At 66.8% G+C, this 115,005-nt stretch carries 114 protein-coding genes, 3 tRNA genes and 1 pseudogene (2 of these 118 running past the window's edge); 56 read left to right on the top strand and 62 right to left on the bottom strand.

Annotation, left to right across the window (positions count from 1 at the left end; translation table 11 throughout):
• The 6 genes from murJ to RU01_RS05225 all read left to right on the top strand — a co-directional run.
• Positions 1-538, top strand: the end of a protein-coding gene (murJ, locus tag RU01_RS05200) for a murein biosynthesis integral membrane protein MurJ (protein WP_442970460.1). 3,230 nt of this gene lie to the left of the window's left edge; only the last 538 of its 3,768 coding nucleotides appear in the window; its start codon lies off the left edge, out of view; the stop codon is at positions 536-538.
• Between the two features lie 76 nt (positions 539-614).
• The gene (gene sigM / locus RU01_RS05205) at positions 615-1,193 is read left to right on the top strand and encodes an RNA polymerase sigma factor SigM (protein WP_042573461.1); all 579 of its coding nucleotides are present in this window, start codon (positions 615-617) and stop codon (positions 1,191-1,193) included.
• A 95-nt stretch (positions 1,194-1,288) separates the two neighbouring features.
• Positions 1,289-1,915: a hypothetical protein gene (locus tag RU01_RS22030; RefSeq protein ID WP_156148796.1), complete on the top strand. Its 627-nt coding sequence runs from the start codon at positions 1,289-1,291 to the stop codon at positions 1,913-1,915.
• Positions 1,916-2,030: 115 nt separating this feature from the next.
• Entirely contained in the window at positions 2,031-3,020 is a 990-nt protein-coding gene (gene trxB / locus RU01_RS05215) for a thioredoxin-disulfide reductase (protein ID WP_042573462.1), read from the top strand.
• Positions 3,021-3,057: 37 nt separating this feature from the next.
• Positions 3,058-3,390 carry a thioredoxin gene (gene trxA, locus RU01_RS05220; RefSeq protein WP_042573463.1) on the top strand — a complete coding sequence of 111 codons (333 nt, stop codon included), beginning with the start codon at positions 3,058-3,060 and terminating at the stop codon, positions 3,388-3,390.
• A gap of 157 nt (positions 3,391-3,547) precedes the next feature.
• A complete protein-coding gene (locus RU01_RS05225) occupies positions 3,548-4,738 on the top strand; it encodes an N-acetylmuramoyl-L-alanine amidase (protein ID WP_042573464.1) in 1,191 nt (396 codons plus the stop codon).
• Positions 4,739-4,750: 12 nt separating this feature from the next.
• On the opposite strand, the gene RU01_RS05230 is transcribed toward RU01_RS05225, so the two are convergent.
• From RU01_RS05230 to rpmH, 9 genes are all read right to left on the bottom strand, one after another.
• Positions 4,751-5,461, bottom strand: coding sequence for a hypothetical protein (locus RU01_RS05230; protein WP_042573465.1), 711 nt, complete (start codon positions 5,459-5,461; stop codon positions 4,751-4,753).
• Positions 5,462-5,674: 213 nt separating this feature from the next.
• Positions 5,675-6,667 (bottom strand): ParB/RepB/Spo0J family partition protein, encoded by a 993-nt coding sequence (locus RU01_RS05235; protein ID WP_042573466.1) that lies wholly within the window; start codon positions 6,665-6,667, stop codon positions 5,675-5,677.
• Positions 6,664-7,560, bottom strand: coding sequence for a ParA family protein (locus RU01_RS05240; protein ID WP_231568602.1), 897 nt, complete (start codon positions 7,558-7,560; stop codon positions 6,664-6,666). The genes RU01_RS05235 and RU01_RS05240 overlap by 4 nt, the downstream gene beginning before the upstream one ends.
• Before the next feature lie 142 nt (positions 7,561-7,702).
• The gene (gene rsmG, locus RU01_RS05245; protein ID WP_042573468.1) at positions 7,703-8,404 is read right to left on the bottom strand and encodes a 16S rRNA (guanine(527)-N(7))-methyltransferase RsmG; all 702 of its coding nucleotides are present in this window, start codon (positions 8,402-8,404) and stop codon (positions 7,703-7,705) included.
• A 167-nt stretch (positions 8,405-8,571) separates the two neighbouring features.
• Entirely contained in the window at positions 8,572-9,174 is a 603-nt protein-coding gene (locus RU01_RS05250; protein WP_042573469.1) for a Jag family protein, read from the bottom strand.
• 60 nt (positions 9,175-9,234) lie between these two features.
• Positions 9,235-10,329 (bottom strand): membrane protein insertase YidC, encoded by a 1,095-nt coding sequence (gene yidC, locus RU01_RS05255; protein ID WP_042573470.1) that lies wholly within the window; start codon positions 10,327-10,329, stop codon positions 9,235-9,237.
• A gap of 4 nt (positions 10,330-10,333) precedes the next feature.
• Positions 10,334-10,666, bottom strand: coding sequence for a membrane protein insertion efficiency factor YidD (gene yidD / locus RU01_RS22400; protein WP_082042906.1), 333 nt, complete (start codon positions 10,664-10,666; stop codon positions 10,334-10,336).
• Positions 10,663-11,088: a ribonuclease P protein component gene (gene rnpA, locus RU01_RS05260; protein WP_042573471.1), complete on the bottom strand. Its 426-nt coding sequence runs from the start codon at positions 11,086-11,088 to the stop codon at positions 10,663-10,665. The genes yidD and rnpA overlap by 4 nt, the downstream gene beginning before the upstream one ends.
• Before the next feature lie 24 nt (positions 11,089-11,112).
• Positions 11,113-11,256 carry a 50S ribosomal protein L34 gene (gene rpmH / locus RU01_RS05265; RefSeq protein WP_027505944.1) on the bottom strand — a complete coding sequence of 48 codons (144 nt, stop codon included), beginning with the start codon at positions 11,254-11,256 and terminating at the stop codon, positions 11,113-11,115.
• Between the two features lie 625 nt (positions 11,257-11,881).
• Between rpmH and dnaA the strand changes: the two genes are divergently transcribed.
• The 14 genes from dnaA (at position 11,882) to RU01_RS22035 (ending at position 28,772) form a co-directional block, all read left to right on the top strand.
• Positions 11,882-13,441: a chromosomal replication initiator protein DnaA gene (gene dnaA / locus RU01_RS05270; RefSeq protein ID WP_042573559.1), complete on the top strand. Its 1,560-nt coding sequence runs from the start codon at positions 11,882-11,884 to the stop codon at positions 13,439-13,441.
• Positions 13,442-13,929: 488 nt separating this feature from the next.
• Complete coding sequence (dnaN, locus tag RU01_RS05275; RefSeq protein WP_042573560.1) at positions 13,930-15,114, top strand: DNA polymerase III subunit beta; 1,185 nt, start codon at positions 13,930-13,932, stop codon at positions 15,112-15,114.
• Between the two features lie 43 nt (positions 15,115-15,157).
• A complete protein-coding gene (gene gnd / locus RU01_RS05280; protein ID WP_442970461.1) occupies positions 15,158-16,081 on the top strand; it encodes a phosphogluconate dehydrogenase (NAD(+)-dependent, decarboxylating) in 924 nt (307 codons plus the stop codon).
• Positions 16,082-17,347, top strand: a complete 1,266-nt coding sequence (gene recF, locus RU01_RS05285; RefSeq protein WP_042573473.1) for a DNA replication/repair protein RecF — start codon at positions 16,082-16,084, stop codon at positions 17,345-17,347.
• Positions 17,344-17,898, top strand: a complete 555-nt coding sequence (locus RU01_RS05290) for a DUF721 family protein (protein ID WP_042573474.1) — start codon at positions 17,344-17,346, stop codon at positions 17,896-17,898. The genes recF and RU01_RS05290 overlap by 4 nt, the downstream gene beginning before the upstream one ends.
• A gap of 134 nt (positions 17,899-18,032) precedes the next feature.
• Entirely contained in the window at positions 18,033-18,932 is a 900-nt protein-coding gene (locus RU01_RS05295) for a metal-dependent hydrolase (RefSeq protein WP_042573475.1), read from the top strand.
• Positions 18,932-20,053 carry a PDR/VanB family oxidoreductase gene (locus RU01_RS05300; RefSeq protein WP_052493128.1) on the top strand — a complete coding sequence of 374 codons (1,122 nt, stop codon included), beginning with the start codon at positions 18,932-18,934 and terminating at the stop codon, positions 20,051-20,053. The genes RU01_RS05295 and RU01_RS05300 overlap by 1 nt, the downstream gene beginning before the upstream one ends.
• Before the next feature lie 236 nt (positions 20,054-20,289).
• Entirely contained in the window at positions 20,290-22,323 is a 2,034-nt protein-coding gene (gene gyrB, locus RU01_RS05305; RefSeq protein ID WP_042573476.1) for a DNA topoisomerase (ATP-hydrolyzing) subunit B, read from the top strand.
• Between the two features lie 67 nt (positions 22,324-22,390).
• On the top strand, positions 22,391-24,913 hold the full coding sequence (gene gyrA, locus RU01_RS05310) for a DNA gyrase subunit A (protein ID WP_042573477.1): 2,523 nt from the start codon (positions 22,391-22,393) through the stop codon (positions 24,911-24,913).
• Positions 24,914-24,918: 5 nt separating this feature from the next.
• Entirely contained in the window at positions 24,919-25,875 is a 957-nt protein-coding gene (locus RU01_RS22405; protein ID WP_082042907.1) for a DUF3566 domain-containing protein, read from the top strand.
• A 98-nt stretch (positions 25,876-25,973) separates the two neighbouring features.
• Positions 25,974-26,047 (top strand) — tRNA-Ile (locus RU01_RS05320).
• Between the two features lie 133 nt (positions 26,048-26,180).
• A tRNA-Ala gene (locus RU01_RS05325) sits at positions 26,181-26,253 on the top strand.
• A gap of 125 nt (positions 26,254-26,378) precedes the next feature.
• Positions 26,379-27,377, top strand: coding sequence for a GGDEF domain-containing protein (locus RU01_RS05330; RefSeq protein WP_042573478.1), 999 nt, complete (start codon positions 26,379-26,381; stop codon positions 27,375-27,377).
• Between the two features lie 18 nt (positions 27,378-27,395).
• Positions 27,396-28,772 carry an alpha/beta hydrolase gene (locus RU01_RS22035; protein WP_052493129.1) on the top strand — a complete coding sequence of 459 codons (1,377 nt, stop codon included), beginning with the start codon at positions 27,396-27,398 and terminating at the stop codon, positions 28,770-28,772.
• On the opposite strand, the gene RU01_RS05340 is transcribed toward RU01_RS22035, so the two are convergent.
• On the bottom strand, positions 28,752-29,153 hold the full coding sequence (locus RU01_RS05340) for a hypothetical protein (protein ID WP_042573479.1): 402 nt from the start codon (positions 29,151-29,153) through the stop codon (positions 28,752-28,754). The two genes, RU01_RS22035 and RU01_RS05340, sit on opposite strands and share 21 nt — an antisense overlap.
• 33 nt (positions 29,154-29,186) lie before the next feature.
• On the opposite strand from RU01_RS05340, the gene RU01_RS05345 reads away from it, so the two are divergent.
• On the top strand, positions 29,187-29,723 hold the full coding sequence (locus tag RU01_RS05345) for a peptidylprolyl isomerase (RefSeq protein WP_082042908.1): 537 nt from the start codon (positions 29,187-29,189) through the stop codon (positions 29,721-29,723).
• Positions 29,724-29,738: 15 nt separating this feature from the next.
• Positions 29,739-30,614, top strand: a complete 876-nt coding sequence (locus RU01_RS05350; protein WP_042573480.1) for a rhomboid family intramembrane serine protease — start codon at positions 29,739-29,741, stop codon at positions 30,612-30,614.
• A 22-nt stretch (positions 30,615-30,636) separates the two neighbouring features.
• On the opposite strand, the gene RU01_RS05355 is transcribed toward RU01_RS05350, so the two are convergent.
• Complete coding sequence (locus RU01_RS05355) at positions 30,637-31,104, bottom strand: PH domain-containing protein (protein ID WP_042573481.1); 468 nt, start codon at positions 31,102-31,104, stop codon at positions 30,637-30,639.
• A 69-nt stretch (positions 31,105-31,173) separates the two neighbouring features.
• The gene (crgA, locus tag RU01_RS05360; RefSeq protein WP_042573482.1) at positions 31,174-31,437 is read right to left on the bottom strand and encodes a cell division protein CrgA; all 264 of its coding nucleotides are present in this window, start codon (positions 31,435-31,437) and stop codon (positions 31,174-31,176) included.
• A gap of 117 nt (positions 31,438-31,554) precedes the next feature.
• Here crgA and RU01_RS05365 point away from each other — a divergent pair, with 117 nt between their 5' ends.
• Positions 31,555-32,187 carry an aminodeoxychorismate/anthranilate synthase component II gene (locus RU01_RS05365; protein WP_042573483.1) on the top strand — a complete coding sequence of 211 codons (633 nt, stop codon included), beginning with the start codon at positions 31,555-31,557 and terminating at the stop codon, positions 32,185-32,187.
• Positions 32,188-32,199: 12 nt separating this feature from the next.
• On the opposite strand, the gene pknB is transcribed toward RU01_RS05365, so the two are convergent.
• The 7 genes from pknB to RU01_RS05400 all read right to left on the bottom strand — a co-directional run bounded on the left by pknB (position 32,200) and on the right by RU01_RS05400 (position 42,138).
• Entirely contained in the window at positions 32,200-34,134 is a 1,935-nt protein-coding gene (gene pknB / locus RU01_RS05370) for a Stk1 family PASTA domain-containing Ser/Thr kinase (protein ID WP_042573484.1), read from the bottom strand.
• A complete protein-coding gene (locus tag RU01_RS05375) occupies positions 34,131-35,525 on the bottom strand; it encodes a serine/threonine-protein kinase (protein WP_082042910.1) in 1,395 nt (464 codons plus the stop codon). The genes pknB and RU01_RS05375 overlap by 4 nt, the downstream gene beginning before the upstream one ends.
• Before the next feature lie 7 nt (positions 35,526-35,532).
• Complete coding sequence (locus tag RU01_RS05380) at positions 35,533-37,020, bottom strand: penicillin-binding transpeptidase domain-containing protein (protein ID WP_042573485.1); 1,488 nt, start codon at positions 37,018-37,020, stop codon at positions 35,533-35,535.
• On the bottom strand, positions 37,017-38,471 hold the full coding sequence (locus RU01_RS05385; RefSeq protein WP_042573486.1) for an FtsW/RodA/SpoVE family cell cycle protein: 1,455 nt from the start codon (positions 38,469-38,471) through the stop codon (positions 37,017-37,019). The genes RU01_RS05380 and RU01_RS05385 overlap by 4 nt, the downstream gene beginning before the upstream one ends.
• Positions 38,471-39,916, bottom strand: coding sequence for a PP2C family protein-serine/threonine phosphatase (locus tag RU01_RS05390; protein ID WP_042573487.1), 1,446 nt, complete (start codon positions 39,914-39,916; stop codon positions 38,471-38,473). The genes RU01_RS05385 and RU01_RS05390 overlap by 1 nt, the downstream gene beginning before the upstream one ends.
• Positions 39,913-40,374 carry an FHA domain-containing protein FhaB/FipA gene (locus RU01_RS05395; protein ID WP_042573488.1) on the bottom strand — a complete coding sequence of 154 codons (462 nt, stop codon included), beginning with the start codon at positions 40,372-40,374 and terminating at the stop codon, positions 39,913-39,915. Before RU01_RS05395 ends, RU01_RS05390 begins: the two co-directional genes overlap by 4 nt.
• 156 nt (positions 40,375-40,530) lie before the next feature.
• Positions 40,531-42,138: an FhaA domain-containing protein gene (locus RU01_RS05400; protein ID WP_042573489.1), complete on the bottom strand. Its 1,608-nt coding sequence runs from the start codon at positions 42,136-42,138 to the stop codon at positions 40,531-40,533.
• 278 nt (positions 42,139-42,416) lie between these two features.
• On the opposite strand from RU01_RS05400, the gene RU01_RS05405 reads away from it, so the two are divergent.
• The 3 genes from RU01_RS05405 to RU01_RS05415 all read left to right on the top strand — a co-directional run bounded on the left by RU01_RS05405 (position 42,417) and on the right by RU01_RS05415 (position 48,973).
• Positions 42,417-42,502 (top strand) — tRNA-Leu (locus tag RU01_RS05405).
• 410 nt (positions 42,503-42,912) lie between these two features.
• Positions 42,913-47,514, top strand: coding sequence for a glutamate synthase large subunit (gene gltB / locus RU01_RS05410; protein ID WP_042573490.1), 4,602 nt, complete (start codon positions 42,913-42,915; stop codon positions 47,512-47,514).
• Entirely contained in the window at positions 47,507-48,973 is a 1,467-nt protein-coding gene (locus tag RU01_RS05415; protein WP_042573491.1) for a glutamate synthase subunit beta, read from the top strand. Before gltB ends, RU01_RS05415 begins: the two co-directional genes overlap by 8 nt.
• A 71-nt stretch (positions 48,974-49,044) precedes the next feature.
• On the opposite strand, the gene RU01_RS05420 is transcribed toward RU01_RS05415, so the two are convergent.
• A complete protein-coding gene (locus tag RU01_RS05420; RefSeq protein WP_042573492.1) occupies positions 49,045-50,559 on the bottom strand; it encodes an MFS transporter in 1,515 nt (504 codons plus the stop codon).
• Between RU01_RS05420 and RU01_RS05425 the strand changes: the two genes are divergently transcribed.
• Together RU01_RS05425 and RU01_RS05430 are read left to right on the top strand one after the other, a co-directional pair.
• Positions 50,558-51,523: an NAD(P)-dependent oxidoreductase gene (locus RU01_RS05425; RefSeq protein ID WP_082042911.1), complete on the top strand. Its 966-nt coding sequence runs from the start codon at positions 50,558-50,560 to the stop codon at positions 51,521-51,523. The genes RU01_RS05420 and RU01_RS05425 overlap by 2 nt on opposite strands.
• A 133-nt stretch (positions 51,524-51,656) precedes the next feature.
• Positions 51,657-54,047, top strand: a complete 2,391-nt coding sequence (locus RU01_RS05430) for a cytochrome P450/oxidoreductase (RefSeq protein WP_042573494.1) — start codon at positions 51,657-51,659, stop codon at positions 54,045-54,047.
• 10 nt (positions 54,048-54,057) lie between these two features.
• Here RU01_RS05430 and RU01_RS05435 read toward each other — a convergent pair whose 3' ends face one another.
• Positions 54,058-54,609 (bottom strand): TetR family transcriptional regulator, encoded by a 552-nt coding sequence (locus tag RU01_RS05435; RefSeq protein ID WP_042573495.1) that lies wholly within the window; start codon positions 54,607-54,609, stop codon positions 54,058-54,060.
• A 162-nt stretch (positions 54,610-54,771) separates the two neighbouring features.
• Between RU01_RS05435 and RU01_RS05440 the strand changes: the two genes are divergently transcribed.
• Positions 54,772-55,056, top strand: coding sequence for a putative quinol monooxygenase (locus tag RU01_RS05440; RefSeq protein ID WP_042573496.1), 285 nt, complete (start codon positions 54,772-54,774; stop codon positions 55,054-55,056).
• Position 55,057: 1 nt separating this feature from the next.
• Here RU01_RS05440 and RU01_RS05445 read toward each other — a convergent pair whose 3' ends face one another.
• The 7 genes from RU01_RS05445 to RU01_RS05475 all read right to left on the bottom strand — a co-directional run bounded on the left by RU01_RS05445 (position 55,058) and on the right by RU01_RS05475 (position 60,876).
• Complete coding sequence (locus RU01_RS05445) at positions 55,058-56,644, bottom strand: hypothetical protein (protein WP_042573497.1); 1,587 nt, start codon at positions 56,642-56,644, stop codon at positions 55,058-55,060.
• Positions 56,645-56,732: 88 nt separating this feature from the next.
• Positions 56,733-57,350, bottom strand: coding sequence for a histidine phosphatase family protein (locus RU01_RS05450; RefSeq protein WP_042573566.1), 618 nt, complete (start codon positions 57,348-57,350; stop codon positions 56,733-56,735).
• 21 nt (positions 57,351-57,371) lie between these two features.
• The gene (locus tag RU01_RS05455; protein ID WP_042573498.1) at positions 57,372-57,770 is read right to left on the bottom strand and encodes an MmcQ/YjbR family DNA-binding protein; all 399 of its coding nucleotides are present in this window, start codon (positions 57,768-57,770) and stop codon (positions 57,372-57,374) included.
• Positions 57,771-57,781: 11 nt separating this feature from the next.
• Positions 57,782-58,321 carry a GNAT family N-acetyltransferase gene (locus tag RU01_RS05460; protein WP_042573499.1) on the bottom strand — a complete coding sequence of 180 codons (540 nt, stop codon included), beginning with the start codon at positions 58,319-58,321 and terminating at the stop codon, positions 57,782-57,784.
• Between the two features lies 1 nt (position 58,322).
• Positions 58,323-59,126 (bottom strand): transglutaminase-like domain-containing protein, encoded by an 804-nt coding sequence (locus RU01_RS05465; RefSeq protein WP_042573500.1) that lies wholly within the window; start codon positions 59,124-59,126, stop codon positions 58,323-58,325.
• A 19-nt stretch (positions 59,127-59,145) separates the two neighbouring features.
• Positions 59,146-60,315 (bottom strand): zinc-dependent alcohol dehydrogenase, encoded by a 1,170-nt coding sequence (locus RU01_RS05470; RefSeq protein ID WP_042573501.1) that lies wholly within the window; start codon positions 60,313-60,315, stop codon positions 59,146-59,148.
• Positions 60,316-60,324: 9 nt separating this feature from the next.
• Positions 60,325-60,876 (bottom strand): hypothetical protein, encoded by a 552-nt coding sequence (locus RU01_RS05475; protein ID WP_156148797.1) that lies wholly within the window; start codon positions 60,874-60,876, stop codon positions 60,325-60,327.
• A 245-nt stretch (positions 60,877-61,121) separates the two neighbouring features.
• Here RU01_RS05475 and RU01_RS22760 point away from each other — a divergent pair.
• Positions 61,122-61,274: pseudogene (locus RU01_RS22760) on the top strand (lytic transglycosylase domain-containing protein); the annotation flags it as partial.
• Between the two features lie 210 nt (positions 61,275-61,484).
• Complete coding sequence (locus RU01_RS05480) at positions 61,485-62,000, top strand: hypothetical protein (protein WP_156148799.1); 516 nt, start codon at positions 61,485-61,487, stop codon at positions 61,998-62,000.
• Positions 62,001-62,452: 452 nt separating this feature from the next.
• Here RU01_RS05480 and RU01_RS22040 read toward each other — a convergent pair whose 3' ends face one another.
• The 4 genes from RU01_RS22040 to RU01_RS05500 all read right to left on the bottom strand — a co-directional run bounded on the left by RU01_RS22040 (position 62,453) and on the right by RU01_RS05500 (position 65,535).
• Positions 62,453-63,151, bottom strand: coding sequence for a restriction endonuclease (locus RU01_RS22040; RefSeq protein WP_052493133.1), 699 nt, complete (start codon positions 63,149-63,151; stop codon positions 62,453-62,455).
• Between the two features lie 103 nt (positions 63,152-63,254).
• On the bottom strand, positions 63,255-63,812 hold the full coding sequence (locus RU01_RS05490; RefSeq protein ID WP_042573503.1) for a hypothetical protein: 558 nt from the start codon (positions 63,810-63,812) through the stop codon (positions 63,255-63,257).
• Positions 63,809-64,282 carry a hypothetical protein gene (locus RU01_RS05495; RefSeq protein ID WP_156148800.1) on the bottom strand — a complete coding sequence of 158 codons (474 nt, stop codon included), beginning with the start codon at positions 64,280-64,282 and terminating at the stop codon, positions 63,809-63,811. The genes RU01_RS05490 and RU01_RS05495 overlap by 4 nt, the downstream gene beginning before the upstream one ends.
• A gap of 173 nt (positions 64,283-64,455) precedes the next feature.
• Positions 64,456-65,535 (bottom strand): hypothetical protein, encoded by a 1,080-nt coding sequence (locus RU01_RS05500; RefSeq protein WP_052493134.1) that lies wholly within the window; start codon positions 65,533-65,535, stop codon positions 64,456-64,458.
• A gap of 938 nt (positions 65,536-66,473) precedes the next feature.
• On the opposite strand from RU01_RS05500, the gene RU01_RS05505 reads away from it, so the two are divergent.
• The 3 genes from RU01_RS05505 to RU01_RS22770 are packed head-to-tail and all read left to right on the top strand — an operon-like array spanning position 66,474 to position 67,203.
• Entirely contained in the window at positions 66,474-66,899 is a 426-nt protein-coding gene (locus tag RU01_RS05505) for a hypothetical protein (protein ID WP_042573505.1), read from the top strand.
• A complete protein-coding gene (locus RU01_RS22765; protein WP_156148801.1) occupies positions 66,896-67,036 on the top strand; it encodes a hypothetical protein in 141 nt (46 codons plus the stop codon). The genes RU01_RS05505 and RU01_RS22765 overlap by 4 nt, the downstream gene beginning before the upstream one ends.
• Entirely contained in the window at positions 67,036-67,203 is a 168-nt protein-coding gene (locus RU01_RS22770) for a hypothetical protein (RefSeq protein WP_156148802.1), read from the top strand. Before RU01_RS22765 ends, RU01_RS22770 begins: the two co-directional genes overlap by 1 nt.
• Before the next feature lie 550 nt (positions 67,204-67,753).
• On the opposite strand, the gene RU01_RS05510 is transcribed toward RU01_RS22770, so the two are convergent.
• Genes RU01_RS05510 through lysX form a run of 3 tightly spaced genes read right to left on the bottom strand, consistent with a single transcriptional unit; the run spans position 67,754 to position 72,884 of the window.
• Positions 67,754-68,641, bottom strand: coding sequence for an oxygenase MpaB family protein (locus RU01_RS05510; protein WP_042573506.1), 888 nt, complete (start codon positions 68,639-68,641; stop codon positions 67,754-67,756).
• 26 nt (positions 68,642-68,667) lie between these two features.
• A complete protein-coding gene (locus RU01_RS05515; protein ID WP_231568603.1) occupies positions 68,668-69,546 on the bottom strand; it encodes an alpha/beta fold hydrolase in 879 nt (292 codons plus the stop codon).
• A gap of 17 nt (positions 69,547-69,563) precedes the next feature.
• Positions 69,564-72,884 (bottom strand): bifunctional lysylphosphatidylglycerol synthetase/lysine--tRNA ligase LysX, encoded by a 3,321-nt coding sequence (gene lysX, locus RU01_RS05520; RefSeq protein WP_042573508.1) that lies wholly within the window; start codon positions 72,882-72,884, stop codon positions 69,564-69,566.
• Between the two features lie 174 nt (positions 72,885-73,058).
• Here lysX and RU01_RS05525 point away from each other — a divergent pair, with 174 nt between their 5' ends.
• Positions 73,059-73,634 (top strand): TerD family protein, encoded by a 576-nt coding sequence (locus RU01_RS05525; protein WP_042573509.1) that lies wholly within the window; start codon positions 73,059-73,061, stop codon positions 73,632-73,634.
• On the opposite strand, the gene RU01_RS05530 is transcribed toward RU01_RS05525, so the two are convergent.
• Both RU01_RS05530 and RU01_RS05535 read right to left on the bottom strand, forming a co-directional pair.
• On the bottom strand, positions 73,624-73,905 hold the full coding sequence (locus RU01_RS05530) for a hypothetical protein (protein WP_042573510.1): 282 nt from the start codon (positions 73,903-73,905) through the stop codon (positions 73,624-73,626). The two genes, RU01_RS05525 and RU01_RS05530, sit on opposite strands and share 11 nt — an antisense overlap.
• Positions 73,906-73,924: 19 nt before the next feature.
• Positions 73,925-74,914: a GGDEF domain-containing protein gene (locus RU01_RS05535; protein ID WP_197074692.1), complete on the bottom strand. Its 990-nt coding sequence runs from the start codon at positions 74,912-74,914 to the stop codon at positions 73,925-73,927.
• Positions 74,915-75,344: 430 nt separating this feature from the next.
• Between RU01_RS05535 and RU01_RS05540 the strand changes: the two genes are divergently transcribed.
• Together RU01_RS05540 and RU01_RS05545 are read left to right on the top strand one after the other, a co-directional pair.
• Positions 75,345-76,385, top strand: a complete 1,041-nt coding sequence (locus tag RU01_RS05540; protein WP_231568604.1) for an NAD(P)H-dependent flavin oxidoreductase — start codon at positions 75,345-75,347, stop codon at positions 76,383-76,385.
• 48 nt (positions 76,386-76,433) lie between these two features.
• Entirely contained in the window at positions 76,434-77,243 is an 810-nt protein-coding gene (locus RU01_RS05545; protein WP_197074693.1) for an IclR family transcriptional regulator, read from the top strand.
• 9 nt (positions 77,244-77,252) lie between these two features.
• Here RU01_RS05545 and RU01_RS05550 read toward each other — a convergent pair whose 3' ends face one another.
• The 3 genes from RU01_RS05550 to lat all read right to left on the bottom strand — a co-directional run bounded on the left by RU01_RS05550 (position 77,253) and on the right by lat (position 80,327).
• Positions 77,253-78,038 (bottom strand): SDR family oxidoreductase, encoded by a 786-nt coding sequence (locus tag RU01_RS05550; protein WP_042573571.1) that lies wholly within the window; start codon positions 78,036-78,038, stop codon positions 77,253-77,255.
• Positions 78,039-78,158: 120 nt separating this feature from the next.
• Positions 78,159-78,971 (bottom strand): alpha/beta fold hydrolase, encoded by an 813-nt coding sequence (locus RU01_RS05555; protein WP_042573513.1) that lies wholly within the window; start codon positions 78,969-78,971, stop codon positions 78,159-78,161.
• Positions 78,972-79,016: 45 nt separating this feature from the next.
• Positions 79,017-80,327 carry an L-lysine 6-transaminase gene (gene lat / locus RU01_RS05560; RefSeq protein ID WP_156148803.1) on the bottom strand — a complete coding sequence of 437 codons (1,311 nt, stop codon included), beginning with the start codon at positions 80,325-80,327 and terminating at the stop codon, positions 79,017-79,019.
• 85 nt (positions 80,328-80,412) lie between these two features.
• Here lat and amaB point away from each other — a divergent pair, with 85 nt between their 5' ends.
• On the top strand, positions 80,413-81,915 hold the full coding sequence (amaB, locus tag RU01_RS05565; RefSeq protein ID WP_042573515.1) for an L-piperidine-6-carboxylate dehydrogenase: 1,503 nt from the start codon (positions 80,413-80,415) through the stop codon (positions 81,913-81,915).
• The gene (locus RU01_RS05570; protein WP_042573516.1) at positions 81,912-82,139 is read left to right on the top strand and encodes an RNA-binding S4 domain-containing protein; all 228 of its coding nucleotides are present in this window, start codon (positions 81,912-81,914) and stop codon (positions 82,137-82,139) included. The genes amaB and RU01_RS05570 overlap by 4 nt, the downstream gene beginning before the upstream one ends.
• Here the strand turns inward: RU01_RS05570 and rraA are convergent.
• Both rraA and RU01_RS05580 read right to left on the bottom strand, forming a co-directional pair.
• Complete coding sequence (gene rraA, locus RU01_RS05575; protein WP_042573517.1) at positions 82,130-82,624, bottom strand: ribonuclease E activity regulator RraA; 495 nt, start codon at positions 82,622-82,624, stop codon at positions 82,130-82,132. The two genes, RU01_RS05570 and rraA, sit on opposite strands and share 10 nt — an antisense overlap.
• A 29-nt stretch (positions 82,625-82,653) precedes the next feature.
• Positions 82,654-83,040 carry a DUF5313 family protein gene (locus tag RU01_RS05580; protein ID WP_042573518.1) on the bottom strand — a complete coding sequence of 129 codons (387 nt, stop codon included), beginning with the start codon at positions 83,038-83,040 and terminating at the stop codon, positions 82,654-82,656.
• A gap of 5 nt (positions 83,041-83,045) precedes the next feature.
• Between RU01_RS05580 and RU01_RS05585 the strand changes: the two genes are divergently transcribed.
• The gene (locus RU01_RS05585; protein WP_042573519.1) at positions 83,046-83,375 is read left to right on the top strand and encodes a DUF6480 family protein; all 330 of its coding nucleotides are present in this window, start codon (positions 83,046-83,048) and stop codon (positions 83,373-83,375) included.
• On the opposite strand, the gene RU01_RS05590 is transcribed toward RU01_RS05585, so the two are convergent.
• Positions 83,332-84,123 (bottom strand): MerR family transcriptional regulator, encoded by a 792-nt coding sequence (locus tag RU01_RS05590; RefSeq protein ID WP_042573572.1) that lies wholly within the window; start codon positions 84,121-84,123, stop codon positions 83,332-83,334. The genes RU01_RS05585 and RU01_RS05590 overlap by 44 nt on opposite strands.
• Positions 84,124-84,275: 152 nt before the next feature.
• Between RU01_RS05590 and RU01_RS05595 the strand changes: the two genes are divergently transcribed.
• The 3 genes from RU01_RS05595 to RU01_RS05605 all read left to right on the top strand — a co-directional run bounded on the left by RU01_RS05595 (position 84,276) and on the right by RU01_RS05605 (position 88,377).
• Positions 84,276-85,820: a succinic semialdehyde dehydrogenase gene (locus RU01_RS05595; RefSeq protein WP_042573520.1), complete on the top strand. Its 1,545-nt coding sequence runs from the start codon at positions 84,276-84,278 to the stop codon at positions 85,818-85,820.
• Between the two features lie 137 nt (positions 85,821-85,957).
• Positions 85,958-87,352: a hemolysin family protein gene (locus tag RU01_RS05600; RefSeq protein WP_042573521.1), complete on the top strand. Its 1,395-nt coding sequence runs from the start codon at positions 85,958-85,960 to the stop codon at positions 87,350-87,352.
• Positions 87,349-88,377: a hemolysin family protein gene (locus RU01_RS05605; RefSeq protein ID WP_197074694.1), complete on the top strand. Its 1,029-nt coding sequence runs from the start codon at positions 87,349-87,351 to the stop codon at positions 88,375-88,377. Before RU01_RS05600 ends, RU01_RS05605 begins: the two co-directional genes overlap by 4 nt.
• Here the strand turns inward: RU01_RS05605 and RU01_RS05610 are convergent, their stop codons facing one another.
• The 5 genes from RU01_RS05610 to RU01_RS05630 are packed head-to-tail and all read right to left on the bottom strand — an operon-like array spanning position 88,378 to position 91,710.
• The gene (locus RU01_RS05610) at positions 88,378-89,313 is read right to left on the bottom strand and encodes a copper resistance D family protein (RefSeq protein WP_042573522.1); all 936 of its coding nucleotides are present in this window, start codon (positions 89,311-89,313) and stop codon (positions 88,378-88,380) included. It lies immediately after the preceding gene.
• A 3-nt stretch (positions 89,314-89,316) separates the two neighbouring features.
• Positions 89,317-89,790 carry a copper resistance CopC family protein gene (locus tag RU01_RS05615; RefSeq protein WP_082042922.1) on the bottom strand — a complete coding sequence of 158 codons (474 nt, stop codon included), beginning with the start codon at positions 89,788-89,790 and terminating at the stop codon, positions 89,317-89,319.
• Positions 89,791-89,816: 26 nt separating this feature from the next.
• On the bottom strand, positions 89,817-90,485 hold the full coding sequence (locus RU01_RS05620; protein ID WP_042573524.1) for a YcnI family copper-binding membrane protein: 669 nt from the start codon (positions 90,483-90,485) through the stop codon (positions 89,817-89,819).
• Positions 90,486-90,542: 57 nt separating this feature from the next.
• Positions 90,543-91,052, bottom strand: a complete 510-nt coding sequence (locus tag RU01_RS05625; protein ID WP_042573525.1) for a hypothetical protein — start codon at positions 91,050-91,052, stop codon at positions 90,543-90,545.
• Between the two features lie 19 nt (positions 91,053-91,071).
• Positions 91,072-91,710 carry a DUF6474 family protein gene (locus RU01_RS05630; RefSeq protein ID WP_042573526.1) on the bottom strand — a complete coding sequence of 213 codons (639 nt, stop codon included), beginning with the start codon at positions 91,708-91,710 and terminating at the stop codon, positions 91,072-91,074.
• 254 nt (positions 91,711-91,964) lie between these two features.
• Between RU01_RS05630 and RU01_RS05635 the strand changes: the two genes are divergently transcribed.
• The gene (locus RU01_RS05635; protein ID WP_042573527.1) at positions 91,965-93,557 is read left to right on the top strand and encodes a TM0106 family RecB-like putative nuclease; all 1,593 of its coding nucleotides are present in this window, start codon (positions 91,965-91,967) and stop codon (positions 93,555-93,557) included.
• Between the two features lie 154 nt (positions 93,558-93,711).
• Here the strand turns inward: RU01_RS05635 and RU01_RS05640 are convergent, their stop codons facing one another.
• On the bottom strand, positions 93,712-94,479 hold the full coding sequence (locus RU01_RS05640; RefSeq protein ID WP_042573574.1) for an SDR family NAD(P)-dependent oxidoreductase: 768 nt from the start codon (positions 94,477-94,479) through the stop codon (positions 93,712-93,714).
• Between the two features lie 84 nt (positions 94,480-94,563).
• Here RU01_RS05640 and RU01_RS05645 point away from each other — a divergent pair, with 84 nt between their 5' ends.
• Positions 94,564-95,061 carry a nucleoside deaminase gene (locus RU01_RS05645; RefSeq protein ID WP_042573528.1) on the top strand — a complete coding sequence of 166 codons (498 nt, stop codon included), beginning with the start codon at positions 94,564-94,566 and terminating at the stop codon, positions 95,059-95,061.
• Here RU01_RS05645 and RU01_RS05650 read toward each other — a convergent pair.
• From RU01_RS05650 to RU01_RS05660, 3 genes are all read right to left on the bottom strand, one after another.
• Positions 95,000-95,701 carry a TMEM165/GDT1 family protein gene (locus RU01_RS05650; RefSeq protein ID WP_042573575.1) on the bottom strand — a complete coding sequence of 234 codons (702 nt, stop codon included), beginning with the start codon at positions 95,699-95,701 and terminating at the stop codon, positions 95,000-95,002. The two genes, RU01_RS05645 and RU01_RS05650, sit on opposite strands and share 62 nt — an antisense overlap.
• A 312-nt stretch (positions 95,702-96,013) precedes the next feature.
• Positions 96,014-96,550: a hypothetical protein gene (locus tag RU01_RS05655; RefSeq protein ID WP_042573576.1), complete on the bottom strand. Its 537-nt coding sequence runs from the start codon at positions 96,548-96,550 to the stop codon at positions 96,014-96,016.
• A 380-nt stretch (positions 96,551-96,930) separates the two neighbouring features.
• The gene (locus RU01_RS05660) at positions 96,931-97,554 is read right to left on the bottom strand and encodes a superoxide dismutase (RefSeq protein ID WP_042573529.1); all 624 of its coding nucleotides are present in this window, start codon (positions 97,552-97,554) and stop codon (positions 96,931-96,933) included.
• 214 nt (positions 97,555-97,768) lie between these two features.
• On the opposite strand from RU01_RS05660, the gene RU01_RS05665 reads away from it, so the two are divergent.
• Positions 97,769-98,920, top strand: coding sequence for an acyltransferase family protein (locus RU01_RS05665; RefSeq protein ID WP_042573530.1), 1,152 nt, complete (start codon positions 97,769-97,771; stop codon positions 98,918-98,920).
• On the opposite strand, the gene RU01_RS05670 is transcribed toward RU01_RS05665, so the two are convergent.
• On the bottom strand, positions 98,898-99,827 hold the full coding sequence (locus RU01_RS05670) for an LLM class F420-dependent oxidoreductase (RefSeq protein WP_042573531.1): 930 nt from the start codon (positions 99,825-99,827) through the stop codon (positions 98,898-98,900). The genes RU01_RS05665 and RU01_RS05670 overlap by 23 nt on opposite strands.
• Positions 99,828-99,975: 148 nt before the next feature.
• Here RU01_RS05670 and RU01_RS05675 point away from each other — a divergent pair, with 148 nt between their 5' ends.
• From RU01_RS05675 to RU01_RS05695, 5 genes are read left to right on the top strand one after another with little or no spacing between them, the layout of a single operon-like run.
• The gene (locus tag RU01_RS05675) at positions 99,976-100,470 is read left to right on the top strand and encodes a hypothetical protein (protein WP_042573532.1); all 495 of its coding nucleotides are present in this window, start codon (positions 99,976-99,978) and stop codon (positions 100,468-100,470) included.
• A 12-nt stretch (positions 100,471-100,482) separates the two neighbouring features.
• Positions 100,483-100,824, top strand: a complete 342-nt coding sequence (locus RU01_RS05680; protein ID WP_197074695.1) for a rhodanese-like domain-containing protein — start codon at positions 100,483-100,485, stop codon at positions 100,822-100,824.
• A 13-nt stretch (positions 100,825-100,837) separates the two neighbouring features.
• Positions 100,838-101,770, top strand: coding sequence for a DUF4328 domain-containing protein (locus RU01_RS05685; RefSeq protein ID WP_042573533.1), 933 nt, complete (start codon positions 100,838-100,840; stop codon positions 101,768-101,770).
• The gene (locus RU01_RS05690; protein WP_042573578.1) at positions 101,767-102,534 is read left to right on the top strand and encodes a glycerophosphodiester phosphodiesterase family protein; all 768 of its coding nucleotides are present in this window, start codon (positions 101,767-101,769) and stop codon (positions 102,532-102,534) included. The genes RU01_RS05685 and RU01_RS05690 overlap by 4 nt, the downstream gene beginning before the upstream one ends.
• Before the next feature lie 11 nt (positions 102,535-102,545).
• Positions 102,546-103,457 carry a DUF5926 family protein gene (locus RU01_RS05695; RefSeq protein WP_042573534.1) on the top strand — a complete coding sequence of 304 codons (912 nt, stop codon included), beginning with the start codon at positions 102,546-102,548 and terminating at the stop codon, positions 103,455-103,457.
• A 3-nt stretch (positions 103,458-103,460) separates the two neighbouring features.
• Here RU01_RS05695 and RU01_RS05700 read toward each other — a convergent pair whose 3' ends face one another.
• Positions 103,461-104,006, bottom strand: coding sequence for a ferritin (locus RU01_RS05700; RefSeq protein ID WP_042573535.1), 546 nt, complete (start codon positions 104,004-104,006; stop codon positions 103,461-103,463).
• A 192-nt stretch (positions 104,007-104,198) separates the two neighbouring features.
• On the opposite strand from RU01_RS05700, the gene RU01_RS05705 reads away from it, so the two are divergent.
• Positions 104,199-105,827 (top strand): GMC oxidoreductase, encoded by a 1,629-nt coding sequence (locus tag RU01_RS05705; RefSeq protein ID WP_197074696.1) that lies wholly within the window; start codon positions 104,199-104,201, stop codon positions 105,825-105,827.
• 25 nt (positions 105,828-105,852) lie between these two features.
• Here the strand turns inward: RU01_RS05705 and RU01_RS05710 are convergent, their stop codons facing one another.
• Genes RU01_RS05710 through RU01_RS05720 form a run of 3 tightly spaced genes read right to left on the bottom strand, consistent with a single transcriptional unit; the run spans position 105,853 to position 108,710 of the window.
• Entirely contained in the window at positions 105,853-107,112 is a 1,260-nt protein-coding gene (locus RU01_RS05710) for an LCP family protein (RefSeq protein ID WP_082042915.1), read from the bottom strand.
• Between the two features lie 25 nt (positions 107,113-107,137).
• The gene (locus tag RU01_RS05715; protein ID WP_442970462.1) at positions 107,138-107,947 is read right to left on the bottom strand and encodes a CPBP family intramembrane glutamic endopeptidase; all 810 of its coding nucleotides are present in this window, start codon (positions 107,945-107,947) and stop codon (positions 107,138-107,140) included.
• Entirely contained in the window at positions 107,937-108,710 is a 774-nt protein-coding gene (locus RU01_RS05720) for a DUF2470 domain-containing protein (protein ID WP_042573537.1), read from the bottom strand. Before RU01_RS05720 ends, RU01_RS05715 begins: the two co-directional genes overlap by 11 nt.
• 105 nt (positions 108,711-108,815) lie before the next feature.
• Here RU01_RS05720 and RU01_RS05725 point away from each other — a divergent pair, with 105 nt between their 5' ends.
• The 3 genes from RU01_RS05725 to RU01_RS05735 are packed head-to-tail and all read left to right on the top strand — an operon-like array spanning position 108,816 to position 111,117.
• Positions 108,816-109,487: a hypothetical protein gene (locus tag RU01_RS05725; RefSeq protein ID WP_052493136.1), complete on the top strand. Its 672-nt coding sequence runs from the start codon at positions 108,816-108,818 to the stop codon at positions 109,485-109,487.
• A 59-nt stretch (positions 109,488-109,546) separates the two neighbouring features.
• On the top strand, positions 109,547-110,458 hold the full coding sequence (gene pheA, locus RU01_RS05730; protein WP_269430101.1) for a prephenate dehydratase: 912 nt from the start codon (positions 109,547-109,549) through the stop codon (positions 110,456-110,458).
• The gene (locus tag RU01_RS05735; protein ID WP_042573538.1) at positions 110,455-111,117 is read left to right on the top strand and encodes a histidine phosphatase family protein; all 663 of its coding nucleotides are present in this window, start codon (positions 110,455-110,457) and stop codon (positions 111,115-111,117) included. The genes pheA and RU01_RS05735 overlap by 4 nt, the downstream gene beginning before the upstream one ends.
• On the opposite strand, the gene RU01_RS05740 is transcribed toward RU01_RS05735, so the two are convergent.
• The 5 genes from RU01_RS05740 to RU01_RS05760 form a co-directional block, all read right to left on the bottom strand.
• A complete protein-coding gene (locus tag RU01_RS05740) occupies positions 111,060-111,857 on the bottom strand; it encodes an ESX secretion-associated protein EspG (protein ID WP_042573539.1) in 798 nt (265 codons plus the stop codon). The two genes, RU01_RS05735 and RU01_RS05740, sit on opposite strands and share 58 nt — an antisense overlap.
• Positions 111,854-113,011 carry a PPE domain-containing protein gene (locus RU01_RS22045; protein ID WP_052493137.1) on the bottom strand — a complete coding sequence of 386 codons (1,158 nt, stop codon included), beginning with the start codon at positions 113,009-113,011 and terminating at the stop codon, positions 111,854-111,856. The genes RU01_RS05740 and RU01_RS22045 overlap by 4 nt, the downstream gene beginning before the upstream one ends.
• Complete coding sequence (locus tag RU01_RS05750; protein ID WP_042573540.1) at positions 113,008-113,322, bottom strand: PE domain-containing protein; 315 nt, start codon at positions 113,320-113,322, stop codon at positions 113,008-113,010. The genes RU01_RS22045 and RU01_RS05750 overlap by 4 nt, the downstream gene beginning before the upstream one ends.
• An 81-nt stretch (positions 113,323-113,403) precedes the next feature.
• Positions 113,404-113,748: a metallopeptidase family protein gene (locus RU01_RS05755; RefSeq protein WP_442970457.1), complete on the bottom strand. Its 345-nt coding sequence runs from the start codon at positions 113,746-113,748 to the stop codon at positions 113,404-113,406.
• A gap of 1 nt (position 113,749) precedes the next feature.
• On the bottom strand, positions 113,750-114,925 hold the full coding sequence (locus RU01_RS05760) for a septum formation family protein (protein ID WP_082042925.1): 1,176 nt from the start codon (positions 114,923-114,925) through the stop codon (positions 113,750-113,752).
• Between the two features lie 35 nt (positions 114,926-114,960).
• Between RU01_RS05760 and RU01_RS05765 the strand changes: the two genes are divergently transcribed.
• On the top strand, positions 114,961-115,005 hold the beginning of the coding sequence (locus tag RU01_RS05765; protein ID WP_042573541.1) for an ankyrin repeat domain-containing protein. 366 nt of this gene lie beyond the right edge of the window; 45 of the gene's 411 nt are visible here — the first part of the coding sequence; the start codon lies at positions 114,961-114,963; its stop codon lies off the right edge, out of view.

A 115,005-nucleotide genomic window follows, 5' to 3' on the forward strand; every position in this document is an offset into this window, starting at 1 on the left:
TGGTGGCACGGACGAACCGCTCACGGAGCAGAACTTCGGTCTGACCACGTCGGCGTCCGCTCCTGCAGCACCGGGCGAGCCTGCCCCCGCGCCGACCACCGTGCCCGCGGCGATCTCGTCGGTCGACGTCTTCTCGCCCCAGGGCACTGCCGACAATCCGGGTCAGGTCGACAACGTGCTCGACAACGATCCGGGGACTGTGTGGGACACGGACTCGTACTTCAACCCGTTCCCCTCCCTCAAGCCCGGCGTCGGCATCATGGCGACGCTGGCACAGCCGACCACGCTGTCGAGCGTCTACGTCAACTCGCCGTCACCGGGAACGGTCGTCGAGATCCGTTCTGCGACAAGCGCATCGCCGGACATCGACGACACGCAGCTCATCGGGTCGGCGACACTGGGCAACGGTCTGACGGACATCACCGTCACGCCCGACGGTCCTACCGAGTACCTGCTGTTCTGGATCACGGACCTCAGCAACACCGGTGGTGGAAACCAGAGCACCATCGCCGACATCGGAGCATCGACAGCCTCCTGACCGACACCATTGGTGCACGGTCACAACAGAATCCGCTGCCGGCTCGGACGGTCCGTTTCTGAGTTAGCATCCGCGCGTGCGACTAATCGGGGGAGTCGCGAGCAGTGACGCCACGGACGGCGAACTGCTCTCGGCGCACATAGCGGGGGACACAGCGGCTTTCGCCGTGCTCTTCCGGCGCCACCAGGACCATCTGTGGCTCACCGCCAGGCGAGCCAGTTACTCGGCCGAGGACGCCGCTGACTCGCTCCAGGAAGCCATGCTGTCGGCACATCGGACCGCCGGCGCGTTCCGTGCCGACGCGGCCGTCCGTAGCTGGCTCCACCGCATCGTCGTCAACGCCTGCCTCGACCGGATCCGGCGGAACAAGGTGCGTCCCACCGTTCCTCTCGGTGAAGAGGCTCGTGAACCACGGGATCCCACCGACAGATACGCCGACATCGATTTGTCCATCGTCGTCGAGAAGGCACTGTTCTCCCTGCCTCCGGAGCAGCGCGCTGCGATCGTCGCCGTCGACATGGAGGGGTACTCGGTCGCCGACGCAGCGGCGGCTCTCGGTGTTCCCACCGGCACGATCAAGAGTCGATGCGCGCGTGGTCGTCAGAAGCTCGCCCTCGTCCTGCAGTCGGTCCGTGCGGACGACACAGATCTCTGACGCTGTGTGGTGTTCATGATGGAACCGAGCGCACGTCGTCCGCGTCTTATCAGTCGTAGCAACCATTCGCGTTCGAGCATCCGTGGGAGGTGACCGTGAACGACCCTGCCGACGTCGATGACCTCGCCGACCCCGATGACCTTGCCGACTCCGATGCGTCCACGTATCCGGCCCACCTGGACGCCACTGTCGAGGCTCTGCGAGCCCACGGTGCCGACCACGACGCCCGCGCGGACATTCCGCTCGATGTCAGCGACCGCATCGTCGCCGCGCTGAACGCAGCACCGCTCGTCGCGACGGATCAGCTCGCGGCCCGCCGATCGCGGTCACGGCGTCACGTCACGGCGTTCGCCGCCGCTGTCGCCGTCGTGGCCCTGGGCAGTGGTGTCGGCCTCGCCGTGGCGGCACAGTCGAACCCCGGATCGGACGACACCGTCGTCTCGGCTGCGCCACCGCTCGACGACGGTACGGTCTTCTCCCTGGTCGGCTCGACGGACCGCGGACGGCTGTCGGATCCCGAACTCCTCGCCGGGTGCCTCGAAGCCAACGACCTGCCGGCAACCACGTCGCTCGTGGGATCGGGAACGGTCTCCGTGGACGGCACCGACGCGACGCTGCTGATCGTGGGGGGCGGCAGACCCGGGTCCTTGATCGCCCTGGCCGTCGGCCCGTCCTGCGGGCCGGGTAATGCCGACACCGTCTCACGTGCGCGGATCGGGTAGATCACGTCGGACGCCGTCAGGGAACAACGCTTCCTGACCTAGTGTTGTGCGCACTGTAGGGCTCAGGCCCGCCAGATCCAGAGATTCACAGACGCACATACCTCGGAAGGCGAAGATGACTACTTCGGACATCCACGACCTGATCATCGTCGGGTCCGGCCCCGCCGGCTACACCGCTGCGGTGTACGCCGCGCGAGCAGAACTGAAGCCACTCGTGTTCGAGGGCACCCAGTTCGGCGGCGCCCTGATGACCACGACCGAGGTGGAGAACTTCCCCGGCTTCCGCGACGGCATCATGGGCCCCGACCTCATGGAGCAGATGCGCGAGCAGGCCATGCGGTTCGGCGCCGACATCCGCACGGAGGACGTCGAGGAGATGTCGCTGACCGGTGACGTCAAGACCGTCACTGTCGACGGCACCGTATACCGCGGCCGCGCCGTCATCCTCGCCATGGGCGCTGCAGCCCGGTACCTCGGCGTTCCCGGTGAGCAGACCCTGCTCGGCCGTGGCGTGTCCGCCTGCGCCACCTGTGACGGCTTCTTCTTCCGCGACCAGGACATCGCCGTGATCGGCGGCGGCGACTCGGCCATGGAGGAAGCCACCTTCCTCACCCGTTTCGCGCGATCGGTGACCATCGTTCACCGCCGCGAGGAGTTCCGGGCGTCGCGCATCATGCTCGAGCGCGCCAAGGAGAACGAGAAGATCACGTTCGTCACCAACGCCGATGTCGTCGAGGTGCAGGGCAAGTCCGGTGTGACGGGTCTGAAGATCCGCGACACCCGCTCCGGTGAGGAACGCGTCCTCGATGTCACCGGCGTGTTCGTCGCCATCGGCCACGATCCCCGCTCCGAGCTGGTCCGCGGACAGGTGGACCTCGACGAGGGCGGCTACGTCCGCGTGCAGAATCCCACCACGTCGACCTCCATCGACGGTGTCTTCGCCGCCGGTGACCTGGTGGACCACGTCTACCAGCAGGCCATCACGGCTGCCGGTACCGGATGTTCGGCCTCGATCGACGCGGAGCGCTGGCTCGCCGATCAGGGCGACATCACCGAGAACACCCTCGAGAACGCCGATCGAGACGTGGACGCCGTCAGCGTCTGATTCGCATCCGAAGTCCGTACCACCGAAGGAGCATCACATGTCCGACAAGAACACCGTCACCATCAGCGACGACACGTTCGCGGCCGAGGTCCTGCAGAGTGAGAAGCCCGTTCTCGTGGACTTCTGGGCCACCTGGTGCGGCCCGTGCAAGATGGTCGCCCCCGTACTCGAAGAAATCGCCGGGGAGCATGCCGACAAGCTCACCATCGCCAAGCTGGACATCGACGCGAACCCGCAGGCCGCTCGTGACTTCAAGGTGATGTCCATCCCGACCATGATCCTGTTCCAGAACGGTGAACCGGTGAAGACCATCGTCGGCGCCAAGGGCAAGGCTGCCCTGCTCCGCGATCTCGACGGCGTCATCGCCTGACCTGCACCCGAGCACATCAGCCGCGCCCGGCCTGTCCATGACACGCCGGGCGCGGCTGCGTTCGGACCCGGGCTCGATTGTCGGAGGAGCATGATCTTCTGAAACAATCCTCTACTGAACTACCACCGAGACGCGTTCACGAAAGGTCGACGAGAGAATGAAACCACTCCGCCACGGCGATCGCGGTCCAGCCGTCGCGGAGATCCGGGACATCCTCTCGGGCCTCGGATACCTCACACCCACCGACGGCTCCGACCAGCGCCCGTCGTCCACATGGACGGACACGGACGTCCTGTTCGACCTCCCGCTCGGCGACGCCGTACGTGCGTTCCAGCAGCATCGAGGCCTCCTCGTCACCGGTGAGGTCGATTCGGCGACGTACCGGTCGGTGAAAGAGGCGTCGTTCCGACTCGGTACACGGACGCTCATCTACCAGCTGTCCGCTCCGCTGTACGGCGACGACGTGGCGACGCTCCAGCGGCGCCTGCAGGAACTCGGCTTCTACAACGAGCGTGTCGACGGCTTCTTCGGCGGACGTACCCACGAGGGCTTGTCCTCGTTCCAGAGCGAAATCGGCCTGTCTCCGGACGGCATCTGCGGTCCAGCCACGCTCCGCGCTCTCGATCTGCTGGGTACGCGCGTCACCGGCGGTTCGCCCCATGCCATCTCCGAGGAAGAACTCGTGCGCCGCTCCGGTCCGCAACTGACCGGTAAGCGGATCGTCATCGACCCGGGCCTCGGCGGTGACCACACCGGCGCGACCGTCGACACTCCTCACGGACCGATCACCGAGGAGTCCATCCTCTGGGACCTGGCCGGCCGTCTCGAGGGCCGTATGGCCGCCACGGGTATGGAGACGTACTTCTCACGGTCCCGCGCCGTCGATCCGACGACTGCCGAGCGAGCCGACACGGCGAACGGTATCGGCGCCGACCTGATGATCTCTCTGCGCTGCAGCACACACAGCAGCCCGAAGGCCCACGGTGTGGCCAGCTTCCACTTCGGCAACTCGCACGGATCGGCGTCGCTGATCGGCCAGGTGCTCACCAGCTACATCCAGCGGGAGATCGTCGCGCGGACCCCCCTGCAGGACTGCAGGAGCCACGGCAGAACGTGGGACATTCTCCGACTGACCAACATGCCCACCGTCCAGTTGGATCTGGGCTACCTCACCAACTCCGAGGACGTCGCCGTGTTGGCGGATCCTCGGATGCGCGACATCCTCGCGGAAGCAATCCTTGTCGCGGTGAAGCGGCTGTACCTTCTGGGCCAGGACGATCAGCCCACCGGAACCTTCACGTTCGCCGAACTCCTGGCGTACGAGTTGTCGGTCGCCGAGCGCGCGTAGGCCGCACTCGCCTCAGCGCGCTCCCACGGGAACGCGTGCGTCTGCTTCGACCACCGTCAGCGCAGCTGCTTCCAGAAGGCGCTCGAGGGCTGCCTCGACGTCTTCCTTCCACCCGTGGTCTCGATCGAGCTCGAGGCGCAGGCGCGGGAATCGATGGTGCGGTGCGATGACCTCGAATCCGTACTTCTCCAGGAAGTCCGCGTCGATCATGCACGTGAGTTCGCCGCAAGGCCGCTCACCGATGCCGAGGTATCGGCTCTCCTTCTCGTCGTCGTCGAGCCGGATTCCGAAGACCTCGAGAGCACGCACTCCTCGGTTGATCAGATCGCGCACTGTCGCGTGCATGAGTGCTTCACGGATGTCGTCCCCGTCTTCTGCCGCCAACGGTGAGTACAGCGACGTCAGCAGAACCGCGTCGGGACTGACGGGCGCGGTAGGGAAGTGTGCGGCGCGGGGTACCGCTCGTGGAGGGGCGTACAGGGCGCACCCGACAGCATCTGCCGCGACCGGCACATCCGAGCGTGCGGCTCCGGTAGCCACCTGACCACACGGACCCCATTCGAGCATGACCATCGACAGCCATGCTTCCTTCTCGAATTCGGAATCCACCAGAGCGGCGGTCGATGCGGCCGCGGGATCCATCGTCCAGAAGACGCAACTGCGGTCATGTGCCGGCAGCGAATCGAACCCGCCGAGCGTGAGTGTGGAGACGACGATGGACACGCGTGTTCTCAGCCTCCGTACCCCGACTCACAGCAACCTTCGGCCGCCGCGACTGTGTAGATCTCTCCCAGGATAAGCGATGGAGCCGAGCCGAGCGACGCCCCGATGAGGGAATTCGTAATCACCTGCTGCACAGCATGATTCGGCTAGACAGTCGTATTAACGTCACAGTGACGAATCGTTCCGGTGTGGCCTTACCTGCGAACGACGACGTCAGGACGACTTCTGGCGCTCCATCATCTCGACGATCCGTTCCAGGTCGTCCACCGACCCGAATTCGACCACGATCTTCCCTTTTCGCTTACCCAGGCTCACGGTCACGCGGGTATCGAACGACTCCGACAGGCGCTCGGCGACGTCTTGCAGCCCGGGCATCTGGATCGGCTTGCGCCGCGGTGCGGGACCGGGAGCGCTCGGCTCCTGGCGGTTGGCCAGGGTCACCGCTTCTTCGGTCGCCCGTACCGACAGACCCTCGGCCACGATGCGCTTGGCCAGTTCCTCCTGCGCGTCGGCGCCTGCGTCGAGGGACAGCAGTGCTCGGGCATGTCCCGCCGACAACACACCGGCAGCGACCCGTCGTTGGACCGGAATCGGCAGTCGGAGGAGTCGGATCATGTTGGTGATGACGGGCCTCGAGCGACCCAATCGAGTGGCCAACTGCTCGTGGGTGACGTCGAATTCTTCGAGCAACTGCTGATACGCCGCGGCCTCTTCGAGAGGGTTCAGTTGCACACGATGGATGTTCTCCAGCAGCGCGTCGCGAAGAAGGGTGTCGTCCGCGGTCTCGCGAACGATGGCAGGGATTGCCTCGAGGCCGGCCTCCTGGCTCGCTCGCCATCGGCGCTCACCCATGACCAACTGATAGCGATCGGGCCCGACTTCCCGCACCACGATGGGTTGCATCAGCCCGAACTCGCGAATCGAGTGGACGAGTTCGTCCAGAGCTTCCTGCTCGAAGACCGTCCGAGGTTGCTTCGGATTCGGCTCGATCTTACTGGGTGCGATCTCGCGATACACCGCACCGGCAGGGGCGAGATCGTCCGCAGTCAACTCGGGTGCAGTCGGTGTCGGCGCTGTGGCGACACTCGGATCACCACCGATCACAACGTCAGCAGCCGCTGATCCCAGACCCGATCCCTGGCCCGGGGAGGTGGGAATGAGAGCTGCGAGGCCTCGTCCCAACCCACCCTTGCGTGTCTGGCTCATGCCTGTCCATCCTTCGCAGCGTTCATGTCGGCACTTCGTGCAGCCATCTCACGGCCGGCATCGAGGTACGACATCGCTCCACGTGAACCCGGGTCGTAGTCGATCACCGTCATTCCGAAGCCGGGTGCTTCAGACACCTTGACGCTGCGAGGAATCACCGACTTCAGTACTGCACCACCGAAGTGGCGCCGAACCTCGTCGGCCACCTGATCCGCGAGCTTCGTACGACCGTCGTACATCGTCAGGATCACCGTGGAGACATGGAGCAGGGGATTGAGATGTGCCTGCACCAGCTCGATGTTCCGGAGCAGTTGGCCCACGCCCTCGAGCGCGTAGTACTCGCACTGGATCGGAATCAGAACTTCCGTTGCCGCAACCATGGCGTTGACGGTCAGCAGGCCGAGGGACGGCGGGCAGTCGATGAGGACGAAGTCGATCTGCAGGTCGTCGAGTGCAGCACTGGACAGCGCTGTCTTCAGCCGTCCTTCCCGAGCCACCATCGACACGAGCTCGATCTCGGCACCCGCGAGGTCGATCGTTGCCGGGATACACATCAAGCGGTCGTTCTTCGGACTGCGTTGGATGGCGTCGACGGCCGTGATCTCGCCCAGGAGCAGTTCGTAACTCGAGGGGGTGCCCGACGTGTGCACCGCACCGAGCGCCGTCGATGCATTGCCCTGAGGATCCAGATCCACGACGAGGACAGACAATCCCTGGATGGCCAGAGCAGCCGCCAGGTTCACCGCGGTGGTCGTCTTGCCGACGCCACCCTTCTGGTTTGCGATGGTGAGTACTCGCCGAACAGGCGGCTTCGGCAGCGCGACCCCTCCCGGGTGCAGAACCTGACTGGCGCGTTGAGCCGCGGCGCCGATCGGTGTGTCATCGGACGTCATGGGGGAGTACCCGTACGAGTCCGATGCGCTCGGTGTTTCACGTGAAACGCCGGCCGATCCTGTTTCACGTGAAACAGAGGATCCGGATTCACCCGACATGTACTACTCCTTCAAGAATGGACGAGCCGCGACGCACGGACGCTCAGCGTGATCCGGCAGCGAACTTGGGGACTCGCGCACCACGCACGGCTCGCTCTGCGCGCACAACGATAGTCGGTGTCGGAACAACGTCCTGACCGCACTGCAGGACCTCGAGATTCTTCGCACCGATGCGCGTCAAGGTTCCCTTGTCTCTGTCGATCTCCTCCTGGGCGGTACTGCCCTTCAGAGCGAGCATCACACCGCGTTCGTGGACGAGGGGCAGGGACCAACGGGCCAATTTCTCCAACGGCGCCACAGCGCGCGAGGTCACCACATCGCAGCCGCCGGCTTCCTTGATCACACCGGGTTGCTCGGCGCGGCCACGAACAACGGTCACGCTCAGACCGAGCGCCTCGACGATCTCTGCCAGGTACACCGTCCGGCGAAGGAGTGGCTCCACCAAGAAGATCGTCAGATCAGGCCGGGCAATCGCGAGCGGGATTCCGGGAAGTCCGGCACCGCTACCGACGTCGACAACACTTGCCCCGTCGGGAATCAACTCACCTACGACGGCACAGTTGAGAAGGTGTCGTTCCCACAGCCGGGGGACCTCGCGCGGCCCGATCAGTCCACGTTCGACGCCGTCCGTGCTCAACGATGCGTGATAGCGCTGTGCCAACTCGACACGGTCGCCGAACACCCGAACGAGGGCACCGTCGATCCACGAGGAGTCCGGCTGGGTTTCGTGTTCCACGTGAAACATCCTCTCGCGACGCCCGAGGACGCCATAAACCACACTGGTGTAATTCACGTGCGGCACCGATCCGGTGCGACCAGAAGTGTAGTGATTCGCTCGGACATCGCAGTCCACACATGACAAAGGGACGCGATCATCGATCGCGTCCCTTGTGTCGTGCGGATGTACGAAGGTCACTCCTTGACGACGACCACGTGTCGGTTCGGCTCGACGCCTTCGCTCTCACTCGTCACGCCGGCCACAGCCGCAACGGCGTCGTGGACGATCTTGCGCTCGAACGGAGTCATCGGGTCGAGCGGCTCACGCTCACCTGTCTCCGCTACCCGAGCGGCGGCCTGGGTACCGAGCCGAGTCAGTTCCTCGCGACGTCCGGCACGCCACCCCGCAACGTCGAGCATCAGCTTGCTCCGCTCACCGGTGGACTGCTGTACGGCCAGCCGAGTCAACTCCTGCAAAGCGTCGAGAACCTCGCCCTGTCGCCCGACGAGCTTGTTGAGATCCTTGCCTCCGTCGATGCTGACGACAGCGCGGTCACCCTCGACGTCCAGATCGATGTCGCCGTCGAAGTCGAGGACGTCGAGAAGCTGCTCCAGGTAGTCCCCCGCGATTTCGCCCTCTTCGACGAGGTAGTCGGTGTCGTCCTCGTCATCGAGAGGAGCAACCGTCTCGGAGTCGACCGAGTCACCGGCATCCGCCGTCGTCACCGCTTCGTCGGATTCCACCGCCGGAACGTCCTTGTCGTCTGTCTTCGAATCGATGGTCACGTTGTCGTCCATTTCCGTCCGCACTTCGGTCGCTTCAGATGTTCGAGAGTATCGCCGAGCGTGATCCGGAGATCACCGGCGTCGCTGCTGCTTGGGTCGGACCTTGCCGGGAGGTGCCTTCTTCTTCCGCGGCTTGGCCACGCCGTTCGACGTGCTGTCCCCGACCGTCGGCTGGGCGTCCGAATCGGCCGTCGACTCCACGGGCGACTCGGCGCCGGCCGTACGCGTCGGCTTGGCTCCGGGCGCCGGCTTCTTCTTCAGCGCGTCAGGACGAGCGCCGGGCTTGGGTGCATTGTCGTTGCGACGCTCGAGGGCAGCTTCCTTCTTCGCCGCCTCTTCCTTGTCGATCTTGCCGAAGACGAGGTGCTGCTGGCCGTACGTCCACATGTTGTTGCTCACCCAGTACAGAAGGATGGCCACGGGGAGGAACGGGCCACCGACGAGCACACCGAGGGGGAAGACGTACAGCGCGAGCTTGTTCATGATCGCGGACTGAGGGTTGGCTGCGGCCGCCTCGCTCTGGCGAGCGACGGATGCACGCGAGTTCAGGTGCGTCGCGATGCTGGCGATGATCATCAGCGGAACGGAGACCGCGATGATGGGCCCGATCGACGGGATGCCACCGAACGGCTCGAACGCGCGCAGCTGTGACTCGGGTGACGTGATGGCCGCCGAGATGGGCGCACCGAACAGTCGCGCCGACAGGAAGGACTGCACGTCCTCGACGCTGAAGAAGTAGTTCGGCGTCTCGGCGTTGACCTCGGGGGTCAGACCCAGCTGACCGATACCGGTACCGGTGCGGTTGAAGGACCGGAGCACATGGAACAGGCCGATGAAGACCGGTGCCTGCGCCAACACGGGGAGGCAACCCATGATCGGATTGAAGCCGTGCTCCTTCTGGAGCTTCTGCATCTCGACGGCAAGCTTCTGACGGTCCTTGCCGTACTTCTTCTGCAGTGCCTTGATCTGCGGCTGCAGCTCCTGCATCTGTCGCGTCGTGCGGACCTGCTTGACGAAGGGCTTGTAGAGAATCAGCCGGAGCGTGAAGACGAGGAACACCACCGACAACGCCCACGCGAAACCGCTGTCCGCGCCGAGAACGGCACCGAACACTTTGTGCCAGACCCAGAGAATTCCGGATACCGGGTAATAGATGAAGTCGAGCACGGCTCTATGTACTCCTCTGTTGGTTCACCCTCACGGGGTCATGAGACTGCGGGGAAGCGTGTTCGGTCGCATCGCGGCGACGCGGTGGAACCGGGTCCCATCCTCCAGGGTGCCAGGGCGCGCACTTGAGGAGTCGAACCACGGCGAGAACTGTGCCGACGACCAGGCCGCGTGAGCGCAGCGCATCGACGGCGTACTCGCTGCATGTCGGTGTGAACCGGCAGGTGGGCATCCGCATCGGGGACACATACGTGCGGTAGAGGTCGATCACGAAGATGGCCAGCCGGGCAGGTGACGCGATCACCCGCTTCGCCATGTGCCTCGCCGATCCCGTCATCCCGTCACGGACCTGGCCGAGGCAGCGTTGCTCTCGGAGGGGACCGGGGGAGAGGAATTCATGGCGGGTAGTGCTCCGAGTCGACGCAGGCTCGACACCACCTGGCGCTCGAGGTCCGACGACGTTGCGACGGCAGCACCGGGAAGTGCGCGAAGTACGACGTCGACGTCCTTGGACACGACAGGAAGTACCGAGCTGCAGATATGACGAAGCCGGCGTGCGACTCTGTGTCGAGTCACCGCCGGCCCCACTGCTTTACTCACGACCAGTCCGAACCGAGCGCCGATCGGCGACTCCAACGACGTCGTGTCGTCCCGCGCATACAGGTGGACGACGACGTCGTGTCGGCCGGTTCGGCGACCGCGGCGGACAGCGTTCTGGAACTCGGACGTGCGGTGCAGCCGATGCTGCTCGGGAAGCACCGCGCGTCCAGGTAGGAAGAACTGTCAGGCAGTCAGCGACGCGCGGCCCTTGCCGCGACGTGCGGACACGATCGCGCGACCGGCACGCGTCCGCATACGCAGACGGAAGCCGTGCACGCGTGCACGACGACGGTTGTTCGGCTGGAACGTCCGCTTGCCCTTGGCCACGGTGGTACTCCTCGAAGATATCGGCAGTCGTGACGACGTACCGGTGTGTGCTGGTGGTCGCGAGTTCGGCGAACTCGAGTGTGTGGACTCCCGCGCAAGAGGAGGACGGCACAACCGTCCCGCGCACATGCTGCAGGTGACCGTTCGAGGGTACTGACGCCGTCGAACGAGGTCAAACTGCGCTACCTCACCGGACGCCGCGGCGCACGCACGACACGCCACGGACGGGCCTCGCCGTCCGGACCACCGACGGAACCGTTCGTCTTGTTACGACTCACTGATCCTGCTAGCTTCGCTGCTGACGAGTTCACGGACCCGGGGTCCGTGCACTCCGCCGCCGGTCACCCTTTCTCCACAGGGACGACTGCCTGCACGCATGTCCGCTGTCCGCCCTCCCGTCGAGGCCTGACGACGAGACGCGACGAACCTGCAGGTCAGAGCGTCACGCTGTCGGATCGACTGTCGGGAACCCGCCGTGGAGCTACACCGATGTCGTTTGTCCACAGCTGTGGATAATTATGTGGAAACACAGGTCGGGTGGCATATTCGACTCGTCGGACAGGGCCCGTGGGGACTGCCGGCGAACTTCGGCCGAGGCACCGTCCACGGCCCGATCGGAGGCACCGTGGAGGACGATCCGGACGTGTTGGCCGCAGTGTGGCCGACGGTCGTCGCAGAGTTGACTGCCGAATCGAACTCGGGTGCATCTCTGTCCCGCGCACAGAAGGCATGGCTCGCTCTCGTACGTCCCATCACTCTGGCGCAAGGTTTCGCCCTGCTGTCGGTCCCGTCCTCGATCGCGCAGGAAGCGGTCGAGCGGGGCCTGCGAGAACCGATTCTGGCGTCGCTCGGACGGCATCTCGATCAACCCGTCGAAGGACTCGGAGTCCGTCTGGCGCCCAACGCCGAGGTTCCGGACGCCGTCGCCGTGGATATCGAGACCGACCGCAAACCCGAGGTGACCCACAGTGCACCCGTCTACCGGCGACGGCTGCTGACGGAGTCGACGGCCGGCGAACCGTCCGACTCGGAAAGCAGCGACTACGGAGACCACGAGGAAGTCGACGACGACCGCGACGCGCTGACCAGCGTGCAGAACTCGTGGCCGACGTCCTACACAGTTCCTCCACGGTCCACGTCGATCCCGACGGGCAGCACGAGCCTGAATGCGAAGTACACCTTCGACACGTTCGTCATCGGGGCGTCCAATCGTTTTGCCCATGCCGCCGCCGTCGCCATCGCCGAGGCCCCCGCCCGTGCGTACAACCCGTTGTTCGTCTGGGGAGCATCCGGCCTGGGAAAGACCCACCTGCTGCACGCTGCAGGCCATTACGCCCAGCGTCTCTTCCCGGGGATGCGCGTCAAGTACGTCTCGACCGAGGAATTCACGAACGACTTCATCAACAGCCTCCGAGACGACCGCAAGGTCGCGTTCAAGCGCCGCTACCGCGAGACGGACGTGCTGCTGGTCGACGACATCCAGTTCATCGAGGGCAAGGAAGGCATCCAGGAGGAGTTCTTCCATACCTTCAACACGCTCCACAACGCCAACAAGCAGATCGTGGTCTCCTCGGACCGCCCGCCCAAGCAGCTGGCGACCCTCGAGGAACGTTTGCGTACCCGCTTCGAGTGGGGCCTCATCACCGACGTCCAGCCGCCGGAACTCGAGACGCGCATCGCGATCCTGAGCAAGAAGGCGCAGATGGATCGCCTGGACGTGCCGCACGAGGTGCTCGAGCTGATCGCCAGTCGTATCGAGCGGAACATCCGTGAACTCGAGGGTGCGCTGATCCGTGTGACGGCGTTCGCGTCACTCAACGGCCACACGCTCGACACGGCGCTGGCCGAAGCCGTGCTGCGTGACCTGATGCCCGACTCCTCAGGCCTCGAGATCACCGCTGCCACGATCATGGCCGTCACGGCCGAGTACTTCGACACATCGATAGACGAGCTGTGCGGGCCCGGCAAGGCGCGCGCACTGGCGCAAGCCCGGCAGATCGCGATGTACCTGTGCCGTGAGCTGACCGATCTCTCCCTGCCGAAGATCGGACAGACGTTCGGCCGCGACCACACGACCGTGATGTATGCCGACAAGAAGATCCGCAAGGAGATGGCCGAGCGGCATCGCACGTACAACCAGGTTCAGGAACTGACCGCAAGGGTCAAGCAGCGCTCCAAGCGCTGATCTCGGTGACCGATCACGGCCGTCCGGACGCCCCTCGTGGGCTCCGGGCGGCCGTTCTCGTTTCCGGCGGCAGTCGGATTTCCACTCGACGAACACCCGATTCGGCTCGATACACACCTGTGGACAACTGTGTGAATAACGTGGATACCCCGGGGATGAAACGTGTAGTTCGCGCACAGTCCACCGTTCGTCCACATGCCACCCCGTCGAACCGGTCATCGATGCCCGGGTTCATCCTCGAGCCGCCACGCCGTACCACCAGCACCGGACATACTCGATCCACAGATTCCACAGGACCTATGACTGTTGCTTGTATCTCTATCCAAGAAGATCCTTTTGAAAACAGGGTGGGGACAGATCCATTCACAACCCTCCGCCCCGGTCCCGGATCGAGGGTGGCCCGACTTTTCAGCGCGCCCTCGAGGGCATACGGTGTGGTTTGCCCACCGACTCGTGTGGAGCAGGTCAGCGAGAGGATCAACCGGGCGATGGAGCTTGGCAGTGTGAAGTTTCGAGTTGCTCGAGAAGATTTCTCCGATTCGGTGGCCTGGGTGGCTCGATCGCTCCCGTCCCGGCCCGCGGTTCCTGTTCTCGGTGGCGTGTTGTTGTCCGTCGACGACTCCGGCCTGACGGTCTCCGGCTTCGACTACGAGGTCTCGGCGCAGGTTCGCGTCCCCGTCGAGGTCGCCGGCGGCGGCCAGGTCCTCGTGTCCGGCAAGTTGCTCGCCGACATCACGCGTTCGCTGCCGAACAAGCCGGTCGACGTCTCCGTCGACGGCACCAAAGTTCTCATCACCTGCGGCAGCGCGAAGTTCTCGCTCCCGACGATGCCGGTCGAGGACTACCCGCAGCTCCCGGAGCTCCCCTCGCAGACCGGCACCATCCCGGTCGAATTGTTCGCCGAGGCCATCGGTCAGGTCGCCATCGCCGCCGGTAAGGACGACACTCTCCCGATGCTGACGGGTATCCGCATGGAGATCGACGGGGACTCCGTCGTCCTCGCGGCCACCGATCGCTTCCGCCTCGCCGTGCGCGAGTTGGACTGGACCCCCGCATCCGCAGGCACGGCCGCCGCGGTGCTCATTCCCGCCAAGACACTCTCCGAATCCGCGAAAACCATTGGTGGAGGCGCGGAGTCGGCCGTCGAGCTGGCTCTCGGCTCGGCGTCCCACATCGGCAACGACGGTCTTCTGGGCATCGTGAGCGACGGTCGGCGCACCACGACACGTCTGCTCGACGCCGAGTTCCCCAAGTTCCGACAGTTGCTGCCGTCCGAGCACACCGCGGTGGCGACCGTTCCCATCGCACCGCTGCTCGAGGCCATCAAGCGTGTAGCCCTGCTCGCCGAGCGCGGAGCGCAGGTGCGTCTCGAGTTCGCCGCCGACACCGTCACCCTCTCCGCCGGCGGCGACGACGCCGGTAAGGCCGAGGAGTCCATAGAGGCCAACTTCCAGGGCGAGGCGCTGGTGATCGCGTTCAATCCGGGGTACCTCATCGACGGGTTGAACTCACTGCACACGGAGCGGGTGTCGTTCGGTTTCACCACACCCAGTCGGCCGGCTGTTCTGCGACCGGCGGGCGAGGACGAACTCGAAGCCGACGAGACGGGTACCTTCACCGCTCCCCGCAGTGCGTACACCTACCTGCTGATGCCGGTTCGCCTCCCGGGCTGATTCTTCTCCGTCGGTCCGTTTCGGGGAGCATCCGCGTTCGTCCATCGAAAGGAAGCCACGTATGAACATCGGTCTGATCGGTCTGGGAAAGATGGGCTTCAACATGCGTGAGCGCCTGCGGCGCCATGACATCGAGGTCACCGGATACGACCCCCGTCCAGAGGTCACCGACGTCGAGTCGCTCCAGGCTCTCGCCGAGGCACTCCCCGCTCCGCGCATCGTGTGGGTCATGGTTCCGTCGGGTCCCGTCACGCGCGACACCGTCACCAGTCTCTCGGAGGTCCTCTCGGAAGGTGACCTGGTCATCGACGGAGGGAACTCGCGCTTCACGGACGACGCCGTGCACGCGGAACTGTTGGCAGCCAAGGGAATCGGCTACATCGACGCCGGCGTGTCGGGCGGCGTCTGGGGGCTCGAGAACGGGTACGGCCTCATGGTCGGCGGTGCCGCGGCGGACGTCGAACGAGCGATGCCGCTGTTCGACGCGCTGCGTCCCGAAGGTGAGCGTGCGGACGGCTTCGTCCACGCCGGACCCGTCGGTGCGGGTCACTACGCGAAGATGGTGCACAACGGTATCGAGTACGGGCTCATGCACGCGTACGCCGAAGGATACGAACTGCTCGCCGCCGAGGACCTCATCGAGGACGTCACCGGTGTGGTGCGAGCGTGGACCAAGGGCACCGTCGTCCGCTCGTGGCTGCTCGATCTGCTCGTCAAGGCGTTGCAGGAGGATCCGGGGTTCACCGACATCTCCGGGTTCACGCAGGACTCGGGCGAGGGTCGGTGGACTGTCGAGGAAGCGATCCGGCATTCCGTTCCCGCGCCGGTCATCTCGGCCGCACTGTTCGCACGATTCGCCTCGCGTCAGGTGGACTCGCCGGCGATGAAGGCCGTCTCCGCTCTGCGTAACCAGTTCGGCGGTCACGCCGTGCAACGTGCGCCCAACACGGAGAGCACCGGGGCGTAAGTGTTCGTCCGCTCGGCGACCCTGGTCGATTTCCGTTCCTGGCAGCAACTTTCGGTCGACCTGCGTCCGGGGGCCACGGTGTTCGTGGGCCCCAACGGCCACGGGAAGACCAACATCCTCGAGGCATTGGGATATATCGCGACGTTGTCGTCGCATCGCGTCTCGGGAGATGCGCCGTTGATCAGGACGGGTGCCGAGCGGGCGCTGGTGCGTGCGACGGTGGTGAACGACGGCCGAGAACTCACGGTGGACGTCGAGATCAACGACGGCAGGGCCAACCGCGCACGCATCAATACCTCACCGGCACGTCGTCCGCGGGACGTCCTGGGAATCCTGAACACCGTGCTGTTCGCGCCCGAGGACTTGTCGATGGTGCGGGGAGATCCGAGCGATCGACGACGCTATCTCGACGAGCTGATCGTCGCCCGATCACCCCGAATGGCCGCCGTGCGAGCCGATTACGACAGGGTCCTGCGTCAGCGGTCGGCCTTGCTCAAGACCGGTGGCGGGGCGCTGAGACGTGGGTCGTCGTCGACGGACGGGGCCAACGCACTGGCCACCCTCGAGGTCTGGGACGCGCAACTCGCGGCATTTGGTGCGGAGATCATCGGTCATCGCATCCGGGCTGTACGCGACGTCGGGCCGTACGTGGCCGCGTCGTACGGCAGTATCGCCCCGTCGTCGCGGCCGGCGCGGATCGACTACCGCTGCAGTATCGGCGAGTCGATGCCGCCGGAGATTCTCGAGACGACGCGCGCCGAAGAGCCCGATGACATCGAGGTACTGGAAGCTGCTTTCCTGCAACAACTCTCGGTGGTGCGCTCGCGCGAGATAGATCGTGGGGTGACTCTGGTGGGTCCGCATCGCGACGATCTGGATCTGACACTGGGTACCGATCCGGCGAAAGGCTTTGCCAGCCATGGGGAGTCGTGGTCGTTCGCGCTGTCGTTGCGGCTCGGGTCCTTCGAGCTTCTCCGTGGCGAGGGGTCGGATCCGGTACTTCTCCTCGACGACGTGTTCGCCGAACTCGATCGAGCTCGGCGTACCGCCCTGGCCGGTGTCGCCGTGACCGCCGAGCAGGTCCTCGTCACCGCGGCCGTCGCGGAGGACGTTCCGCCCGAGCTTGCCGCGAGACGCTTGGACGTGCGCGCACACGATACCGAGCAGGCGCGAGCCTCCGAGCTGACGGAGTTCGACGACACCTCGGTGGATGTCGGAGTACCGATCCATACTGGCGACGACACAGCGGAAGGGGGCGAGCGATGACCGACGACGACGCGGCGGTGCCGTTCGCCGGGGGTGCGGACGAACCACCCCTGCGGGGAGCGGACATCGCGCGTCGAGCGCTGGAGAACGCACGCGCCGCGGCGAAGGCCAACGGTAAGGCTGTCGGTCAAGGACGCGCGTCGACTCAGCGTCGGCCGCGTCGGTCCCGCACCTGGTCGGGGTCGCGGCCCGACGACCGTGATCCGCAGGCGCTCGGGTCGTTGGCGAAATCGTTGGCCAAGTCGCGCGGATGGTCGGCCAAGGTCGACGAGGGAACAGTGCTCGGCAGGTGGAGTCAGGTCGTGGGGGAGGACATCGCCGCACACACCAGTGCGGTCTCCGTGCGCGAGGGCGTTCTGTCCGTGTCGGCCGAGTCGACGGCGTGGGCGACGCAACTTCGTCTGCTGCAATCCCAGATCATCGCCAAGATCGCGGCATCGGTAGGGCACGGTGTCGTGACGTCCCTACGTATCACCGGTCCGGCCGCCCCCAGTTGGCGGAAGGGCGAACGCCACGTGTCCGGTCGAGGACCCAGGGATACGTACGGATGACCTCAACGGGTGTTGATCACATCGGCGTGAGTGCGTAGCGTCGATCTCCGAGGGATCGGTCGGATAACCCGGACGTCGGCGTACCTACGGATTTTTTCGGTGCCAACCCGATCCATCGGAGCGACCGGCGGCGAATGATCGAAGGTTCACCGAACGAGAGGGAGACTGTGACGCACGACGACCCGGGACCTGTAGTTCTGCAAGCACGCGACGTCTCGTTCGACTGGGACTCCATGCGCATGCACTACATGGACGACGATCCGCTGGCCACGCACCTGATGAACGTGATGCACCTCTTCCTCCCCGAGGGCGAGGAATGGTTCGTGCGCGTGTTCAAGGAAGCGTTGCCGCTGATCCACGACGAGAAGCTGCGCGCCGACGTCATCGGTTTCATCGGGCAGGAAGCGATGCACGCCCAGGCCCACACGGGCATCCACACGTTTCTGAAGGACCAGGGCCTCGATCCCTCGCCCTACGTGAAGCAGATGGAGTACGTGTTCCGGATCGCGCTGGACAAGCGCTCGACGGACACGAAGAACAGCCTGGTGGAACGCCTGTCGCTGATCGCCGCCATCGAGCACCTGACGTCCTTTCTCGGCATGTGGGTTCTCACCGAGAAGGGGCTGGACCGCGCGGACGTCGATCCGCGGATGCTCGATCTGGTCCGGTGGCACGGCGCCGAGGAAGTCGAGCATCGCGCCGTCGCGTACGACGTCCTCCAGTACTTCGACACCCGTCGTTTCCGGCGTATCCGCACGTACGTCCTCGTGGCGCCGACCGTGGTCGTCATGTGGGGCCGTGGGCTCAGCTTCCTCATGAAGAACGACCCCACTCTGAGCGACGAGCAGCGCAAGTACACGCTGAAGCAGGTCAGGGCTGTCACACAGCGCGGATTGTTCCCCACGGCGAAGGCCGTCGGAAAGGCGTCGGTGCGGTATCTGCGGAAGGACTACCACCCGTCCAAGGAGGGGTCGACGTCCTTGGCGGTGGCCTACCTCGCATCGTCCCCGGCGACGAGGGCAGCATCGGTCTGATGGGACAGCGCAGATTCGGACGGGCCATGGAGGCCGTCCGTGAGTACCGCGCATCGCGCACGATCCCCGAGGATCTGCACGGTCGCGGAGGTATGGACGAGATGCTCGCCCAGATCACCGACGGTCTGGACAAGATGTTCGCGATCCTCGACCACTCCGAGTACAAAGCGCGAGCGGCGCCGGTGCAGGTGCGCACTCTCGACATGGTCGTGTCGGAGAAGATGGCGATCTGTGTCGACGAGAACGTGGTCGGTCTGACGTTCCGGCGCGCGGACGGTGCCGATGTTCCGCCGTGGCGTGCGGGTAGTCACCTCGACGTCGAATTGCCGTCGGGACGGCGTCGCCAATATTCACTGTGCGGCGACCCGCGGGAGACCGACGCGTACTCGATCGCTGTCCGGCTGGTTCCGGACGGCGGCGGTGGATCGGTCGAGATGCACGCGCTCGAGGTGGGTGACCGTGTCTCGATCACCGGTCCCCGCAACGCTTTTCCGTTCGTGGCCTCGGGTTCGGCTCTCTTCGTGGCCGGCGGCATCGGCATGACGGCGATCATCCCCATGATCCGCAAGGCGCGCGAGGTCGGCATGGACTGGCACCTCGTCTACAGCGGCCGCACGACCGAATCGATGCCGTTCCTCGACGAGGTGTCGACGTGGGAGCAGGACCGTGTGACGGTGCGTACCGACGCCGTCGACGGATTGCCGGGCGCTGCCGATCTGCTGAGGGATGCACCCGACGGTGGGTCGGTGTACTGCTGTGGTCCGCCCCCGATGATCGCGGTGGTCCGCGAGGGAATCACCGCGACGTCGGCGACGCGTCTGCACTACGAACGCTTCTCGGCGCCTCCCGTCGTGGCCGGCGAATCGTTCTCCGTGGAGCTCGCGCGCACGGGCACCGTCGTGGACGTCGCATCCGACGAGACGGCCCTCGATGCCGTGCGCCGTGTCCGTCCGGGTGTGCCGTACTCCTGCCGACAGGGATTCTGCGGAACGTGCAAGGTTCGCGTTCTCGCCGGGGTTCCGGAGCATCGCGACCGTCGACTCAGCGACGACGAGCGGGCCGACCACATGTTGATCTGTGTGTCCCGGTCGGCGGGTGAGCAGCTGACGCTCGATCTCTGATGTGGCCTGTGGCGATTTCACCCACGAATTCTGTCGCGGGAACCGAGAAAAGTCCGTCTCCGACGCAATGAGGGGCCGTTTCGGGCGTGGACATGAGGCCCGAGGTCGTCCGTACCGGTAGGATGGGCGGGTAAAGACCGACGATCGCGTGCTGGCACGTGGGTCGAGGTCCTCATCCCGTCTCTCCGGTTCCGGCGAGCGCGGGCGTTCGAGGCGAGAAGGAGCACACCGGAAAAGTGGCTGACCGGAACTCAGGCAAGGGCGACAAGCCCAAGGAGTACGACGCATCGTCCATCACCGTTCTCGAAGGACTCGAGGCGGTACGCAAGCGGCCCGGTATGTACATCGGCTCGACCGGAGAGCGTGGTCTGCACCACCTCATCTGGGAGGTCGTGGACAACTCGGTCGACGAGGCGATGGCCGGCCATGCCACCACCGTCGACGTCACGTTGCTCGCGGACGGTGGTGTCCGGGTGATCGACGACGGCCGCGGTATCCCTGTCGGCATGCACGCCTCGGGTGTCCCCACCATCGAGGTCGTCATGACCCAGCTGCACGCCGGCGGCAAGTTCGACTCGGACTCCTACGCGGTGTCCGGCGGTCTGCACGGCGTCGGTATCTCCGTGGTCAATGCCTTGTCGACGCGCCTGCTCGCCGAGGTCGACAACGACGGATTCCACTGGGAGCAGACGTACACGATGTCCGTCCCCGGTGAGCTGATCAAGGGTCAGCCCACCAAGCGAACGGGCACGTCGATCTCGTTCTGGCCCGACGCGAACATCTTCGAGAAGACGGTCTTCAAGTTCGACACGGTCGCCCGGCGACTGCAGGAGATGGCGTTCCTGAACAAGGGACTGACCATCAAGCTCACCGACGAGCGCGCGTCGGACATCGAACGCATCGCGGACGAGGCGTCGGAGAGCGAGCTGGCGGAGGTCCCGAAGAACGAGGACGAGTCCGGCTCGACCCCGAAGATCAAGACGAAGACCTACCACTACCCCGGTGGCCTCGAGGACTACGTCAAGTACATCAACCGCGCGAAGACGCCGCAGCACCCGTCGGTCATCGGTTTCGCCGCGAAGGGCCCGGGCCATGAGCTCGAGGTCGCGATGCAGTGGAACTCGACGTACGCGGAGTCGGTTCACACGTTCGCCAACACCATCAACACGCACGAGGGTGGCACCCACGAAGAGGGCTTCCGATCGGCTCTGACCAACGTGGTCAAGAAGTACGCCAAGGAGAAGAAGCTCATCAAGGAGAAGGACGGTGACATGACGGGTGACGACATCCGTGAAGGTCTCGCCGCCATCATCTCCGTCAAGGTCGGTGAGCCGCAGTTCGAGGGTCAGACCAAGACCAAGCTGGGCAACACCGAGGTGAAGTCCTTTGTGCAGAAGGCCGCCGGTGAGCACCTCACACACTGGTTCGAAGCCAATCCCGCCGAGGCCAAGCTGATCATCTCGAAGGCTGTCGCGTCGATGCAGGCACGTACCGCCGCTCGTCGCGCACGAGACCTGGTGCGCCGCAAGAGCGCCACCGATATCGGTGGTCTGCCCGGCAAGCTTGCCGACTGCCGTTCCAACGATCCGTCCAAGTGCGAGATCTACATCGTGGAGGGCGACTCGGCCGGCGGTTCCGCCAAGTCCGGGCGCGATTCGATGTACCAGGCGATTCTTCCGTTGCGCGGCAAGATCATCAACGTCGAGAAGGCTCGCATCGACCGCGTTCTGAAGAACACGGAAGTCCAGTCGATCATCACCGCGTTCGGCACCGGAATCCACGACGAGTTCGACATCGCGAAGATCCGGTACCACAAGATCGTCCTGATGGCCGACGCCGACGTGGATGGCCAGCACATCTCGACTCTCCTTCTCACCCTGTTGTTCCGGTTCATGCGCCCCCTGGTCGAGCACGGATACGTGTACCTGGCCATGCCGCCGCTGTACAAGCTCAAGTGGCAGCGCGGATCGGATCCCGAGTTCGCGTACTCCGACCGTGAGCGCGACGGCCTGATCGAAGCCGGTCTCGCGGCCGGCAAGAAGATCAACAAGGACGACGGCATCCAACGCTACAAAGGCCTCGGCGAGATGAATGCCAAGGAACTGTGGGAGACCACGATGGATCCGAGCGTGCGTGTCCTGCGTCAGGTGACGTTGGACGACGCGGCAGCCGCCGACGAACTCTTCTCCATTCTCATGGGAGAGGACGTCGAGGCGCGTCGTAGCTTCATCACCCGTAATGCCAAGGACGTTCGTTTCCTCGACGTATAGCGAATTCGCCTGTGCGACTCGATGATCGAGACGCACAGGTGACGACGCACGAAAGGTTTCTTCTTCGATGACCGACACCACCCTGCCGCCGTCCGGCGGAGACGGACCCACGTCCGATCGCATCGAGCTGGTCGACATCCAGCAGGAGATGCAGAACAGCTACATCGACTACGCGATGAGCGTGATCGTCGGTCGCGCGCTGCCCGAGGTCCGTGACGGCCTCAAGCCCGTGCACCGTCGCGTGCTGTACGCGATGTTCGACAACGGCTACCGCCCCGACCGCGGCTACGTGAAGTCGGCTCGTCCGGTCGCCGAGACCATGGGTAACTACCACCCCCACGGCGACAGCTCGATCTACGACACTCTTGTCCGCATGGCCCAACCCTGGTCTCTCCGTTACCCGTTGGTGGACGGACAGGGCAACTTCGGCTCCCGCGGCAACGACGGCCCGGCCGCCATGCGGTACACCGAGTGCCGTCTGACGCCGCTGGCGATGCAGATGCTGGCGGACATCGAGGAAGAGACCGTCGACTTCGTCGCGAACTACGACGGACGCACGCTCGAACCCACCGTGCTCCCGTCGCGGTTCCCCAACCTGCTCGCGAACGGCAGCGGTGGTATCGCCGTCGGCATGGCGACCAACGTTCCGCCGCACAACCTTCGGGAACTGGCCGAGGGCGTCTACTGGATGCTCGAGAACTACGAGGCGAGCGACGAGGTCGCCCTCGAGGCGATGATCGAGCGCATCAAGGGACCCGACTTCCCCACCCACGGCCTCATCGTCGGATCGCAGGGCATCGAGGACGCGTACCGCACCGGTCGCGGATCGATCCGCATGCGCGGTGTCGTCGACATCGAGGAGGGTGAGCGCGGCGGTACCCAGATCGTGGTCACCGAGCTCCCGTTCCAGGTGAACCCGGACAACATGATCGCCTCGATCGCCGAGCAGCTGAAGGACGGCCGCATCGCCGGTATCTCGGACATCGAGGATCAGTCCTCGGACCGAGTCGGTATGCGCATCGTGATCAAGCTGCGCCGCGACGCGGTGGCGAAGGTCGTGCTGAACAACCTGTACAAGCACAGCCAGCTGCAGACCAGTTTCGGCGCCAACATGCTCTCCATCGTCGACGGCGTTCCGCGCACGCTGCGCATCGACCAGATGATCAAGCTGTACGTCACCCATCAGCTCGATGTCATCGTCCGCCGTACCCGGTACCGGCTGCGCAAGGCCGAGGAACGCGCACACATCCTGCGCGGACTGGTCAAGGCACTCGATGCACTCGACGAGGTCATCGCCCTGATCCGTCGGTCCGCCGATGCCGATGTCGCTCGCCAGGGCCTGATGGACCTGCTCGACGTCGACCAGATCCAGGCCGACGCGATCCTCGCGATGCAGCTGCGCCGTCTCGCGGCCCTCGAACGTCAGAAGATCATCGACGAGTTGGCGTCCATCGAGATCGAGATCGCCGACCTCAAGGACATCCTCGATCGTCCCGAGCGCCAGCGCGAGATCGTCCGGTCCGAGCTGAAGGAGATCGTCGACAAGTTCGGCGACGACCGTCGTACCCGGATCATCGCCGCCGACGGCGACGTCAACGACGAGGACCTGATCGCTCGCGAGAACGTCGTCGTGACCATCACGGAGACCGGTTACGCCAAGCGCACACGCACCGACCTCTACCGCTCGCAGAAGCGTGGCGGCAAGGGTGTGCAGGGGGCCGGGCTCAAGCAGGACGACATCGTCAGCAAGTTCTTCGTCTGCTCCACCCACGACTGGATCCTGTTCTTCACCACGAAGGGCCGTGTCTACCGCGCGAAGGCGTACGAACTGCCGGAGGCGAACCGCACCGCACGTGGCCAGCACGTGGCGAATCTCCTCGCGTTCCAGCCGGACGAGCGCATCGCCCAGATCATCCAGATCAAGACCTACGACGACGCGCCGTACCTGGTGTTGGCGACGAAGGCGGGCCTGGTGAAGAAGTCCAAGCTGTCGGACTTCGACTCCAACCGTTCCGGCGGCATCGTCGCGGTCAACCTCCGCGGCGACGACGAGCTGGTCGGAGCCGTGCTGTGCAGCTCGGACGACGATCTGCTGCTCGTGTCCGCCCTGGGCCAGTCGATCCGCTTCTCCGCCACCGACGAGGTACTGCGTCCCATGGGCCGCGCCACGTCGGGTGTGCAGGGCATGCGCTTCAACGGTGAGGACCGGCTGCTCTCGCTCAACGTCGTCAGGGAGGGCACGTTCCTCCTGGTCGCGACGTCGGGCGGCTACGCCAAGCGCACCGCCATGGACGACTACCCGCCGCAGGGCCGCGGGGGCAAGGGCGTGCTGACAATTCAGTACGACCCGCGCCGTGGCACGCTGGTGGGCGCACTCATCGCCGACGACGACGACGAGCTGTACGCCATCACCTCGAGCGGCGGTGTGATCCGCACCGCGGCGCGTCAGGTACGTAAGGCCGGCCGCCAGACCAAGGGCGTTCGCCTCATGAACCTCGGTGAAGGCGATACCCTGCTGGCCATTGCACGCAATGCGGACGAGCCGGAGGACCTCGTGCTCGACGAGGCCGACGGATCCAAGGAGTCATGAGCTGAGTGAGTACTCCCGAACAGCCAGGTTCGGCCGGTAACGGTCGTCCGGCGCAGACCCAGTCCCCTGCCCAGCCCCCGGCCCCTCGGCCGCCGACGGCCGCATGGCCGCCCGTCGAGCAGGACGGGTCGCGGCCGAATCACCAGGACGCGCCCCGCCAGGGTCCCCAGGACGGGCCCCGACCGGCTCCGCAGGACGCGCCTCGTCAGGGTCCGCGTCCGGCTCGAACCGACGGTGCACCTCAGCAGCGTCAGCCCGAGCCGCCTCGTCAGCCGGAGCCGCAGCGGCAACCGCAGACGAACCTGCCCCCGCGGGGCTCGGATCAGACGCGGCCCGAGCAGACGCGGCAGGAGCCGAACCGAACCACGGTGCAGCCGGCCGCGCGAGCAGTGGACGGTCAGAAGGCACCGGAGCGTCCTCGTCAGTCCCGGCCTGCCGAAGCCACCGCGAAGGCTGCGGTGATCGACGGTCCGACGCGCAACATCGCGCGCAACGACCTCCCCACCGACATGCCCGACCTCTCGACGGTCCGGCACCCGATGCACGAGGAGCAGCGGTCGGAGCGGCAGGCACCGGTCGCCGTGGCACAGCCTGTCGGGTCCGGTGATCCGCTTCGGGCCACGGTGCAGATCCGCAAGATCGATCCGTGGTCGATGTTGAAGCTGTCCCTGGTGATTTCCGTCTCGTTGTTCTTCGTGTGGATGGTGGCCGTCGGGCTGCTCTACATGGTTCTCGACGGCATGGGCGTGTGGGATCGACTGAACAATGCGTTCTCCGACATCGTCGCCACGTCCGGTGAGTCGGGACTGGTGTCGGCGGGTCAGATTTTCGGATACGCCGCGGTCATCGGTCTCATCAACGTCGTTCTCTTCACGGCGCTGACGACGATCGGCACGTTCATCTACAACCTGTGCTCCGACTTGGTCGGCGGACTGGAAGTGACGCTCGCCGATCGGGATTGACCTCCGGACACCGGCGTTTTGGTCTTCGGCGCCGGTGTACGGTAATCTCGTTCCTCGGTCCGGCTACCACTGGAAACAGTGAGTTGCAGGGCGAGTGCGGGCCTATAGCTCAGGCGGTTAGAGCGCTTCCCTGATAAGGAAGAGGTCGGAGGTTCAAGTCCTCCTAGGCCCACGAACGAGTGCGATGGAGGAAGATCTGTGAAGTTCGGTCTCCCCGCGCTCGTGGCGTCGGTAGTTCTCGTCGTCGTTCTTCGCGCAGTGCGCGTGGAGAGTCAGCGATGGCACGAGCTTCCCGATTCCGATCCGGGGCCTTAGCTCAGTTGGTAGAGCGCTGCCTTTGCAAGGCAGATGTCAGGAGTTCGAATCTCCTAGGCTCCACACCGGTCACCACAACACCCTGTCTCGCATCGCGAGGCAGGGTGTTGTCGTTTCCTGTACATGTCACGACGCCGTCGGAGAACGCTTCGTGCACCCATACGCTCCCTATCGTCGATACTCGACGTGTGAACTCCGGACGACGAACCGACGCGACGACCGCTCTGGTCGTCTATCTGGGGCTCACGTCCATTCTTTTCATCGCCGGCGCGGTGCCGTTCTCGGGAACGACGAGCGGAACCCTCGTCATGGTGCTCGCCGGTATCGCCCAGTTGGGCGGAGCCGCTTTCCTGTACTTCGGCCCGCACCCGACCGATACCGGTCGGCTCGGCATCGTGACCGGCGGTGCAGTCGCTGCGCTGTGTGCCATGTTCCTGACCGCCGACGGTGCGGTCGCGTACCTGTTGCTCAGCCAGTCGGCGATGTTCCTGGGAATGCAGCTGGCGGGCTACTGGAGCGAACGCGGCGGTTGGGTGTGGGTGACGGTGCTGACGGTCGGCTCCATGGTGTCGGCGGCTCTGGCGTCGTCGTCCTCGATGCCCGCGGTCGCCTACGTGCTGACGGCGCTGGGAATCGTGGCGGGGGCGGAGTTCTTCGGCTCGCACGCCCGACGCATGCGGCACTCGGCGTCCCGTGACGCGCTGACGGGTCTGCTGAACCGTCAGGGACTCGAGGGGCGGGTGGAGAAGCTTCTCCCCGGATACGCCTCACGGGGGCTGCCTGTCAGCATGGCCGTACTCGATCTGGACAACTTCAAGACCGTCAACGACGTCTACGGTCACATCGCCGGAGACGTGCTTCTCGAGCGCGTGTCCGCCGCCTGGATGGGACAGCTCCGCAAGGGTGACGTCCTGGGCCGACTGGGCGGCGACGAGTTCGTGTTGTTCATGCCGGGGACCGACGAGGCCGAGGCGACCGAGGTACTGGCCAGGCTCCGACGCGCGCACTCAGCGGAATGGAGCGTCGGAATGGTGTGCATGCCGACGGTGCGGAAGTGGTCGGAGATCTACCGCGCGGCGGATGCAGAGTTGTACAAGGCGAAGCGGAGCCGCGGAGTCGAGCGCACCTCACGCCCGGTACCGCGCGCTGTCGTCGAGGACACCGGGGTTACAGCAGATCCTCGCTGAGCTGTCCACAGCCTGTGGATGAATCTGCACGCGTCGGATCGTTCGTGCTGTGCACTGCTCGTCGACGACGACGCGGTGGGAGACGGTATGGGCGTGCTGTGGCATGCGGACGACATGTGGACCCGACACACGACTCTGGTGGCATTCGGGGTGCGGCTGGCCGTAGTGGCGGACAGGGTGCGGTCGATCGGCGGACTGTACGGCTGGGACGGTGAGGCTGCCGACGCGGCGCGGTCCGCCGTCACGGCGCTCGCCGACGATCTGGACGACGCAGTGGCGACGCTGCGGCGGACAGCGGCTGTCGCCGCCCGCGCCGGTGACGATCGAGCGTCACTGTCGCTGTGGGACCCGGACGACCACACGGGTGCCGCGTCGGAACTCGATGCACGCGTCGCACTCGAGTTCGCTCGGGCGCAGGCTGACGGTGTCGGTCCCGCCGAGCCGGCGCCATCGGGTCCAGCGGCGATCCTGGACGCGGTCAACAGGGCCCGTATGGAACGAACACGCGCCGGCCTCGTCGAGGTCGAGAGGAGTCTGGCGGCGGAGGTCGACCGTTCGCTGTTCGGCGGCCTCCTCACCGACGCCGACGCCGGTCTCGAGCAGACACGCGCTCGGCTGGCATCGATCGACGCTCTGACGACCGTGCTCGCACTCCCCGGTCGGCGGTTGGTCCACTTCGAGGAGGGACCCCGTCGCACGGTGGCTGCCGTGTCGATCGGTGACGTCGACGCCGCCGATCGGCTGGCCGTCTTCGTTCCGGGCGCCGGCACCACGGTCGACGGTGACCTCCTGCATCACGATGCCGAGGCTGCGGCCGTCGTCGCTGCGGCCGGCACGATGTCGGGCTCGGTCGTCGCCGGCATTTCGTGGTTGGGATATGAAGCACCGCAATGGAACTCGGAGCTGGTGAATCCGGACAGCAGTGTCGCATCGAGAACACCGGCTACCACGGGTGCTCCCGCGTTGGCGCGCGCGCTCGACGGACTGCACGGCCGTCGGCACGGGAGCGAGGCTCCCGTCGTCACCGTCGTCGCCCACTCCTACGGCACGGTGCTGGCGGCGGAAGCCTTCGGACGAGGTGCCCCGATCGACGACGTCGTACTGATGGGATCACCCGGGTGGCAGGACACGTCGCCGGACATCCCCGCGCCGTACGTGGCCGAGGCGCGGTGGGATCCGGTGGCCGACCTCGGGTGGTTCGGGCCCGATCCGAGCGAACGCAGCGATGCCGTCCTCCTGCCGACGGACGGCACCAGCGGTCATGGCGACTACCTCGTCCCCGGCTCGACGAGTGCACGCGGCATCGCCGCCGTCGTCGCCGGTGTGCCGGGGACCCCGCAGCCGCGACGTATGGACGTCGCGGACCTCGCGCGCCTACTTGTGAGGTTGCTGTGACCGGTCGACGCTGTGGTGGCCGTTGCTGCTCGCAGTGCCGTTGCTCCCCGGGGTGCCCAGGCTGGGCGGCTCCGCTGCCGGCGGCGGGAGCTCGGTGCGTCGGGCCCGCGAGAACGCGACAGCTCCGGCACCCGCGAGAACGAGCAAGCCGACCAGCCCCGCGCGCCGAGCTGCTGCGAAGCGGCGACGGTCCTTCCGAGCGGGAGCGGGCACGGACGGTCGACCGGCGCGTTGCTGGGCGCGTCGGGACCGGAGAATCGAGACGCCCTTCCGGGTGACGACGAATCCTGTTGCTGCGGGCCCCTTCGCCAGCGTCAACGCGGTGTCGCGGGCGATGCCCAGAGCCTTCTTCGCTATTGCCGTGTCAGGTGTAGACGTCATCCGTTCACTGTTCCATATCGACCGAGTGGCACGATGGAAGACGTGACCTCACCTTTACAGACTCAGACCGCGACCCTGCACACGAACCACGGCGACATCGTCATCGCCCTCTTCGGCAACCATGCGCCGAAGACGGTCGAGAACTTCGTCGGCCTCGCCCAGGGAACGAAGGACTACAGCACCAAGAACGCCGCCGGCACGTCCGAGGGCCCGTTCTACGACGGAGCGATCTTCCACCGCGTCATCTCGGGCTTCATGCTGCAGGGTGGAGACCCCACCGGCACCGGCACCGGCGGCCCCGGATACAAGTTCGGTGACGAGTTCCACCCCGAGCTGTCGTTCGACCGCCCGTACCTGCTGGCCATGGCGAATGCCGGTCCCGGCACCAACGGCTCGCAGTTCTTCATCACCGTCGGCCCGACGCCGCACCTCAACCGTCGCCACACCATCTTCGGTGAGGTCATCGACCCCGCGTCGCAGAAGGTCGTCGACCAGATCGGTTCCACCCCCACCGGCCGCGGCGATCGCCCGGTCGAGGACGTCGTCATCGAATCGGTCACCATTGCGTGACCTGAGCACCCGAGCATGACGGGTCCAGGCTGGGGCGGTACTTCGGGACCGCCCCAGCCCACCTGTGTACGCCATCCGGACAGGCCCACGGGCCTGTCGTGCACCCGCTGCGACCGACCGGCGTGCCCCGAATGCCTTCGGCCCGCCTCGGTGGGTCAGCACTGTGTGGACTGTGTGGCGGCTGCCGCGTCGTCGGTCCCACGGGCGCGGACTGTCGCCGGTGGTGTGAGTCGACCGGCCTCCACTCCGGTGGTCACCTACGCGTTGATGGCGCTGAACATCCTGATGTTCGCTCTCACCGCAGCGCAGGCGGGTGGCCTGAGCAATCAGACCAGCGCCCTGTTCCGCGAGTGGGCACTGGTTCCGCTGCTGGTGGCCGACGGAGATCTCGTACGAATTCTCGGCAGCGGCTTCCTGCATTCCGGCATCGTGCATCTCGCGGTCAACATGTTCGCGCTCTACGTCATCGGTCGTGACTGCGAACTCGTTCTCGGCCGCGCGCGATATCTGGCGGTCTACCTCGTCGCCCTCCTCGGCGGCGCTGCTGCCGTCATGTTCCTGTCGAATCCGCTCGTCGCGACCGTCGGTGCCTCGGGCGCTGTCTTCGGCCTGCTCGGCGCGCAGGCCGTGATCCTGGTGCGTCTCCGTCAGAGCCCGATGCCCGTCCTGGTCGTCATCGGCCTGAACGTGGTGCTGAGTATCGCGATCCCCGGTATCTCTCTGTGGGGCCACCTCGGTGGTCTCGCGGCGGGAGCGGCGGCGACCGCGGCGGTGGTCTTCACGACGGGCCCACAGCGGTCCCGCGTGGGCTGGGCGGGAATCGTCGCTCTCGCTCTGATCGCGCTCGCTCTGATCGGTCTGCGCGCAGCGAGTCTGTCCTCCGCGTTCTGACCTCGGTCCGGCCGGTCCCGCGTCAGTCGCGGGACCAGTCGGCCGGCACCCATCCCCTGAGCTCGAGCGTGTCGAATACCGCTCGCGGATCCTCTCCGAGGTCCCACCTGCCGAAGATGAGCAGGCGCTCGTCCTCACCGTCCCGCACGTCCATCTCCAGCATCGGCACTCGGCGTCCGAGTCGCGGGTACGGGACCAGGCGGACCGTGATCACGTCGTCGCGTCGATAGGTACGACGCCCGCGCAGGGTCTTCACCCTCATGACGTCGGCATCGACCGACAACTTCGGCCGCTGGACCGCGGCCAGCAGGGCGAGACTCAGTGCCGCCACGGCGGCGAGCGAGATCAACAGACGGCCCGCGGGATCGCTCGATGTCGCGACTGCCGCAACGCCCAGCGCGACGGCTCCGACACCCAGAGCTGCGACCGCGACACGAGGCGTAGCCCACGCCGCGACCGACCCGTCACCCCCTGTGGATAAGTTATCCACAGAAGTTATCCACAGTGTTAGTGAACGACACGCGTGTAATTCGCGCGCCCGTCGACGCGACGCTCCTGGTCAACGCCACTTCATCGTCAGGACGAGACCGATGATCCAGAAACCGAAGCCGATGAGCAGGTTGTACGCCCCCAGGCTCGCCATCCAGCTGATGTTGTCCTGTGCGAGGTAGTAGACGATGAGATACACCAGACCGAGCACCATGAAACCGAACATGACCGACAGATACAGCGTGCTCGACGGCGCAGCCTTGACCTTGACGGGCGTCCGTGACGCTGGGTCGATGGTGTAATCGGCCTTCTTGCGGACCTTCGACTTGGGCATTGATCTCCTCGAACTCTCCTGCTCGGAATGCGTGTGGGCTGCGAGAACAACGCGCAGTGCCGTGGTCCACGATAACCTGCAGCCGGCCCGGGACAGTGTCGGCATTAGTGTGGTGACATGCGCATCCTCGTCGTCGACAACTACGACAGCTTCGTGTTCAACCTGGTCCAGTACCTCGGACAGCTCGGAACGCGGGCGCAGGTGCTGCGTAACGACGACCCAGCCGTCCTCGACGTGGACGCCGCCGTGAAGGACGTGGACGGGGTGCTGCTGAGCCCGGGACCGGGTACACCCGAGCGCGCCGGCGTCACCATGGACATGGTGCGGGCGTGCGCCCGCACAGGGACTCCGCTCCTCGGAGTGTGCCTCGGGCACCAGGCGATCGGCGCGTCGTTCGGAGGCGTCGTCGAGCGTGCGCCGGAACTGCTGCACGGGAAGACGAGCGTCGTCCACCACTCCGGAGAAGGAGTGCTCGCCGGTCTGCCGGATCCGTTCACCGCCACCCGATACCACTCGCTGACGGTGCGAGAGAACACGATTCCCGACGAGCTCGAGGTGACTGCTCGGACCGACAGCGGCATCGTGATGGCCATGCGGCACCGCGAGCTGCCGATCCACGGCGTGCAGTTCCACCCGGAGTCGGTGATGACCGAGGGTGGTCACCGCATGCTGGCCAACTGGCTCGCAGTCTGCGGTGACGCCCCCGAGGAGTCACTGGTGTCCGACCTCGAGAACGCCGCTCGGGTCTGACGTCCGGGCCTGCTAGATCCCGAACTTCCCGACGCTGACGTTCACGCGGTCCGTCTTCGAGATGGCGGTGCCGGGAGCGACGGCCTGCTGCTGGATCCTGTTCACCTGACTTGTGTCGAGCGTCTGGACGTCGACCTGGTCGATCTCGGCCAACGTTCCCTGCCACCCCGCCGCCCGCAGTGTCTCCACTGCCTGGACCGGTGTCTGACCCGTCAGGCTCGGGATCTGGAACTGGCTGCCGTTGGACACACGGAGCACCACGGTGCTGCCGTCGGCCGCGCTGCTGCCACCTGCGGGACTGGTCGAGACTACCTGTCCCTCGGGTAGTGCCGAGTCCACGTTCTGACGATCGACGATGAAGCCGGCACCTGCGACGTTGGGCTGTGCGACCTCGATGTTCTGCCCGGTGACGTCCGGGACGCGGATCTGACGCGGTCCCGACCCGAGGGTGATGCGCACTGCGCCACCCTCGGCCATGGACGAGCCGCGGGCCGGTTCCTGGCCGATCACCTTGTCGACGTCGGTGCGGGCGGATGCACCTCGGCCGATCGCGGGATCGAGGGTCAGCCCGGCCTGCTCGAGGGCCTGACGAGCCGCGTCCTGCGTCAAGCCGGTCAGTTGGGGTACCTGGATCTGCTCCGGACCCGTGGACACCTCCAGCACCAACGTGCTGTTCTCGTCGACGGTGGTTCCCGACACGGGCCGGGTGCCTATCACGGCGCCTTCGGGAACCGTGGCGTCCGAACGTTGCTGCACGTCGACGCGGAATCCCGCGTTCTCGAGAGTCGTCCTGGCGATGTCGGCGGTCTGGGCCGTCACGTCGGGAACGGTCACGGATCGCGCGGGCGCGCCCGGTCCGAGATTCCACAGGAAAAGACCGACGACCCCGACGACGACGATGGCAGCGACGGCCATCAGTGCGACACGGACGCCCTTGCGTTTCGGTTCGACGTCGTCGTCGTTGTCGGCATGGGCGTGGCGAGCAATCTTGCGCGACTCGCCGTTGTTCTCGGTGGCGGTCGACGTCGCCGACGCTCGGGGCGCATCCATCGACCCCAGAATGGACGTGCGGTCCTCGTCGTTCATGACCATGGGCGCCACCGGGCGCTGGCCACCGAGTACCCGGATGAGATCCGATCTCATGTCCGCGGCGCTCTGGTAGCGGTTGGCCGGGTTCTTGGCCATGGCCTTGAGGATGATCGAGTCCAGTTCCCGGGGGATGTCCGCGTTGACCGACGACGGGAGCCGGGGATCCTCGCGAACGTGCTGGTAGGCCACCGCGACGGGCGAGTCGCCCGTGAACGGAGGCTCACCGGTGAGAATCTCGAACAACACGCATCCGAGTGAGTAGACGTCGGACCGGGCGTCGACCTGCTCGCCGCGAGCCTGTTCGGGCGAGAGGTACTGAGCGGTCCCGATCACGGCCGCGGTCTGGGTCATCGGGCTCGAGCTGTCGGCGATCGCGCGTGCGATACCGAAGTCCATGACCTTGACCGCGCCGGCCCGGTTGATCATCGCGTTGGCCGGCTTGACGTCGCGGTGCACGATGCCGTTGCGGTGGCTGAAGTCCAGTGCTGCGCAGACGTCGGCGATGACTTCCATGGCACGCTTCGGCGCCATCGGGCCTTCCGCACGGACGATGTCGCGCAGCGTGTCACCGTCGACGTATTCCATGACGATGTACGGCAGCGGTCCCGTGTCAGTCTCTGCCTCGCCCGTGTCGTACACGGCGACGATGGCCGGATGGTTCAACGCGGCAGCGTTCTGCGCCTCCCGTCGGAAGCGGAGGTAGAACGTGGGATCGCGCGCCAGATCCTGCCGCAGGACTTTGATCGCGACGTCCCTGTCGAGCCGGACGTCCTTGGCCAGATGGACCTCGGACATGCCGCCGAACCCGAGGATCTCACCCAGCTCGTACCGGGACGAGAGCTGGCGTGGAGTGTTCATCGCTGCCCTCCCGGTGCGTAGTTGAACGGATTGCCGTCGTTCCCGTTGCCGTTGCCGTTGCCGTTACCGAGGCCGGGAATGTTGAACAACCCACCGCTGGTGGTTGTCGTCGTCGTCGGCTCCGTGGTCGTCGGTTCCGTCGTGGTGGTGGTCGGCTCGGTGGTGGTCGTGGTGGTCGTCGTCGTGGTGGTGGTCGTGGTCGGTTCCGTCGTGGTGGTCGTCGGACGGGTCGTCGTCGTGGTCGGTTCCGTCGTGGGCGCGGCGGTGCTGGTCGTCGTGACCACCGGTGTCGAACCGTTGCTCTCGGTGAAGACGAACAGCCCGAACGCCACGACGGCCGCCAGGAGGAGGAGACCGCCGGCCGCCCATGCCAACGCCTTCTGACCGGGCGACATGCCGGACTCCGGCTCGGGTTCCGGTCGGCGTGGAGCTGCAGCGGCGGCGGCGTATCCCGTCGCCGGTGCCGTCATCATCCGGGTGTTCGGATTCGCGCCCGTCATGGGAGCCATGACCCGGGACGTCCCCGATGCGGTTCCCGGCTGGGGAGGACGACGTCCCGCCCGCACGGCAGCGACAGCGTCCGCGAACTCGCCGCCGTTCTCGTACCGGGACGCCGGATCCTTCGTCATCGTGATCTCGATGAGTTCGCGGACCGGCGCCGGCAGATCCGCGGGAAGGGGCGGAGCCGCGTCGCGGACATGCTTCATCGCGACCGTCAAGGCGCCGTCGCCCACGAAAGGCCGTGTGCCACTGATCGCTTCGTAGCCGACCACACCGAGCGAGTACACGTCCGAGGCCGACGTCGCGTCCTGTCCCAACGCCTGTTCGGGTGCGATGTACTGCGCGGTGCCCATGACCATGCCCGTCCGTGTCACGGGCGACGCGTCGACTGCCTTGGCGATACCGAAGTCGGTGATCTTCACCGTGCCGTCGGGCGTGATCATGATGTTGCCGGGCTTGACGTCGCGGTGCACGATGCCGGCGCGGTGCGCGGCCTGCAGCGAGCGGCCGGTCTGCTCGAGCATGTCCAACGCATGCACCAGCGGCAACCGGCCCATACGGGTGAGCACCGTGTTCAGGGGTTCACCGATGACCAGTTCCATGACCAGGTAGGCCAGCGACTGCCCGTTGGCGTCCTGCACCTCGCCGTAGTCGTAGATGTTCGCGATGCCCGGATGGTTCAGCAACGCCGTCGTGCGCGCTTCCACGCGGAACCGCTCGACGAATTCCGGGTCGTTCGAGAACTCGGGCTTGAGAATCTTGACGGCGACGCGGCGATCGAGCCGGTTGTCGGTCGCTTCCCAGACCTGTCCCATCCCGCCCGTCGCGATCAGACGCAACAGTCGGTAGCGATCGGCCACCAGTGCGCCGTTACCCAGGCCTCCACTCATGCGGGGCTCACCTCCCCTGCAATCCGGCGCCGAGCACAGCTCTCGCCACTGGTGCGGCGACCGATCCGCCCGTCGCGGCGAGCGCACGGTCGCCACCGTTCTCGACGATGACCGCGATGGCGATCTTCGGGTCCTCGGCCGGGGCGAAGGCGATGTACCACGCATGGGGAGGGGTGTTGCGAGGATCGCTTCCGTGCTCCGCGGTACCGGTCTTGGACGCGATCTGAACGCCCGCGATCTTGCCCTGTCCACCGGAATTGTTCTCCGAACCCACCATCAGATCGGTGAGCGTGGAGGCCACCTCCGGCGAGACGGCCTGTCCGAGGGACGTCGGCTCCGTGGTGTCGAGCGTCGACAGGTCGGGGGCCTGCAACTGAGCGACCATGTGGGGTGCCATCCGCACTCCACCGTTCGCGATGGTGGCCGCGATCTCCGCATTCTGCAGCGGTGTCAGGGCGACGTCGCGCTGGCCGATGCTGCTCTGGCCGAGGGCCGCGTCGTCGGCGATCTCGCCGACCGTGCTGTCGGCCACCGGGATCGGCACCGACTGGTTCGTCTCGCCGATGCCGAACGCCGACGCCGCATCCTTGACGCCCTGGCTGCCGGTGTCGATGCCGAGCTCGACGAAGGCGGTGTTGCAGGAGCGCGCGAACGCCTCGCGCAGTGACGCCGTCGCGCCGCCACCGCACGTGGAGCCGTTGTAGTTCTCGAGCGTCGTGGACGTGTCGGGCAGGGTGATGGTCGGTGCCGCGGTGAGCTGCGTGTCGGGCGTCGACCCGGCGGCCAGTGCCGCTGCCGTCACGACCACCTTGAACGTCGATCCGGGCGGATAGGTCTGCGAGACAGCACGATTGACCAGTGGCTCACCGGGATCGTTCGCGAGCCGCTCCCATGCCTGCGTGGACTGCTCACCGTCGTGCGAGGCCAGTTCGTTGGGGTCGTAGCTGGGCGTGCTGACCATCGTCAGGATCTTGCCGGTGGACGGCTCGATGGCCACGACCGAACCGGTGTACCCCTTCGAGGTGAGTTGGTCGTACGCGACCTGCTGCATCACCGGGTCGATGGTGGTGACGACGTTGCCACCGCGCGGATCGCGGCCCGAGAGAAGGTCGAAGAACCGCTTGCCGAACAACCGGTTGTCGGATCCGTTGAGGACGGCATCCTCGGATCGTTCGAGGCCGGCGCTGGAGTACAGCATCGAGTAGAACCCGGTGACAGGCGCGTTCGCCGCCGGGCTCGCGGGCGCAGCCGGATTCGACGGGTACGTCCGCAGGTACTTGTACCGGTCCTCGGTCGCGACGGACGAGGCCAACACCTGGCCACCGCTCGAGATCTGTCCGCGCTGACGTGCGTACTCGTCGAGCAGGACACGCGAGTTGCGGGGGTCCGTGCGGAGGTCGTCGGCCTTGATGACCTGGACGTAGGTGGCGTTGGCGAGCAGGACCACGATCATGGCCATGACGCCGATGGCCACGCGGCGAAGGGGAGTGTTCACGGGCGCTTCACCACCTCGGTCATCGCGTCACCGATCGGCGCGGCGGGCGAGCGCTTCTGCGGCACGACAGGTGCGCGGGCGGCATCGGAGATCTTGATGAGCAACGCGACCAGGGCGTAGTTCGCGAGCAGGGAAGAGCCTCCGTAGGACATGAACGGTGTCGTGAGACCGGTAAGGGGAATGAGCTTGGTGACGCCGCCGACCACGACGAACAGCTGGACGGCGATGGTGACGGACAGGCCGGCGGCGAGGAGCTTGCCGAAGCTGTCGCGCACCGCGAGCGCCGTCCGGAGCCCACGCAGCACGAACATCATGTAGAGCATCAGCACTGCTGCCAGGCCGATGAGCCCGAGCTCCTCACCCACGGTGGCGATGATGAAGTCGGTGCTCGCGAACGGCACCTGCGACGGACGGCCGCTGCCGAGGCCCGTGCCGCCCATCCCGCCGGTCGCGAGGCCGAAGAGAGACTGTGAGATCTGGTACCCGGTGTCGTTGTAGTCGGCGAAGGGGTCGAGCCAGGTGTCGGTACGAATCTTCACGTGCCCGAAGAGCTGGTACGCGAGAAGGAATCCCAGGAGCAGCAGGGCGACCCCGATGACGATCCAGCCGACACGCTCGGTGGCGACGTAGATCATCACCAGCACGGTGCAGTAGATCAGCAGCGACGTGCCGAGGTCCTTCTCGAACACCAGGACGCCGATCGAGACGATCCACGCCACGACGATCGGTCCCAGGTCGCGTGCTCGCGGGAAATCCATGCCCAGCACGTGCTTGCCCGCCGTGGTGAACAGCTCACGCTTGGCCACCAGGACCGACGCGAAGAAGATCAGCAGCAGGATCTTGGAGAACTCACCGGGCTGGATGCTGAAGCCCGGCAGTCGGATCCAGATCTTCGATCCGTTGACCTCGGACAGTGACGACGGAAGGATCGCCGGGAGCGCGAGGAACACCAGTCCGCCCAGACCCAGGGTGTAGCCGTAGCGCGCCAACGTCCGGTAATCGCGGATCAGCACCAACACGGCGACGAAGCCGGCGATGGCGAGCGCGGTCCAGAGAACCTGCTGGTTGGCGTCGGGCGACGGTTCCGTGTCACCGAGATAGGTGGCGGACTGTTGCGCGGCCAGATCGAGGCGGTGGATCAGCACCAGCCCGAGACCGTTCAGCAGCGCCACCAGCGGCAGCAGAAGGGGATCGGCGTGCGTGGCGAAGCGGCGAACCGCGGCATGCGCGACGGCGAACATGGCGAGGTATGCCACTCCGTACTTCGCCAGGTCCCACGTGATGGTCTGTTCCTGGCTCGCCTCGACGAGCACCAGCGACACGGTGGTGATGAGCGCCGCGGCCCCCAGGAGGGCTGCTTCGACGCCACGCTTGGTGGACTGCGGGGGTGCCGGAGCGAATCCGCCCGGAGGACTGGGGAACGACGCCGAAGACTGGTTCGGGGCGGACATCAACTGCCCGTCCTGCAGGTCTGACCTGCCACGAGTGTCGGCGTCGGCGTCGGAGTCGGCTCGGGTGTCGTCGTCACGGGCGGCGCCGCCGGGTCGGCGGGAGGCGGTACAGGTGCTGCCTCGGTCGGCGGAACGGCCGTGGTGGTGGTCGGAGGAGCCGTCGTCGCGGTGGCCGGCTTCTCGCACAGCGGCAGCAGGTCACCGGCTACGAGCCGGTTCACCTGCGAGCGTGCGTCGTCGAGAGTGCCGGACGGCAGTCCCGAACGCACCTGTTCGCGGGCGGACGGCTGCAGGTCGTCGACACCGAGGACGCGGCACTGCGCGTCGGCGGGGGATCGCAGATCGATCGTGGCGGGGTCCGACGTCTCACGGACGCACCCGACCAGATCCACTTCCTGCAGGGAGAAGCCGAGTACCGATCCGGGGACTCCCCGCATCACCACGACGCGTCCGTCGTCGGAACCGACGTAGTAATTGCGCTGCAGGAGCTGCCATCCGACGATCGAACCGACGACCAGCAGGGCGACCACGGCAAGACCGGTCAGGGACCAGCGGAGCTTGTGCGACTTCTTCTCCGGAGCCGGCGGCGGCGGAGTGACCACCCTCTTGGGCGCGGTCCGGGGAGGGCGCATCGCGGCTGCGCGTCCGGCTGCGGTGTTCGGTGGGGGCGAGTCCTCCTCGTCGTCCATCGATGCGGCGCCGGCGAGAATCGGATGGGACTGGCCGTAGTCGAGATCGATGACGTCGGCCACCACCACGGTCACGTTGTCGGGGCCACCGCTGCGCAGCGCCAGTTCGATCAGGCGGTCGGCGCACTGGTCGTTCTCGCCCTCGCGCATGGTGTCCGCGATGGTCTCGCTACTGACGACGTCGGACAATCCGTCCGAACAGAGCAGATAACGATCCCCCGCCCGAGCCTCACGCACGGTCAGAGTGGGTTCGATCTCGTTGCCGGTGAGAGCCCGCATGATCAGCGACCGTTGCGGGTGCGAGTGCGCCTGCTCGGCGGTGATCCGCCCCTCGTCGACCAACGACTGGACGAACGTGTCGTCGCGGGTGATCTGCGTCAGTTCGTCGTCCCGGAGCAGATACGCCCGGGAGTCGCCGATGTGAACGAGCCCGATCTTCCTGCCGCCGAACAGGATCGCCGTCAACGTGGTGCCCATGCCGTCGAGTTCGGGGTCGTCCTCGACCTGTTCCGCGATGGTGGCGTTGCCTTCACGGGTGGCTCGCTCGAGCTTGCCCAGGAGATCGTCGCCCGGCTCGTCGTCGTCGAGATGGGCGAGCGCGGCGATCATCAGCTGCGACGCCACTTCTCCGGCGGCGTGGCCACCCATGCCGTCGGCGAGAGCGAGGAGGCGTGCGCCCGCGTAGACGGAGTCCTCGTTGTTGGATCGCACGAGACCGCGATCGCTGCGCGCGGCGTAGCGGAGAACCAAGGTCACGGGCGCAACTCGATCACGGTCTTGCCGACGCGTACAGGCGTTCCCAGGGGAACGCGAACCGCCGTCGTCACCTTGGCGCGGTCGAGGTAGGTGCCGTTCGTCGAGCCGAGATCCTCGACGTACCAGTCACCTCCGCGAGGTGACAGACGCGCGTGGCGTGTGGAGGCGTAGTCGTCGGTGAGGACGAGAGTCGAGTCGTCCGCGCGGCCCATGAGGACCGGCTGCGACCCCAGCGTGATGCGTGTCCCGGCGAGCGACCCGTGGGTCACCACCAGGTATTTAGCGACCTTCTGCTTCCGGCCCTGCAGAGAGACCGGTGACTTGCGTGACCGAGGTGCGACACGAAGACCGGACGCCGCGTAGATATCGGAACGCAGAGTGCGCAGCACTGCCCAGACGAACAACCACAGGATCAGGAGGAAACCAGCTCGCGTGAGCTGCAAGATCAATCCCTGCACAGCGTGTCACCTCCTCGTTCCTCGACAGCTCGGACACCACACGCATGAGGATGCGCGCACGGGGACTCCCCGTCTCGGAGCATCATAAGGGCAGGGACCGACTGCCCCGTGTCGGCCGCCGCGCGACGGCCGCCCTTCTCGTGGTCCGGGGTCTCGTCAGACGATACGGACGAGGATCTCCGAGTGGCCGGCGCGAACGATGTCGCCGTCGGCCAACTGCCAGTCCTGGACCGGCGCACTGTTGACCGTCGTTCCGTTCGTGGAACCCAGATCCGACAGCATGGCTACGCGGCCGTCCCACCGGATCTCGAAGTGACGACGCGAGACGCCCGTGTCGGGAAGTCGGAACTGCGCATCCTGGCCGCGCCCGACGACGTTCCCACCCTCGCGCAGCTGGTAGTGACGGCCACTGCCGTCCTCGAGCTGGAGCGTCGCGGACAGTCCGCGCTGCGCATTCGGGCGGTCGTAGTCGTCACCGTCGTCGGCGAGCGGCTGCTGGTATCCCTGCGTGGGCGGCTGGTCGTATGCCGGAGCCGCCGCGGCTGCACCGTAGGCACGCGCGTCGGGGGTCGGTCGTCCGTAGCCACCGTCGTCGTAGCTCCGCTGGCCGTACGCCGGCTGGTCGTAGCCGGCCTGGTCACGACCGGACTGGCCGTATCCACCCTGCTGTCCGTAGCCCTGCTGATCGCGGTACGCCTGCGGCTCGTAGCCACCGGCACCCTGATCCTGCTCGCGACCACGCTGGTCGTACCCGGCCTGGTTGTACCCGCGCTGGTCGTAGCCGCCCTGGTCATAGCCGCCCTGGTTGTAGCCGCGCTGGTCGTAACCCTGCTGGTCGTAACCCTGCTGGTCGTACCCCGCCTGGTTGTAGCCGCGCTGGTCGTACCCGCGCTGGTCGTAGCCCTGCTGGTCGTTGTCGGGCTGGTCGTAGCCCTGCTGACCGTAGCCGCGACGGTCGTACCCGCCCTGGTCCTGACCGCGCGGGTCCTGCGCCCGAGGATCGCCGTTCTGCTGGCCGTAGGCCTGACGGTCGTACGGCTGCTGGTCGTACGACTGACGCCCGTACCCACCCTGGTCGTAGCGGACCTGCTCCCGCGGATCCCCGGCCGGCTGTCCGTAGCCGCGGTCCTGCTCGGGGTAGTCCTGGTACGCCCGCGGAGGACGGACTCTGTTCTCGGCCGACGGGTCGACACCGCGAGGTGCCTCCGACGGGTAGGCACTGCCGTTCCGTGGTGCGCGTGACGCGACACCGGACGCGGGCCGCTGGCCTTCGTGGTCGGGCTCGTCGCCCTGGTTCTGAGTCCCTGAGTTCTGGGTCATGGGGCCGGCTCCTGATATCGACGACGGTTGGGCTGTGCCTGAGGTGAGTTTCGGTGGGTCTGGCTGATCGACGTCCGGATCGACGGTGGCCGATGTGCGGAACTGCCCGGTGTGCAGCGTCGAGGACGGTGCGAACCGGACGACCACCTTGCCGTAGGTCTGCCATCCCTGTTCGGTGATGAAGTCCTGGAGGTGTCGGGAGAACGCCTTGGTGGTCAGGTCGTGGTCGGACGCCAACTGTTCGTGATCGGAGTCGCTGATGGCGATCACGTACGCGTTGGGTGCCAGGAGGTGCCCGCCGTCCAAGGTGCGGACGGACGCGGTGGCTTCCTGTTGCAGGGCCGCCTCGACCTCCTGCGGGACGACACCGCCGCCGAACACTCTGGCGAAGGCGTCTCCGACAGCGCTCTGCAGCTTTCTCTCGAAACGCTGGACAACTCCCATGACACCCTCCTCGTCTCGCCTCGGTCGATCACGCGTCGTCGCACGACACGGGGCGCGTCACATCATCGGGAGTACCCGATCACGTGACGCTCCGAACGTCCTCCGAACGCCCACCACTGTGCGGGTGGTCGGTGGCGCGTGTCCTACCGCCGTGCGACTGCTGATCCATGCTATACGGCCGGAACCGAGTTTCCGCCCCGGCTCGGGCCCGGAACTCGGTCGGGAGGTATGGATTTCGGTCGGCGAGACAGGTCGTGTTAGCCTCGTTCCCGTCGCTCGGGCGAGTGGCGGAATGGCAGACGCGCTGGCTTCAGGTGCCAGTGTCCTTCGGGACGTGGGGGTTCAAGTCCCCCTTCGCCCACCACACTGGCCGTAGTCGAGATCACTCGCTACGGCCAGTAGTTTCTTTGCCAGGTATTCTGGTAGCGAATTCGAAGTTCACCGCGCAGCGTCGCGCGGACATCGCGTGATCTCGTCGACATCGACGACAGTATCTGCAGGTCGGCGCAACATGAGGATGCCCTGATTTGTGGATTTGCCGGGGTGCTGACTTATCGTTCTGCTGAGGGGCCGACCCACAACAGTCGCCCCTGCCCGAAAACACTCGGCTATCGCCTCGGAACAGATCGTCCACCAGGAGTAGCCGGAGCCCCATCGGAGTGCGTGGTTCAACGGCGAACCCGCTCTCGCATCGCCCCGCGGTGGCTCGTTCTCTTCTCGAACGAGGTCGAATCTCCGCGGATCTTGGCTCGACTCGTCAGTTAGGCAAGACACATGCAGCTTCCCGGTCACCGGTACCCATCAGCTCGAGGCCTCTACGACCCGGCGAACGAACACGACTCCTGTGGTGTCGCGTTCGTGGTCGACATGCACGGACGTCGTAGTAGGGACATCGTCGACAAGGCGATCACCGCGCTGATCAACCTCGAACACCGCGGCGCTGCGGGCGCAGAACCCAACACCGGTGACGGTGCCGGCATCCTGATCCAGGTTCCGGACAAGTTCTACCGCGCCGTCGTCGACTTCGAGCTGCCGCCGGAGGGTTTCTACGCCACCGGCATCGCCTTCCTCCCGCAGGCACGTGTCGCGTCCGAGGAAGCCTGCGCCGGAGTCGAGCGCGTCGTCGTCGAAGAAGGCCTCGACGTTCTGGGGTGGCGCGACATCGACACCGACGACGCGTCGCTCGGTGCCCTGGCCCGCGATGCCATGCCGACCTTCCGCCAGCTGTTCGTGGCATCGCCCGACCGTTCCCTCTCGGGAATCGATCTCGAGCGGCGAGCCTTCGTCGTGCGCAAGCGCGTCGAGCACGAGCTCGGCCTCGAGGGCCCGGGCAAGGACGGCCCCGGCCGCGAAAGTGTCTACTTCCCGTCGCTGTCTCCGTCGACCATCGTCTACAAGGGCATGTTGACGACGCCGCAGCTGCGTGGCTTCTACCTCGACCTGCAGGACGACCGGGTCGAGAGCGCGTTGGGCCTGGTGCACTCGCGTTTCTCCACCAACACGTTCCCCTCGTGGCCGCTGGCGCACCCGTTCCGCCGTGTCGCGCACAACGGTGAGATCAACACCGTCACCGGCAACGAGAACTGGATGCACGCCCGCGAGGCGCTCATCGAGTCGGACGTCTTCGGTGGCCCCGAGAAGCTCGAGAAGATCTTCCCCGTCAACACGCACGGAGCATCGGACACGGCCCGCTTCGACGAGGTGCTCGAGTTCCTGCACCTCGGCGGACGCAGCCTGCCGCATGCCGTGCTGATGATGATCCCCGAGGCGTGGGAGCACCACGACAAGATGGATCCCGCCCGCCGGGCGTTCTACCAGTACCACTCCACTCTCATGGAGCCGTGGGACGGACCGGCCTCGGTGTGCTTCACCGACGGCACGGTCATCGGTGCGGTCCTCGACCGCAACGGCCTGCGCCCCAGCCGCCTGTGGGTCACCGACGACGGCCTGGTCATCATGGCGTCCGAGGTCGGCGTGCTGGACATCGAGCCGTCGAAGATCGTGCGCAAGGTCCGCCTGCAGCCCGGCCGGATGTTCCTCGTGGACACCGCGCAGGGCCGGATCGTCAGCGACGACGAGATCAAGGACGAGCTGGCTGCGGAACATCCGTACCAGGAGTGGCTCGACGAGGGCCTCATCAGCATCGACGAGCTGCCCGAGCGCCCGCACGTCCACATGACGCACGACCGTGTGCTGATCCGTCAGCAGATCTTCGGGTACACCACCGAGGAGCTGAACATGCTCGTCGCGCCGATGGCGAAGGCGGGTGCCGAGGCGATCGGGTCGATGGGAACCGACACTCCCGTCGCCGTGTTGTCGAACCGTCCCCGCATGCTGTTCGACTACTTCTCGCAGCTCTTCGCGCAGGTGACCAACCCGCCGCTCGACGCTATCCGCGAGGAAGTGGTCACCAGCCTGGGCGGAACCATCGGTCCCGAGCGGGATCTGCTGCAGCCCACTGCCGAAGCGTGCCGTCAGATCGTTCTCACGTCACCGATCCTGCACAACGATCAGTTGTCGAAGTTGGTGCACATCAACGACGACGGTCTGCAGGACGGACTCCGCTCCGTCGTCGTCCGCGGCCTCTACCCGGTGGCGGAAGGTGGTGAGGGACTTCGTCGTTCGCTCGAGATCATCCGTTCGCAGGTGTCCGCAGCCATCGCCGGCGGCGCACGCATCGTCATCCTGAGCGACCGTGAGTCGAGCGAGAAGTTGGCGCCGATCCCGTCGCTGCTGCTGACCTCGGCCGTGCACCACCACATGATCCGCGAGAAGACCCGGACCAAGGTCGGTCTCATCGTCGAAGCGGGTGATGCTCGCGAGGTGCACCACATGGCGACGCTCGTCGGATTCGGTGCGGCAGCGGTGAACCCCTACATGGCGTTCGAGTCGATCGAGGACATGATCGACCGCGGCAACCTGCAGGACATCGACTACGACACCGCGGTGAAGAACTACATCAAGGCGGCCGGCAAGGGCGTCCTGAAGGTCATGTCGAAGATGGGTATCTCGACGCTGGCGTCGTACACCGGCGCCCAGCTGTTCCAGGTCATCGGCCTGTCGCAGGAACTCGTCGACGAGTACTTCTACGGCATCGCGTCGCCCCTGGGCGGGATCGACCTCGACCAGATCGCCGCCGATGTGTCCGTGCGACACGGAGTCGCCTACCTGGACAACAAGTTCGAGCGCGCGCACCGCGAGCTCGAGACCGGTGGCGAGTACCAGTGGCGTCGTGAAGGCGAGTACCACCTGTTCAACCCGGACACCGTCTTCAAGCTGCAGCACGCCACCCGCACAGGCCAGTACTCCGTGTTCAAGGAGTACACCCGGATGGTCGACGACCAGTCGGAGCGTCTGGCGTCGCTGCGCGGGTTGTTCCGCTTCAAGACCGAGGGTCGCACCGCGATCTCGATCGACGAGGTGGAGTCGGCGCGCGAGATCGTCAAGCGTTTCTCCACCGGCGCGATGAGCTACGGCTCGATCTCGGCGGAGGCGCACGAGACTCTGGCCATCGCGATGAACCGTCTCGGCGGACGCTCGAACTCGGGTGAGGGCGGCGAGGACGTCGCGCGCTTCACGCCCGACGAGAACGGCGATTCCCGTCGGTCGGCCGTCAAGCAGGTCGCGTCGGGACGATTCGGTGTCACGTCGAACTACCTGACCAACTGCACGGACATCCAGATCAAGATGGCCCAGGGTGCGAAACCGGGTGAGGGCGGCCAGCTTCCGGCTCACAAGGTGTACCCGTGGGTCGCCGAGGTCCGGCACTCCACGCCGGGGGTGGGGCTCATCTCACCGCCGCCGCACCACGACATCTACTCGATCGAGGATCTCGCTCAGCTGATCCACGACCTGAAGAATGCCAACCCGCAGGCTCGCATCCACGTGAAGCTGGTCTCCGAGGTCGGCGTCGGAACGGTCGCCGCCGGTGTGTCCAAGGCACACGCGGACGTCGTGCTGATCTCCGGCCACGACGGCGGGACGGGTGCCACGCCGCTGACCTCGGTCAAGCACGCGGGCGCTCCGTGGGAGCTCGGCCTGGCCGAAACCCAGCAGACGCTGCTCCTCAACGGTCTCCGTGACCGCATCGTGGTGCAGGTGGACGGTCAGCTCAAGACCGGCCGCGACGTCATGGTCGCTGCTCTGCTCGGCGGCGAGGAGTTCGGTTTCGCCACTGCGCCGCTGGTGGTCTCGGGCTGCATCATGATGCGTGTGTGTCACCTGGACACCTGCCCCGTGGGTGTCGCGACGCAGAACCCGGTGCTGCGCAAGCGGTTCGCCGGCCAGCCCGAGTTCGTGGAGAACTTCTTCCTCTACATCGCCGAGGAGGTCCGCGAGCTGCTCGCGGAGTTCGGTTTCCGCACGCTCGACGAGGCCATCGGTCAGGTCGCGCTGCTGGACACCACGGCCGCCAAGGAGCACTGGAAGGCGTCGAAGCTCGACCTGTCGCCGATCCTCGACGTCGCCGAGTCCGCGTTCATGAACCAGGACCTGTACTGCACGGGCACCCAGGATCACTCGTTGGACAAGGCGCTGGACCAGCAGCTCATCGTCCAGAGCCGCGACGCTCTGGACAAGGGCGAGAAGGTCGAATTCGCCACGCGGATCACCAACGTGAACCGCACCGTGGGCACGATGCTGGGTCACGAGGTGACCAAGGCGTACGGCGCCGACGGTCTGCCGCAGAACACGATCGACATCACGTTCACCGGTTCGGCCGGCAACAGCTTCGGTGCGTTCGTGCCGAAGGGGATGACGCTCCGGCTCGAGGGCGACGCCAACGACTTCGTCGGCAAGGGCCTGTCCGGTGGTCGACTGATCGTCCGCCCCTCGCGGGATGCGAACTCCGATTTCGTCGCGGAGAACAACATCATCGCGGGCAACGTGATCCTGTTCGGCGCCACCGAGGGCGAGGCTCTGATCCGCGGCGTCGTCGGTGAGCGTTTCGCCGTCCGCAACTCGGGTGCCGTCGCGGTGGTCGAGGGTGTCGGTGACCACGGGTGCGAGTACATGACCGGTGGCAAGGTCGTGATCCTCGGTGAGACGGGCCGCAACTTCGGCGCCGGCATGTCCGGTGGCGTGGCGTTCGTCTTCGACCCGAACTCGACGTTCGAGGACAACCTCAACACCGAGCTCGTGGACATCGAGGATCTCGAGGGTGACGAATTCGCGTGGCTCAAGGACGCGATCACTCGTCATCGCGACGAGACCGGGTCCGAGGTTGCCGAGCGCATCCTCGCGGACTGGTCCCAGCAGGTGAATCACTTCGTGAAGGTGATGCCGCGCGACTACAAGAAGGTACTGCTCGCGATCTCCGAGGCCGAGAAGAACGGCGCGGACGTGGACGAGGCGATCATGGAGGCAGCTCGTGGGTGACCCGCAAGGATTTCTGAAGAACACGTCACGAGAGCTGCCGAAGCGGCGTCCCGTGGACCTGCGCCTGATGGACTGGAAGGAGGTGTACGAGGACTTCTCCGCGGACACCCTCCGCACCCAGGCCAGTCGGTGCATGGACTGCGGTATTCCCTTCTGCCACAACGGTTGTCCCCTGGGGAATCTGATTCCCGAGTGGAACGACCTGGTCTACAAGGACCGGTGGCGCGAGAGCATCGATCGTCTGCACGCGACGAACAACTTCCCCGAGTTCACGGGTCGGCTGTGCCCGGCTCCGTGTGAGGCATCGTGCGTCCTGGGCATCAACCAGGACCCGGTGACCATCAAGCAGGTCGAGGTCGAGATCATCGACCGCGCCTTCGACGAGGGCTGGGTCCAGCCCGTCTACCCGACGTACCTGACGGGCAAGAAGGTCGCCGTCGTCGGCTCGGGTCCCGCGGGACTCGCTGCCGCACAGCAGCTCACGCGCGCCGGTCACACGGTGACCGTGTTCGAGCGGGCGGACCGTATCGGTGGCCTGCTCCGCTACGGCATCCCCGAGTTCAAGATGGAGAAGCGCCACATCGATCGCCGGTTGGCGCAGATGGAAGCCGAAGGCACCATCTTCCGCACCGGCGTCAACGTGGGTGTCGACATCACCGCCGAGGAGTTGCGCGCCGAATTCGACTCGGTCGTTCTCTCCGGTGGAGCCACCAAGGCTCGCGATCTCGAGGTGCCCGGCCGCGAGTACGGCGGAATCCACCAGGCAATGGAATTCCTGCCGTGGGCGAACCGAGTGCAGCTCGGTGACGACGTGGTGGACGACTACGGTCAGCCGCCCATCAGCGCCAAGGGCAAGAAGGTCATCATCATCGGTGGCGGCGACACCGGCGCGGACTGCCTCGGTACATCGCACCGCCAGGGTGCCGCGAGCGTGCACCAGTTCGAGATCATGCCGCGACCGCCCGAGGAGCGCGCCGGATCCACACCGTGGCCGACGTACCCGTTGGTCTACCGCGTGTCCTCGGCTCACGAGGAGGGCGGCGAACGCGTCTTCTCCGTCAACACCGAGCGCTTCACCGGTGAGAACGGTTACGTCACCGGACTCGACGCGCACGAGGTCGAGTTCAAGGACGGTCGCTTCGCCAAGGTCGAGGGCTCCGACTTCCATCTCGAGGCCGACATCGTCTTCCTCGCCATGGGATTCGTCGGACCCGAGCAGCCGGGACTGCTCACCGATCTCGGTGTCGACCTGAACGAGCGTGGCAACGTCGCCCGCACCGATCAGTGGAACACCAACGTCGAAGGCGTGTTCGTGGCCGGAGACATGGGTCGCGGTCAGTCGCTCATCGTGTGGGCCATCGCCGAGGGCCGTTCCTGCGCCTCGGCGGTCGACACCTTCCTGATGGGTAAGACGGCACTTCCGGCGCCGATCGTCCCGACGCAGGCGCCCCAGCGCTGACGGAGTTCACACTCCCGAACGACCACGACACCCCCTGCAGCGACGCTGCAGGGGGTGTCATCGTGTGAGCGTCAGCGTGATCGGCGGAACAATGCCGCAGCGGCTGCCCCGGCGATCAGCAGGATGACGACCGTGGCGCCGGAGGCTGCGACGATGCCGTCGACGTACGCCTCGCGTGCGCGACCGGCGAGGTCGGCACCGAGGTCGGGATCGAGTTGCCGTGCGTCCGACAGGGTGGCGGCGAGGGTGCCGTCGCCGGCCGCATCGGCGGGACCCAACACGATGCGGTACGTGGCGACGCTGATGGATCCGAGCACCGCGATGCCCAGTGCGCCACCGAGTTCGGCGCCCGTCTCCGACACCGCGCCGGCCGCGCCCGCCTTCTCCGGGGCCGCGGTGGCCAGCACCCGATCGGACCCGAAGGTGGTTCCGGTACCGACCCCGACCGCGGCGATCACCATGCCGCACAGCAGGATCGCCAACGTCGCACCCGACCCGACACTCGACGGGACCGCCACGAATCCGATGACGACCGCGCCCAGCACCATCACCGAGATGGCGCCGACCAGGATCACCGACGGTCGGCGGCGCTTCATGATCAGCGGCGCGCTCAGGGACGCGGCGGCCGTCGCTATCGCAGGGATCAGGGACCACAGGCCGGCCTCGAGGGTTCCGAGGCCCATGACGAGCTGGAGATACTGCGACAGCATCAGATTGAAGCCGGTGATGATGAAGACCGAGACCAGGATGACGATCACCGCGACCGAGAAGGCCGGGGTGCGGAACAGGTCGAACTCGATGACCGGGTGCGTGCTCGCGCGTTGACGTCGGACGAACCACCAGCCGACCAGGAGCCCCACCGCGAGCGCGGCGGCCACCTGCCAGTCGAGCCCGCTCTGCGCAGCGTGCTTGAGCGCGTACACGATTCCCAGCATGGCGACGATGGACGCTGCGACGGCGGGGAGATCGAAACGGCCCGGAGCGGGGTTCTTGGCTTCGGGGAGGATCAGCGGCGCCGCGATCAGCAGAACGATCATGATGGGGATGTTGATGAGGAAGACCGAACCCCACCAGAAGTATTCGAGCAGAGTGCCGGCGATGACGGGCCCGAACGATCCGCCTCCGGCGAATCCGGCGGTCCAGATGCCGATGGCGACGCCGCGCTGCACGGGGTCGACGAACAGTTTGCGCAACAACGACAGTGTCGACGGGGCCAGCGTCGCGCCGCCGACGCCCAGCAACACCCGGGACGCGATCAGTGCTTCGGGTGAGTGCGAGAACGCCGCGGCGACGGAGGCGATGCCGAAGACCAGCGAGCCGATCATCAGCAGTCTGCGGGTGCCGATGCGGTCACCGAGCGACCCCATCGTGACCAGGAGGCCGGCCAGCATGAAGCTGTAGATGTCGAGGATCCAGAGCTGCTGCGAACTGCTCGGCTGCAGATCCTCGGTCAGCGAGGGCAGCGCCAGGTAGAGCACCGACATGTCCATCGACACCAGGACGATCGGCACGACCAGCACCGCGAGACCCCACCACTCGCGACGCCCTGCCCGCTCGGTCGTGGTGTCGGTGTCGGTGCTGGACATGCGTGGTCCGTTCTTCGGTGCGTGTGGGGTACACCTTGATGGGAACACACGGACGGGGTCGACGGAGAATCGACGTCGTCGACGAGAGGGGTCGGACATGCAGGTCGCAGTACTGGGCATCGGAACGATGGGCGCGGGCATGGCGGGGTCGCTGCTCCGCGGCGGCCACGAGGTGACCGTCTGGAATCGCAACGCCGAGAAGGCGCGGCCCCTCGAGGAACAGGGTGCGACCGTCGCGTCGGATCCGCAGTCGTGTGTCGAGGGCGCCGACGTGGTCGTCACCATGTTGTTCGACGAAGCGGCCACGGCCGACACCGCGGAGAAGTTCCTCTCCGCCATGCGCCCCGACGCGGTGTGGCTGCAGAGCGCGACCGTCGGTCCGGCCGGGGCACGCCGCCTGGCAGACCTGGCTGCGGCGCGCGAGCGGGCTTTCGTCGACTGCCCGATGCTCGGAACCAAGGCGCCCGCGGAGTCGGGCAAGCTCACTGCCCTGATCTCGGGATCGGCAGAGACGATCGAGACCGTCCGGCCGGCACTGGAGTCGATGACGGTGAAGACGGTGACGGCGGGCAGTGAGCCGGGTAGCGCCAGCGCCCTGAAGCTGGCCTGCAACGCCATGGTGGCCACACTGACAGCGGCCACCGCACAATCCGTGGCGATGGCCTCCGAGCTGGGCCTCGACCCGGCTCTGGTGCTCGAGGCGCTCGACGGCGGGCCGGTGAACGCGCCGTACACCCAGTCCAAGGGGAAGGCCATGATTGCCGGTGACTTCACACCGTCGTTCGGAGTCGACGGCGTGGTCAAGGACGTGAGTCTGATGATCGACGCCGTTCCTCCGCGAACCGGCCGACTGCTCGAGGCGATCCGTAGCGCGTACGTCGACGCCGGCACCTCCGGGCATGGGGCGGACGACCTGTCGGCCGTCGTCACGGCGTTCGAGGCGGATCGGGAATCTCAGGACTGAATCGGGTACCACTCCGTACGTTGTGACCGATCATGTCCAGCGGTGCGACAAAAACACGATCATTGTCATCGACTCCGACTTGTGTTGTACTTCTGTCCGACAAGGAAGTCACCAGCGCAAGGCGGTTGCAGTCATGAGCGTTCTCGACAGGGTCCTCGACAAAGCTCGGGCGACGGTCCCGATGGACAAGCAGGTCCAGGGCCTGCGTCTGGCGCAGAAAGCCAAGAGGCTCGTGCTGGGGGAGCGCCAACCGACGTTCGTCGAGGACGTGATCCCTGACGTCGACGGGCTGGATCTGACCGAGATCGACGTCAGCAATCCCTTCCTGTACGGCCAGGGGAAGTACGACTCCTACTTCGCCCGCCTGCGGGACGAGGCACCGGTCCACTACCAGGCCCACAGCGCATTCGGGCCGTACTGGTCGGTCACCCGGTACGCCGACATCCTCGCGGTGGACAAGGACTTCGAGACGTTCTCGGCGGAGCCGCAGATCGTCATCGGTACGCCGCCGGAGGGCCTGGACGTCGAGATGTTCATCGCGATGGACCCGCCACGTCACGATCGACAGCGTGACGCGGTGCAGGGTGTCGTGAGCCCGCGGAATCTCGAGGAGATGGAAGGCCTCATCCGCTCACGCGTGCAGGAGGTGCTCGACGAGCTCCCGGTCGACGAGCCTTTCGACTGGGTCGACAAGGTGTCCATCGAGCTGACCTCCCGGATGCTCGCGACACTTCTCGACTTCCCGTACGAGCAGCGCCGCAAGCTCGTGTACTGGACCGAACTCGCAGCTGCCAGCGCCTCGGCCACCGGGGGCTCGAACGACATGGACGAGGTCTACCGGGGAGTGGCCGACATGGCGCGCAGCTTCAGCGAGTTGTGGCACGACAAGGCTGCGCGGCTCGCGGCGGGCGAGAAGCCGGGTTACGACCTCATCACCTTGATGCAGATGTCCGAGGACACCAAGAACTTGATCGAGCGGCCGATGGAGTTTCTCGGCAACCTGACCCTGCTCATCGTGGGCGGCAACGACACCACGCGGAACTCGATGACGGGCGGCGTGTACGCACTGAATCAGTTCCCGGATCAGTTCGATCGGCTGCGGGCGGACCACGGCCTTGTCCCGAAGCTCGTCAACGAGATCATCAGGTGGCAGACCCCGCTGGCACACATGCGTCGGATCGCGACCAAGGACACCGTGTTGAACGGCCAATTCATCCGCAAGGGCGACAAAGTTGTCATGTGGTACGCGTCGGCCAACCGTGACGAACGGACGTTCGAGAATGCCGACGACTTCGTCATCGACCGCCCTAATGCGCGCCAGCACCTGTCGTTCGGAATCGGCGTCCACCGATGCATGGGAAGCCGGCTGGCAGAGATGCAGCTCCGGATTCTCTGGGAGGAATTGCTCGCGCGGTTCGAGGACATCGAGGTGCTCGGTGAACCCGGATACCTGCAGTCGAACTTCGTCAGGGGCTACACCGAGATGATGGTGACCCTCACACCGATCGGTCGTCCGCCCCGGTCCGGTGCCCGTCGCCGCGACCGATCCGCCGCGCCGCGCCGCGCCCCCGCCGTCACCTCCGTCGGTGAGTTCACGGCCCGAGTCGCCGAGCGCCGTGAGGTGGCCGACGGGATCGTGGAACTCACGCTCACCGACCCGGCGGGCGCGACGTTGCCGTCCTGGACCGCCGGCGCCCATGTCGACCTCGTCCTCGACAACGGACTGGAACGGCAGTACTCGCTCTGCGGAAGTGTCGAGGACACGTCGTCGTGGACAGTCGCGGTTCTCCGCGAACCGAACGGCCGCGGCGGATCGGCGTACGTCCACGACACTCTCGTGGACGGTGCCACCGTGCGAGTGCGCGGCCCGCGCAACAACTTCCGACTCCTTCCGTCGCCGCGGTACCTGTTCATCGCCGGCGGAATCGGGATCACCCCGATCCTCCCGATGATCGACGCGGCCGAGGCGGTCGGCGCGGAATGGTCGTTGCTGTACGGCGGCAGATCCCGTGAGTCCATGGCGTTCCTCGACCGGCTCGAGGGTGATCCGCGGGTCACGGTCTGGCCGCAGGACGACAAGGGCCTGCTCGATCTGGCGTCCGCGCTCGGCACGCCGCTGCCGGACACCCTGGTCTACGCCTGCGGTCCCGGCGCGCTGCTCGACGCCGTGGAGGAACGGTGCGCGGCGTGGCCTGACGGCAGCCTCCACATCGAGCGTTTCGCAGCGAAGAAAGTCGAGCCGGCCGAGGGCGCACTCGACTCGTTCGAGGTGGAGTGTTCGCGTTCCGGCGTGACGGTGTCGGTACCTGCGGGTGTGTCCGTGTTCGACGCGGTCGAGAGAGCAGGCGTCGACGTGCTCGGGTCGTGCATGGAAGGTGTCTGCGGAACCTGCGAGGTCGACGTCCTCGCGGGCACGCCCGACCACCGGGATTCGATTCTGACCGCGTCGGAGCACGAGCGAGGCACCACGATGATGCCGTGCGTCTCACGATCACTGTCCGCGAAGCTGATCCTCGACATGTGAGGCTGCGTCGTCACACCAGGGCGGAGACGACGCGGCGGATGCGGGTGACCGCCTCGTCGATCGAGACGGTCGGCTGCAGAAGGTGACTGAGCGTGAGTCGGACCACTGTGTCCACCGTCGCCTCGGCAAGACCGCGGCTCTCGGTGATCACCTGCACCGCCTGTTCGAGCACGGCGTCGCTGCGCACGGTGAGCAGTCGGAGCAGCTCCGGGTCGTGACCCGGGGTCAGGACCGCCTTCAGCACGGTGTTGTCCTGGCCGTGTTCGAGGACGTACCGGACGCCGGCCGACAGACCGTCGACCACCGAGTCCGGCTGGGCGTCGAAGCTGTCGAGTACCCCGGCCATGAAACGCTCGACCTCGCGAGCGACGATCGCCTCGCCCAGTTCGGTCTTGGTACCGACCTCCTTGTAGAGGCTCTGGCGGGGGATGCCCGACCGTGTGGCTACCCGCGTCATCGACAGTCGATCCCACCCCTCCTCGACGATGATGGCGACACCGGCGTCGAGCAGGCGCTCCCTGCGGAGGGCGCGGAGTTCGTCGTAGAAGGCGGGTGCGTTCACCGTCTCAGCCTACGACACATCGCTTCTTACTGTTCTTCCCGAATACAGAACCGCCGTGGTTGTCCAGCTCCGTGACACCGGACGGGGCGAATCCCGACCGCCGCGTCTCCGGTCGCCGTACGTTCGGGTGGACCGATGAGGACTAGCGGAACGAGGAACGACATGAGCGATCTACACGTGGTGGCGACTATCCCGGTGACCGAGGGATTCGACGAGGTGCTGCAGGCGATGCGTGAGTTCGCCGTCCTCACGCGCGACGAGGACGGGTGCCTGGAGTACGACGTCTACACCTCGAACGCTGCGGCCGACACGATCGTGACCGTCGAGTTGTGGCGAGATCAGGCCGCGCTGGACGGGCACATGGCGTCGCCGCACATGGCCGACGTCATGGGTAAGCACGGCGCCAAGCTGGGGGCCCTCGCGATCCATCCGCTGACCCCCGCCTGACTCAGGCGTAGCGCGGTTCGTCCCGGTACGTCGATGCGTCGTCACCCGGTTCGGACCGCGCGACCACGGAGTACACCACTCCAGCGACCGCGAGCAGCGCGACCATGACCAGCACGGCGAGCCAGCCCGTGGAGTCCATGGAGTCGGCAGCGATGCGCTCCAGACCGGCGGCCAACCAGCCCACGGGCGTGAACGCCGCGGCCTTGCCGAAGATCGAACTGTCGGGCGAGGACACCAGTGCCCCACCGGCCAGAACCAGCTGGACCAGCAACAGGACGAAGTTGATGGACTGTCCGACGACGCGTCCGAAGGCCATCTGGACGGCTCCGGCCGCGGCGAGGAACGCCGCCGAGGACAGCAGCAGGAAGACGATGCCGCCGAGCAGCGAGCCGAAGCTCGGGCCGTCTCCGACGAACCAGTAGACGACACCGGCTGCCGCCGTGACAGCGACCGCTCCGATCACGGGCGCGAGACGCGCGATCCGGTCACGGCGGGTGAGCAGACGCATGAGGCTGACCGCAGCCGCGGCAGCAACCGCCACCAGCGCGGCGATCAGGTAGTAGCTGGACGTCGAGCTGCTCGAGACGACCATCGTCGTCTGCGTCCCGCCGTTGTCGTCCGTCGTCGTCGTGGTGGCCACGGCGTTCGCTGCGGGCAGCGAGGTCGTGGCCGTCTTCACGTTGGTCTGCAGGCTGGTGACGACACCCTGGATCGGCGCGATGCCGGTCGTGAGCTGGTCCGTGCCCGCCTTCAGCTGCTTGCCGCCGTCGTCGAGCTGGACGATGCCGTCGAGAAGCTGGTTCGAGCCGGTCGCCAACTGGTTGCTGCCGTCCACTGCCGTGGCGACGCCGGTGACGAACTCGCTCGACGGATCGTCGAGCTGGAAGGCGAGCAGCGCAGCGCCGTCACGCAGCTGGTTGATCTGGGAGATCGCGTCGGGACCTATGCCCTGGCGGTTCAGCTCGGCGATCAGGTCGCGCAGCTGCCGTGCGGCATCGGTCGTGATCGGGTTGTTCAGCGTCTCGATCGTGTTGGCCACATCGGCGATCGACGAGGTGACCTTTGCCTGCTTCTCACCCAGCGCGAGCAACGGCGTCGTCAACTGGTTCACGCCGCCGCTGATCTGCGACGCACCGTCACCGAGCTGCCCCACGCCGCCCTGGAGCTGCACCAGACCTGCTGCAAGCTGGGTGTTGCCGTCGGCGAGCTGGACGGTGCCGGTCCGCGCCTGGCCCAGCCCGTCGGACAGCTGCGTCACGCCGTCGGTCAGCAGCGGCGCCGAGTCGGTGAGCTGCGTCAGGCCACCGCTGAGGAGACTGAGTGGGAGCTGCGTCTGCGACAGCGCCGAGCGCGTCTTGGCCAGCGGATCCGCTGCCGCGGCGGTGCCACCGGTCTGATCACCCGAGTCGGTTCCTGCGTCGCTCGAGCTGGTGGACGACGACACCGGTTGGACGTCGCGTCCGCTGAGGGAGGCGAAGAGGCCGGCGATGATCAACGGGAGCGCGATCACCAGGATGACGATCACGGGCCGCGACAAGGTCGAGGCGAGACCGGATCGCTGAGCGCCGTGTGCAGTGGAAGAAGTCATGATGAGCCTCAGGCTAACGGGTGGACGACCGTGGTCGACACCGTGTGCGAGGCCGTCGACGCGTCCGTACTACCCGTGACCTGGCCGATTAAGAAGTCGGTGAGGATTTGCCGCGGTGCCGGGGGAGCAGATCCCACACGTGCGCCGTTTCGTTGATCGACGCTACCGTACGCCTTCCGCTGCGCGAGAACAGTATTCGGGTCACCGAGCAGTAGTCGATCGGGAAGGTCAACGGCATCTGCGTGCCCAGCAGGTGCTGCAGGTAGATGTTGATCACACCGCCGTGCGCGAACGCGGCGACCGTGTCGTCGTGATCGGCGTCGTCCGCGACGGTGGCGATGTCGGCCAGCACCCTCTCGGCGAAGGCGTCCGCGTCGACCGCGCTGGGGAGGTGTCCGGCCTTGATGCGCGCGAACTCGTCGGGGAACGCCTCACGTGCCTCCTCGATGGGCAGGTAGCCGGGGAAGTCACGGTCGTACTCCGCGAGCCCGTCGAACACGTCCACGGGCAGGCCGGTGTGCGCAGCGAGCGGTTCCGCGGTCTGCCTCGCCCGCAGTTGCGGGCTGCTGACGATGCGGGCCACCGGGTAGTGCAGCAGCCCCTGCGGCACCGTGGCCGCCTGCTCGTGGCCGAGGGACGAAAGCGACGGGTCGGCGTCGGCGTCGGAACGCACGGGGAGAGCGTGGCGGATCAGCAACAGTTGCACACCGGACACTGTCGCACGAGTTCAGTCACGACTGTCCAGTTCTGCCACCAGGCGCTTCGGCGCTGTCCTCCGATACGACATGTCCAGCAGCTCGGCGACCTCGTCCCAGTCCGGTCGGCCGATCGTGAGGTCGAGGCCCACCCACCCGCCGGCAGCGGTGTAGGCCGGCTCGAAGAATCGCTCGTCCCCGAGGAGGGCGGCTCGCTCGTCGGCGTCGGGAAGAATCTGCAGCGACCGGTCCCAGCGAGTGGACCGGTGCTCGCCCTTCACGGTGGCCCCGTAGATCGCGAAGACCTTGACGGTGTGGAAGTTCGGGCGTCCGTGAGACACCTTCTCGCCGGCACCCGGTAGCCGGAGGGCCAGCTCGCGCACTCGACTCAGCAGGGGATCACCGTCGTCGAATCGCACCGGATGCGCCATGACCGAGAAGACTAGGCGCTCGGGCGGTCGATCGACATCACGACGTGGTCGGTGGGGTCGATCGGGTTGTCCGGGGTCAGGTGGGCGTCGGCGACGCGTCGGAAACCGGCCTTCTCCAGCGCCCGCCACGAGGCGACGTTCCCGGCCGCCACCGGAACGACGATGCACGACGCGTCGGGATACGCACGCCAGGTATCGGCGGTGAACGCCGCGAGCATGCGGGTTCCGAGACCGTGCCCGACCATCTGCGGCTCGCCGATCAGATAGTCGACGGTGACGGCCTCCACGGGCACGGGCCAGTAGGGCGCCAGTTCGGTGACGTACTCGGGGTAGTCGTGCCAGCGAGCGCGCTGCAGCAGGCCGAACGCGGCGCCGTCCTCGAGGGCGAGGAAGTCCTCGGACGGTTCCTCACCCCGCGCCGACGCCCCGAAGTCGCGGGCGACCGCCTCGGCGGTGAACTCGTGGTTCCACCAGCGCGCCACGTGGGGACGGGACAGCCACTGCGCGAGCAGCGGAAAGTCGTCCTCGGTGACTCGCCGGAACGTCGGCATGTCAGCGCATGGACACGAGTTCGGTCACGTCGTCGTACGGCAGCTTCCCGTCGACCGTGGCCATGACCTGCATCCGGTTCAACAAAATGTAGCCGTCGTGGTTGTCGAGGAACGCCGTGTCGGCGGCGTCACGGCCGGTCGCGATGCGGACCAGGCTCTGGCGGGGAGCCAATCGGGTGGCGTCGACCACGCGCCACGCCCCGTCGACGTACGCCTCGGCGACGGCGTGGAAGTCCATCGGATCGCATCCGGGCGCGTACACCGCGACCAGCCTGGCGGGCACGGTCATCGCACGGAGCAGAGCCACGACGAGGTGCGTGTAGTCACGGCACACACCACTGCCGGCGAGGAGGGTGTCGGTGGCGCCGTCGATGGGGTCGCTGCTGCCGGGAACGTAGTTCAGGCGCCGACCGACCCACGCGGACACGCGTTCGAGCACGTCCGCGTCGGAGGTGTACTTACCGAATTCGGTGGCCGCGAATCCCAGGAACTTGTCCGACTCGCTGTAGCGACTGGGGCGAAGGTACGTCGACAGATCCCGCTCCACGACCGGTACAGGATCGGCGTCACCCTCGATCCTGGCGCGGTAGTCGACGATGAGAGTTCCACGGTCGCAATCGAATCGGTGGATGCGCCCGCCGGTCTCGGTGCGGATCACCGTCGGTGTGATGTCACGCCCGTCGAGACGGAACGACAGCGATTCGGTGACCGTCGTGCCCGGAAGTTCGGCCACGGCGATCTGGAACTCGAGGTTGCTGGGGTCGACGATCTGTACGTCGAGAAATGCCGATACGTCGCGCGTCACGATCGAATGATGCCATTGATCACGGGCGGAAGATCGCGCGGACGCAGTTGTCCTTCTTCTCCTTGAAAATCGCGTACCCGGCGGGCGATTCCTCCAGGGACATGTCGTGCGTGATCAGGAACGTCGGGTCCAGTTCGCCGGACTGCATGTGATCGAGCAGGGTGGGAACGTATCGCTGTCCGTGCTGCTGAGCGGAGCGCAGCGTGAGGCCCTTGTTCATGACCAGACCCATCGGAAATTTGTCGGTGACGCCGTAGACGCCGAGCACCGAGACGATGCCGCCTTTCCGTACCGTTCGGATGGCCTCACGGAGTGCGGTCGCTCGGTCCGACTCGAGCCGCAACGCCTGCTTGGCCTTGTCGTACACCTGCCCGACGCCCGTGCCGTGGCCTTCCATCCCGACCGCCTCGATCACTGCGTCGGGTCCGCGACCGCCGGTCATCTCCCGGATCTCGTCGGTGACGCTGTCCGTAGCGGAGTAGTCGACGGTGTCGGCACCGAACTCCTCACGCGCCATGGCGAGGCGTTCCGGGATCCGGTCGACGACGATGACGCGGCCCGCACCCATCAACTGGGCGCTGCGCGCAGCCATGAGTCCGACCCCGCCCGCACCCCACACGGCGACGGTCTCGCCGCCCGTGATCGAGCAGAAGTCCGCACCCATGTAGCCGGTCGGGATGGCGTCGGAGGCGAACAGTGCCTGCTCGTCGGTCACCCCGTCGGGAACCGTGAAGCAGTTCTGGTCGGCGAACGGCACGCGGATGTACTGCGCGTGCGACCCCTGATAGCCACCGAACGGATGCGTGTAGCCGTAGATACCGCCGGTGGGATAGCCCAGCAGCGGTCTCTGCAGGTCGGCATTCGGGTTGGTGGTGTCGCAGAGCGAGTACTGCTCGTGGTCGCAGTACCAGCAGTTGTTGCAGGCGATGAACGACGGCACCACCACCCGCGTGCCGACACTGGTGGCCGCCACCTCGGCCCCGACCTCGACGACCCGGCCCATGAATTCGTGGCCGATGACGTCACCCTCCCGCATGCCGGGGATATAGCCGCTCAGGAAGTGCAGGTCCGACCCGCAGGTCGTGGTGACCGACACCTCGATGATGGCGTCGTGCGGATTGACGATCACCGGATCATCGACCGTCTCGACGGACAACTGGTTCACACCGGTCCAGCAGAGTGCGCGCACGTCGGTCTCCTACTTCTCGCCCGGTCGGGCGGCCTGGGTGGGAACGAGCGTGGGTATCTCGCCGGTCTGCAGCAGGGCTCGGGCTCGATAGAGCACCTTGAAGGCCGCGACCCGTGCCGCGACGTCGGGAACCACGGGGAGGGCCAGATCGAGCGTCACTTCGGTGCCGAGGTCGAGGGGGGCTTGGGCGAACCGGACGACGGCAAGATCGGTGCCTCCGTCCACTCGCGCGAAGCGCACGGTGTTCCCGTCCTCGGAGCGGGTGGTCTCGACGCTCGGGTCGTGGCCGGACCCACCGTCGTCCGAACCGCTGTCGAGTGTCCACACCACGACGTCGCCCTCACCGGGAGAGACCGTGGCGACGTCACCGAGCACGGACGACAACCGCTCGGTGTCCAGCCACAACCCGCGAGCCGTGGGGATGTCGACCGCGATCGTCAGCGTCACCGGCCCTGCCGGCTCCGTCTGGCCGCGACCTGTGACCTTCTGGACGGCCGGGCTGCTCAGGGCGGTCTCGGCCGCCGCCTTCACTGCGTTCCGCGCTGTTTCGACGATGCTCACGTGCACTCCTCGGGTCTGCGTGAGCCCCGCATACCCGGCGATCGTGGCTGAAAACACGGCCGCATCGTTGTTGTCGCGTTCACGTGAGTCGTCGTTCGGTGGCTGCCGCTCTCGGTGGCGCAGTGCCGCGAACTCTCTCTCCGGCCGTCCTTGACGCTCAGATCAAGCAGGAGTCGGGCATCGGGCCGGTTTGACCAGTCCCCGCAGTCCTCGACGACCTGCGCTCAGGTACGGAATCCGGTGCCATTAGCGGTGATCCGGTGGAGCTGATGCTCGCCGGCTACAACGCCGGCCCCGGTGCAGTGCAGCAGTTCGGCGGCATCCCGCCGTATGCGGAGACGCAGAACTACGTCACCACCGCCACCGCCACCGCCGGCGACTACGACTTCGCCCGATGACCCGCCAAGGAGCACCCGTGTTCGACACCCACCAACGCCGAGGCCCCACCGCCGCCAACCGTGCTCGCAGCCCGAACCTCTGTCCCGCATCCAGCCTCCCGCGGTCGAAGCGACGAGACCTGCCGGTCTGCGCAGTACCCGCCCGAGCGAGGGCCGCGCTTTAATTCATCAGTGAGCACAGCAACGACGGCCCGAGTCACACTGAGCCGCATGAATGCGCGCCTACGGGCCTTTCTGACTGGACCCGAACCGATAGCGTCCGCGCCGCAAATGGGTTCGACAGTCACTCTCCCTGCCATCGAAATGGTGCACGCGACGATAGAGCGCACCCTTGATTCTCAGGAACGCCGCGTCACCAGTATCGACCAACGCGGCGGGGTGCTCCTCGGGTTCGCCGGCCTTCTCGTGGGCATCGTCCTACGCAACCCTGCTGGTGTCGCGGTTCTGGAAATCATCGGCGCCGCTTTCGCCGGCGCCGCTGCGATCACTGCCGCTCTTGTGATTGCACCCAACACCGCATCCGGCCTCGACCCTCTGGTGGTGCTGGAGGAATACTCCGCGCTCGACGAGGACACGGGCCGGTTCGAAATCGCGTCCACGCTAGTCTCGATCTACCAGGAGACCGAGACGCGCCTCAAGAAGAAGCTGTTCCGGCTGCGTGTCACCACGACGTTCCTCGCGATCTCTGTGCTGGTGCTCTTCATCGCAGCTATCATCGACCTGTAGAGGAGGCGAGCATGAGTACGACGACGACAACGACACCGCCCAGCGAGTATGACGCTTCGCGGCCAAGAGTCACCGTGCGGCCGAACCCTCGGCTCGTCGGAAACTACGAAGGCAGCACGCGCACCATCGAGGCCGTCCGTAGACGGATCGAGGGCCAGACCCGCGCTGAGACACGTGAGTAATCGCGGGCAGCCCGCTAACCGGGGGCAACGACAAGAGCCGCCTGTTCAGACTCCGGTGGCCCGAGCCGAGGGAGTGTCCAGCGAGGGTCGCCCGGTTGTGCGCGCGCAACCGAACGAGCGTGCCATCAGGAGCATTACAGCTGGATCCAACCCGCGCGGTGTTCGCTCGTTCGAACGCCCGGATTAATCTCAGTGTGAGTAATCGGCGTTTACGGTCCGTCCCGCGCGTCCGGTGCTGGTAGCAGTCTCCGATTGCATCCCCGACCGACGTCAACCTTCTACAGTTGACAACTTGCTCAAGAGCTCATCGAGTTGCTCCTCCAGACTACGCAGCACGAAGTCGCATAGTACGAGGAAGTCGGCCATGTTGTCGGGAAACGCGTACCCGTCGAGCCCGTCTCTGGTGTGCGTGAGGCCGACCGGCCAGCGATCACCGAGGGCCTCTGCTGTGGCCGTCTTCAGAGCGTTGGCTTTCGCACCCAACAGGATGTCCGGCCAATCGAGTGGGTTGTCGTTGGGATTGCGAAGTCGGTCCAGGCCATTCGCATGGATAACAGTTCTAATGCGGTCGCATCTTCGATTTATTTGTTCGCACCGATACTCGATTTTCTCTCTGGTTGTACTGCTTTGGAGTTCTTCTAGACTGGTGAGGGTCATGTTGCTACCGCGCGCCATGGCAGGAGCTCCTGATTGGAAACCCCTTCGGCTGAGGATGATTCCGCGGTCTGCTCCCACGTCAGACACGATCGTCGCCAACGTGGCGACCGTTGCCTTCGGTACGGCGCGATTCCAGAACTTGCATTCGACCACCCAGAGGAAGTCGACCCCTGCTCGGCTCCCACGAACGGCCACATCTACCGCGTGCTTTCCGCGCACACCGTCCAAGCTAACGTCAGTTTCGGCGGACAACCCCAACTCCCGATAATGCTCCGCGGTCGCTTCTTGATAGCTCTTCCACGCGGGCACCATGTGCTCAGACTATCTTTCCCTGCACGCACAGCGGCGACCGTATGAGCGCGCTTGCAGCTCGTGCAGTCGCGCCTCACCTAGCGGGTCGTTCGACAGCAAACTGCTACTTGAGCAGCCGCCACCATGACCCGATCGCGTCCAGGTCCGCCGACATGGCAGCAACCAGGTCCGCGCGTCTGGCATCCGACGTGACGCGGCCGTAACCGGTTCCGAGGGGAACCTCGCGCGGTTTCTTCAGCGGGGGCATTGACCACGCCTCCGTCATCTGTGGGCCCGCCTCGCGCTGCGCCGCGTGTGCAAACTGGTCGTACGCGTCGGAAACAGCCTTCGGTGCGTGCAGTTGGAGCAGCGCTTGGTGGTGCGAGACCGCGGTCTTGCAATCCGAAAGTGCGCTGGACAGCGCAGACCAGTTACTGGGGTCCTTCGTTTTACGCCGGATGCGATACGGGCCTTCCAGATACGCCTCGACTGCGCCGATCGCATTTGCGTACAGGTCAGCCCTCTCGCTCCTGCGGGTCACTTTTCGTTGGATGACGTAGCCGACCACCGCGACCAATGCTGCCAGCGAGGCCGCGAGAAGCGTAGCGGCGGAGCCCGTCCAATCGGTCCCCTGACCTGCACCCTGCATGCACTTCCCCGCACAATCACCGAGGGTTGTCATGCTGCATCGTCGGCGATGCCGTGCTCGGCCTCGGCGCCCAGCCAGATGCCGCCGCCATCGTGTCCCCCGGTTGCTCGCCAGTGCGCCTCGTATCCCAAATGATCGACAACGAGGTCGAGCAGATCCAGCAGGCCTTTCTCGCTCGTCCACCGTTCCGCGGGTGGGTCATCGGGGTAGTACATGCAGAGCGCATCGTCCATCGGCATCCGGTGTTTCGAGGGGAGACCGCGTTGCGCCCAGACTCGGGGATAGTCCTGTGCAAGCAGACCGTAGGTGTCGTAGGACGGCTCGGCGTAGAACACGACCGTCGCTTCGACCAGGTCGTTCGGCCCGAACACATCCAGCGCGACCCGGTACTCCAAGGCGTGAGGTCCTTCGGTGGCCCGCAATTGCCGCCCGAACTCCTTGCGGGCAGCGGACTCGAGATGGATCCGCCATGCCGGGCGCGATCCGTACCAAGGTGCGGGCACCGCCACCCTCCTGTTCAGTCGAAGCAGCGTTCGCCAGTCCGCGGGTCTGTAGTCCGGATGCCCGGGACGGAGCGCATGCAGTGTTCTCAACCCTTTGGAGCTCACTCGCTGATTACGCGGAGACGGCGGCCTAGCTCCGACTCTGCGGCGCGACCGACGATCGGGAGAGGCACTCACGGTGCCCACGATCTAGTCGGCGTCCGGCTCCGGGTCTGCGGCCGATCGCCCACGGACAACCGAGACGGCCGCGCCGCTCTCATGTCGGCGGTCCTCTTCAGCTGCTGAGCGGTGACCTCCTTGGCCTCCGGTGGTGGGAGCATGTCCTTGTCGTTGAAGAAACTAGAAAGCGCCTCGACGGCGAGAACGTTGTAACCGTCCTTCTCGTGGGTGATGGCCTCGACGAGCTTGTCCTGCGCCTTCCTCAGTTTATCGACGAGCTCGGACCGATCACCCGGGACGCCGATTGCGCCGGCCACGTTCGCGGGGTCAGGAGTGTCTCTCCACGTGAGGTCGTCGATGGCATGGTCGAACCACGCCAGCATTCCTTCGAGTTGGTTCATCGAGTCAGCGAGGCTGTCCAGACCCAACGCTTTGACGTTCCAGCTGCACAGCGGCTTTGAATGCCGGCGGGACCAGTGCTTGAGGAGTCGGACGGTGCGGGAGTAGTTGTAACCGCTGCTTTTGGCAGCAGCTCGGACCAACGTGGTGTGGGTCTCCGGAGCGGAGCGGTCCCAGGTGTCGTAGTGCGGAATCCATAGGCCCGCCCCCGTCCCGTCATCGAGCGCGACGATTACGTCTGCGCTGAAGTCGGTAACGTCCGGATCCACTGGGTCTCCGAACGAGACGTACACGGATCGCTTCCGTCCGTTCACATACACGCGAAGATTGGGAAACTCGCTCTTGTGTGCAGCTCGTATCGCTGCAGCAGCTCTATTCTGCAGCTCGGCCGGTCCCTTGCCGAGCGGGCCATAGACACCGTCGGGGTTCGGAATGACGATGCCGAGATCGATGTCGGTCAGGGGGGTGAGTGCGTCGCCGTGGGCGATCGACCCGTTGACATACGTTCGGCTGTCCGCGCCGAACTCGGCCTTCAAAGTGCCGGCCAGCAGATCCCTTCGACGCCGCGCTTCATCCAGCTCGTCATCGTTGACCTGAATGCGCTCCCGCGCCTCCTGGAGGACTTGCAGCAGTGTTTGCTTCGAGCTCGAGCTTGCGAGTTCGATTCCGTCGGTTGCACTCGTGTACTGGTACATAGCTCTCCCACCGTCGGAGGCAGCGGGTGGATGCGCATATTTTGACGTGCACCACACTCGAGGTTACGTATGCCGAGAACCGCCAAGTTCAGCCGGTGACCCCGAGTTCCGCTGCCCCGGCAGATATTGAATCGGGGTCATCGGTCTGCTCTGAAACGCTACACCTAGTGTCCGACAGTGCAAGGCAACACAACACTTGGTGTTACAGCATTGGCATTTCGGCCTCTTGCACTTCTCTCGTCACGGTGCCGCCAGGCCCCTTGACCGAAACCGACCGCCGCTGCGTGGTCGGCGACTCGACGGTTTGGCTCGCCGGTGTTGTCCGAGCGTGCACTCGGTCCCGACTTCGATTGGATCGGCCTGCACGGGCCGTGGAACCCGGCGCCAAACCGAGCGACGTCGACCGCCTGACCGTAGCCAGGCTCTCACCGCGGCCCGCGCGAATTACAATCTCGGTCAACCCATGCCAGCACGCCAGCCCGACGACACATCAAGGCTCATCCGCATTGCGGCCCGCAACACAATACTTCACCATCCGCGTTCCGCTCGCACAATGAGTGTTGAACCAGCCGTCTACAGCCGGTGTGCCGCCGCCAGTCCGACGAAATGATTAATGCTTACATGTAAGGATTCAATTTCGTGCATGTTCTGCATCGTTTTCCGGAGGAACGGTGTCACGGGGCCATTCAACGCCAAAGACACAAGCGCCCTCCAGTATTGTTGCTGCCCTACGCTGATACCTGTTCGACCGTCGATGAGGGTCACGGTCGAGCGTCCATCCAACACGACCGTGGTCTCTGCGCGTTCGCATCGCGCGGGACAACCGGGTCGTGAGCTGGCCGACGCTCACAGTGAGGCCCTTCATTTCGAATATTCGCAGTAACACTCGGATCACCCGCGAGGCGTACGTCCGTGCCCGCGCCGCCGCCGTCCGGGCCGTGACCCGCCGCAGTCTCGACGAACGCACCACCCGCACCGAACGCTCTCAGCGACGCGAATGGTCAGGTGCGTGCGCGCTCGCCCCGGCCGCCACCGACGCCTCGATCGGCAGGCTCGCCGCGTGCGCCGGCGCCGCAGCGGTGGTCGCCGCGACAGCCCGCGCCGAGATGGACACCGCACCGTCGGAACATGCGTTGATGGCGTCGATGCGCGCCGACGCCTACGAATCGGCCTGGCACGAGCGCCTGGTCGACTCCGGTGTCGACGTCGACCACCTGCGCGCGGACTTCAACTCCGGCACCGACGCCCCGACACCTGAGCCGGCGGGCACTGACGCACTTGAGATGCTGCTTGCCGCGGAGTTCGAGACCGCGTCGCCGAGGACGGCCTTGAAGCTGTCGTCGAACCGTCCTGTGAGCCGGTGACCCGCGCCGAGCTTGCGGCTCCGCCGGCCGGTGCCGCGGCGACGGGCCAGTACCTCGACAACAGCGACGACGTCGCCGACATCATGGAACTCAACCGCACCGGGTCTCGAAACCTGGACGACGGGGTGGACCTGTGATGGCCAAGAACGCCGCAACCGCCCGCGGCGCGGGCACACAGTCGTCGATGCCCCCGCTGGTCGGAATCTTGGCGCTGATCGCGCTGCTGCTGGTGTCCTACGGGGCACTGTGGGCCGGTCACGTCGCCGCCGGCACCGGGGCTCTGGTGCCGGGCGATCTAGTCTAGGCGCTGATCGAGGTCGCGGCCGGCTCCCTGACGTGGCCGACTCTGTCCACCGTCGTCCTGGTCCTGGCCGCAATCTTCGTCGTCGCAGCATTGATCGGCATCGCGGTCGACCGCCGCGGGGTAGGACCACGGCGGTCGACGCCAAGGCCAAGCTGATGGCGTCGCCATCGGAGCTGACCGGCGTCACCGGCAATCAGGCCCGCACCCGCGCACGTCAGCTCCGCCCCGACCTCGCGATGGTGAAAACACTGTCCGACCGGGACACCGGAGCGGTGGTGGGGCGCACCGTGCGTGGCCGGGAGAAATTGTTCATGTCCTGGGAGGACATGCTGTTCTTCCTCGCCGGGCCTCGTATGGGCAAGGCGGCGGCGTTGGCGATCGACATGTTCGTGCAGCCGCGGGCACGCATCCACGAGACGGACCACGTCATGAGACCACCGCGCAAATGCACTGTCCAGTTGCATGAGCGTGGTCGAAAACTACTGAGACAACCGCGAGAACTCATCTACTTCGAGGAGATTCGTGGCCCGGGCACAACCCGCGATCGGGTTCAGCTCGCCTGTCGAGCACCCTCGTCGTGCTGGGGCGGCGGTACGGATCCGAGTGCCCACCGGATCGCCGTCGTGACGGCCATTCCGCTGGCACGCACTGCCGTCGCCTCGGTGAGCGGCAGGTAGGGGAGCCGGAGAGGAAGTCGCGTCCACCAGGGCATCATCGACACCGCCACCGTGGACAGGAGCCCGTAGGCCGGCCGCACCGCGAGCGGAATCGGCGGGTTGAGCAGGATGAAGCGCGCGGTGCTGCGTGCCGCGGCGGTGCCCTTCAGTTCCGGCCGGTACAGGGCCAGCATCTCGTCGAGTTCGGCCACCGTCTCCGGAATGTCGACCGCTCCGAGCCCCCTCGCGACCCAAGCTGTCTCTCGCACGTACGCATCACGGCCGGCAGCGTCGAGTGGGTGCGCGCCGTAGCGGTCGTGCGCACGGAGGAAGCTGTCGATCTCGGCGACGTGGACCCAGCGGATCAGGTGGGGGTCCGACGCCGCGTAGGGACGACCGTCCGGCGCGGTACCGGTGATGCGCTTGTGCACCGCATTGACGATGCGGATGGCTCGGTCGGCGTCCTCGATGGTGCCGAACGTGGTCTCGGCGAGGAAGGTGCTGGTGCGCTGCAGGCGTCCCCAGGGGTCGCCGCGGTATCCGGAATGCTGGTCGACCGCCGCCATCGCGAGAGGGTGCAGGGACTGCAGCAGGAGAGCGCGCATGCCGCCGACGAACATCGACGCGTCGCTGTGCACGCGATGCACCGCGGAGTCCGGGCCGTAGCGTCGGGGTCCGGTGGAGAGGTGGATGCGGTCGCGTCGTGCGGGACCCTCGTCGCCCGCGATGCGAGCGAAGATGGTCTCGCCGACGCGCTGCTGGACGGAACTGAGAGGGTTCATCTCTCCAGTGTGCGCTCGCGCGACGATCAGCCGACGGAGACAGTTCTCACCAGCGCCGCGACTCGCCGGGGCTGATCGATCATGGCGTGGTGGTGCGACGGCGACACCACGGCGAAGCGGCCGCCGAGGTAGCGGGCCAGTCGCTGCTGGCGGCGGAGCCACTGCGCTCCCCACGGCGTCCGGCGTCCGGTGTGCGCCGCGGCGACGACGACCGGAACTGCCGGCATCGGCGTTCGACGGCGAAGACGATTCAGCTCGATCGCCAGGTCGACGTAGACGGCGTACTCGACGGTCGCCGCTGTCAGGTAGGACGGTCGGCGATAGATGCGACGCAGGTCGTCGATCCTCTCGGGCGCATAGCCGTCGGGGGGGATCGCCTGCGTCAGCACGTGCCTGACCGCGTCGGCCAACAGCCACTGCACGCCGATCGCCGAGGCCACCCGCGCCAGCGCACGAGCGATCGGGATCCGGACAGCAGGAGGAACGAGAGCCCCCGGCCGCTTCTCGACGCTCGCATCGAGGAGCACCAACCCTGCCGTCCGCTCAGGGAACAGGCGGGCGAATGCTTCGACGTAGAACCCCGCCATCGAGTGGCCGACCAGGACGACCGGATCGTCGATGCCGAGCGCGTCGAGCACCGCCTCGATGCGTCGGGCTTCCTCGTCGACGGTGGGTACGCGACCGGCGGGAAGGGGCTCGCTCTCACCGAACCCGGGTCGGTCGATGACGATGCTTCGACGGCCGGCGTCGGTCAGCAGAGCGGAGACGTCGATCCAGTCGTGCCACGTGGACGCCAGGCCGCCGCACAGGATCACGGGCGGGTGATTGAACTCCTCCGGCCCCGCCAGGACTACGTGTACCGACGTCCCGAGGACGTCGACGAACCGTCCATGGCTCGGTTTCATGTGAAACATTCCAGCGTTCACGTACGGGGTTTGGCGAGCGGAAACGCCAACGTCTCCCGGATGCTGCCGCCGGTGATGAGCATGACGACGCGATCCACACCCATTCCCAGACCGCCCGTCGGCGGCATCCCGTGTTCGAGGGCCTGGAGGAAATCTTCGTCGAGTTCCATGGCTTCGGGGTCACCGCCCGATGCGAGCATCGACTGCTCGGTCAACCGGGCTCGCTGATCGACGGGGTCGGTCAGCTCGCTGTACGCGGTGCCGAGCTCGACACCCCACGCCACGAGATCCCACTTCTCGGCGACACCGTCGATGCTGCGGTGCGGACGGGTGAGGGGCGACATCGACGTGGGGAAGTTGGTGTAGAACGTCGGGAACTCGGTGAAGTCCTCGACGAGGTGTTCGTACATCTCCTGGGCGACCGCCCCCTTGTCCCACGTCGACTGATACGGAACGTCGTGGAGGTCGCAGAGCCGCTGGAGCTCCTCGAGGGACGTCTCGGGTCCGACGTCTTCTCCGAGCTTCTCGGCCACGGCGCCGTGCATGGTCTTCACCGGCCACTCGCCCGAGATGTCGATCTCGGTCATCGTTCCGTCCTCGGCGGGACGGTGGATGATCTCGCGGCCGTGCGCGGCGACAGCAGCTCGCTGAATGAGCTGACGGCACAACACCATTGCTTCTTCGTAATCGCTGTGCGCCTCGTAGGCCTCGAGGATCGTGAACTCGGGATTGTGCTTGAAGTCCGCGCCCTCGTTGCGGAACACCCGACCGATCTCGAACACCTTCTCCATACCGCCCACACACAGTCGCTTGAGATACAGCTCGGGCGCGATGCGGAGATACAGGTCGAGGTTGTAGGCATTGATGTGGGTGAGGAACGGAGCAGCATTCGCCCCGCCGTGGATCTGTTGCAGCACAGGTGTTTCCACCTCCATGAAGCCGCGCTCGCCGAGGGTGTCACGAAGCGACTTCACGACGGCACTGCGGGCGCGCATCAACTCGCGCGCGCGAGGGTTGATCTCCATGTCGACGTACCGCTGGCGGACCCGCGATTCGGGATCGGTCAGGCCGCGGTACTTGTCGGGCAACGGATGCAGCGACTTCGCGTTCATCCGCCAGTCGGCGACCAGCAGAGCCAAGGCGCCGTTGCGGCTGCGTCCGACCACGCCGGTGCAGGAGATCAGGTCACCCAGATCGAAGTCGGAGGCGAACTGCGTCAGGCGATCTCGCCCGACACGCTCGCGGTCGAGCAGGATCTGCAGGTCACCGCTCCAGTCGCGGACCAGGCCGAACACGACGCCGCCGTAGTCCCGCACCCGCAGCAACCTTCCCGCGATCCTCACCGTCGTCCCCTCGGGTGACCGGGACGCGTCGACGATCGTGTGTGTCGGTGGGTGCGCTGTGGGATACGCGTCGACACCACTGCGGGAGATCCGGTCCAGCTTGGCCAACCTGACGCGCACCTGCTCGGGACGTCGGGGTCCGGCGTGATCGACGGCGGCGACGTCGTCGGGCTCACTCCCGTCCGCGTGCAGCGAGCCGGCCTCGAGCAGCGCGGCCGGAACTGCCTCGCGGGTTCCGGTGTGTGCCTTCGCACCCAGGCCCGGCAGAGTCAGGAATCCTTCCGCGATGGCCGACGCCGTGCCCACCTTGGGCAGGTCGCGGTTGTCCTCGAAGCAGAGGTACCGGGGCACCCACTCGGGCTGGTACTTCAGGTTCGATCGGTAGAGGGCCTCGAGCTGCCACCATCGGGAGAAGAACACCAACGTCGAACGCCACAGGCGCAGAACGGGTCCCGCGCCGATCCTGCCACCGGCCTCGAAGACGGATCGGAAGACCGCGAAGTTCAGCGAGACCTTGGTGATCCCCACCGTGTCGGAGCGCGCCGCCAGTTCGGACACCATCAGCTCGACGGTGCCGTTGGGCGAGTGCGGGTCTCGGCGCATCAGATCCAACGATGCTCCGTTGCTCCCCCAGGGCACCAGGGACAGGGTGCCGACGACCCGGTCGTCGTTCAGCACCGCTTCGACGAGGAGGCAGTCACCGTCGAGCGGATCGCCCAGGCGACCGAGAGCCATCGAGAACCCACGCTCGGTCTCGGTGTCGCGCCACTCGTCGGCCCGCTCGACGATGGCCGGCCATTCCTCGTCGGGGATGTCCCGATGCCGACGGATCCGTACCGTGACGCCTTTGCCTTTCGCGCGATTGACCGCCTGGCGGACGGGCCGCATCTCCGGCCCGTTCAGGGCGAAGGACCGCGTCTGGAGAATCGCTTCGTCACCGAGCTCGAGGACGGTCAGACCGGCTCTCCGGAACGCCGCGGCACCGGTCTCGCTCGCCCCCATCACCGCCGGGGCCCATCCGTACTGCGACGACATCTCGAGCCATGCCTCGATCGCGTGCGGCCATGCTTCCTGGTGCCCGATGGGGTCACCACTGGCCAGGCAGACGCCCACTTCGACGCGGTAGGTGATCGCCGCTCGTCCGTTGGGGGCGAACACGACCGCCTTGTCACGACGCGTCGCGAAGTAGGCCAACGAGTCGTCGTTCGCCGATCGAGCGATGAGCCCGCGCAATGCGGACTCGTCGGTGCCTGTCAGCGCGTTGGTCGCCCGCTGCGACCTGAACAGCGTCACCACGGCCGCTGCGAGAGCGAGGAAGGCGAAGAGGCCGAGGAGGAAGTTCAGGAAACCGTGAGGCCGCCCGCTGAACTGCTCGTTGTCCACCAGAGCGAGGCCGGCCACCCTGTTCAGTGACCAGAGGAACGTCTCTCCGCGGGGGAGGCTGCCGGGAAAGGCTTCGAGCAGCGCCCATCCGATGAGGATTCCGATCACCAGACCCGCGGCGAGCACGCCGATCGCCTTCCAGCCGGCACCCCGTCGAACCTTGGTGTCGAACTCCGGGCGTGCTGCGATCAGCAACGCGACGACCGCCACCTGCAGGGCCAGCCCGATCCACGACCCTGCGCTGCGGACGTCGTCGACGAGGGTCAGGACGTTGACGACCGCGGACGCCGTTCCGTACAGCACCGCGATCCTCCAGGCGATCCGCTTGCGCGTGGAGAGGGCGGCGGCGACCAGTGCCAGCACCAGTCCGTACGACAGGCTCGTGTCCGGCGCATCGATGACGTAGGCGTCGATCCACTCCCGCGGCACACGCACGAGGGCGCGTAGTGCCGGCGACAGACTCCACAGCAGGACGATCGTCGCGTAGATGCCCAGTGCCAGACCCACGTGGTGCGGAACGTTGCGGAACCGGCCCTTGTGGCGCGAGCGTCGGTCCGCCTTGGCGACCCGCGTCGCGTCGGACAGCGGGGATGCCGTCTGGGTCGTGGACATGTGAGCTCCTCCTGCAGCGCGGCGTGCGAAGACAACTATGCAACGACTTGTCCCACGGCGCGTGCTTGTTCCGGTGACGTCGCCCGGGGAACCGGATCGCCGTCGGGTTCGTTGGCGGGACAGCACCGGTCCAACAGGACTTATCGGTCGAAAACGACGAAGGGATTCATCACCATGGGCGTCAGCTTGACCAAGGGCGGCAATGTCTCACTCACCAAGGCAGCACCGAACCTGACGGCCGTGTCCGTCGGACTGGGGTGGGATCTGCGGACCACCACGGGAACCGACTTCGACCTCGACGCCAGTGCGATCGCCCTGGGACCGGACAAGAAGGCTCCGGGTAACGAGTACTTCGTCTTCTTCAACAACCTGAAGACGCCCGACGGTTCCATCCAGCACACCGGTGACAACAAGACCGGTGAGGGCGACGGCGACGACGAGGTCATCGACGTCGACCTGGCCGCCGTGCCGTCCACCGTGGACATCGTGACGTTCCCCGTCTCCATCTACGAGGCGGACGCGCGCTCGCAGTCCTTCGGCCAGGTGCGCGGCGCGTACATCCGCGTCATCGACAAGTCGAACGGCACCGAGTTGGCCCGCTACGACCTCACCGAGGACGCCTCGACCGAGACCGCGATGGTCTTCGGCGAGCTGTACCGCAACGGTGCCGAGTGGAAGTTCCGCGCAGTCGGCCAGGGTTACGCCTCGGGTCTCGCGGGAATCGCACGGGACTTCGGCATCACCGTCTGACCTTCTCGCGGTCGGCCCTTCGCTTCATGCGGACGAGGCCGGCCGCGGCGATGGCCACACCGACGACCGCCAGCAGGTCGGACTCGGTGATGCCGTGGTAGCGGGTGAACACGACCAATACCCGCCCCTCGAGCGGGCCGTTCAAGAACACCTCGGCCACCGACGCGGTGAGCAGTGCGACGACCGACAGCGCGTTGGGGCGCGCAAGGCACCACGCGGACGCGGCGAACAGCGCGTTCAGCACCACGAGCGAGTGGAAGATCTGGTTCATGCGGAGCGTCGGCCCTTCATCACAAATACGTGGACAGCAGGCGGTGGCCACCTGCTGCTTTGGCTCGGTACATCATCGAGTCGGCACCACGGGTGGCGCGTTCGATGGCCGAGGGACCGCTCTGCCACAACGGTGAGTCCGGGGTCAGGACGGCGACGCCCACACTGGCCGTCACCGGAATCGGATCCTCCCGATCGTGCACGGCGTCGTTGATCCGGGCGACTACGGACTCGAGGTTGCCCGCGGCGTCGGTCATCACCGCCACGAATTCCTCACCGCCGGTCCGGGCGACGACCCCGTGGTCGGAGAACAGGTCGGCGAGACGCGCGGCGAACAGCACGATGACGGAATCACCCTGCTCGTGCCCGAATCTGTCGTTGACGCTCTTGAAACGGTCGATGTCGACCATGACGACGACGAGCGGAACGGATCGATCGATCGCGGAGAGCCACAGGTCCTCCACGGAGTTCTGCAGCCCTCGACGGTTCGCCACTCCGGTCAGCGAATCGATGTCCGACGCCTTCGCATCGGTGGAGACCAACGACCACGCGATGGACGCGAAGATCGAGACGCCGCTCGACGCGCCGGCCGCCACCAGAACGGCGGCGATGGCGTCGTACGGCCCCCACAGACCCTGGTAGTACGCCATCGCGCCGATCAGGATGATCACCGAGTTGGTGAAGGCGATGTGGGCGACCAGGACTCGCGGACTGAGGAAGAACGTGCACAGCGCGCCGTTGATCGCGAACAGGAACGAGCCGATCAGGGCCGATGTCGGGGTGTCGAGAAGGATGACCGACGTGATGCCCACGTCTCCGAAGACGAGGAATGCCAAGAACTGCAGTTTCGTGTCCGGAACGGGTCCCGTCAGAGCCCAGACGATCACGGCGATCTGCAGCACCAGCACGAAGAGAACCCAGGCAACCTGCCACGTGCCGGACGGACCGTTCGGGGAGAACAGCATCAGCATGGACACGGTGATGTTCAGGACCACTGCCGCGGCGAACACGCCGCGAATCATTCCGTGAATCGGCCGGGTCGAGTGGTGCGTGAAGATCCAGTCGAAATCGTGCGGGGTGGTCAACCAGCGGTGGACGACCCGGAGGGCACTGTCCCTCGGACGGTGCGTGAGAGTCGATCGCGTCGATGTCCGTCGCCCGCGGGAGCCACTGTGACGACCCTGCACTCGCTGCTCCCGGTACGCCCGAGGAAGGGGCGTCCGAGGACGGTGGGTCGGATGAGGCATGAAGCTGGACTCCTTCGAGTCTCTCGTGCGGCCCCCGACGCGGTGTGTGCACACTTTCGACGCCGTGATGACGGTACGGGCAGTGTTATGTGCGACTCCAGTGTACGTGCAGTTTGTTTGTGTGGGCGTTAACCGGTACATGCTCGGATTCGCACCCTGGAATCCCGCGTGGTCCGGCCACTACGATCGGCGGGTGACCGCGTCGTTTCCCGCACGCCTGCCCGTCGTCCTCGCGCCCATGGCGGGTGGTCCGTCGACTCCGGCTCTCGCCGCTGCCGTCAGCAACGCCGGCGGACTGGGGTTCCTCGCCGGCGCTCTGCTGACCCCCGAGCAGCTCGACGAGCGGCTCACCGAGCTCGAGACCCTGACGTCCGCGCCGTACGGAATCAACCTGTTTCTTCCGTCAGCGCACATCGCCGTGGCGGACGAGATGGAGGCGTACCGCCAGTCCTTGACCGCGCTTGCCGCCGAACTGGGTGTCGAGCCAGGCCCGGCCACGCCCGGCGCCGACGACATCGACGATGTCGTGGACGTCGTCTGCGCGCACCGGCCGGCGGCCGTGTCCGTCACCTTCGGTCGTCCCGGGACAGAGCTGACCCGACGAGTTCACGACATCGGCGCCCTGATGGTCGGCACTGTCACCTCGGTGGCCGAGGCGCAGATGGCCGTCGAGGACGGCGCCGACATGCTCGTCGTTCAGGGCAGCGAGGCGGGAGGTCACCGCGGAGTGTTCACCGACGACACCTCGTCGATGCGCGGCGGACCCGCCATGTCGCTGGCGTCGTTGCTCGTCGCCGTCGGGCTGTCGGTGGAGGTCCCGTTGATCGCCGCCGGCGGCATCATGGACGGGTCCGCCGTGGTCGCCGCCCTCGGACTGGGGGCGGTCGCGGCACAGATGGGCACCGCGTTCCTGTGCTCGGACGAAGCCGGGACCACCGACGTCCACCGTGCCGCGCTGCTCGACGGGCGCTATCGACGCACCGTCGTCACGCGGGCATTCTCGGGTCGGCCTGCCCGCGGGCTGGAGAACGAGTTCGCACAGACGCACACCGACACCGCACCCGCCGGGTATCCCGACGTCAACGCCATCACCGGTCCCATCAGGAAGGCCGCGACGGCCGCCGGCCGCGCGGACGTTCCGAACCTGTGGGCCGGAACCGGCTGGCGCGCCGTCACCGCCGCGCCCGCCGCCGAGATCGTGGCACGCGTCGTCGCGGAGATGGAGTCGGCCTAGTTCCGCCGTCTCACTATCGCAGCGGCGGAAATACGCGAGAATGTAATGGTGCTCGACGACATCACGACCGGCGCGACCGCCTCTCGACCCGGGCGTGCCGGCAACGCCGGGGTTGCCACGGTGCAGAAGACGCTCGCAGTGCTCGAAGTGGTCGCAGACCGCGGCGGCGCCAGCGCCAGGGAAGTATCCGAAGCTCTCGGATTCCCCATCCCGACGACGTACCGGCTGCTCCAGGTTCTGGTCGGGTGCGAGTACCTCGTACATCTCAAGGCAGCGAAGCGGTTCGAGCTGGGGTACAAGCTCGATCGACTGGGTGTGAGTCTGCACCGACAGGTCGGCGTACCGGCGTCGGTTCGCCGGCGCATCGCGAAGTTGCACGAGTTGGTCGGCGCTGCGAGCTATTACGCCGTGTATCGCGGTGTCGACGTCGTCGTGGCGCATGTGGTGGACTGCCCCGCGCACCCCCGGATCACCCCGATGAACTTCGGTTTCCACGAGGCGGGTCACGCCACGGCGTTCGGGAAGATCCTGCTGGCGGCGATGAGCCTCGAGGACGCTACCGAATACCTCGACAGCCACGGAACCGAGCGGCTCACCCCCACCACGATCACCGATCGCACCGAACTCGCACGCCATCTCGCCGAGGTGTCGCGTCGCGGAGTTGCCTGGGAGCGGCAGGAATTCGTGCCGTCGACGGCATGTGCGGCGGTGGCCGTGCACGACGCGTCCGGGGCGGTCACCGGTGCCGTGGCGATCAGTACACCCGACCGGGAAGTGGACCGTAGGCGTGCGGCGGAGGTCGAGCGCGCACTACGGTCCACCGCGAACGAGATCAGCCGGTGGCTGCGTACCGGCTGATCCTGCGCATCAGGAGAACTGGATACCGCCGTCGACGAGCATCGTCTGACCCGTCACGTAGTCGGAATCCGGGGAGGCCATGAAACTGACGAGCTTGGCCACGTCGTCGGGTACGGACACCCGGCCCAGCAGGATCGACTGGGCATTCTCTGCCAATGCTTCGCCTTTCTGCTGCCCGTGCTTCGCTGCGAGCTTCTCGTCGATCAAGTCCCACATCGCGGTGCCGACGATGCCGGGTCCGTATGCGTTGACGGTGATCCCGTGCTCGGCCCATTCCATGGCCGCGGCCTGAGTCAGACCGCGAACGGCCCATTTCGTCGCCGAGTAAGGACCGAGAAGCGCGAAGGGGCGGAACGCGACGATCGACGCGGCGCCGATGATCTTGCCCCCTCCGCCCTGTGCGATGAACTGGTTGGCGGCGGCGCGGTACGAGTTGAAGACGCCCTTGACGTTGACGTCGAAGATCTTGTCGAAGTCCGCGCTGTCGTACTTCAAGAGTTCTTCGACCTGTGCGATGCCGGCGTTGGCGACGAAGACGTCCAGCTTTCCACCCGCGTCGACCGCGGTGCGCACCAGAGCGTCGACCGACGACTCGTCCACGACGTCGACCTCTGCGCCGGTCGCGATACCTCCGGCCGCAGTGATCGTCTCGACTGTGTCGTCGATACCGGCCTTCGACCCGGACAGGTCCGCCACGACGACGTGAAGGCCGTCTCGGCCGAGGCGTTCGGCGATGCTCTTGCCGATTCCGCGGGCAGCTCCGGTGACGACGGCAACGCGTGGGTTCTCGCTCATGGAGTCCTCCTTGACTCGGTGAATGATTCCCACCCAGATCACACCTGCTCCGTGATCGTCGTCCAGGGTCGTTCTCGCAGTCTGAGAACGGTCAGGACCGCGAGAAGAGATGGAGTCGGCCTAGATCGCTCCGGCGTTCGACTCGGCAGCGTTCTCGCTCCCCGCGAGCAGGATCGAGGCGATCAGTTCGGGATTGTCCGTCATCGGCACATGGCCGACGCCGGGCACCGAGATCATGCGCGCGTGCGGGAAGACGCGTCGGACGTTGCGGCTCTGGTAGCGCGGGAGGATCAGATCGCGCGTACCCCAGGCGACCGTGACCGGCACCAAAGGCTCTGTCAGAGTCGGGAATTCGAAAGGCGCGTCGATTCCGGCGTCGATCATGGCGTTGGTGGTCAGGGAGTCGACGTCGGCGACGGCGGCCTCGTACGGGACCCGGCTGGGGCGAGCGAAGAACGGCAGCAACGACGGGTAGCGCACCGCACGGGACTTCAGCGCGGTGGGCGCCGAACCACCGAGAGTGCGGGCGATGGCGCGCATTCCGCGGAAGGTCGCCATCGTCCGTGCCTGATCGGCGGTGTTCAGGAAGAAGCCGGCGGGGGACAGCGCCGTCGCGGACGCCACCTCTCCCTGCGCCGCGAGGCACAGTGCCACGAAACCGCCGAGGGAGTTACCGGCGATGTGCACCTGCTGATCCGGTTCCTCGACCTCCCGGACGAATTCGGTGAGTTCGATCTGCAGTCTCACCAGAACGTTCTCACCGGACTCACGCAGTGGTGCCGACTCGCCGTGGCCCGGCAGGTCCACGGTGACGACGCGTCGATACGGAGTCAGCAGAGGCAGAACGGCATCCCATGCTTGGCGGCGATGTACGACGCCGTGGACCAGGACAAGGGTGGGGCCGGTGCCCGCGACGTCGTACTTCAGAGTCATGCGGCGGATACTACGTCAGTGCCTGTCACCGGCGTGCACACACAGTTATGTCCCGAGCACCGCGTCCAGCGCATCCACGGCCGCCGCGAGCGCCTCCTCGGTGACGGTCAGCGCGGGACGGAACCGCACACTGCGGGATCCGCACCCGAGCATGATGACGTGCTCGTCGACGAGCAGCCGTTCGATCACGCGGTCGCGGGTGGCGCCGTCGGGTAGGGAGAACGCGCGGAACAGCCCACGGCCGCGGACATCGGATACCGCGGGATGCCGTGCGGCGAGATCGTCGAGTCGAGTTCGCAGGACCTCGCCCATCTGCGCCGCGCGAGCGATCAACCCGTCACGTTCGACGACCTCGAGGATGCGGCGAGCCCGCACCATGTCCGTCAGGCTGCCGCCCCAGGTCGAGTTGATGCGCGATCCGACCCGGAACACGTTGTCCCGCACGTCATCCACTCGGCGCCCGGCCATGATCCCGCACACCTGAGTCTTCTTGCCGAAGGCCAGGACGTCCGGCTCGATGCCCAGTTGCTGGTGAGCCCAGGGTGTTCCGGTGATACCCGCGCCGGTCTGCACCTCGTCGACGACGAAGAGCGCGTCGAACTCGTGGCACAGATCCTGCAGTGCGCGGAGGTAGCGGGGCCGGAAGTGGTGATCGCCGCCTTCTCCCTGGATCGGTTCGACGATGATCGCCGCGATGTCGTGCGGGTAGGCCTCGAAGGCAGTGCGAGCGGCGGCGAGGGACAGTGACTCGAGGGCATCCATGTCGGTACCGTCGCGCACGTACGGAGACGGAATGCGCGGCCAGTCGAACTTGGGGAACCGCGCCACCTTGACGGGGTCGGTGTTGGTCAGGGACATCGTGTACCCGGAGCGGCCGTGGAACGCGTGCTCCAGATGCATGATCCGGCTGCCGAGTGCGGGGTCGAGTCCGCGTGACTCGTTGAGGCGGCTCTTCCAGTCGAACGCGACCTTGAGTGCGTTCTCCACCGCGAGGGCCCCGCCCTCGACGAAGAACAGGTGTGGCATCTCCGCGATGCCCAGGACGCGCGCGAACGTATCGACGAACCGGGCCATCGGCTCGGTGTAGATGTCGGAGTTGCTCGGCTTGTGGAGCGCAGCCGTCAGGAGATCGGCCCGGAACTCGGCGTCGTCGACGAGGGCAGGGTGGTTCATGCCGAGGGCATTACTGGCGAAGAAGGTGAACATGTCCAGGTAGTGCTCGCCGGTGCGTTCGTCGACGAGAGTCGATCCCTGCGAGCGAGCCAGATCCAGCACCATGTCGAACCCGTCCGCGAGGATGTGACGGGACAGAACGTCGTGGACGGAGTCGGGGCGAGTTGGCAGTACCTGCGTCATGAATGGCAAACTACGCGATAAATTATCGTCCAACAACCGTAACGCCGGAAAATATCCGGTAACGACCATCGGAGACAATGGAGCCATGACATCGACCGCCGATCTGTCCACGCGCACGTCCGAGCTGCTCGCCGCGATGGGTGCCGCGCCGCTCGCACAGGACGGCGGCCTGCCGGCGACCAGTCCGATCACCGGTGACGTCCTCGGCCACGTCCCTGTCACCGAGGACATCGGAGCGGTCGTCGACGCAGCGTCCGACGCGTACTCGCAGTGGTCGTCGGTTCCTGCGCCGGTACGAGGTGGGCTCGTACGGGAGATCGGCGAACTGCTCCGCGAACACAAGGCCGCGCTGGGCGAGCTGGTCTCCATCGAGGCGGGCAAGATCGTCAGCGAGGGACTCGGCGAAGTGCAGGAGATGATCGACATCTGCGACTTCGGCGTCGGATTGTCCCGCCAGCTGTACGGCAACACCATCGCCACCGAACGGCCCGGCCACCGCATGATGGAACAGTGGCATCCGCTGGGAGTGGTCGCCGTCGTCACGGCCTTCAACTTCCCGGTGGCCGTCTGGTCCTGGAACACCGTCCTCGCCCTGGTCACCGGCAACTCCGTGGTGTGGAAGCCGTCGGAGAAGACGCCCGTCACCGCCCTCGCCGTGCAGGCGATCTTCGAAGAGGCCGCCCGCCGAGCAGGTGTGTCGCCCCTGCTCGCACAACTCGTGATCGGTGAGCGCGCCGCCGGCGAAGCGCTCGTCGACGACGCCAGGGTCGCCCTGGTCTCCGCCACCGGGTCGACGCGGATGGGCCGCGAGGTGGCGCCCCGCGTCGCGGCCCGGTTCGGGCGCGTCCTGTTGGAACTGGGCGGCAACAACGCCGCCATCGTCTGCCCGAGCGCAGATCTCGATCTGACGGTGCGCGGTCTGGTGTTCTCCGCAGCCGGAACCGCCGGTCAGCGGTGCACCTCGTTGCGACGCGTCATCGTCCACGAGTCGATCGCGGACGTCCTGGTCGAGCGGTTGTCCGCCGCCTATGCCTCGCTGCCCATCGGGTCACCTCTGGAGGCGTCGACGTTGGTGGGTCCGCTCATCGACGAGGCTGCCTACGACGGGTACGCGGCGGCGCTGAAGCAGGCGGTCGCCGAGGGCGGGACCGTCGTGGTCGGAGGCGAGCGGGTAGGCGCGCAGGCCGGTGTCTATGTGCAGCCGACGATCGTCCGGATGCCGTCGCAGACCGAGGTGGTGCGTCGAGAGACGTTCGCCCCCATCATGTACGTCATGACGTACTCCGATCTGGACGAGGCGATAGCCGTCCACAACGACGTTCCGCAGGGGTTGTCGTCGTCGATCTTCACGACGGATCTCCGGGAGGCCGAGCGTTTCCTGTCCGCGTCGGGATCCGATTGCGGTATCGCGAACGTGAACATCGGCCCGTCGGGCGCGGAGATCGGTGGCGCGTTCGGTGGGGAGAAGGAGACGGGCGGCGGCCGGGAAAGCGGCAGCGATTCCTGGAAGTCGTACATGCGGCGCGCCACGAACACCGTCAACTACAGCTCGGAGCTGCCGCTGGCACAAGGGGTGACGTTCCTGTGACCGACAACATCGACGTCGTTCCTATCCGCGACGAGGTGATCAGGTTGGGTCAGTTCCTGAAGCTGGCCAACCTGATCGACTCGGGAGCCGAAGCCAAGGCCGTCATCGCCGACGGCCTGGTCGAGGTGAACGGCGAGACCGAACTACGGCGAGGCCGCCAACTCCGCGCCGACGATGTGGTCACCGTCGGCGGAGTGTCCGCGCGGGTGGGCGCTCAGGACTGATCGGGAAGCGGTTCGGAGACGACGACCACTCCGTCGTCATCGCTGTAGACGAACTCGCCGGGCACGAAGGTGATGCCGCCGAATTCGACGGTGACGTTCTTCTCCCCGGACCCGGTCTGCGTGCTCTTGCGGGGGTTGGTGCCCAGCGCCTTGATGCCGATCGCGAGAGTCCGGAGGATCGCCGAATCGCGGACCGCGCCGTTGACGATGACGCCGGCCCAGCCGTTGTCGACGCCGCGACCGGCGATGATGTCGCCCACCAGAGCCGTATGGACGCCGGCGTCACCGTCGACGACGAGGACGCCGCCGTTGCCCGGCTCGGACAATGTCTGCTTGACCAGCAAGTTGTCCTGGAAGCACCGGATGGTGGTGATGGGTCCGCAGAACTCGGACACCGCGCCCAGCTGACGGAACTGCGTATCGCAGCTGCGAATGTCGGGTCCGATGGAGTCGGCGAGGTCCGCTGTCGCGATGAAGGTGCTCATGGCTGGACAGGCTAGCGGGGGTTCCGCCGTCAGGCGCGGCCGTGCCGACGTTCGTAGTCGTCCCGCACGTCGTCGACACGTTGCTGCGCCTTCGCGCCGATCAGTGCCGGGTCCAGACCGTGGCTGAGCAGACGATGCCGTCGGTAGACGTTCATCAGCGCGAACGCGAAGTAGACGAACGGGAGCAGAAGCAACGCGATCATCGCGAGCCGGATCCACAGTGGACCGGGTATCAGCAGGAACAGGGCGAGCAGCGGCACGGCCGGCACGAGGAACCGCACCATGTAGCGCGTCGTGGATCCCGGCCCGACCAGATCGCGCCTCACCCAGTCCTGCATGGACGGGGGAAGTGTGCGTCCGAACTGATAACCGACGTACTCGAGGCCGGTTGGACGTGTCGTGTCGGGGGAACCCATGAGCTATGAGTACCAGTCAGGGCGGCACCGCAGGTCGCAGAAGTGACGAATCCCCGAGCGAGACCACCCCGAAGAACGATGCTTCCGACAACAACTCTCCCGTTCCCGGCTACGACGACGGGCAGAACCCCGACCCGGCGGAGACCGCGGGCCTCGAGCCCGGCGGCGGAGTGCAGCCGGGCGACACGCCTCCCATGTCGACGTCCGCAGCCGGTCCCAACCACGAGCCGCCGCAGCGCACCAGGGCGCCCGCCATCGTGTTCCTGGTCGCTATCGGCGTGATCGTCGTCCTCATCGCTCTCGGGCTGGTGGCGCGGATCGCGGGACTTTTCTAGCGTTCGCCTCCACCACATCCACGAGCCACCGGGCCAGCCCGGTGGCTCGTTTCTCGTAGTGGCTACGGAACCGGTCGTCCGAGACGTACATGGATGCGACGCAGACGTGCATGTCGTGGTCGCAGTCGTAGAAGCGCTGGATGGACGCGCGGTGCCGTTCGGCGAGCGCGTCGGCCTCGGGGCTGCCCGGCAGCACTCCGCGGCTCATGGCCGCGGCGAGGTCGGCTTCGAGGGCGTCGGTGTCGCTCTTGATCGACCGCCAGTCGGTCTCGGTCATGGCTGACGTGCGTTCCTTGCTCTGCGCCCAGGCGTCGGTGTCGCCCCAGCGTTCCTGCGCCTCGTCCTCGTACTTCTCTCCGACCCAGTCGTCGCCCCAGATGGCGCGCTGCTGTTCCGGCGTCAAGTCTCGTCCCATCGTCTTCTCCTCGATCACGGTGTCCACGGCGCGAGCCATGGCTGTCAGGTGAGCGATGCGGTGGCCCAGGACGGCGCGCTGGCGCCGCAAGTGATGGACGGCGTCGGCGTCGGGTGCGTCGAGAAGCGTCCGGATCTCGTCGAGCGGGAAGCCGAGTTCGCGGTAGGCGAGCACGGCGTAGAGCCGTTCGACGTCGGCGGACGAGTAGACGCGGTACTGCGCCTCGGTCCGGCCGCCGGGAACCACCAGGCCCAGGGCGTCGTAGTGGTGCAGAGTGCGCACGCTGACGTTCGCCAACCGTGCGACCTGTCCGACCGTGAGTGCATCGTTCACACCGGACACTGTGATGCCTCCCGTTGCGTGAGGGTCAAGTCTCCATTCTCCGCGACGGGGTGTGAGCTCGCGCACGACTGGCGTACCGTGTCGATATCGACGGCACTACCCGTCAATCATCGTCACACTCATTTCGCGCCAGGGGGCCCAGAATGTCAGCGCCGACTGCAGACACCTTCACTCGTTTAGCAGCACTCGCGTCGGTGGCCCCTGGCCGCGACACCAAGCCGGTCATCGAAGTCTTCACCGGACGCGAAATGGCCACCATTCCCGTGGGCACCCGCGACGACGTCCTGGCCGCCAACGAGAAGGTCCGCGCCGCGCAGAAGAAGTGGGCCGCCACGTCGGCCGGCGAGCGCGCCCGGATCTTCCACAAGTACCGCGACCTGATCCTGAAGCACCGCGCCTCCTTGATCGACCTCGCCCAGGCCGAGACGGGCAAGTCCCGTTCCGCGGCTCAGGAGGAAGTGCTCGACATCGCCATGACGGCACGGCACTACGCCCGGGTCGCCGAGGGTCTGCTGAAGAGCAAGCGCGTCAAGGGCATGCTGCCGGTGCTCACCAAGACGCAGGTCAACTACCAGCCCAAGGGCATCATCGGCATCATCTCGCCGTGGAACTACCCGATGACCCTGGCCGTGTCCGACGCCATTCCCGCACTGCTCGCCGGCAACGGCGTCGTCCTCAAGCCGGACAGCCAGACCCCCTACTGCGCTCTGGCGTGCGTCGAACTGCTCTACCGCGCCGGTCTTCCCCGCGACCTGTTCGCCGTCGTGCCGGGCCCGGGCTCCGTCGTCGGCACCGCGATCGTCGACACCGCGGACTACTTGATGTTCACCGGATCCACGGCCACGGGGCAGCTGCTCGCGGAGCAGTCCGGACGCCGTCTCATCGGGTTCTCGGCCGAGCTCGGCGGCAAGAACGCCATGATCGTCGCCGCCGGCGCCAAGATCCCCGAGGTGGTCGACGCCGCGGTGCGTGCCTGCTTCTCCAACTCCGGCCAGCTCTGCATCTCGATCGAGCGCATCTACGTCGAGAAGTCGATCGCCGACAAGTTCACGGCCGCGTTCGGTGAGCGCGTCCGCCGCATGAGCCTTGCCGCCACCTACGAGTTCGGTGTCGAGATGGGCAGCCTCATCTCCGAGGACCAGGTCAAGGCCATCTCCAACCACGTCGACGACGCCAAGGTGAAGGGCGCCACCGTCGTGGCGGGTGGCAAGGCTCGACCCGACATCGGCCCGCTCTTCTACGAGCCGACCGTCCTGACGGGGGTCACCGACGACATGGAGTGCTACGGCACCGAGACCTTCGGTCCGCTGGTGTCCATCTACCCCGTCGCGAACGTCGACGAGGCCGTGTCCCGCGCGAACGCGACGGACTACGGCCTGAACGCCAGCGTGTGGGCCAAGACCAAGTCGCAGGGCGAGGCCATCGCCGCGCGTCTGCATGCGGGAACCGTCAACGTCGACGAGGGATACGCCCCGACCTGGGGAAGCACCGGCGCGCCGATGGGCGGAATGGGTGTCTCCGGCGTCGGTCGTCGTCACGGACCGGACGGCATCCTCAAGTACACCGAGTCCCAGACCGTGTCGACCACGCGGCTCATCAACCTCGGTGGTCGACGTCTGCCGCCGAAGCTCTGGGCCAAGACGCTCCCGATCTTCATCCGCGCGCTGAAGTACGTCCCCGGACGCTAGTGACGTTCCTGTCGCTGCGGGTGCCGTAGAATCGGGCGAAACACCCGCAGCGACAGAGGACGAATGGACAGCGACAGACCCGGGCCGGTCATGGCTCCCCACGTAGTGTTCGACACGACACGGGCGGTGACCGGCACGTGAGCGCAGTGCTGACACTTCTGCTCGGCCTCGTCGTGGTTATCGGAATCACAGCTGCGACAGGCTATTTCGTCGCTCAAGAGTTCGCCTACATGACTGTGGACCGCTCCCGCCTGGAAGCTCGGGCCAAGGACGGTGACACTGTCGCCGAGCGCACCCTCGCGGTGACCCGGCGGACGTCGTTCATGCTGTCCGGTGCGCAGCTCGGCATCACCGTCACCGGGCTGCTCGTCGGTAACTTCGCCGAACCGCTGATCGGGCAGTCCCTCGGCACGATCCTGGGCGGCGTCGGTATCCCCAGCGGAATCGGCCTCGCTGTGGGAGCGATCACGGCGCTGGTCGTGTCGACGTTCGTGCAGATGCTCTTCGGTGAGCTCTTCCCCAAGAACTTCGCCATCGCTCGGCCGGAACCCGTCGCACGATGGCTCTCCTTGTCGACGACGATCTACCTCAAGCTTTTCGGGTGGCTCATCCGTATCTTCGATGCGTCGTCGAATCTGCTGTTGAAGGCACTGAAGATCGAACCGGTGCACGACGTGGAGCATTCGGCCACCCCGCGCGACCTCGAGCACATCGTCGCCGAAAGTCGCGGCAGCGGTGACCTCCCCGAGGAACTGTCGACGCTTCTCGACCGCATCCTCGACTTCCCCACCCGCACAGCGGGACACGCCATGATTCCGCGGTCGAAGGTGGCCGTCGTACGCGTCGACTCCACCATCGCCGAAGTTCGTGCGCTGATGAGCGTCGAGCACTCGCGGTACCCGGTGCTGACCGTCGACGACGACATCGAGGGCGTGGTCCACCTTCGCGACATCCTCGCCACGGACCTGCCGGGTCACACCGCGGTATCGGTTCTGTCCCGCGACGCGCTGATCGTGCCGGAGAGTCAGATGCTCCCCGATGCGATGGACGAGCTGCGCGCCTCGAAGAACCAATTGGCCTGTGTGATCGACGAATACGGCTCGTTCGCCGGAGTGGTCACACTCGAGGATCTCGCGGAGGAACTGATCGGCGAGATCACCGACGAGCACGACGACATGGACGGCTCCGAGCCCGTGCAGGGCGACGACGGTGTCTGGACCGTGGCCGGCGACGTCCATCTCGACGAGATCGAGCGTGCGTTGGGGCGCGACCTGCCCGAAGGAGATTTCGAGACCATCGCCGGTCTCGCGATCAGCACGCACGGCTCACTGCCCGAGGTCGGCGACATCATCAGGCTCGACCTGCCGCTCGACCACGGCGATCTCGCCGCGGACGCCGAACCGCCGCGCCGGTTCCTGACCATCGAGGTACGCGAGATCGACAATCACGTTCCGTCCGAACTCACCCTCGAGGTGGGCGAGCGCGACAGTGACGACGCTGCGACGACGTCCGAGACGGAGGCCGCACGATGAGCAACATCTGGGTGTTCCTGGTGGTCACCGTCGGACTGATCGCCGCCAGCGCGTTCTTCGTCGCCGTGGAGTTCGCACTTCTGGCCGCGAAGCGTCACCGGCTCGAAGATGCAGCGGCGACGTCACGTTCGGCTCGTGCGGCCTTGCGAAGCTCGACCGAGCTCACCGTGCTCCTCGCCGGGTCCCAACTCGGGATCACGCTGTGCACGTTGGCTCTCGGTGCCTTCACCAAGCCCGCCGTCCACTACTGGCTGCGGCCGCTGTTCGAATCGATCGGGTTGCCCTACTGGGCATCCGACGTCCTGGGCTTCGTGCTGGCCCTCATCGTCGTGACGTTCCTGCACCTCGTCGTCGGCGAGATGGCTCCGAAGTCGTGGGCCATCGCCCATCCCGAGAAGTCGGCGACGCTGCTGGCACTGCCGATGCGCGCGTTCATGTGGTTCACGCGGCCGATCCTGATCTCCCTCAACGGGATGGCCAACTGGTGCCTGCGCAAGGCGGGCGTCGAGCCGGCCGACCAGGTGGTGTCGGGTCAGGATCCGGACGGGCTCGAGCAACTCGTCGCGCACTCGGTCAGCGTCGGATCGCTGGACAAGGGGTACTCCGACCAGATCGTCGGGGCACTCGAACTGCAGAAGTTGACCGTCGCCGACCTCGTCGACGACACCTCCGTACCCACGGTGGTGAACGACACGGCATCGGTGTCCGACGTGCGCGACGCGTCGTTGAGGACGGGGCACCTTCGCATTCTCGTCGGCCGACAGGGCGACTCCGGTCGCGACGTGGCCGGCGTGGTGCACGTTCGGGACACGCTGCAAGCGGACCCGGCACGGTCGATCGCCGAGTTCGTACGACCCGCGTTCGAGCTCGCGGCAGCGACTCCGGTGTACGTGGCGTTGGCCGAGATGCGTGAGACCCGTAACCATCTGGCCGTGGTGCGTGACGGATCGCGCGTCCTCGGTGTGATCACGATGTCGGACGTCCTGGTCAGACTTCTTCCGAGCGCGGACCCGCAACCCGCGTGATCACGCGGTCGTCGCGAGTGCGGCGGCTACTCCGAAAGCGACTGCCATCGCGGCGGTCTCTGTCACGGCTCGCCTGATCGAGACCGCCGCATCGGTTCGGTGCGAACCGATCTCTCGCACCCATGTCCGTCGTTGCCACCCACCGGCAGCGACGAGCAGGACCACCAGCGCAGTCTTCGCGAGAACCAGTCGGCCGTAATCGGTTCCGGTCAGTGCGTCGAGGGATCCCAGGCGCACCGCCGCGTCGACGGCACCCGTGATCGTCACCACGACGACGCACCACAGCGCGATCGTCGAATAGCGCGGCAGGAGTTCGGCCCACGCCGTTCGCGTGCGGAGGGCGACGGCCATCGCCAGCAGAAGACCCAACCAGATCGATGCGGCGAGAACGTGGAGAGCCACGAGCAGCGCCCCGGCGGGCTGTTGGGACATGTGTCCCGTCATGGGTCGGACGATGAGGGCTATCGAGGTCGGGACGACGACGACGATGCCGGAGATGTCGAGATCGAGTCGGACGGTCGTGGTGGCCAGGATCGTCATCGCCACGGACACCACCACGACAGCGGTGCCGATCCGTCCCCCGGCGATGTTCTGCAGATAGTCGACGAACATCGCGAGCGAAAGATCGGTGGCAGCAACCGCTCCCGAGCGTGCGGCGCCGAAGACCAGTAACGCTGCCTCGCACACCGCCCAGCATCCCGCTGTGACAGCGGCGATACGCCAGACTCTCGAGGTGTCGACGTGGCGTGAATGCTGCGCGAGCAGTGTCAGCAGCCCGATGCCCAGCAGCACCGCACCCGCGACATCGGCGACACTCCGGATGCCGGTGTCGATCAGGACCGGGTCGACGGCGAGCACCCATGCCAGAAGGACCCCACCGAGAGCGGCCGGAACGACCACGGCCGGCCACCAGGGCCGCGCAGTCGTCCCGGCCATCCGTCAGTCCTTCTTCCGCAGTGCGAACGCCAGTCCGCCGAGGAACACCACCGCTGCCGCGACGAGGAACGGCCACAGTGGAACGCCGCCTCCCGATGCACCGGACGCATCGGAATCGGCTGCTGCGCCCGGTGTTCCGTTACCGGCCGTCGTCAGCTCGAAGGTGCGGGTACCGCTGACCGGGTGCCCGTCCGCCGAGGTGACGCGATACGCGATCGTGTACATCCCGGTCGGCCCGAGCTCGCGGACATCGATGGCGACCGTGGAACCGGACACCCGAGGGTCACCTTCCGACCACAGGTTGCCGTCCGGCCCGACCACTGTCAGCGAGGCGAAATCCGACTGCACCGCCTCGTTGAACGTGACGGTCGCTTCCGCAGGGCCCGCATCCACCGACGACTCGTTCTCCGGTGAACTGCCGACCACGACCGAGTGCGCGGACGCCGATGACGTTCCGAGGATCAACGCGACGAACATCGTGAGCAACACTGCGACACAACGTCTCACGAGCGTCGACTCCGAACGGTCGCTCCGATTCCCAGAGCCGCACCGAGGGCACCGAGGACCAGGCCGACGCCGCCCAACCACCGCGCGGTGGTGTCCGACGATGCCGCCGTCGCCGTCGAGGTCTCGGAGGACGCGGCGGTCACCGACGGGGCTCCGTGGTGATCGTCGGATCCCTCGGCGAGAGTCAGTGTGGGCGCGGGCAGCTCGGGCTCGGTGCCGTCCTCGGGAGTGGGCTGGTCCCAGCGGACCACCTCACCGTCGCTGTAGGTCTGGGCTGCCGGGAAGGACACGCTCTCCTCCTCGGGCAGGGGCCCCGCCGAGAGCAGGAACTGCTGGAACTGTCCCGGCCCGACTCCCGGATTCCCGGGATCGGCGGTCCAGGTGACCGAGGTGGCCTTCTCGTCGGCGCCCTTCTGGACGACGGACGTCCAGCCGGGCATGGGCTGCGTCCGGGCGGACGTCAGGGCGGGAAGCTCGACCGTGACCGCGGTGGTCGACGCCGTGTCGGACTCGGTGGGAACGCGGAAGGACAGGACGGTGTACCCGCCCTGCGCTGCGTCGGGTGCGGAGACGACGACGTGCGCCGACGCGATGCCGGCCGTTGCCATCAGGGTTGCCGCGGTGAGGGCGCCCGTTCCGAGGGCGCGCGTGGAGAAACTATTCATGTGGTTGTGTCCTAGAGAAGAGAGGTGAACCGGCGCCGAGCACCGGGTGAATCGACGTCAGGGTGTGGACACCGACGGCGGGCCTCGTCTCGATACCGCAGTCAGCGCGGGGACGGGTGTGGGCATCCCCAGCGGCGCGGTAGCGGAGATCGTCGCCCGACGCGGTGGGGGAGTGAACGACCGGGTGGGTCTGCGGAGGACCGATGTGATGGCTCGCAGCAGCCGTTCGGCCGCGCCCAGCAGAAGAGCGCACACACCGACCGCGACGGCGTGGGCAGTCAGCATCGACAGGCCCACCGGGTGCGAGTGGTCGGCAGCCAGTGCGAGTGCCTGGTGCGCGACGACCTGTCCTCCGGCGAGCCAGGGCAGCAGCGCGAGACGGCCGGAGCGTCCCGTGCCGACACTGCCGGCGAGAACGCCGACCCCGAGGGACGCGACGAGAAGGAAGGTCAGCGAGTCGGATCCCGGAATCTCACCGCCGCCGGCCCCGTGAGCAGCGACAGCGAGGGCCGCGGTGAGTGCGCCCACAGCTCCGCCGCGGAAACCACTCCCGCGGCCGGTGCTCATTGCTTCGACGCCGGTCGGGTCAGCGGACGCCGAGGCGCGCGAGGATGTCGGCCTCGATGCCGTCCAGCTCGTCCGCGATCGCACCGTGAGCAAGCTTGCGACGCGACGGCGGCATCTGCTCGGCGGCATGAACCGCCGTGGTGAGCTGCGTCAGACGTCCACGGATCGCGTCGGCGAACGCCGCGGTCTCGCTGTCCTTGTTCGCCGCCGACACCTCGGCCACGGACTTCTCCGCGCCGACGATCCGGGCGCTGAGCTTCGCACCGTGCCCGGTGTACTGGCCCAGTTCCTGGACCGGCACGCCGATACGACCGGCGCGGTACTGATCCAGCTGCCCACGCAGGAGCGTGGCCGCGCGGTAGGCGATCGGAACCAGAACCGGCGCCAGAACGCGGCCGATACCGATGTACTTGCGCACCTTCGCCGCGTTGACCTTGCCCTCGCGCGCCGCCTTCTCGCGAGCCGCGAGAGTCTTGATGTGGGCCTGATCGACCTTCTGCTGGCTGGCGAGCGCCTTCGCATCGTTCTTCGCCAGCTTCTTCAGGTGCTTACGGTCGTTGCGAGCGCCGTACTTCGCTTCGAGACCTGCCTTGTGGCGGAGTGCCTTGGCCTCGGCCTTCCGGGTCGCACGGCGAGAACGCTTCTTGCGCAGAGCCATGGTGAACGTGCCCCTTCGTGTCCGAGAAGGACGCCCCGTTCGATCGAACAACAGGCGTCGCGATACTTGCTGCCAGCCTATCGGTCCCACTCGGGATGTCTGCATCCGCGTGAGGTGTCACCCCCTGGATCTACGCTGCAAATATGTCCACGCCTGGCTCACCCGGTCCCACTCGACCGGCCTCCGGCCTTCCCGGTCCCTCTCGACCGGCCTCCGGCCTTCCCGGTGAATCCCGACCGGCCCTCGGCCGCTCGATGGTCGACGCGTCGTCGCTCACGCGGTGCCGCCATCGGGTGTACCTGGACACGGCCTACCGGTCGCTGCTCACGGGCACCGCGGAGAACGCAGGCGCCCAGATGCGTCGGGAAGCGGCCACTGTCTACCGAGCCGCGGTTCGCGAGTCCCTGGTCTCCGCCGATCCCGACGCCTGGGTCGTGGTGTCGCCGTCCATGCCGCGCCACCTGCAGGTCAGTGCGACTCGTCGCGCGTGCGACGCGGGTGTCGAGCGCATCTGGAACGCGGTGTTCGCGGACGACGAGGACGCAGGACGGCGTGGTCGCTGCGACATGCTCGTCAAAGACCCGGCAGGTGGGTACATCCCGGTCCTCGTCGTCAATCACAAGGTGACGGATCCGGGTAGCGGTGCCGTGACCACGCCGTTCGACACGTGGGCTCCCGCCGTCGACGCCACTCGGAAGGTCCGTGCCCAATTGCGTGACCAGCTCGGCGGTGTGCACATCCACCGGCTGCTCGCACGTATCGGGCACGCGGGCGCGTCCGCCACGGCAGGGGTCATCGGCTTCGGCGCCGAGGTCGTGCTGGTGCACGATCTGGCGGCCGTGTCGCGCGAGTACGACACCCGTTTCGCCGATCGCGCCGCCATCGCCGCGGGCGAGGCCGTCACTGTGCCGTCCAAGGTGTCCGAGTGCCGCTCCTGTCCCTGGTGGGACGAGTGCGGGGAAGCACTCCGCCAGAGCCACGACGTCAGCCTGGTGGCGACCGGGTCTCGAGCCGACGCCCTGCGCTCGGCCGGGATCCGAACCATCGACGACCTCGCGACCTGGACCGCCGGACCGCCGGAGGAGTGGCCGCACGGGGACTTCGCCGACACCGTCGTCATCGCGGAGGCGTGGCTGTCCGATCTCCCGCTGGTCCGGCGCCTCGACGAGGTCACCGTCCATCGCGCCGACGTCGAGGTCGATGTCGACATGGAGAGTTACCAGGAACACGGTGCCTACATGTGGGGCACGCTGCTGGACAGGCGGGACGGCACCGACCCGGAGTACCGGGCCTTCGTCACCTGGGAGCCCGTGCCGACCATGGACGAGGGTCGCTCGTTCGCCGAGTTCTGGACATGGCTGCAGTCCGTGCGTGACGACGCCCATGCCCGAGGCCTGACATTTGCCGCGTACTGCTACTCGCGTGCGGCCGAGGACAAGTGGCTGCTGAACTCGGCACGCAGGTTCGTCGGCATGCCGGGTGTACCCACGGAAGCGGAAGTCCGCGCGTTCATCGACAGCCCGGACTGGGTGGACATGTACATCGCGGTGTCCGACAACTTCGTGTGTCCGTCGGGCAAGGGGCTCAAGAAGGTTGCTCCCGTAGCCGGGTTCACGTGGCGCGACGACGAGGCCGGCGGCGAAGCGTCGATGGTCTGGTACCGGCAGGCGGTCGGGTACGAAGGACCTGTGGACGACACGCAGCGCACCCGATTGCTCGAATACAACGAAGACGATGTCCAGGCGACGCGCGCCTTGCGGGTGTGGATGAACGACGGCGCGGCGGATGAGATTCCGACGGTCGATGCCCTGCGTCGGTCCCGTGAGGCCATGACCTCCACGAAGTGAAACGCTCGCCCACCGTGTAACGAAGTGAAACGCTCGCCGTCGCTACCAGTCGGGGGTTGGCAGCGACGACGAGCGTCTCGAGATGTGATTCGTCCCAGTACCGGTGACGGATGGGTCGAGTCGGAGAAGATTTTCTCCGCGGTTGTCGCGGAGGTCAGCGCGGCGCCATCCGGAGCGCGCCGTCCATGCGGATGGTCTCGCCGTTGAGGTAGTCGTGCTCGACGATCATCTGTGCGAGCTGCGCGTATTCGGTGGGCTGAGCCAGGCGCGACGGGAACGGGACGCCCGCCTCGAGGCCGGCGCGGTATTCCGGGGTGACGCCGGCGAGCATCGGGGTGTCGACGATTCCGGGGGCGATGGTGTTGACGCGGATGCCGAACTGCGCGAGGTCGCGCGCCGCGGGAACGGTCATGCCGTGCACGCCACCCTTGGATGCCGAGTACGCGATCTGACCGATCTGTCCTTCGAAGGCCGCGACGGAGGCGGTGTTGATGATGACGCCGCGCTGGCCGGCCTCGTCGACGGTGGGCAGCGACTGCATGTGGTCCGCTGCCAGACGCATGACGTTGAAGGTGCCGAGCAGGTTGATGGTGATGACGGTGCGGAAGAGCTCGAGGTCGTGGACGCCCTTCTTCGACAGGATGCGACCCGCCCAACCGACACCGGCGCAGTTGACCACGATGCGCAGGGGAACGCCTGCCTCACCGATCTGGCTCAGCGCTGCGCGGACTTCCTCGTCGCTGGTGACGTCGGCGGCGATCAGGGTGACGCCGTCGGGAACGGAGTCGCCGGCCTTGTCGATGGATTGCTGCAGGTCGAGGCCGAATACGGTGACGCCGTTGTCGGCGAGGCGCTTCGCTGTAGCTGCGCCGAGGCCCGAGGCGCCTCCGGTGACCAATGCTGCTGTTCCTGCGATCTCCACTGCCGTGTCCTCTCGTTCGACGACCATGTCGGTTACCGGCCGCTCACTGAAAAGGAACCCTAGTCGGTGGTCCACACTGGACACATGTCGTCTCTCGGTTCGATCGATCTGCACCATGTCCGCCGCTGCGTCGAACTCGCGCGCGAAGCCCTAGAGGCCGGTGACGAGCCGTTCGGGTCGGTGCTGGTCGACTCGGACGGTCGTGTGTTGTTCGAGGACCGCAACCGAACGGGTGGCGGCGACGCGACTCGGCATCCGGAGTTCACCATCGTGGAGTGGGCCGTCCGCAACCTCGATGCGCAGGCTCGATCGTCGGCGACGGTCTACACGTCGGGGGAGCACTGCCCGATGTGCTCGGCGGCGCACGCGTGGGTGGGGCTCGGCGACATCGTCGTCGCGGTGACGGGCGCGCAGTTGACGGCGTGGCGGGAGGAATGGTCGTTGGACGCGGGCCCGGTGGCGGCGCTACCGATCCAGCAGGTCGCGCCGTCGATCCGAGTCCACGGCCCGGTAAACGAGGTCAGCGCGGAGATGCGATCGCTTCATCGTCGGAACGCCGGTCTTCCTGCGGAGAGCGCCTGAGCCGCCAGGTCGTCAATGCGATGCCGGCGACGAGCACGACGGCCGCCGCGATCAGGCCGACCGGTGAGCCGGGGAAGACGCCTTCGAGGATCAGCCAGACGCCGAACACGAAGAACAGAGTTGCCGCGCCCAGGGTGATGAGGCGCTCGGGGAGGTGCTTGCCCAGCGTCGCGCCGACGATGATGGCCAGGGCGTCTGCGGCGACCATGCCCAACGTCGATCCGATCCAGACGCCCACCCAGTCGTTGTCCGACGCCAGCGTCACGGTCGCGAGCATCGTCTTGTCTCCCAGTTCGGCAAGGAAGAACGCGGAGGCCACGGCGATGAAGGCGGACTTGGTGACGCGGTCGGCCTTGGAGGCCTCGTCGTCGTCGAGGCTGTCGCCGCGCAGCGTCCACAGTCCGAAGACGAGGAACGCGATGCCGCCGACGATGCCGATCAGATGGGTGGGCAGGGCGACACCCAGGTAGTGGCCGACGGCGACGGACACCAGGTGCACCAGCGTCGTGGCGACGGTGATGCCGCCGATGACGACCCACCAGCGATATTTCAAGGCGAAGGTCATGGCCATCAGCTGTGACTTGTCACCGAGCTCGGCGACGAAGATGACACCGAAGCTGAGCAGCAGCGCGGCGAACACGGGAAACCTCCAGGGCAGGACGCGCAGACCGTTGCGAGGGGAGTTCACGGCCGGCGCTCGGCGCACTCGGAAGTACGCCGTGCGGTCATCGGACCGAAGGTCTCGCCCACCGATTCGCGGTCTCACTCGAGACGGCTGTCGGTTCACCGGGCCGGGAACGGATCCATGTGCGATCCGCGCCAGTATGTCGACTCGGCGATTGGGGGCTACTCCCCTTCGCTGTTCTCCACGCTAAACCGCAGGTCAGGCTTCTGCAACTTCGACTTCCCTGTTAGGTCGCCCGAACTTTCGACTTCCGCGTCCCGTCCACCGTCATGCGGCGAGCAGCATCGCCAGCACCGCGGTGTCGGGGTCGCTGATGGGGTCGAGACCCACGCGACTGACCATCGACGTCACGGTCCCGTCTGCTTCGGCTTCGACCCATGCCGCGCGGTGATCGAGTCCGAGATGGGGCAGGCCGGGCAGCAGGACGCAACCGGACGCGGCGCCCGCGCACTCCGGCAAGGTCGGCATGGTCTCCGACGGTGGGTGCAGCATCATCAGCGCAGCGGGCTGATGCAGGGCGAACCGTTCCGGGGTCACCGCGTGGTCACCGATCACGGGGCCCTCGGACAGGACAATCCCGACGGTGCCTTCGTGCGGATCGTCCGGGAGTTCCTCCCGCACACCGAAGACGGTGGAGGTGACCAACAGGCCGGGTGTCGACGCGACGTGGACGGTGAAGGCCAGGAGCTGCGCCCACTCCTTCGTCGTGTCGGGCCAGCGGCCGGAGATGACGAAGCCGCGCAGCGTGCCTCCGGAGTGGAACGGGGCGACTCCGATGACACGACGATCGGGATGAAAGGTCACGGCGTTCTCCTCGCACTGGCCGGCAGATGCATTCCCCTGCAGGGGAGACGGCCGCGCGGAACGTGCGCGGACCATCGGCACACATCGTCGGGTGAATGAAGGAAACACCAGCGCCCACCTGGCACACAAGTGGCTGCGAGTGCCAGGTGTTGCCTGCCGTGACAGTCGAGGTGCCGCACGGCGGGCCGAGGAAGCGCACACCCCTGGTGGTGACCGCACACCCTCCCTAGCCTGCTGCTAGGGGTGTGCGGTTCGCAGAAGGGGTGTGCGCACCCGTCGCAGGCCAGGCCAGCGCGCACCGACCCACCACCGCACACGAAAGCGGGCGCACCCGCTGGGGTGCGCCCGCTATCCGGCGGCGCTCGACGTGTTGGCGAGAACTACGGGAAGATCAGACCCGAGGTCTGCGACGTGGCGGCGGCGAAGCGCTGCTGCACGTCGGCCCAGTTGACGACGTTCCAGAATGCCTTGACGTAGTCGGCCTTGACGTTCTTGTACTGCAGGTAGAAGGCGTGCTCCCACATGTCGACCTGCAGCAGCGGGATGATGCCGAGGGGCACGTTCGCCTGCTGGTCGTACAGCTGGAAGGTGAGCAGCTTCTTGCCCAGCGTGTCGTAGCCGAGGACGGCCCAGCCGGATCCCTGCAGGCCGTTGGCCGCGGCGGTGAACTGCGCGCGGAACTTGTCGAACGATCCGAACTGATCGTCCAGAGCTGCGGCAAGCTCGCCTTCGGGCTTGTCGCCACCGTTGGGGGAGAGGTTCTTCCACCAGATGGAGTGGTTCACGTGGCCACCGAGGTGGAACGCGAGGTTCTTCTCCTGCAGGAAGATCGAGCCGTGATCGTCCTTGTCACGGGCGTCGGCCAGCTTCTCCAGCGCGGTGTTCACGCCGGCCACGTAGGTGGCGTGGTGCTTGGAGTGGTGCAACTCGTTGATCTCACCGGAGATGTGGGGCTCGAGAGCTGCGTAATCGTAGTCGAGGTCGGGCAGTGTGTACTCGGACACGTGTTTCCCTTCTCTTGCGTCAGTGTTGGCTGACGTGTCATAGCTGACGGCTGGCTCTACCCAGCCAATATCATTCGTACACCTCGCGCAACAGTTCGGCGCACGCGGAGTGCAGCGGTGGAGGCGCTTCCGGACTGCGGTCCTCTTGGCGACGATTGTTGTTTACACCGGCGAACTCGACCTCCGGGTGAACGGAACCTTAAGATCTGGGGTGATGACACACCCGACGCCGAACCCGGACAACGGGGTGGTCTCGGTCGCGGCGCCGTCCGAACCGCCGCCAATCAGGTTCGGTGGCGTCGACATTCTCCGCGCGCTGGCCGTGCTCACCGTCGTGTACTCGCACATCTCGTACTTCCTCGTCGACGACCTCGGCACCACGTGGTGGTTGATCGACGTGGTCACGGTGGTCCTGGTCGAGCACGGTGGACTCAACCACCACCTGTCCTTCGTGGGCGTCGCCTTCTTCATGATGCTGACCGGGTTGGTCGCGACGGCGTCGGTCGTCCGGCATTCACCCCGGAAGTTCCTGGTGGGGCGGGCCGCGCGACTCCTCCCCGTCTTTTGGCTGTCCGTGCTCGCGGCGATCGTCCTGGTCCGCCTGGGCGTGAACGGGATGTTCTCGCAGACGGTCGGCATCAGCAACGCCGAGGCTGCCATGAGCTTCGTGCTGGGCGGATTCTTCGTCCGTCCCGAAGTGGTCGTGCTCGGTGTTACCTGGACCCTCATCGTCCAGGGCGTCTTCTACGTCTATGCCGTGTCCATGCGCCGTGTCCTCGCATCCCGTCCGGTGCTGGTCCCGGTGATCGGTGCTGCCCTCTGCTGGGCGGTACTGCTCTACACCGACCTGGTCCCGTACTCCTGGACCGTGCCGATGGTGGACAAGGTCGCGGCGACCCTCCCGACGGTGTTCCTCGGCCAGCTCGCCTACATGGGATTCGCGCGGCTGGCGTCGTGGCGTGCACTCACCGCTGCAGCCCTCGCGCAGTTCGCGGTGATCCAGTACGCGATCACCGTCGACGCCTTCCACGTCGGCCAGCAGGGGCACCTGTGGACGGTGCTGGTGCTGATCGTGGCGGTCGTCCTGGTTGCACCGACGGACACAGCCTTCGGTCGTTCACGCGTCGTCCACTGGTTGGCGACTCGGAGTTACACCATCTACCTGGTGCACACGTTGGTGCTGTACCGCATCTACTCGCTCGTCGAACCTCATCTCGGGCCGACGATGGCCGTGCTGGTGTTCGCACTCGCCACCGGAGCGCTGTCCGACGTCATCTATCGCTACGTCGAGACCCCGGCGGCGCGGTGGATCGCGCGCCACTGGTCGGGGCGCGCGACACCCGCTACCGACTCAGCTGCCGCATGACCTCGCTCGCGACCAACTCGAGGTGGTCGATATCCGTCAGGTCGAGGGTCTGCAGGTAGAACCGGGTCGCGCCCAGCTCGGCGTACGTTCCCAGCTTGTCGACGATCTCGGCGGGCGTACCCGCGGCTCCGTTCGCGCGGAGTTCGTCCACCTCGCGTCCGATGACGCCGGCACGACGTGCCAGTTCCGCGTCGTCACGCCCGCAGCAGAGCACCAGCGCGTTGGAGAAGATCATCGAGTCGGCGTCGCGCCCGGAATCCGCGCACGCACTGCGAACGCGCTCGAATTGTGTTGCTGCGGAATCTGTGTCGGCAAAGGGGAGGTTGAACTCGTGCGCGTATCGCGCCGCCAGTTCGGGGGTCCGCTTCTTGCCCATTCCGCCGATGATGATCGGAGGCGGGCTCTGCACCGGCTTCGGCAGAGCCGGTGAATCGGTCACGCTGAAATGCCGACCCTCGTAGGAGAAGGACTCGCCTTCCGGCGTGCCCCACATGCCGGTCACGATGGCGAGGGTGTCCTCGAACCGGTCGAATCGTTCGCCCACCGGCGGGAACGGAATGGCATTGGCGGCGTGCTCCTCCGCGTACCACCCCGCGCCCAGGCCCAGTTCGACCCTGCCGGAACTCATCGCGTCGACTTGCGCGACGGAGATGGCGAGCGGCCCGGGGTACCGGAAGGTGGCGGAGGTGACCAGCGTGCCGAGCCGGATGGTCGACGTCTCCCGCGCCAGTCCGGCGAGGGTGATCCACGCATCCGTCGGTCCGGGTGACCCGTCGACGTTCATCGCCAGGTAGTGGTCCGAGCGGAAGAACGCGTCGTAACCGAAGTCCTCGGCGGCACGAGCCACGCGGAGCAGGTCGTCGTAGGTGGCACCCTGCTGCGGTTCGGTGAAGATTCTGAGATCCATGACTCGACCTTAGAGCGCACCGGCCTGCTCGCGCCGGAAACGGGATCGAGTTCGGTTTCTGTGGATGTTTCTGTGGATGGTGGGGAGTAAACTTGCTGATCGACAAGTAATAGGCGCAAACAAGTTGTCGATCAGCAATACTCGGCGCATGGAATTCACGGCCGAGGCCGAGATCGACCGCCGCGTCGACCAGCTCACGGAGGACGAGTTGGACGACATGTCCGACGCCGTCACCCCCTACCGCGGGCGCGTGACCCGCAGCCTGCTCGGCCGCGCCAGGTTGGTGGTGACGGTGCAGGCCGACGACCTGACGCAGGCGACGGCGGTCGCCGGTGCGGTGTTGCGGTCGTCTGCACTCGGTCGAGAACTGGTGTCTCTGGCGATCCATCGCTCCCGCGACTTCGTCCTGGTGTCCGGTCTGCCGCCGACGGAGGGCTGGGCGTCGGTGTCCGAGGTCGCGGCCGGTACCTCTGTCTCGCGTCAAGCTGTGCTGCAACAGATCGCATCGGGCTCGTTGGCGGCGACGAAGGTCGGGTCGACATGGATCGTGGCGCGAGCGCCCCGGCGGCCATCGGCGGAATGGCGGAACGACGACGAACCGGTCGACGGAGAGCGGATGGTGGCACCGTCCCGCACGCCGTGACAGGATCGAGCCGTGACTTCCGGATCCGTCCCGTCCGTGTCCGTGGCCGACGTGCCCGCACAGAGTGCGGAGGCCGTCCTCCTCGACGTTCGTGAGCAGGACGAGTGGGAGCAGGGACATGCTCCCGGCGCGATCCACATTCCGATGGGTGATGTGCCCGCCCGGATCGGTCAGGTCGAGGTCTCGGGACCTCTGTACGTCGTCTGCCGGGTGGGGGGACGTTCGGCGCGTGTCGTCGAATACCTGCAGCACGCGGGCGTCGAGGCGGTCAATGTCGACGGAGGCATGGTCGCGTGGCAACAAGCAGGCCTCCCCGTCGTCGACGACGCCGGCAGACCCGCCACCGTCTACTGAGTCGGCAGCGCGAATGAACTATTTCCAGATCTGTGCGCGCTGCGCGACGCGGATCGACGTCGGACCGCGTCCGCAGCAGTGGTGTCCGGTCTGCCGAGGGGTGTTGCTCTCGCCCGTGCCCGTGGGCCAGGTTCCTACCGGGGTGCGTCGCAATTTCCGCTGGGTCGCCTCGAGTCCCGTGCGCGCACGTCGCTCGCGGGTCGTCCGGGCACCGTCGCCCACACCCCGCTACGACATGATGCCGACGTGGGGCCTGCCGGTCGTCGGCCGAGCGACGGTCGAACCGACCGAGAGCGCCGGGGACCGACTCGCGGGCCGCGTCACGTCGATGGTGAGCGTGGCGTTCTTCCTGTTCGTGGCCGCGGCGCTCGCGGAGTTCGCGAGGTACGCCGTCTTGTTGGTCAGCCGTGACTCGCTGATTCCGGCCGCCGTCCTCGCTCTGTCGGACGCCGCTGTCTGGTGCCTGTCCTTCCTGTCCGTGGGCGTCGGTCTGGTGGCCGCCGTCGCGAGCGTGGCGTGGCTCGTCCGTGCCCGGCGCAGCGCGTACGCAGATCGGGGCGAGGTGGATCCTCGACGACCACGCACCCTGTTCGCCGGATCGCTGATACCGCTGGTCAACCTCGTCGCCCCCGGTGTCTTCCTCACCGAACTGGCCCGCGTGAGCTCGCAGCGATGGTCGCTCGAACGGGTGCTTCCCTGGTGGTGGACCGCGTGGGTCGTCAACTGGCTCATGCTGGCGGCGACGCTCGCGTTCCGCGTCGCGGACGGTATCCAGGCCCGGGCCAACGGTGTGCTGGCAACTGCGCTCACCGACCTGGTCGCCGCCGGACTCGCGGCTCTGACACTGGTGCTGATCCGCCGCTCCGACGGTCGCACCGTGCGCGGTGACGACAGAACGCTCACACGGTGGACGATCGCACCGGATCCGGTGGAGCTCACGCGATGAGCGTCCTGCCGCTCGTCGTCGCACACCGGGGAGCGTCGGGTGCACGTCCGGAGCACACCCTGGTCGCGTACGAGCAAGCTCTGCGGGAGGGTGCCGACGGCGTCGAGTGCGACGTGCGGTTGACCCGCGACGGCCGAGTCGTCTGCGTGCACGATCGGCGGATCGACCGGACGTCGTCGGGGTCGGGGATCGTCAGCACGCTGACCTACGACGCCCTGGCCGGGCACGACTACGGAACGGCCGACGACCCGGCGCAGGTGCTGCTGCTGTCGGATCTCATCGACGTCGTCATGTCGTGGAAGGCCAAACCCGCCAAGATCTTCATCGAGACCAAACACCCCGTCCGCTACGGCGGGTTGATCGAGAACGCCGTGCTGGCGGAACTCCACAGGTTCGGAATCGGGCGTCCGGGCTCGGCCTCGATGTCGCGAGCCGTCGTCATGTCCTTCGCTCCGACGGCGGTATGGCGGGTCCGGCGCTCGGCCCCGATGTTGCCGACCGTGCTGTTGGGCACTGCGTCCCGCTACATCGGCGGCGGAGCCGCGACGACGGTCGGAGCCACCGCGGTGGGGCCGTCCATCAAGACGCTGCGCGAGCGACCGGCGATGGTCGATCACGCTGCGGCAGCCGGTCGCGCGACGTACTGCTGGACGGTGAACACCGAGGAGGACGTGCATCTGTGCCACGACCTCGGGGTCCGGTGGATCGCCACGGACCACCCGGGTCAGGCTCTTGCATGGTTGGACGACAGCCTCACCCGGTAGGTTCGACCATCGTGGGTAAGAAGAGCAAGAGAAACAGTGGTCCGAAGCCCGACAGCCGACGCGCCGAGCTGCTCGAACAGCGCCGCGTCGAGCGTGAGGCGTTGTCCTCCGCTCCCGTTCGGCCGTTCGAAGGCCTGGCGTTCGAGTGCGACATGGTCGCCATGCGGGAGTTCGTAGCCTCCGCGACGGCAACGCTGCCCGTGACGGGGAGCGAGCGGCCGGTCACCCTGGCCACCGTGCTCCCGGGTGCCGTGGCCGCCTTGGTGCGTGACGACGAGAAGCAGGATGCCTTCGTCGCGATGCAGGTGCAGACGTTCTCCGAGGACCTGTCGGCCGATCTCGCCGCGGCCGTCGAATGGACCGCCGGTGCGACACCGGGAACGTCGTTGGCAGCGTCCGCGCCGTCGGAGACCACCGCGCGCCTGGTCGACCTGGTCGATGCCGGGTCGCCGCTGGAGATCACGGTGCACAAGGACTTCTCGTGGTGGATCCCCGAGGGGGCGAGCCCCGATCCCGAGGTCGACGCGACCATCGAGCGCGCGAACGGTGCGATTCTCCCGTCGGCACGGATCACCGCGGACGGTGTGTCCGCAGCATGGTGGGTCGACGCCGGGGACAAGGCGCACATCCGCTGGGTCCGTCCCGAGGACGAGGACCAGCTGATGATCGCCCTCGCACGCCTGCAGTCCGAGGGCGCGCTCCACGTGGGCGAGGGCTCGCGCTTCGCCGGGTCGTTCCGCACCCACGGGCTGCTGGTTCCGGTGTTCGACCTCGACCCGGAGGTCCACCCGGACGAATGGGCAACGGGCACAGCAGAACTGGGTAAGCGACTGGACGAGACACTGGCCGACACGTCGGAGCTCTCCTCCGAGCAGCGACGCGCCCGGGACGGCTTGCGCAGCCGTCAGGTCACTCTGCGCTGACCGTCAGGCGAGTCCCCCGGCGATCTTCGGCGCGTTGCCGCCGCCGCGGGACTCGCTGGTCATCTCTCTGGCGACGAAGTCCTCGATGTGGAAGAGGTTCTGCGCCGCGCGATCGACGATGGTCAGCAGTGTCGTCATCGACGCCACTTCTTCGATCTGTTCGCCGAGGAACCACTGCATGAACTGCTCGCCGAGGTAGTCCCCGGTGTCGCGGGCGGTGCGGGCCAGCGTCGTGATCTGGTCGGTGACCTTCTTCTCCTGCTGCAAGGCGAGTTCCACCGGTTCGCGCACCGTGGCGAAGGTCGTGACGACGTCGTCCACTCCGGGAACCTGGACCTCGAGGTCGTTGTCGAGCAGGTACTGGATCATCATCATCGCGTGGCCGCGCTCTTCGTCCGCCTGCGCGTAGAACCTGGCGGCGAGCTGCGGTAGATCAGCACCGTCGAAGTACACCGCGATCGCGATGTACTGCTGCGACGCCGTGAACTCGTGGCGCACCTGTCGGCGCAGGAGTTCGTGGAATTCGCTGGTCCCTCGGTCGCGGCTCATGACGACACACGGTACTGGGTCGGGTGCCGGACGTGGGTCGCGTGTCGTGCGGCACCCTCGGCCCCGGTCCGCGATCTGCTCTCATCCAGCCCCGGCGGGTGGACAACTTACCGGTGAGTAAGAAAGTCTCTCCCCGACCCCGCTGCCCGACGCGAATGCCGCGTGACCTGCGCCGGGGCGGGGAGAGACGTCATGGAGCTGGACCGCAGGCAGTTTCTCCGCGCGATGGGTGTGGCGGGTCTCGTGGGAGCCGCCGGGACGGCGGCGCAGGGTTCGTCCGCGGCTGCGCCCGCACTCGACGGTGTCTACCGCACGTTCGTTCCCGAACTCTTCGCGCCGGTCGATCCCGCTCCTGAACATTCCGAGGCGCTGGTGGTGGGGTCCGGATTCGGCGCCGCCATCACCGCCGCACGTCTCGCGCGCGCCGGGGTGCAGGTGACCGTTCTCGAGCGGGGATCCCAGTGGCCGACCGACCCACGGCGGCAGATCTTCGCCAACGACGTCGCTCCGGACGGCCGAGCGTTCTGGCGGCGCGGCGGTCTCGCGCCACTGACCGGCCTGCCCATGGTGCCGACGGATCAGTTCGGTGGAGTCTTCGACGTCACCGAACACGGCACGATCGACGTCTGGTGCGGGGCCGTCGTCGGCGGCGGGTCGATGGTGTTCACCGGGGTGATGATCGAACCGGAGCGACGGTTCTTCGAGGCGATCTTCGGTGGCACGGTGTCGTACGACGAGATGAACTCGGTGTACTACCCGCGCGTCCGATCGGAACTGCGACTGTCCTCCATGCCGGACGACATCTACGAGTCGACACCGTTCACGCATTCGAGAGTGTGGGACCGCCAGGTGCGGCGCGCCGGCTACACCCCGGAGCGCATCGACGGCATCTGGGACTGGGACGTCGTCCGAGCCGAACTGTCCGGGCGCTCGCGGCCGTCCGCGGTGATCGGGGAATCCAACCTCGGTAATTCCAACGGTGCCAAGTTCGACCTGAACCGCAACTATCTGGCCGCGGCGCGGGCCACGGGCCGCTGCACCGTCCACCCCCGCCACGAGGTGACCGCGATCGAGCGCGACTCCGGGGGGCGGTACGTGCTGACCGTGGACGTGCTGGATCCGTCGGCGCAGGTGATGTCGACGAGGACCCTCACGTGTGACGACCTCTTCCTCGGTGCCGGGTCCATGGGCACATCCAGGCTTCTGGTCCACGCACGGGACACCGGCCGCCTGCCCGATCTCAACGAACATGTCGGACAAGGATGGGGGACCAACGGTGACGCCGCGTTGGTGCGCGGCATGTCCCCGGACGGGATCGGCATCGTGCAGGCTTCACCGTCCGCATCGCGCATCTCCGACGATTCCGGCGCGCCCGTGACCCTGGAGAACTGGTACGTGCCCGGCTCGCCCGTGGACCTGACGCTGATCGGGTCGCTGGGCATGGTCATGGACTCGACGCGCGGATCGTTCGTCTGGGACGAGGCGACCCGTTCGGTGCGGCTCGACTGGCCCGAGAGCGGCAATCGAGCCGTCGAGGACGCACTGCGCCCGGTGCACGACAGGATCGCGCAGAGTTCGGGGATCGGTGTCGGCTATCCGCTGTTGCGGGTACCGGACGTGAACACCTCGTTCACCGCACATCCGCTGGGCGGCGCGGTCATCGGACGTGCAACCGACGATCACGGCCGCGTCGTCGGCTACGACCGCCTCCACGTCGTCGACGGTGCGTTGGTCCCGGGCAGCACAGGCCGCGTGAATCCGTCGTTGACGATCAGCGCGCTCGCCGAGCGCAACATCGAGAGGATCATCTCTGATCGCTGAACTTCGGCTGATCGGTGACCTGCGGTCAGCCGCCGCCGATCAGATCCGGAGGCAACTGCTGATCGTTCGCCAGGAGGTCGAAGAACCGCGACGCCTTCTCGCGATCGGACAGCAGGACGTTGCCGGAGCCGTCGACGTCCTCGAAACCCGAGACCGGGATGGTCGTGGTCACCATCTCTCCGCGCAGAGCCCAGCCGAGGGACGCGAGGTTCCAGATGTGGTCGCCGTCGTCGACCTGCAGGGACCGCACCACACCGCGAACCAGGGGCACGGCGCGGAACGGGTTCAGGAACGTCGACGGGCCGGTCGCCTTCGACAGCAGCGACGACAGGAACAGTCGCTGGTTGTTCATCCGGTCGATGTCGGCGAGCGCCGTCGCCCGGCTCCGGACGAATCCGAGAGCCTGCGGTCCCGACAATTCCTGGCACCCCGGCCGGAGATCGATTCCCGCCAGCGGGTCGACGATGTCGTACGGGACGCAGATGTCGACGCCGCCGATCGCATCGACCATGTCCGCGAATCCGCCGAACCCGACCTCGGCGTAGTGGTCGATGTGCAGCCCGGTGACACCTTCCACCGTCTGCACCAGTAGTGGCGCCCCGCCGAGGGAAAACGACGCGTTCAGCTTGTCCTCGCCGTTCCCGGGAATGGGTACGTACCAGTCACGCGGAAGGCTGACCATCGTCGTGGGCCCGCTGGAGGGGATGTGGATGAGCAGGATCGTGTCCGTGCGGCCGGCGCCGATGTCGCCGCCGGTAGCGAGGGCCGCTTCCTGTTCCGGCGTCAGGCCCGTACGGCTGTCCGATCCGACGAGAAGCCAGTTTGTCCCTGGTGTGTCGCCGGGTCGGCCGTCGTAGTTCGCCAACGCGTCGACACGTGAGAGGGAGGTGTCTGCCCACACGGCTCCGCCCACGAGGAGAAGAAGGACGACCAGGAGCCCGATACCGATGTGTCGACCCCACCGTGGACGACGTCTGCGCTGCTGCGGTGGTGTGGGTGGAGGCGCGGGCGGACCGGTCCGCCGAGGCGGCGGCGGCGCGTATGCCCGCGGGTCCTGGCGGGGAGCGTCCGTGCGCCCCTGCTGCGGGACGGCCGACCAGGCGCGCGGATCCTGCTGGGGCGGACGGTGCCGGTCCGGTCGTTGCTGGCGGGTGTTGTCCGCCCAGGAAGGGGGCGTGCCGGCACGACGTCGGACGACGGGAGGCTGTTCCGGGCCCGGACGTCCCTGCCCCGTACGACTCGGTGGCGGCCGCCGCCGGGGGTCGTACGGAGGTTGCTGGCTCATCCGGCGACTCTAACCGGCCGGTCCGTCATCCCGGCAGCCATGAAACGTGGTCGCGCAGCGCGGCGAACCCCACGAAGGCGACGACGTCGATCAGTGCGTGCGCGACGACGAGCGGCCACAGTCGGCCCGTGCGCTGGAAGTACTTGCCGAAGATCAGTCCCATGACGAGGTTGCCGACGCCGGCGCCGAAGCCCTGGTACAGGTGATAACTGCCCCGCAGCAGTGCCGATGCGATGAGCGACCTGTTCTCTCCCCAGCCCAGCGCGCGGAGCCGTGAGATGAGCCAGGCGACGACCAGGACCTCCTCGGCGACGGAATTCGCCACCGCCGACAGCGTCAGGGTGATCGGACGCCACCAGATGTCGTCGATGGTGCTGGGCAGGACGGTCACGTTCAGGTTCAGTGCGACGGCGGCGAGGTAGAACAGCAGTCCGGGGATGCCGATCAGCGCGGCGAGTCCGACGCCGTGCAGGATGTGGGGCCGTAGCCGCGGTCGAGCGAAGCCGATGGCCCGCGGCCCGATTCCGCTGCGCCACAACAGGTACAGGCCCAACGCGCCCCACGCGAACAACCGGACGGCGCCGAGGATCTGCCGGAGGAAGTCGATCGGCCCCAGTGTCGACTGCGGAACGTTGATCGCCACGGTCTGCTGGGACAGAGCGCCTTGTTCCATCGCGCTCTCGATCAGCGACAGGATGCTGGAGAGGCCGCTGAGTCCGAACGTGAACAGCAGGACGACGACGATCTCGATCCGGATCGACCGGGGCGACTCGGTGACAGGTGGTTTCTCCGGATGCACTCCGTCGATTGTGCCCGTCGATCGGTCAGTGGTGATCGCGCGCGCGGAGCCCGTTCATGAACGGGCAGCCTGCGAGCACGCGGAGCGCCTTGCTCAACTCGGTGACGTCGTCGACGGGGGAGGCGAAGGGGATGCGGACGTCGTGGTCGTCGGACGGACCTTCGACTCGGATGCCGACGCCGTAGCGGTCGATGCTGAGGGGGCGGGGCCGGCCCGTGCGCAGTGACGGCGGGAGGCGTCGCGCGATCTGGTGCACCATGTCGGAGTGGTCGCTGTCCAGATGCTGCAGCCATCCGCCCTCCACCTCCCAGAACGGATCGGGCTCGGCTGCCATCAGGTCCCGGACGGACAGCGGTTCGGCGCCCGTGGCGTCGGCGACGACGACCGATTCCAGGATCAGGCGCAGCAGGACACCGCTGTGTCCGACGTCGAGAAGCCCCGCGTGCGGGTACTGCGAGGCGACGGCCGCTGCCACGGCGCGCTCGGCGTTGTCGGGGACACGGCGGAGCTCGCCACTCAGCCAGACCAGCGAACGCACGGGTTCCCGCAGGTCGAGGGGCGCGTGGTCGGTGAGTTCGAGGACGGCCGGAACGCCGGCCGAACCCGCCTGGAATGTCACAGCGCCGACGGTGCTGTCCGCGGGCACGACCATGACGATCTCGCCGGGCGAGCGCAGGAAGTGCATCGTGGTGGCGACCGGGGCGCTTCCCTCCACTGCGAGCACCGTGTGTTCGGCGCGCAGGCACACGCTTCGGACGCGCTCGGCAGTGGACGGGACGGTGGTGACGACACCGTTCATGACGGCCCCCTCGGTCTGTGCGGGTCGAACTCGGATGTACTTAGGTAAGGGTTAGCTAAGCAGCCGCGGCGCGAGTGCGCAAGACGAAGAAACTAGACTGACCGCGTGCCCACGATGCTGACCCTGGGTGTCCGCCCACGCCGAGACCCCGAGGCTCTGTTCGCCGGGCTCCTCGTCGCCAACGCCCCGAACGTCCCGGCCGAACCGCATTCCATGATCGGGTCGACCTGCATCGCGGCCAGTGCGGTCGGCGCATCGGACGACGTCTCGGACAAGGTCGTCACTCTCGACATCGCTCCGTCGCTCTCACCCCCGCCCGCCCGTGCGTACCTGGTGCATGCGACCGGTGAGCAACTCGACGATGCGATCGCGCTCGACACCGGATCACCCCTCGTCGTGTTCTGCTCGGGCGGTGACGTCGTGGAGACGACGGCGACGATCGATCGCGCGGGTCATCACACGGGCATCGACTTCGGCGCCGACGAGGACGTCGTCGCAGATTCGCTGGCCGTGGTCGCCCATGCCGAGCACGGGTTCTTCGCCGCAGCATCCGACGCGGCCGGAGTGCTCGCTGTTCTCGCAGGCACGGTCGCCGCTCTGCGCGGCGACGACGTCCGCGCCGCGATGCGCGCGCCGGACCTGCAGAAACTCGTCTCGCTCCATCCCGATGCCGCCGCAGCGACCCGCGGTGTCCTGCTCGGCATCCTGGTCCCCGACGCACCGGGTATCGCCGCCACTCTCACCGAGCGCGTCGCCGGCGCCCGGCACGAAGGCTAGACACGTGCGGAGTGTCGAGAACGGGCCTCCCACCACACGGAACGCGTAGCGTGGCGCACGTGCGTATCGCCTATTTCGGACCGTCGGGAACGTTCACGGAGATGGCTCTGGCCAAGCTCGAGGGGGACGGCGTGTTGGGCGACGACGTCGAACGCGTCAGTGCGTCCAGTCCGCCCGCGACCCTGGACCTCGTGCGGTCGGGCGATGTCGACGGTGCCGTCGTGCCCATCGAGAACTCGGTACAGGGGTCCGTTCCGCCCACCCTCGACGCGCTGGCGACGGGTGACCGCCTGCAGATCATGGCGGAGACCGAGCTCGACGTGTCCTTCACCATCGTCGCTCGCGCGGGAACGTCGCTGGCCGACGTGCGGACCGTCCGGGCCTACCCGCACGCGGCCGCCCAGGTGCAGCACTGGATCGCCTCGGCGATGCCCGACGCACAGGTCGAGTTCGCCTCGTCGAATGCCGCTGCTGCCGAGGATGTCTCACTGGGATTGGCGGACGCCGCCGTGTCCACCGGTCTGGCAGGCAAACGCTTCGGCCTCGAGGTGCTGGCCGCCGACGTCGCCGATGTGCAGAACGCGCGCACGCGCTTCGTCTACGTCACTCGTCCCTGCCCGCCGCCGGCGCCGACGGGCGCCGACCGCACCGCCGTCGTGCTCACTCCGCCGGACCGGCCGGGCACCCTGGTGTCGGCGCTCGCCGAGTTCAGCACCCGTGACATCGACCTGACGTTCATCGAATCACGGCCGCTACGAACACATCTGGGTACCTACCGCTTCTACATCGACTGTGTCGGACACATCGACGATGTGGCGGTCGCGGACGCCCTGCGCGTACTCCACACCAAGGCCGATGCGCGCTTCCTGGGATCGTGGCCGAGCGCACACGTCGCTGCTGCCGCGAACCGTCATACCGGCGACGTGGGTGGTCACGACTGGGTCGACGCACTGCGACGGGGAGACCGGTGAGCGGGCGACTCGTCCTCGTTCGGCACGGCCAGACGCACTCGAACGTCGCGCGCAGGCTCGACACACGGCCGCCCGGTGCGGATCTGACGGAACTGGGTCACCGGCAAGCCCGCGAGTTCGCGGGCACTCTCGACGTGGAGCCCGCAGCCGTCGTCTCCTCGATCGCACTCCGAGCGCGACAAACCGCGCAGTACATCGCCGACGCGGCAGGTGTGTCGCTGACGGTGCGTGACGGGCTGCAGGAAACGTTCGTCGGCGAGCTCGAGGACCGGAGCGCCGAGGAAGACCATGCGCGGTTCACCGAGGTCTACCGTTCCTGGTTGGACGGGGACCTCGACTCCCGGATCCCCGGTGGGGAGTCCGGTGCCGAGGTGCTCGCGCGGTACGTTCCGGTGCTCGACGAACTTCGGGCGACTCATCTGAGGTCGGACTCGTCGACCGTATTCGTGGTCAGCCATGGCGCGGCCATCCGGCTCGTCGCGGCGGTTCTCGCCGACATCGATCGCGATTTCGCGGCGGACAACCATCTGGACAACACGGGAACCGTCGAACTGGTTCCTGTCGAAGGTGATTCGCGCTGGGAGTGCGTCCGCTGGGGTACCTACACCCCGCCGTTCGAGACGAAGGGCAGCCGGACCCCCGACGACCCCATGGGCTGACGCCTCGGTGCGACCAGGTGATCCGGGGGAGACGACTCAGCCGTCGCAGCGCTGATCACGCCCCGCACTGCACTGGTCAACCGTGGCAGCGTGCCCGACGACAGCGTGGTCCAGGAGTGTCCGTCCGCGTCGGACGACGTGCTCGCCAGGATGCGGCCGGAGGGGCTGTCGTACACCGCCACGACAGGTCCCACCCGGACGGCCGGTCCCGAACCGTGCGTGAGTCCCACGATCTCGACGTGGCGGGTGCACTGCGGAACAAGCGTCGAAAGCCGTTCCGCGACAACAGCGGTCGCGTCGTGCACCGTGTCGAGCAGTTCGCCCTGCAGCGTGCCCAGCGCGGAGACGAGCGTCCTCGCCGAGTCGCCGTGCCCGGCATCGAAGGTCATCGAACCGCCGGAGCTGGTTACCCACACGGACACGCCGGTGTGGTTGCCGCACAGGCTGTATCGCGACTCCGCACCGTTGCCGGGATGCGAGACGACGCGTACCTCGACCGACCATGAGGGCGACGTGACGGTCGTGAGCACGCCGAGCAGGCGACGCTGCACTGCACCGGTCGGTGTCAGCAGTCCGCGCACAGCGAGGCCGGCTCCGTCCCCGACGCCCGGAGGGGTCGGGCCGAGAACGGTAGGAAGCGGGCCCAGACGGGCGTGGCCGAGGACGTAGCCCAGCTCGGCGATATCGAGGGTGATCGGTCCGTCGACGTCGGGCGGACCACCGAGAACAGGTGCGGTCACGACCGCGCTCCGATGACTGCCGGGACGACCGGTACGCCGTCGTCGATCTCGACCACTGTCGTGGTGGTTCGGCGGCTGGTCACGGTGTCCTCGTCGTGTCGGACACCACCCGTCGGCAGTCCTGCGCCGAGACCCGCGCGGGACGACGACTCGCCGAGCACCGCGCTCGAGCCGGCGTCGCCGATGGTCTCGTTCCCGATGACGCTCGACGTCGCGAACGCTGTGCGGCCGGGGGACACAGCTCCCGACGACACACCGGACATTGCCCCGGCGGACGACCACCCGGCCGGGCCGGTCGGTGCCGCGTTCGGCGCGGGAATCGGCGACATCCAGGATCCCGTCGTCATCGACGGGCCGGGTGACGAACCCGAGGTCACCGCGGATACGACGTGCGACGGGACCTGCTGAGCGATCGACACCGCGTGGGTCGTGGCGGGCTCCCGCAGACCCTCGACTGTCTTCGTGAACACGTCGGGAGTTCGCTTCGACGTCACCGGGTCGGACCCGCGAGGCGCGAGGGAGTCGTCGCGTTCGCCTTCTTCCGGCCGTGCCGAGACGTCCTTGTCGGCGTGTGCGAGGACCGGCGTGACGGTCGGGCCGGCGGGTGCTGTCACGGCCGTGACGACCTGCGGTGGAGCGTCGAACGCGGCCGGAAGCGCGAGGTGGGCCGAGGCTGCTTCGTACGCCTCCATGACGAGTGCCGCGCGCACGTCGAGGGCGGCATCGGCAGCGTCCGCGGCTTGCGCCGCACCGGTGAGCGCGCCGCCGACGGCATAGGCGGTGGTGCGGCCGGCTTTCACGGCGGCGATCTCCGGAATCGACGGCATGACCGCGAGCGCGGTGGTGACGGCGGCGGCCTGCGCTGTGGCCCGCGCCGAGACCGATGCGGCGTGCTCCGCCGCTGCCGTGATCCAGGCGGTGTAGGACGTGAGTCCGGCCGATGCCGCGCCGGCGGCATCCCCGCTCCAGGTGACGGCGAGTTCGGCCGTGACACGGGCGACCGTCGCGGCGGCATCGGCCACCGCGGCGGCGACGCCGCCCCAGGCAGTACCGGCCGCCAGCAGCGGCACCGGACCGGCGCCGAGGGACAACGCGGCGGAGTTGACGGTGGCAGTCCTGGGCAGCCAGAACACGCCGGTGGGTCCGGCGGTCATGCCGTGCCGCCGGCCGACAGTGCGGACGAGAAGGTGGAATCCACGATGTCGTATCCGGCCGCTTGAGCCCGCAACGCGGCGGCGGCCTCGTGCAGTTCCGCGACGGACGCCGCGACGGCGGTGTCGAAGGACTGCGCCGACGACAGGAAATATCGGGCGGCGAGCAGTGACACCTCGTCACTCCCCGACGGTGGGGGCCGCATCCCGACAGCGGCAGCGGTGACCGACGCCGCCAGGCGCACCGCCGCAGCATCGAGTTCGGCAGCGCCCGACAGCAGCGCCTCGGGATCGACGAACACATGGCCCGGCATGGAGGTCTCCGTTCACATCGCTTCTGATCTCGATGCTTGGACGCACGGACACACGGTTCGGTTCCGGGCCCGCCGAACGGTCTAGCCGAAACCCAGTTCGTGGAGCCTGTCGTCGTCGATACCGAAGTGGTGGCCGATCTCGTGCGCCACCGTCACGGCGATCTCACGGCGCGCATCGTCTTCGTCGGCGGCGATGTCGAGTATCGGGAGCCGGTAGATGGTGATGACGTCGGGAAGGTGACCGCTGTAGTCGAACCGCTCGGTCAACGCGACACCCTCGTACAGCCCCAGCAGGTCTTCCGTCGGATGCTCGTCCTCGACGAGAACCACGACGTTGGACATGAACGACGCCAGCTCGTCGGGAAGGGAGTCCAACGCGTCGCCGACGGCGTTGTCGAACTCGGCCTCGGTCATGGTGACGGGCACGTCACGCTCCGGGCAGAGGCGATGCTCCGGGCAGGGGTACGGGGAGGCTGCGACCGTCGGGAACTGCAGGCGGAGGAACCGGAGCGGCACCGTCGATGGTGATGTCGCCCTTGGCCGACCCGACGATCGACGCGAAGCCGCCCGACTCGACCTCCTTGCCGATGGAGCAGCTGACCTTCTTGCTGCCCGCGAGCCAGCTCGATGCGTCGACGTTGTCCCAGAACAGGGTCAACGTCTTGTTGCGCAGCGCGTCGGGGCTGCCGAGATAGGCATCGGAGGCCTGCGTGCAGGTGGGTTCGAGGTACTTGTCCTGCTCTTCCACCGAGGGAAGCCCACCGGGGAACTGCGCGGCGAGGTCCACGACGGACACCACCTCGAAGGCGTGCGGCGCGCCGCAGTCGATCGGATCGGTCGGAACACCGGCCTCGACCCCGACGCAGCTGCCGGTCTCCCAGACCATCGACTGGTCCTGGTCGGCGACACTTCCGGTCATGACCTGCAGGGCGCTGGTCGCGCCCGTCTGCTGGATGCCGCAGCGGATCGCACGCTCGCCGGCCGCCCAGCCGGCCTGACTCGGGAACATCAGGCCCACCGAGTATTTGCCGGTGGGGTCGAAGCGCCCGCCGGTGTAGTCCTGCACGGCGGTCTCGCAGTGCTCGTCGCGCAACGACGCGAACCTGGCGGCATCCGGGTAGGGCGCCCCGGTCGCGAACTCCGCGACCGGATAGACGCCGAGGTCGATCGTCTCCGCGACTTCGAAGCGGTGCGGTTGCGCGCACGTCACCTCGGCCAGATCCTGTCGGTCGGTGTCCGGGTCGTCCGTCGGGGTCCACTGCAGGCAGTCGCCGGCGTCGGACGAGCCGAACGACGTCGTCGACGCCGTGCCGACCGTGCCCTGTGCGGACGGCGTCACCAGCTTCTCGCTGCGATCGAAGCCTCCCGAGACGCCGATCGTGATGGCTGCTGCGCCGATGGCACCGATGGCGACCAGCGCGAGCAGGCGTCGAGCTTTGGATGCCTGGACGGTGCGCGGCTGGTCGGAAGTGTCGCCCGACGGCTCGTCGGTGTCGCTCGACGGCTCGGGGGCGGTCGCATCGGTCGTCGCCGGGACCGGGGTGGTCTCGGCGTCGTCCGTATCGGACGCGCTCACGGTGGGGTCATCGGGCGTGGAAGACATCGACTCCATCATGCCTGCCGGTAGGTTCGGACGGTATGAGTGGTGCGATTCCCGAGGACGCGGGCCTCGAAGCAGGCATC

The sequence above is a fragment of the Rhodococcus sp. MEB064 genome, assembly GCF_000834565.1.
Lineage (GTDB): Bacteria > Actinomycetota > Actinomycetes > Mycobacteriales > Mycobacteriaceae > Rhodococcoides.

Coding starts and splice junctions, on each gene's coding strand:
- RU01_RS05525 (WP_042573509.1), top strand. CDS start 73,059: ATGGGCGTCAGCTTGACCAAGGGCGGCAATGTCTCACTCACCAAGGCA.
- RU01_RS05455 (WP_042573498.1), bottom strand. CDS start 57,770: ATGGCGCATCCGGTGCGATTCGACGACGGTGATCCCCTGCTGAGTCGA.
- RU01_RS05480 (WP_156148799.1), top strand. CDS start 61,485: ATGAATGCGCGCCTACGGGCCTTTCTGACTGGACCCGAACCGATAGCG.
- gltB (WP_042573490.1), top strand. CDS start 42,913: ATGCAGCTTCCCGGTCACCGGTACCCATCAGCTCGAGGCCTCTACGAC.
- RU01_RS05615 (WP_082042922.1), bottom strand. CDS start 89,790: ATGTTCGTCGCGTTGATCCTCGGAACGTCATCGGCGTCCGCGCACTCG.
- RU01_RS05585 (WP_042573519.1), top strand. CDS start 83,046: ATGAGTACCAGTCAGGGCGGCACCGCAGGTCGCAGAAGTGACGAATCC.
- RU01_RS05460 (WP_042573499.1), bottom strand. CDS start 58,321: ATGCCGACGTTCCGGCGAGTCACCGAGGACGACTTTCCGCTGCTCGCG.
- dnaN (WP_042573560.1), top strand. CDS start 13,930: ATGGAGCTTGGCAGTGTGAAGTTTCGAGTTGCTCGAGAAGATTTCTCC.
- RU01_RS05340 (WP_042573479.1), bottom strand. CDS start 29,153: ATGACGTCTACACCTGACACGGCAATAGCGAAGAAGGCTCTGGGCATC.
- amaB (WP_042573515.1), top strand. CDS start 80,413: ATGACATCGACCGCCGATCTGTCCACGCGCACGTCCGAGCTGCTCGCC.
- crgA (WP_042573482.1), bottom strand. CDS start 31,437: ATGCCCAAGTCGAAGGTCCGCAAGAAGGCCGATTACACCATCGACCCA.
- RU01_RS05605 (WP_197074694.1), top strand. CDS start 87,349: ATGAGCAACATCTGGGTGTTCCTGGTGGTCACCGTCGGACTGATCGCC.
- RU01_RS05345 (WP_082042908.1), top strand. CDS start 29,187: ATGGAAGACGTGACCTCACCTTTACAGACTCAGACCGCGACCCTGCAC.
- RU01_RS05430 (WP_042573494.1), top strand. CDS start 51,657: ATGAGCGTTCTCGACAGGGTCCTCGACAAAGCTCGGGCGACGGTCCCG.
- trxA (WP_042573463.1), top strand. CDS start 3,058: ATGTCCGACAAGAACACCGTCACCATCAGCGACGACACGTTCGCGGCC.
- RU01_RS05550 (WP_042573571.1), bottom strand. CDS start 78,038: ATGAGCGAGAACCCACGCGTTGCCGTCGTCACCGGAGCTGCCCGCGGA.
- RU01_RS22770 (WP_156148802.1), top strand. CDS start 67,036: ATGGCCAAGAACGCCGCAACCGCCCGCGGCGCGGGCACACAGTCGTCG.
- RU01_RS05400 (WP_042573489.1), bottom strand. CDS start 42,138: ATGGGAGTTGTCCAGCGTTTCGAGAGAAAGCTGCAGAGCGCTGTCGGA.
- RU01_RS05700 (WP_042573535.1), bottom strand. CDS start 104,006: ATGAGCCGCGACCGAGGGACCAGCGAATTCCACGAACTCCTGCGCCGA.
- RU01_RS05295 (WP_042573475.1), top strand. CDS start 18,033: ATGATCGAAGGTTCACCGAACGAGAGGGAGACTGTGACGCACGACGAC.
- RU01_RS05635 (WP_042573527.1), top strand. CDS start 91,965: ATGGTCGACGCGTCGTCGCTCACGCGGTGCCGCCATCGGGTGTACCTG.
- RU01_RS05445 (WP_042573497.1), bottom strand. CDS start 56,644: ATGACTTCTTCCACTGCACACGGCGCTCAGCGATCCGGTCTCGCCTCG.
- RU01_RS05385 (WP_042573486.1), bottom strand. CDS start 38,471: ATGTCCGCCCCGAACCAGTCTTCGGCGTCGTTCCCCAGTCCTCCGGGC.
- RU01_RS05630 (WP_042573526.1), bottom strand. CDS start 91,710: ATGGCTCTGCGCAAGAAGCGTTCTCGCCGTGCGACCCGGAAGGCCGAG.
- RU01_RS05290 (WP_042573474.1), top strand. CDS start 17,344: ATGACCGACGACGACGCGGCGGTGCCGTTCGCCGGGGGTGCGGACGAA.
- RU01_RS05375 (WP_082042910.1), bottom strand. CDS start 35,525: ATGAGTGGAGGCCTGGGTAACGGCGCACTGGTGGCCGATCGCTACCGA.
- RU01_RS05365 (WP_042573483.1), top strand. CDS start 31,555: ATGCGCATCCTCGTCGTCGACAACTACGACAGCTTCGTGTTCAACCTG.
- RU01_RS05350 (WP_042573480.1), top strand. CDS start 29,739: ATGACGGGTCCAGGCTGGGGCGGTACTTCGGGACCGCCCCAGCCCACC.
- RU01_RS05420 (WP_042573492.1), bottom strand. CDS start 50,559: ATGTCCAGCACCGACACCGACACCACGACCGAGCGGGCAGGGCGTCGC.
- RU01_RS05440 (WP_042573496.1), top strand. CDS start 54,772: ATGAGCGATCTACACGTGGTGGCGACTATCCCGGTGACCGAGGGATTC.
- RU01_RS05515 (WP_231568603.1), bottom strand. CDS start 69,546: ATGAAACCGAGCCATGGACGGTTCGTCGACGTCCTCGGGACGTCGGTA.
- RU01_RS05705 (WP_197074696.1), top strand. CDS start 104,199: ATGGAGCTGGACCGCAGGCAGTTTCTCCGCGCGATGGGTGTGGCGGGT.
- lysX (WP_042573508.1), bottom strand. CDS start 72,884: ATGTCCACGACCCAGACGGCATCCCCGCTGTCCGACGCGACGCGGGTC.
- RU01_RS05530 (WP_042573510.1), bottom strand. CDS start 73,905: ATGAACCAGATCTTCCACTCGCTCGTGGTGCTGAACGCGCTGTTCGCC.
- RU01_RS22035 (WP_052493129.1), top strand. CDS start 27,396: ATGAATCTGCACGCGTCGGATCGTTCGTGCTGTGCACTGCTCGTCGAC.
- RU01_RS05760 (WP_082042925.1), bottom strand. CDS start 114,925: ATGTCTTCCACGCCCGATGACCCCACCGTGAGCGCGTCCGATACGGAC.
- RU01_RS05675 (WP_042573532.1), top strand. CDS start 99,976: ATGGAATTCACGGCCGAGGCCGAGATCGACCGCCGCGTCGACCAGCTC.
- RU01_RS05645 (WP_042573528.1), top strand. CDS start 94,564: ATGTCGTCTCTCGGTTCGATCGATCTGCACCATGTCCGCCGCTGCGTC.
- RU01_RS05250 (WP_042573469.1), bottom strand. CDS start 9,174: ATGGACGACAACGTGACCATCGATTCGAAGACAGACGACAAGGACGTT.
- RU01_RS05580 (WP_042573518.1), bottom strand. CDS start 83,040: ATGGGTTCCCCCGACACGACACGTCCAACCGGCCTCGAGTACGTCGGT.
- yidD (WP_082042906.1), bottom strand. CDS start 10,666: ATGACGGGATCGGCGAGGCACATGGCGAAGCGGGTGATCGCGTCACCT.
- RU01_RS22040 (WP_052493133.1), bottom strand. CDS start 63,151: ATGGTGCCCGCGTGGAAGAGCTATCAAGAAGCGACCGCGGAGCATTAT.
- RU01_RS05690 (WP_042573578.1), top strand. CDS start 101,767: ATGAGCGTCCTGCCGCTCGTCGTCGCACACCGGGGAGCGTCGGGTGCA.
- gyrA (WP_042573477.1), top strand. CDS start 22,391: ATGACCGACACCACCCTGCCGCCGTCCGGCGGAGACGGACCCACGTCC.
- lat (WP_156148803.1), bottom strand. CDS start 80,327: ATGACGCAGGTACTGCCAACTCGCCCCGACTCCGTCCACGACGTTCTG.
- RU01_RS05720 (WP_042573537.1), bottom strand. CDS start 108,710: ATGAACGGTGTCGTCACCACCGTCCCGTCCACTGCCGAGCGCGTCCGA.
- pknB (WP_042573484.1), bottom strand. CDS start 34,134: ATGAACACTCCACGCCAGCTCTCGTCCCGGTACGAGCTGGGTGAGATC.
- RU01_RS05300 (WP_052493128.1), top strand. CDS start 18,932: ATGGGACAGCGCAGATTCGGACGGGCCATGGAGGCCGTCCGTGAGTAC.
- rraA (WP_042573517.1), bottom strand. CDS start 82,624: ATGAGCACCTTCATCGCGACAGCGGACCTCGCCGACTCCATCGGACCC.
- RU01_RS22045 (WP_052493137.1), bottom strand. CDS start 113,011: ATGACCGCCGGACCCACCGGCGTGTTCTGGCTGCCCAGGACTGCCACC.
- RU01_RS05665 (WP_042573530.1), top strand. CDS start 97,769: ATGACACACCCGACGCCGAACCCGGACAACGGGGTGGTCTCGGTCGCG.
- trxB (WP_042573462.1), top strand. CDS start 2,031: ATGACTACTTCGGACATCCACGACCTGATCATCGTCGGGTCCGGCCCC.
- RU01_RS05555 (WP_042573513.1), bottom strand. CDS start 78,971: ATGACTCTGAAGTACGACGTCGCGGGCACCGGCCCCACCCTTGTCCTG.
- RU01_RS05610 (WP_042573522.1), bottom strand. CDS start 89,313: ATGGCCGGGACGACTGCGCGGCCCTGGTGGCCGGCCGTGGTCGTTCCG.
- RU01_RS05490 (WP_042573503.1), bottom strand. CDS start 63,812: ATGACAACCCTCGGTGATTGTGCGGGGAAGTGCATGCAGGGTGCAGGT.
- RU01_RS05225 (WP_042573464.1), top strand. CDS start 3,548: ATGAAACCACTCCGCCACGGCGATCGCGGTCCAGCCGTCGCGGAGATC.
- RU01_RS05240 (WP_231568602.1), bottom strand. CDS start 7,560: ATGACGTCCGATGACACACCGATCGGCGCCGCGGCTCAACGCGCCAGT.
- RU01_RS05685 (WP_042573533.1), top strand. CDS start 100,838: ATGAACTATTTCCAGATCTGTGCGCGCTGCGCGACGCGGATCGACGTC.
- RU01_RS05710 (WP_082042915.1), bottom strand. CDS start 107,112: ATGAGCCAGCAACCTCCGTACGACCCCCGGCGGCGGCCGCCACCGAGT.
- RU01_RS05235 (WP_042573466.1), bottom strand. CDS start 6,667: ATGAGCCAGACACGCAAGGGTGGGTTGGGACGAGGCCTCGCAGCTCTC.
- RU01_RS05510 (WP_042573506.1), bottom strand. CDS start 68,641: ATGAACCCTCTCAGTTCCGTCCAGCAGCGCGTCGGCGAGACCATCTTC.
- rsmG (WP_042573468.1), bottom strand. CDS start 8,404: ATGTTTCACGTGGAACACGAAACCCAGCCGGACTCCTCGTGGATCGAC.
- RU01_RS05500 (WP_052493134.1), bottom strand. CDS start 65,535: ATGTACCAGTACACGAGTGCAACCGACGGAATCGAACTCGCAAGCTCG.
- RU01_RS05750 (WP_042573540.1), bottom strand. CDS start 113,322: ATGCCGGGCCATGTGTTCGTCGATCCCGAGGCGCTGCTGTCGGGCGCT.
- RU01_RS05670 (WP_042573531.1), bottom strand. CDS start 99,827: ATGGATCTCAGAATCTTCACCGAACCGCAGCAGGGTGCCACCTACGAC.
- RU01_RS05620 (WP_042573524.1), bottom strand. CDS start 90,485: ATGAATAGTTTCTCCACGCGCGCCCTCGGAACGGGCGCCCTCACCGCG.
- RU01_RS05425 (WP_082042911.1), top strand. CDS start 50,558: ATGCGTGGTCCGTTCTTCGGTGCGTGTGGGGTACACCTTGATGGGAAC.
- RU01_RS05625 (WP_042573525.1), bottom strand. CDS start 91,052: ATGAGCACCGGCCGCGGGAGTGGTTTCCGCGGCGGAGCTGTGGGCGCA.
- RU01_RS05595 (WP_042573520.1), top strand. CDS start 84,276: ATGTCAGCGCCGACTGCAGACACCTTCACTCGTTTAGCAGCACTCGCG.